Origin of the sequence: Phaeobacter sp. S60 (assembly GCF_000826845.1) — a bacterium.
Taxonomy (GTDB): Bacteria; Pseudomonadota; Alphaproteobacteria; order Rhodobacterales; family Rhodobacteraceae; genus Phaeobacter; species Phaeobacter piscinae.
Window position 1 is genome coordinate 287,928 of sequence record NZ_JSWJ01000004.1, and the last position, 112,062, is coordinate 399,989.

The 112,062-nt window shown below is 58.6% G+C and carries 115 protein-coding genes, 3 tRNA genes and 1 pseudogene (2 of these 119 running past the window's edge); 58 read left to right on the plus strand and 61 right to left on the minus strand.

The features are described from left to right. The 3 genes in view from OO25_RS06285 to dnaQ are tightly spaced (each overlapping or abutting the next) and all read left to right on the plus strand, a layout consistent with a single transcriptional unit that may run on beyond the window. On the plus strand, positions 1-132 hold the 3' end of the coding sequence (locus OO25_RS06285) for a shikimate dehydrogenase (protein ID WP_014881539.1). Its footprint begins 702 nt before the window's first position; only the last 132 of its 834 coding nucleotides appear in the window; the start codon falls outside the window, past its left edge; its stop codon occupies positions 130-132. Beyond that, positions 129-722 carry a dephospho-CoA kinase gene (gene coaE, locus OO25_RS06290; protein ID WP_040179001.1) on the plus strand — a complete coding sequence of 198 codons (594 nt, stop codon included), beginning with the start codon at positions 129-131 and terminating at the stop codon, positions 720-722. The genes OO25_RS06285 and coaE overlap by 4 nt, the downstream gene beginning before the upstream one ends. Beyond that, complete coding sequence (dnaQ, locus tag OO25_RS06295) at positions 715-1,452, plus strand: DNA polymerase III subunit epsilon (protein WP_040179004.1); 738 nt, start codon at positions 715-717, stop codon at positions 1,450-1,452. The genes coaE and dnaQ overlap by 8 nt, the downstream gene beginning before the upstream one ends. 76 nt (positions 1,453-1,528) lie before the next feature. On the opposite strand, the gene secB is transcribed toward dnaQ, so the two are convergent. Together secB and OO25_RS06305 are read right to left on the minus strand one after the other, a co-directional pair. Further along, a complete protein-coding gene (gene secB, locus OO25_RS06300) occupies positions 1,529-2,023 on the minus strand; it encodes a protein-export chaperone SecB (protein ID WP_014876402.1) in 495 nt (164 codons plus the stop codon). A 79-nt stretch (positions 2,024-2,102) separates the two neighbouring features. After that, complete coding sequence (locus OO25_RS06305; protein ID WP_040179006.1) at positions 2,103-2,609, minus strand: FxsA family protein; 507 nt, start codon at positions 2,607-2,609, stop codon at positions 2,103-2,105. Positions 2,610-2,724: 115 nt separating this feature from the next. Between OO25_RS06305 and OO25_RS06310 the strand changes: the two genes are divergently transcribed. The 3 genes from OO25_RS06310 to OO25_RS06320 are packed head-to-tail and all read left to right on the plus strand — an operon-like array spanning position 2,725 to position 5,035. After that, complete coding sequence (locus OO25_RS06310; RefSeq protein WP_040175100.1) at positions 2,725-3,381, plus strand: Tim44/TimA family putative adaptor protein; 657 nt, start codon at positions 2,725-2,727, stop codon at positions 3,379-3,381. Next, entirely contained in the window at positions 3,378-4,433 is a 1,056-nt protein-coding gene (locus OO25_RS06315; RefSeq protein ID WP_040175099.1) for a murein transglycosylase A, read from the plus strand. The genes OO25_RS06310 and OO25_RS06315 overlap by 4 nt, the downstream gene beginning before the upstream one ends. Next, entirely contained in the window at positions 4,433-5,035 is a 603-nt protein-coding gene (locus OO25_RS06320) for a Smr/MutS family protein (RefSeq protein ID WP_040179007.1), read from the plus strand. The genes OO25_RS06315 and OO25_RS06320 overlap by 1 nt, the downstream gene beginning before the upstream one ends. 21 nt (positions 5,036-5,056) lie before the next feature. On the opposite strand, the gene OO25_RS06325 is transcribed toward OO25_RS06320, so the two are convergent. From OO25_RS06325 to hslV, 4 genes are all read right to left on the minus strand, one after another. After that, the gene (locus tag OO25_RS06325; protein ID WP_040179008.1) at positions 5,057-6,202 is read right to left on the minus strand and encodes an alpha/beta hydrolase; all 1,146 of its coding nucleotides are present in this window, start codon (positions 6,200-6,202) and stop codon (positions 5,057-5,059) included. Positions 6,203-6,287: 85 nt separating this feature from the next. After that, a complete protein-coding gene (hslU, locus tag OO25_RS06330; RefSeq protein WP_040179009.1) occupies positions 6,288-7,598 on the minus strand; it encodes an ATP-dependent protease ATPase subunit HslU in 1,311 nt (436 codons plus the stop codon). A 12-nt stretch (positions 7,599-7,610) separates the two neighbouring features. After that, on the minus strand, positions 7,611-8,681 hold the full coding sequence (locus OO25_RS06335; RefSeq protein WP_040179010.1) for a hypothetical protein: 1,071 nt from the start codon (positions 8,679-8,681) through the stop codon (positions 7,611-7,613). Position 8,682: 1 nt separating this feature from the next. Beyond that, positions 8,683-9,246 carry an ATP-dependent protease subunit HslV gene (gene hslV, locus OO25_RS06340; RefSeq protein ID WP_024098902.1) on the minus strand — a complete coding sequence of 188 codons (564 nt, stop codon included), beginning with the start codon at positions 9,244-9,246 and terminating at the stop codon, positions 8,683-8,685. 335 nt (positions 9,247-9,581) lie between these two features. On the opposite strand from hslV, the gene OO25_RS06345 reads away from it, so the two are divergent. Beyond that, positions 9,582-9,776 (plus strand): DUF1127 domain-containing protein, encoded by a 195-nt coding sequence (locus tag OO25_RS06345; protein ID WP_024098903.1) that lies wholly within the window; start codon positions 9,582-9,584, stop codon positions 9,774-9,776. A 79-nt stretch (positions 9,777-9,855) separates the two neighbouring features. Here the strand turns inward: OO25_RS06345 and OO25_RS06350 are convergent, their stop codons facing one another. From OO25_RS06350 to regB, 10 genes are all read right to left on the minus strand, one after another. Continuing rightward, on the minus strand, positions 9,856-10,224 hold the full coding sequence (locus OO25_RS06350; RefSeq protein WP_040179012.1) for a Lin0512 family protein: 369 nt from the start codon (positions 10,222-10,224) through the stop codon (positions 9,856-9,858). Then, entirely contained in the window at positions 10,221-10,568 is a 348-nt protein-coding gene (locus OO25_RS06355) for a Lin0512 family protein (RefSeq protein WP_040179013.1), read from the minus strand. The genes OO25_RS06350 and OO25_RS06355 overlap by 4 nt, the downstream gene beginning before the upstream one ends. A 92-nt stretch (positions 10,569-10,660) precedes the next feature. Continuing rightward, entirely contained in the window at positions 10,661-10,981 is a 321-nt protein-coding gene (trxA, locus tag OO25_RS06360; RefSeq protein WP_014876414.1) for a thioredoxin, read from the minus strand. 62 nt (positions 10,982-11,043) lie between these two features. Next, positions 11,044-14,412, minus strand: a complete 3,369-nt coding sequence (gene addA, locus OO25_RS06365; RefSeq protein WP_040179014.1) for a double-strand break repair helicase AddA — start codon at positions 14,410-14,412, stop codon at positions 11,044-11,046. After that, entirely contained in the window at positions 14,409-17,342 is a 2,934-nt protein-coding gene (gene addB, locus OO25_RS06370) for a double-strand break repair protein AddB (RefSeq protein ID WP_040179016.1), read from the minus strand. Before addB ends, addA begins: the two co-directional genes overlap by 4 nt. After that, positions 17,332-18,006 carry a nucleotidyltransferase family protein gene (locus OO25_RS06375; RefSeq protein ID WP_040179188.1) on the minus strand — a complete coding sequence of 225 codons (675 nt, stop codon included), beginning with the start codon at positions 18,004-18,006 and terminating at the stop codon, positions 17,332-17,334. The genes addB and OO25_RS06375 overlap by 11 nt, the downstream gene beginning before the upstream one ends. A gap of 23 nt (positions 18,007-18,029) precedes the next feature. Next, entirely contained in the window at positions 18,030-19,028 is a 999-nt protein-coding gene (locus OO25_RS06380; protein ID WP_040179017.1) for an aminoglycoside phosphotransferase family protein, read from the minus strand. Next, positions 19,025-19,504, minus strand: coding sequence for a tRNA (adenosine(37)-N6)-threonylcarbamoyltransferase complex ATPase subunit type 1 TsaE (gene tsaE / locus OO25_RS06385; RefSeq protein ID WP_040179018.1), 480 nt, complete (start codon positions 19,502-19,504; stop codon positions 19,025-19,027). Before tsaE ends, OO25_RS06380 begins: the two co-directional genes overlap by 4 nt. A 100-nt stretch (positions 19,505-19,604) precedes the next feature. Beyond that, positions 19,605-21,155, minus strand: a complete 1,551-nt coding sequence (locus OO25_RS06390) for a PAS-domain containing protein (protein ID WP_040175086.1) — start codon at positions 21,153-21,155, stop codon at positions 19,605-19,607. A 92-nt stretch (positions 21,156-21,247) separates the two neighbouring features. Further along, positions 21,248-22,645, minus strand: coding sequence for a sensor histidine kinase RegB (gene regB / locus OO25_RS06395; protein ID WP_040175308.1), 1,398 nt, complete (start codon positions 22,643-22,645; stop codon positions 21,248-21,250). A gap of 388 nt (positions 22,646-23,033) precedes the next feature. Between regB and OO25_RS06400 the strand changes: the two genes are divergently transcribed. Both OO25_RS06400 and OO25_RS06405 read left to right on the plus strand, forming a co-directional pair. Beyond that, the gene (locus OO25_RS06400; protein ID WP_040179020.1) at positions 23,034-23,654 is read left to right on the plus strand and encodes an SCO family protein; all 621 of its coding nucleotides are present in this window, start codon (positions 23,034-23,036) and stop codon (positions 23,652-23,654) included. An 81-nt stretch (positions 23,655-23,735) separates the two neighbouring features. After that, positions 23,736-24,290, plus strand: coding sequence for an ActR/PrrA/RegA family redox response regulator transcription factor (locus tag OO25_RS06405; protein ID WP_040175081.1), 555 nt, complete (start codon positions 23,736-23,738; stop codon positions 24,288-24,290). Between the two features lie 42 nt (positions 24,291-24,332). On the opposite strand, the gene OO25_RS06410 is transcribed toward OO25_RS06405, so the two are convergent. After that, complete coding sequence (locus tag OO25_RS06410) at positions 24,333-24,929, minus strand: HD family hydrolase (protein ID WP_040175079.1); 597 nt, start codon at positions 24,927-24,929, stop codon at positions 24,333-24,335. A 272-nt stretch (positions 24,930-25,201) separates the two neighbouring features. Between OO25_RS06410 and OO25_RS06415 the strand changes: the two genes are divergently transcribed. From OO25_RS06415 to OO25_RS06430, 4 genes are all read left to right on the plus strand, one after another. After that, the gene (locus OO25_RS06415) at positions 25,202-25,516 is read left to right on the plus strand and encodes a hypothetical protein (RefSeq protein WP_040175077.1); all 315 of its coding nucleotides are present in this window, start codon (positions 25,202-25,204) and stop codon (positions 25,514-25,516) included. Positions 25,517-25,660: 144 nt separating this feature from the next. Next, a complete protein-coding gene (ahcY, locus tag OO25_RS06420) occupies positions 25,661-27,052 on the plus strand; it encodes an adenosylhomocysteinase (RefSeq protein WP_040179021.1) in 1,392 nt (463 codons plus the stop codon). 254 nt (positions 27,053-27,306) lie between these two features. Further along, complete coding sequence (locus tag OO25_RS06425) at positions 27,307-27,966, plus strand: PRC-barrel domain-containing protein (protein WP_040179023.1); 660 nt, start codon at positions 27,307-27,309, stop codon at positions 27,964-27,966. Positions 27,967-28,215: 249 nt separating this feature from the next. After that, on the plus strand, positions 28,216-28,557 hold the full coding sequence (locus OO25_RS06430) for a DUF2853 family protein (RefSeq protein WP_040179025.1): 342 nt from the start codon (positions 28,216-28,218) through the stop codon (positions 28,555-28,557). Between the two features lie 351 nt (positions 28,558-28,908). On the opposite strand, the gene OO25_RS06435 is transcribed toward OO25_RS06430, so the two are convergent. From OO25_RS06435 to tsaD, 5 genes are read right to left on the minus strand one after another with little or no spacing between them, the layout of a single operon-like run. Further along, on the minus strand, positions 28,909-29,304 hold the full coding sequence (locus OO25_RS06435; protein ID WP_040179028.1) for a DUF1761 domain-containing protein: 396 nt from the start codon (positions 29,302-29,304) through the stop codon (positions 28,909-28,911). Positions 29,305-29,348: 44 nt separating this feature from the next. Then, on the minus strand, positions 29,349-29,771 hold the full coding sequence (locus OO25_RS06440; protein ID WP_040179030.1) for an EVE domain-containing protein: 423 nt from the start codon (positions 29,769-29,771) through the stop codon (positions 29,349-29,351). Then, on the minus strand, positions 29,771-30,043 hold the full coding sequence (locus OO25_RS06445; RefSeq protein ID WP_040179032.1) for a YciI family protein: 273 nt from the start codon (positions 30,041-30,043) through the stop codon (positions 29,771-29,773). Before OO25_RS06445 ends, OO25_RS06440 begins: the two co-directional genes overlap by 1 nt. Position 30,044: 1 nt before the next feature. Then, entirely contained in the window at positions 30,045-31,007 is a 963-nt protein-coding gene (locus OO25_RS06450; RefSeq protein ID WP_040179034.1) for an NAD(P)H-dependent glycerol-3-phosphate dehydrogenase, read from the minus strand. Then, complete coding sequence (tsaD, locus tag OO25_RS06455; protein ID WP_040179036.1) at positions 31,004-32,101, minus strand: tRNA (adenosine(37)-N6)-threonylcarbamoyltransferase complex transferase subunit TsaD; 1,098 nt, start codon at positions 32,099-32,101, stop codon at positions 31,004-31,006. Before tsaD ends, OO25_RS06450 begins: the two co-directional genes overlap by 4 nt. A gap of 41 nt (positions 32,102-32,142) precedes the next feature. Here tsaD and OO25_RS06460 point away from each other — a divergent pair, with 41 nt between their 5' ends. The 11 genes from OO25_RS06460 (at position 32,143) to OO25_RS06510 (ending at position 45,468) form a co-directional block, all read left to right on the plus strand. After that, positions 32,143-32,910, plus strand: a complete 768-nt coding sequence (locus OO25_RS06460) for a uroporphyrinogen-III synthase (RefSeq protein WP_040179038.1) — start codon at positions 32,143-32,145, stop codon at positions 32,908-32,910. Between the two features lie 29 nt (positions 32,911-32,939). After that, on the plus strand, positions 32,940-34,322 hold the full coding sequence (locus OO25_RS06465; RefSeq protein ID WP_040179040.1) for a COG4223 family protein: 1,383 nt from the start codon (positions 32,940-32,942) through the stop codon (positions 34,320-34,322). A gap of 10 nt (positions 34,323-34,332) precedes the next feature. After that, positions 34,333-35,856, plus strand: a complete 1,524-nt coding sequence (locus tag OO25_RS06470) for a heme biosynthesis protein HemY (RefSeq protein WP_040179042.1) — start codon at positions 34,333-34,335, stop codon at positions 35,854-35,856. Between the two features lie 71 nt (positions 35,857-35,927). Next, positions 35,928-36,003 (plus strand) — tRNA-Thr (locus OO25_RS06475). 144 nt (positions 36,004-36,147) lie between these two features. Continuing rightward, the gene (locus OO25_RS06480) at positions 36,148-37,764 is read left to right on the plus strand and encodes a GMC family oxidoreductase (protein WP_040179044.1); all 1,617 of its coding nucleotides are present in this window, start codon (positions 36,148-36,150) and stop codon (positions 37,762-37,764) included. Between the two features lie 25 nt (positions 37,765-37,789). Next, a complete protein-coding gene (locus tag OO25_RS06485; protein WP_040179045.1) occupies positions 37,790-39,409 on the plus strand; it encodes a long-chain-fatty-acid--CoA ligase in 1,620 nt (539 codons plus the stop codon). Between the two features lie 189 nt (positions 39,410-39,598). Next, on the plus strand, positions 39,599-40,435 hold the full coding sequence (locus tag OO25_RS06490; protein ID WP_040175048.1) for a flagellar motor protein MotB: 837 nt from the start codon (positions 39,599-39,601) through the stop codon (positions 40,433-40,435). A gap of 102 nt (positions 40,436-40,537) precedes the next feature. Next, positions 40,538-41,860, plus strand: coding sequence for a flagellar hook protein FlgE (locus tag OO25_RS06495; RefSeq protein ID WP_082035087.1), 1,323 nt, complete (start codon positions 40,538-40,540; stop codon positions 41,858-41,860). 48 nt (positions 41,861-41,908) lie between these two features. Further along, positions 41,909-43,357, plus strand: a complete 1,449-nt coding sequence (gene flgK / locus OO25_RS06500; RefSeq protein WP_024098932.1) for a flagellar hook-associated protein FlgK — start codon at positions 41,909-41,911, stop codon at positions 43,355-43,357. Between the two features lie 3 nt (positions 43,358-43,360). Then, a complete protein-coding gene (locus tag OO25_RS06505; RefSeq protein ID WP_040179047.1) occupies positions 43,361-44,368 on the plus strand; it encodes a flagellin in 1,008 nt (335 codons plus the stop codon). Beyond that, entirely contained in the window at positions 44,365-45,468 is a 1,104-nt protein-coding gene (locus OO25_RS06510) for a flagellar basal body P-ring protein FlgI (RefSeq protein ID WP_024098934.1), read from the plus strand. Before OO25_RS06505 ends, OO25_RS06510 begins: the two co-directional genes overlap by 4 nt. Before the next feature lie 437 nt (positions 45,469-45,905). On the opposite strand, the gene fliP is transcribed toward OO25_RS06510, so the two are convergent. The 4 genes from fliP to fliF are packed head-to-tail and all read right to left on the minus strand — an operon-like array spanning position 45,906 to position 49,216. Then, positions 45,906-46,649 (minus strand): flagellar type III secretion system pore protein FliP, encoded by a 744-nt coding sequence (gene fliP, locus OO25_RS06515; protein WP_040179048.1) that lies wholly within the window; start codon positions 46,647-46,649, stop codon positions 45,906-45,908. Beyond that, positions 46,646-46,942, minus strand: a complete 297-nt coding sequence (locus OO25_RS06520) for a FliM/FliN family flagellar motor C-terminal domain-containing protein (protein WP_040175044.1) — start codon at positions 46,940-46,942, stop codon at positions 46,646-46,648. Before OO25_RS06520 ends, fliP begins: the two co-directional genes overlap by 4 nt. After that, a complete protein-coding gene (locus OO25_RS06525; protein ID WP_040175043.1) occupies positions 46,935-47,531 on the minus strand; it encodes a hypothetical protein in 597 nt (198 codons plus the stop codon). The genes OO25_RS06520 and OO25_RS06525 overlap by 8 nt, the downstream gene beginning before the upstream one ends. Further along, complete coding sequence (gene fliF, locus OO25_RS06530) at positions 47,531-49,216, minus strand: flagellar basal-body MS-ring/collar protein FliF (RefSeq protein ID WP_040179191.1); 1,686 nt, start codon at positions 49,214-49,216, stop codon at positions 47,531-47,533. The genes OO25_RS06525 and fliF overlap by 1 nt, the downstream gene beginning before the upstream one ends. A gap of 118 nt (positions 49,217-49,334) precedes the next feature. Here fliF and fliL point away from each other — a divergent pair, with 118 nt between their 5' ends. From fliL to OO25_RS06580, 10 genes are all read left to right on the plus strand, one after another. Continuing rightward, positions 49,335-49,859, plus strand: a complete 525-nt coding sequence (gene fliL, locus OO25_RS06535) for a flagellar basal body-associated protein FliL (protein WP_040179049.1) — start codon at positions 49,335-49,337, stop codon at positions 49,857-49,859. Positions 49,860-49,868: 9 nt separating this feature from the next. Next, positions 49,869-50,333, plus strand: coding sequence for a hypothetical protein (locus OO25_RS06540; protein WP_040175041.1), 465 nt, complete (start codon positions 49,869-49,871; stop codon positions 50,331-50,333). Continuing rightward, positions 50,333-50,980 carry a MotE family protein gene (locus OO25_RS06545; protein ID WP_052465597.1) on the plus strand — a complete coding sequence of 216 codons (648 nt, stop codon included), beginning with the start codon at positions 50,333-50,335 and terminating at the stop codon, positions 50,978-50,980. The genes OO25_RS06540 and OO25_RS06545 overlap by 1 nt, the downstream gene beginning before the upstream one ends. 77 nt (positions 50,981-51,057) lie before the next feature. Continuing rightward, positions 51,058-51,927 carry a flagellar motor stator protein MotA gene (gene motA / locus OO25_RS06550; RefSeq protein ID WP_024098942.1) on the plus strand — a complete coding sequence of 290 codons (870 nt, stop codon included), beginning with the start codon at positions 51,058-51,060 and terminating at the stop codon, positions 51,925-51,927. Next, the gene (locus OO25_RS06555; protein ID WP_040179052.1) at positions 51,927-54,383 is read left to right on the plus strand and encodes a hypothetical protein; all 2,457 of its coding nucleotides are present in this window, start codon (positions 51,927-51,929) and stop codon (positions 54,381-54,383) included. Before motA ends, OO25_RS06555 begins: the two co-directional genes overlap by 1 nt. A 201-nt stretch (positions 54,384-54,584) precedes the next feature. Further along, on the plus strand, positions 54,585-55,325 hold the full coding sequence (locus tag OO25_RS06560) for a transglycosylase SLT domain-containing protein (protein ID WP_040175303.1): 741 nt from the start codon (positions 54,585-54,587) through the stop codon (positions 55,323-55,325). Positions 55,326-55,352: 27 nt separating this feature from the next. Then, positions 55,353-57,431, plus strand: a complete 2,079-nt coding sequence (gene flhA / locus OO25_RS06565; protein ID WP_369808851.1) for a flagellar biosynthesis protein FlhA — start codon at positions 55,353-55,355, stop codon at positions 57,429-57,431. Next, positions 57,428-58,207 carry a flagellar biosynthetic protein FliR gene (locus tag OO25_RS06570; RefSeq protein ID WP_040175036.1) on the plus strand — a complete coding sequence of 260 codons (780 nt, stop codon included), beginning with the start codon at positions 57,428-57,430 and terminating at the stop codon, positions 58,205-58,207. Before flhA ends, OO25_RS06570 begins: the two co-directional genes overlap by 4 nt. Beyond that, positions 58,204-59,283, plus strand: a complete 1,080-nt coding sequence (gene flhB, locus OO25_RS06575; protein WP_040175033.1) for a flagellar type III secretion system protein FlhB — start codon at positions 58,204-58,206, stop codon at positions 59,281-59,283. Before OO25_RS06570 ends, flhB begins: the two co-directional genes overlap by 4 nt. Then, complete coding sequence (locus OO25_RS06580; RefSeq protein ID WP_040179055.1) at positions 59,283-59,684, plus strand: hypothetical protein; 402 nt, start codon at positions 59,283-59,285, stop codon at positions 59,682-59,684. Before flhB ends, OO25_RS06580 begins: the two co-directional genes overlap by 1 nt. A 75-nt stretch (positions 59,685-59,759) precedes the next feature. On the opposite strand, the gene OO25_RS06585 is transcribed toward OO25_RS06580, so the two are convergent. The 9 genes from OO25_RS06585 to OO25_RS06625 are packed head-to-tail and all read right to left on the minus strand — an operon-like array spanning position 59,760 to position 64,338. Further along, positions 59,760-60,248 carry a flagellar basal body-associated FliL family protein gene (locus OO25_RS06585; protein WP_024098949.1) on the minus strand — a complete coding sequence of 163 codons (489 nt, stop codon included), beginning with the start codon at positions 60,246-60,248 and terminating at the stop codon, positions 59,760-59,762. Between the two features lie 9 nt (positions 60,249-60,257). Beyond that, on the minus strand, positions 60,258-60,998 hold the full coding sequence (gene flgH, locus OO25_RS06590; RefSeq protein ID WP_040175032.1) for a flagellar basal body L-ring protein FlgH: 741 nt from the start codon (positions 60,996-60,998) through the stop codon (positions 60,258-60,260). Next, positions 60,998-61,414 carry a flagellar basal body P-ring formation chaperone FlgA gene (gene flgA / locus OO25_RS06595; protein ID WP_040179057.1) on the minus strand — a complete coding sequence of 139 codons (417 nt, stop codon included), beginning with the start codon at positions 61,412-61,414 and terminating at the stop codon, positions 60,998-61,000. Before flgA ends, flgH begins: the two co-directional genes overlap by 1 nt. Further along, positions 61,414-62,199 (minus strand): flagellar basal-body rod protein FlgG, encoded by a 786-nt coding sequence (flgG, locus tag OO25_RS06600; RefSeq protein WP_024098951.1) that lies wholly within the window; start codon positions 62,197-62,199, stop codon positions 61,414-61,416. Before flgG ends, flgA begins: the two co-directional genes overlap by 1 nt. A 10-nt stretch (positions 62,200-62,209) precedes the next feature. Further along, entirely contained in the window at positions 62,210-62,926 is a 717-nt protein-coding gene (locus OO25_RS06605; RefSeq protein ID WP_040175026.1) for a flagellar hook-basal body complex protein, read from the minus strand. Further along, positions 62,926-63,198: a flagellar biosynthetic protein FliQ gene (locus OO25_RS06610; protein WP_040175025.1), complete on the minus strand. Its 273-nt coding sequence runs from the start codon at positions 63,196-63,198 to the stop codon at positions 62,926-62,928. Before OO25_RS06610 ends, OO25_RS06605 begins: the two co-directional genes overlap by 1 nt. Before the next feature lie 4 nt (positions 63,199-63,202). Beyond that, complete coding sequence (gene fliE / locus OO25_RS06615) at positions 63,203-63,499, minus strand: flagellar hook-basal body complex protein FliE (RefSeq protein WP_014876464.1); 297 nt, start codon at positions 63,497-63,499, stop codon at positions 63,203-63,205. Between the two features lie 44 nt (positions 63,500-63,543). Continuing rightward, complete coding sequence (flgC, locus tag OO25_RS06620; protein WP_014876465.1) at positions 63,544-63,936, minus strand: flagellar basal body rod protein FlgC; 393 nt, start codon at positions 63,934-63,936, stop codon at positions 63,544-63,546. Positions 63,937-63,948: 12 nt separating this feature from the next. Then, complete coding sequence (locus OO25_RS06625; RefSeq protein WP_040175301.1) at positions 63,949-64,338, minus strand: FlgB family protein; 390 nt, start codon at positions 64,336-64,338, stop codon at positions 63,949-63,951. Between the two features lie 88 nt (positions 64,339-64,426). Here OO25_RS06625 and OO25_RS06630 point away from each other — a divergent pair, with 88 nt between their 5' ends. Then, positions 64,427-65,755, plus strand: a complete 1,329-nt coding sequence (locus OO25_RS06630) for a FliI/YscN family ATPase (protein WP_040175023.1) — start codon at positions 64,427-64,429, stop codon at positions 65,753-65,755. A gap of 696 nt (positions 65,756-66,451) precedes the next feature. Here OO25_RS06630 and flbT read toward each other — a convergent pair. From flbT to OO25_RS06655, 5 genes are all read right to left on the minus strand, one after another. Continuing rightward, complete coding sequence (gene flbT, locus OO25_RS06635; protein ID WP_014876468.1) at positions 66,452-66,856, minus strand: flagellar biosynthesis repressor FlbT; 405 nt, start codon at positions 66,854-66,856, stop codon at positions 66,452-66,454. A gap of 2 nt (positions 66,857-66,858) precedes the next feature. Then, positions 66,859-67,230, minus strand: a complete 372-nt coding sequence (gene flaF / locus OO25_RS06640; protein WP_040175021.1) for a flagellar biosynthesis regulator FlaF — start codon at positions 67,228-67,230, stop codon at positions 66,859-66,861. Positions 67,231-67,311: 81 nt separating this feature from the next. Continuing rightward, a complete protein-coding gene (locus tag OO25_RS06645; protein ID WP_040175019.1) occupies positions 67,312-68,124 on the minus strand; it encodes a flagellin in 813 nt (270 codons plus the stop codon). A 208-nt stretch (positions 68,125-68,332) separates the two neighbouring features. Next, on the minus strand, positions 68,333-68,692 hold the full coding sequence (gene flgN, locus OO25_RS06650) for a flagellar export chaperone FlgN (protein ID WP_040175017.1): 360 nt from the start codon (positions 68,690-68,692) through the stop codon (positions 68,333-68,335). Beyond that, entirely contained in the window at positions 68,685-68,975 is a 291-nt protein-coding gene (locus tag OO25_RS06655; protein WP_040179059.1) for a rod-binding protein, read from the minus strand. Before OO25_RS06655 ends, flgN begins: the two co-directional genes overlap by 8 nt. 236 nt (positions 68,976-69,211) lie before the next feature. On the opposite strand from OO25_RS06655, the gene OO25_RS06660 reads away from it, so the two are divergent. The 6 genes from OO25_RS06660 (at position 69,212) to OO25_RS06685 (ending at position 76,736) form a co-directional block, all read left to right on the plus strand. After that, positions 69,212-70,816: a flagellar hook-length control protein FliK gene (locus OO25_RS06660; protein WP_242406990.1), complete on the plus strand. Its 1,605-nt coding sequence runs from the start codon at positions 69,212-69,214 to the stop codon at positions 70,814-70,816. A gap of 4 nt (positions 70,817-70,820) precedes the next feature. Further along, the gene (locus tag OO25_RS06665) at positions 70,821-71,513 is read left to right on the plus strand and encodes a flagellar hook capping FlgD N-terminal domain-containing protein (RefSeq protein ID WP_040179064.1); all 693 of its coding nucleotides are present in this window, start codon (positions 70,821-70,823) and stop codon (positions 71,511-71,513) included. 31 nt (positions 71,514-71,544) lie between these two features. After that, positions 71,545-72,432 (plus strand): phosphotransferase family protein, encoded by an 888-nt coding sequence (locus OO25_RS06670; RefSeq protein ID WP_040179067.1) that lies wholly within the window; start codon positions 71,545-71,547, stop codon positions 72,430-72,432. 183 nt (positions 72,433-72,615) lie between these two features. After that, positions 72,616-73,602 carry a glycosyltransferase family 2 protein gene (locus OO25_RS06675; RefSeq protein ID WP_040175004.1) on the plus strand — a complete coding sequence of 329 codons (987 nt, stop codon included), beginning with the start codon at positions 72,616-72,618 and terminating at the stop codon, positions 73,600-73,602. Beyond that, positions 73,599-75,299 carry a beta-1,6-N-acetylglucosaminyltransferase gene (locus OO25_RS06680; protein WP_040179069.1) on the plus strand — a complete coding sequence of 567 codons (1,701 nt, stop codon included), beginning with the start codon at positions 73,599-73,601 and terminating at the stop codon, positions 75,297-75,299. The genes OO25_RS06675 and OO25_RS06680 overlap by 4 nt, the downstream gene beginning before the upstream one ends. A 6-nt stretch (positions 75,300-75,305) precedes the next feature. After that, positions 75,306-76,736 (plus strand): nodulation protein NodH, encoded by a 1,431-nt coding sequence (locus OO25_RS06685; RefSeq protein ID WP_040179071.1) that lies wholly within the window; start codon positions 75,306-75,308, stop codon positions 76,734-76,736. 21 nt (positions 76,737-76,757) lie between these two features. Here OO25_RS06685 and OO25_RS06690 read toward each other — a convergent pair whose 3' ends face one another. The 11 genes and pseudogenes from OO25_RS06690 to OO25_RS23195 all read right to left on the minus strand — a co-directional run bounded on the left by OO25_RS06690 (position 76,758) and on the right by OO25_RS23195 (position 82,767). Beyond that, complete coding sequence (locus OO25_RS06690; protein ID WP_014876479.1) at positions 76,758-77,222, minus strand: PTS sugar transporter subunit IIA; 465 nt, start codon at positions 77,220-77,222, stop codon at positions 76,758-76,760. A 43-nt stretch (positions 77,223-77,265) separates the two neighbouring features. Next, positions 77,266-77,829 (minus strand): ribosome hibernation-promoting factor, HPF/YfiA family, encoded by a 564-nt coding sequence (gene hpf / locus OO25_RS06695; RefSeq protein WP_014876480.1) that lies wholly within the window; start codon positions 77,827-77,829, stop codon positions 77,266-77,268. 338 nt (positions 77,830-78,167) lie between these two features. Beyond that, positions 78,168-78,926, minus strand: a complete 759-nt coding sequence (lptB, locus tag OO25_RS06700) for an LPS export ABC transporter ATP-binding protein (protein ID WP_024098965.1) — start codon at positions 78,924-78,926, stop codon at positions 78,168-78,170. Continuing rightward, the gene (locus OO25_RS06705; protein ID WP_040179195.1) at positions 78,926-79,405 is read right to left on the minus strand and encodes an LptA/OstA family protein; all 480 of its coding nucleotides are present in this window, start codon (positions 79,403-79,405) and stop codon (positions 78,926-78,928) included. The genes lptB and OO25_RS06705 overlap by 1 nt, the downstream gene beginning before the upstream one ends. Before the next feature lie 24 nt (positions 79,406-79,429). Further along, positions 79,430-80,029, minus strand: coding sequence for an LPS export ABC transporter periplasmic protein LptC (gene lptC, locus OO25_RS06710; protein WP_040179073.1), 600 nt, complete (start codon positions 80,027-80,029; stop codon positions 79,430-79,432). Positions 80,030-80,045: 16 nt separating this feature from the next. Then, the gene (locus OO25_RS06715) at positions 80,046-81,017 is read right to left on the minus strand and encodes an SIS domain-containing protein (RefSeq protein ID WP_040179074.1); all 972 of its coding nucleotides are present in this window, start codon (positions 81,015-81,017) and stop codon (positions 80,046-80,048) included. Beyond that, entirely contained in the window at positions 81,014-81,628 is a 615-nt protein-coding gene (locus OO25_RS06720) for a ribonuclease D (protein ID WP_040179075.1), read from the minus strand. Before OO25_RS06720 ends, OO25_RS06715 begins: the two co-directional genes overlap by 4 nt. Before the next feature lie 222 nt (positions 81,629-81,850). Continuing rightward, positions 81,851-81,937 (minus strand) — tRNA-Leu (locus OO25_RS06725). Between the two features lie 191 nt (positions 81,938-82,128). Next, positions 82,129-82,215: transfer RNA gene (locus tag OO25_RS06730), tRNA-Leu, on the minus strand. A 141-nt stretch (positions 82,216-82,356) separates the two neighbouring features. Beyond that, a pseudogene (locus tag OO25_RS23425) lies at positions 82,357-82,521 on the minus strand (globin domain-containing protein); the annotation flags it as partial. A gap of 12 nt (positions 82,522-82,533) precedes the next feature. Then, positions 82,534-82,767, minus strand: coding sequence for a globin domain-containing protein (locus tag OO25_RS23195; protein WP_242406991.1), 234 nt, complete (start codon positions 82,765-82,767; stop codon positions 82,534-82,536). Positions 82,768-82,973: 206 nt separating this feature from the next. Here OO25_RS23195 and OO25_RS06740 point away from each other — a divergent pair, with 206 nt between their 5' ends. Next, positions 82,974-83,963: a complex I NDUFA9 subunit family protein gene (locus OO25_RS06740; protein WP_040179076.1), complete on the plus strand. Its 990-nt coding sequence runs from the start codon at positions 82,974-82,976 to the stop codon at positions 83,961-83,963. Positions 83,964-84,042: 79 nt separating this feature from the next. On the opposite strand, the gene OO25_RS06745 is transcribed toward OO25_RS06740, so the two are convergent. Next, positions 84,043-84,849 carry an undecaprenyl-diphosphate phosphatase gene (locus OO25_RS06745; RefSeq protein WP_040179078.1) on the minus strand — a complete coding sequence of 269 codons (807 nt, stop codon included), beginning with the start codon at positions 84,847-84,849 and terminating at the stop codon, positions 84,043-84,045. A gap of 239 nt (positions 84,850-85,088) precedes the next feature. Between OO25_RS06745 and OO25_RS06750 the strand changes: the two genes are divergently transcribed. The 4 genes from OO25_RS06750 (at position 85,089) to OO25_RS06765 (ending at position 92,787) form a co-directional block, all read left to right on the plus strand. Beyond that, positions 85,089-86,534 carry an NAD(P)-dependent oxidoreductase gene (locus OO25_RS06750; RefSeq protein WP_040179080.1) on the plus strand — a complete coding sequence of 482 codons (1,446 nt, stop codon included), beginning with the start codon at positions 85,089-85,091 and terminating at the stop codon, positions 86,532-86,534. Positions 86,535-86,597: 63 nt separating this feature from the next. Further along, a complete protein-coding gene (gene gltB, locus OO25_RS06755; RefSeq protein WP_040179082.1) occupies positions 86,598-91,130 on the plus strand; it encodes a glutamate synthase large subunit in 4,533 nt (1,510 codons plus the stop codon). 154 nt (positions 91,131-91,284) lie between these two features. Beyond that, positions 91,285-92,055 carry a monofunctional biosynthetic peptidoglycan transglycosylase gene (gene mtgA, locus OO25_RS06760; protein WP_040179085.1) on the plus strand — a complete coding sequence of 257 codons (771 nt, stop codon included), beginning with the start codon at positions 91,285-91,287 and terminating at the stop codon, positions 92,053-92,055. 66 nt (positions 92,056-92,121) lie between these two features. Continuing rightward, positions 92,122-92,787 carry a glutathione S-transferase family protein gene (locus tag OO25_RS06765; protein WP_040174976.1) on the plus strand — a complete coding sequence of 222 codons (666 nt, stop codon included), beginning with the start codon at positions 92,122-92,124 and terminating at the stop codon, positions 92,785-92,787. A 507-nt stretch (positions 92,788-93,294) separates the two neighbouring features. Here the strand turns inward: OO25_RS06765 and OO25_RS06770 are convergent. From OO25_RS06770 to OO25_RS06780, 3 genes are all read right to left on the minus strand, one after another. Beyond that, positions 93,295-94,035 carry a metallophosphoesterase family protein gene (locus OO25_RS06770; protein ID WP_040179087.1) on the minus strand — a complete coding sequence of 247 codons (741 nt, stop codon included), beginning with the start codon at positions 94,033-94,035 and terminating at the stop codon, positions 93,295-93,297. A 103-nt stretch (positions 94,036-94,138) separates the two neighbouring features. Beyond that, positions 94,139-95,734: a phosphoglycerate dehydrogenase gene (gene serA / locus OO25_RS06775; protein WP_040179090.1), complete on the minus strand. Its 1,596-nt coding sequence runs from the start codon at positions 95,732-95,734 to the stop codon at positions 94,139-94,141. A 116-nt stretch (positions 95,735-95,850) separates the two neighbouring features. Next, the gene (locus tag OO25_RS06780) at positions 95,851-97,005 is read right to left on the minus strand and encodes a phosphoserine transaminase (RefSeq protein ID WP_040179092.1); all 1,155 of its coding nucleotides are present in this window, start codon (positions 97,003-97,005) and stop codon (positions 95,851-95,853) included. A gap of 291 nt (positions 97,006-97,296) precedes the next feature. Here OO25_RS06780 and serB point away from each other — a divergent pair, with 291 nt between their 5' ends. The 5 genes from serB (at position 97,297) to OO25_RS06805 (ending at position 100,159) form a co-directional block, all read left to right on the plus strand. Further along, the gene (gene serB, locus OO25_RS06785) at positions 97,297-98,172 is read left to right on the plus strand and encodes a phosphoserine phosphatase SerB (protein ID WP_040175298.1); all 876 of its coding nucleotides are present in this window, start codon (positions 97,297-97,299) and stop codon (positions 98,170-98,172) included. A 4-nt stretch (positions 98,173-98,176) separates the two neighbouring features. Continuing rightward, positions 98,177-98,935 carry a TSUP family transporter gene (locus OO25_RS06790; protein ID WP_040174970.1) on the plus strand — a complete coding sequence of 253 codons (759 nt, stop codon included), beginning with the start codon at positions 98,177-98,179 and terminating at the stop codon, positions 98,933-98,935. A gap of 99 nt (positions 98,936-99,034) precedes the next feature. Beyond that, positions 99,035-99,355 carry a helix-turn-helix transcriptional regulator gene (locus OO25_RS06795; RefSeq protein WP_040174967.1) on the plus strand — a complete coding sequence of 107 codons (321 nt, stop codon included), beginning with the start codon at positions 99,035-99,037 and terminating at the stop codon, positions 99,353-99,355. After that, positions 99,352-99,780, plus strand: coding sequence for an SRPBCC domain-containing protein (locus OO25_RS06800; protein ID WP_040174966.1), 429 nt, complete (start codon positions 99,352-99,354; stop codon positions 99,778-99,780). The genes OO25_RS06795 and OO25_RS06800 overlap by 4 nt, the downstream gene beginning before the upstream one ends. Before the next feature lie 64 nt (positions 99,781-99,844). Continuing rightward, positions 99,845-100,159 carry a YciI family protein gene (locus tag OO25_RS06805; protein ID WP_040174963.1) on the plus strand — a complete coding sequence of 105 codons (315 nt, stop codon included), beginning with the start codon at positions 99,845-99,847 and terminating at the stop codon, positions 100,157-100,159. A gap of 61 nt (positions 100,160-100,220) precedes the next feature. Here the strand turns inward: OO25_RS06805 and OO25_RS06810 are convergent, their stop codons facing one another. Continuing rightward, a complete protein-coding gene (locus tag OO25_RS06810) occupies positions 100,221-101,219 on the minus strand; it encodes an asparaginase (protein ID WP_040179094.1) in 999 nt (332 codons plus the stop codon). A 173-nt stretch (positions 101,220-101,392) separates the two neighbouring features. On the opposite strand from OO25_RS06810, the gene OO25_RS06815 reads away from it, so the two are divergent. The 3 genes from OO25_RS06815 to rlmN all read left to right on the plus strand — a co-directional run bounded on the left by OO25_RS06815 (position 101,393) and on the right by rlmN (position 103,713). After that, positions 101,393-101,923: an invasion associated locus B family protein gene (locus tag OO25_RS06815; protein ID WP_096707789.1), complete on the plus strand. Its 531-nt coding sequence runs from the start codon at positions 101,393-101,395 to the stop codon at positions 101,921-101,923. A gap of 126 nt (positions 101,924-102,049) precedes the next feature. Next, positions 102,050-102,433 carry a lysozyme inhibitor LprI family protein gene (locus OO25_RS06820; protein WP_040179096.1) on the plus strand — a complete coding sequence of 128 codons (384 nt, stop codon included), beginning with the start codon at positions 102,050-102,052 and terminating at the stop codon, positions 102,431-102,433. Positions 102,434-102,528: 95 nt separating this feature from the next. Beyond that, entirely contained in the window at positions 102,529-103,713 is a 1,185-nt protein-coding gene (rlmN, locus tag OO25_RS06825; protein WP_040174953.1) for a 23S rRNA (adenine(2503)-C(2))-methyltransferase RlmN, read from the plus strand. Between the two features lie 30 nt (positions 103,714-103,743). Here the strand turns inward: rlmN and OO25_RS06830 are convergent, their stop codons facing one another. Further along, positions 103,744-104,985: a M12 family metallopeptidase gene (locus tag OO25_RS06830; protein WP_040179098.1), complete on the minus strand. Its 1,242-nt coding sequence runs from the start codon at positions 104,983-104,985 to the stop codon at positions 103,744-103,746. A gap of 463 nt (positions 104,986-105,448) precedes the next feature. Here OO25_RS06830 and OO25_RS06835 point away from each other — a divergent pair, with 463 nt between their 5' ends. Next, on the plus strand, positions 105,449-105,658 hold the full coding sequence (locus OO25_RS06835; RefSeq protein ID WP_052465600.1) for a hypothetical protein: 210 nt from the start codon (positions 105,449-105,451) through the stop codon (positions 105,656-105,658). Positions 105,659-105,723: 65 nt separating this feature from the next. Here the strand turns inward: OO25_RS06835 and OO25_RS06840 are convergent, their stop codons facing one another. Next, a complete protein-coding gene (locus tag OO25_RS06840; protein WP_040179099.1) occupies positions 105,724-106,572 on the minus strand; it encodes a TIGR00730 family Rossman fold protein in 849 nt (282 codons plus the stop codon). A gap of 193 nt (positions 106,573-106,765) precedes the next feature. Between OO25_RS06840 and OO25_RS06845 the strand changes: the two genes are divergently transcribed. The 3 genes from OO25_RS06845 to dapD all read left to right on the plus strand — a co-directional run bounded on the left by OO25_RS06845 (position 106,766) and on the right by dapD (position 109,316). Continuing rightward, positions 106,766-107,710, plus strand: coding sequence for a threonine/serine dehydratase (locus tag OO25_RS06845; RefSeq protein ID WP_040179101.1), 945 nt, complete (start codon positions 106,766-106,768; stop codon positions 107,708-107,710). Between the two features lie 48 nt (positions 107,711-107,758). Continuing rightward, a complete protein-coding gene (locus OO25_RS06850) occupies positions 107,759-108,364 on the plus strand; it encodes a GntR family transcriptional regulator (protein WP_040174946.1) in 606 nt (201 codons plus the stop codon). 124 nt (positions 108,365-108,488) lie between these two features. Continuing rightward, the gene (gene dapD / locus OO25_RS06855) at positions 108,489-109,316 is read left to right on the plus strand and encodes a 2,3,4,5-tetrahydropyridine-2,6-dicarboxylate N-succinyltransferase (protein WP_040174944.1); all 828 of its coding nucleotides are present in this window, start codon (positions 108,489-108,491) and stop codon (positions 109,314-109,316) included. A 187-nt stretch (positions 109,317-109,503) separates the two neighbouring features. Here dapD and hutU read toward each other — a convergent pair whose 3' ends face one another. The 3 genes in view from hutU to hutH are tightly spaced (each overlapping or abutting the next) and all read right to left on the minus strand, a layout consistent with a single transcriptional unit that may run on beyond the window. Further along, positions 109,504-111,183, minus strand: coding sequence for a urocanate hydratase (gene hutU, locus OO25_RS06860; protein WP_040179102.1), 1,680 nt, complete (start codon positions 111,181-111,183; stop codon positions 109,504-109,506). Further along, positions 111,180-111,965, minus strand: a complete 786-nt coding sequence (gene hutG, locus OO25_RS06865) for an N-formylglutamate deformylase (protein ID WP_040179103.1) — start codon at positions 111,963-111,965, stop codon at positions 111,180-111,182. The genes hutU and hutG overlap by 4 nt, the downstream gene beginning before the upstream one ends. Beyond that, positions 111,962-112,062, minus strand: the final stretch of a protein-coding gene (hutH, locus tag OO25_RS06870) for a histidine ammonia-lyase (RefSeq protein ID WP_242406992.1). 1,432 nt of this gene lie beyond the right edge of the window; the window shows 101 of its 1,533 coding nt (coding positions 1,433-1,533); its start codon lies off the right edge, out of view — the gene reads right to left on this strand; it ends in the stop codon at positions 111,962-111,964. Before hutH ends, hutG begins: the two co-directional genes overlap by 4 nt.

Genomic DNA, 112,062 nt, shown 5'->3' on the forward strand with positions numbered 1-112,062 from the left:
GCCGAGGATATCGGCTGTACCACCGTTGATGGTCTGGGAATGCTGTTGCATCAGGCCGTACCGGGGTTTGAGCGCTGGTTTGGCAAACGACCTGAGGTGGACGCTGCAACGCGGGAGGCCGCATTGGCATGAGCTACGCGTTAGGGTTAACCGGATCCATCGGTATGGGGAAAAGCGCAACTGCGCAAATCTTTGCCGAAGAAGGCTGCGCAGTCTGGGACGCGGATGCTGCGGTTCACCGTCTTTATGATGTGGGCGGCGCAGCGGTTGCCCCCATCGGGGATGCATGGCCAGCGGCCGTTATCGAAGGACGGGTTGACCGGGGTCGCTTGCGTGACATCATCGCCGGCGATGGCAGCGCCCTGCCCCGGATTGAGACAATCGTGCACCCGCTTGTTGCGGCTGATCGCGAGGCTTTCAGAGCGTCGTCGTCACATGATGTTCTGGTGTTTGATATCCCGCTGCTGTTTGAAACTGGTGGTGACGCAGGAATGGATGCCGTCGCCTGCGTCTGGATCAATGCCGAGACCCAGCGCCAGCGGGTCCTTGCGCGCAAGACGATGACGGTTGAGCAATTTGAACAAATCCTGCAAAAACAGATGCCGATAGAGGATAAGAAAGCGCGGGCCGATTATCTGATCGAGACCGACACCCCGGATCACGCCAAAGCACAGGTACGGTCCATCCTCGCACAAATTAGAAGGCAGATCGCAGATGCGTGAAATCGTTCTTGATACGGAAACCACCGGCTTTGATCCGTTTTCTGGTGACCGGATTGTCGAAATCGGTGCGGTTGAACTGTTCAATCACATGCCGACGGGTGAGACATTTCACGTCTATATCAACCCTAAACGCTCCATGCCGCAGGACGCGTTTAAGGTGCACGGCATCGGGCCGGATCTTCTGGAGCCGCCGCAGCAACCCGGTCCGGGCGCTGTAACACTGCGCGACAAGCCCGTGTTCGCGAAAGTGGGCCAGAAATTTCTGGATTTCGTCCGGGATTCCAAAATGGTGATCCATAACGCGGCCTTCGATATGAAGTTCCTCAATGCGGAGCTGGATTGGATGGGGCTGCCAAAGCTGCCGATGGAACAGGCGGTTGATACGCTGGCGATTGCCCGCAAACGCTTTCCTGGCTCGCCGGCGACGCTGGATGCGCTCTGCCGCCGCTTCAATATCGACAACAGCAATCGAACATTGCACGGCGCGTTGCTCGATTCCGAAATCCTGGCCGATGTCTATCTGGAACTGATCGGGGGGCGGCAGCCTGATTTTGGCCTTTCAACCTCCAATGACAAGGCCAGCAGCGGGGCGACGGTGACAGATGACTGGCGCCCGACCGCCCGGCCCTCCCCGCTGCCGTCGCGGTTGACAGAGAAGGAACAGGAGGCACATGCCAAGTTTGTTGCAAAAATGGGGGATGACGCCCTTTGGAACGGCGCTGGTAGCTGATCCCTGACCCTAGGTCCTGAATGCAAAAACGCCGCTGAAAACAGCGGCGTTTTCCATATCCGAATTTGGCGAGCTCTTATTGCTGCGGCTGTTCAGCGGCCTCAGCCTGCTGACGGCGCGCCAGTTCGTTGCGGTAGATCGCGACGAAATCGATATTGTCGAGGTTCAGCGGCGGGAAACCACCGTCGCGGGTGACGTCGGACACGATGCGACGTAGGAACGGGAAGAGCATACGCGGGCATTCGATCAGCAGGAACGGGTGCAGCTGATCTTCGGGAATGCCGGAGATGTTGAAAATCCCGACATATTCCAGTTCCAGAACGAAGAGGACGACATTGCCTTCTTTGTCCTTGGACTCGATGTTCAGTTTGGTCATCACCTCATACTGGTTTTCCGCCTGACGCTTCTTTGCATCAAGGGCAACCTGCACGCTGACATCGGGCTGAACGTCAGCGCCGACGCCTTTTTGTGCCATGACGTTTTCGAACGACATGTCGCGGATGAACTGGCCCAGGATATTCATCTGGACTTGCGGCTGCTGCACGCCTTCTGTTGCGCCGTTTTCGGCCATGAAGCTACTCCTAAACTATGTTTTGCCCGTGCTTATCAGCTTGGCGGCGGTACCTCAACGGGGGTGTCGCGCCACCCGCCTAGCCTTGCCCATCAACCCAGCCGGAGGGGCCTTTTCGCGGTCGATCCTTGCTGACGTCTTCATAGTCTGCATCAATGATATCGCCCTGCGGTTTAGGGGAATTGTCGCTCGGATAGCTGCGGCCGTGCATGCTGCCAGGGCCCATCTGGAACCGGGCCACCGTCATTTTTGAGCGGAGGTAGCGATAAACGGCAATACGTATCTGCGGGACCAGAAGGGCGAAGCCAACCGCGTCTGTGAAAAACCCGGGCGTAAGCAGCAGGGCACCGGCCACCAGGATCATGGCGCCATGCGCCAGCGGCTCGGTGGGGTCGTTCAGCTGTTCGAAAGAGCTACGAAGCTGGCCGAGGGCCATCCGGCCCTGCGTACGGACCAGCCAGGTTCCCAACACGGCTGTCAGCACCACGATGGCCAGCGTTGGCCAGAGGCCGATCGCGCCACCGACTTGAATAAAAAGTGCGATTTCAATGATCGGAACCATCAGAAAGGCGAGAAAGAGATACATGCTGGGTTTCCTCAGAACTTGCGCGGGACGGTGGACTTGCGCCGACCCGTCACCTACATAAGGTTGGAACGCTTTAGTTTCAAACGAAGCATGAACATCTACCGTAGAGGTTGTTATGGAGTCGCCCGTGATTCAGCTGTTGGTTTTGGCCGGTATTGCCGTGTTTTTGATCCTACGCCTGAAAAGCGTTTTGGGCACCCGCGAAGGGTTTGAAAAGCCGGCTGTGCCGCAGGCTGATCGCCAGAACCGACGCCCCGAACTTGAGGTGATCGAAGGCGGGCCGGATCACGATATCGTTGACTACGTCCCCGAGGACAGCCCCCAGGCCAGCGATCTTGCCGCGATGAAGAAGGCCGAACCGTCCTTCGAGGTGCGCGAGTTCGTGCAGGGTGCCCGCGGCGCATATGAAATGATCCTGATGGCCTTTGAACGCGGCGAGCTGGATGACATTGAAGCTTTCCTCGCGCCTGACGTCTTTGACAGTTTTGTCACCGCTGTGGCCCACCGTGAGGATCAGGGGCTGACGATTGAGGCGGAATTTATCGGTGTCCGCGAGACGACGTTGACCGACACCAGCTTTGATCCGGCAACTGGCGATGCACAGATTACGATGCGGTTTGTCGCTGAGTTGACCTCGGTTGTGCGTGATCGCGGTGGAGATATCGTTGAGGGTGATCCCAAGGCGGTGAAACGCCAGAAAGATACTTGGGTCTTTGGCCGTACCATGGGTAGCGCAGACCCGAACTGGCATCTGGTCGCTACGGACGCATGATGCGTGGGCTTCGGCGGGCACTTTGTGCGCTGGCTCTTGGAGCTGGCGCATATTTGTTTCCGCAGGGCGGACAGGCGGAAACCAGCTACACCATGCTGTCCTTCGCTCAGCTGGAGGGCTGGGCAGAGGATGACCACAAAGCGGCGCTGGGTGCATTTCTGCAGACTTGCCGGGATTTGGATGATCCCGACTGGCGTGCGCTCTGTGCGTTGGCCAACGAACAAGACCCAAAGGCCGCGCGCGGCTTCTTCCAGCTGTTCTTTCGCCCAGTCCTGATTGAAGACGGCGCGCCAGCGCTGTTCACCGGCTATTTTGAACCCGAACTCTCGGGTGCGCGCCGGCCCAGCTCGCGTTACCGGTACCCGGTTTATCGCCAGCCACCGGAGGCGCGCAAGATCAGCCAGTGGCTGACACGACGCGAGATGCTGACAAGCGGTGTGATGGAGGGGCGCGGATTGGAAATCGCCTGGGTGGACGATCCGGTAGAGCTGTTTTTTCTGCAAATTCAGGGATCTGGGCGAATTCGCCTGCCTGATGGGTCGTCGATCCGTGTCGGCTACGGTGGTGCAAACGGCCATGAATACCGGTCCATCGGAACGGAATTGGTCCGTCGCGGTATCTACAATATCCATCAGGTCAGCGCCGCAGTGATCAAACGCTGGGTGCGGCGCAACCCTCTCGCCGGCGAGGATCTCTTGATGCACAACCCCTCATATGTGTTTTTCCGCGAGGTGAGCCGCATCCCCGCCTCTGCCGGCCCGCTGGGGGCAATGAACCGTTCTGTGACCACCCTGCGCAGTCTGGCAGTTGATCCACGTTTCACGCCGCTGGGTGCGCCGGTCTGGTTGGAAAAAGACGGAGCGAAGCCGATGCGCCGGCTGATGATTGCGCAGGATACCGGATCAGCGATTAAGGGCGCGCAGCGGGCCGATGTGTTTTTTGGCAGCGGTGACGAAGCCGGGATAGAGGCCGGCAAGCTGCGGGATCCCGGCCGCATGGTGGTTCTGCTGCCTATTCAGCGTGCCTATGCGCTGTTGCCGGGGGACGACTGATGACCCGTAGGAAACTGACATCTGAGGAAATCGACCTCTGGCACCGCGTCGCCAAACAGGCGGAGCGGCTACATCCAAAAACACGCACCGCTCCTGCCGCTGCCCATTTGCCAAAACCAAAGCCGACAAAATCGCCGCTTCCGCCGCAAGAGCGGTTCACGCCAGAGCTGTTCGAGTTGGGGTCCAAGGTGGGATCAAAGCCGGCCAGGCATGATCTGAAGCCCAGTGTCACCAGTGGTCTGATCGCCGCGCCGATGCAGATGGACGGCAAGGCTTACCGTAAGATGACACGCGGCAAACTGAAGCCTGAGGGTAAGCTGGATCTCCATGGAATGCGGGTTGATTCCGCCCATCCGGCGCTGGTTGGTTTTGTCCTGTCAGCGCATTCTGCCGGCAAGCGGCTGGTGCTGGTAATCACCGGCAAGGGGAAGGATCGCGACGAACCCGGCCCGATGCCGGTTCCCCGTGGCGTGCTGCGGCACCAAGTGCCGCAGTGGTTGTCCCTGCCGCCATTATCGCAGGTGGTGCTTCAGGTGACGCCGGCCCATGTCAGCCATGGCGGTGGCGGGGCGTATTACGTCTACCTGCGCCGCCACCGCTGAGACCGGTTCAAGGCGCTTGGCTCAGCGATCTTCGCCGCGATAGACATTTGCTTGATAGTTTTCTGACAGTGTAATCTCGACGGCGTTGTCCTCCTTGTCGACGACCAGTCGACCGGGGAACAGGCGCTGGATCGAGAGCGCCTCGCGGTCGAAGGCCGCAGCAGTCTGGCGGGCTGAATTGAGGATGGACAGCACCGCCGGTGAGGTTGCAGCCACAAAATGCCCGGATTCCGCGGTATCGGCATAGGCCGTTGTATCGACCACTTCGATGGGCAGCTCAGACACGTCATCCAGTGATTTCAGATTGCCGAGCCGGCCCCGGTTGTGGGTTCCACGCAGGCGTTGCGACAGGTTCAGCACATTGTCCTTGCGCGAGACCATTACGACAAATGGCTGCGGTACCGGATCGATCCTGCGCATCTGACTGCGGAAGACTTCGACATCCAGATCCGGTGACATCAGGATCACCGCACCAAGGTTTTTGCTGCTCCAGCCGGGTGTCTTGATCTCCATTTGGCGCATGGTTTCCATCACCAGCTGCGATCCCATGGAATGTGCCACCAGCACCACGCGGTTGGACACACCGGGTTTCAGATTGCGCAGCAATTGTTCCAGGCCATCACGTGCGAATAACACGCTGTCGCCGTCGTAGGCATAGCCCAGAGGATTGCCCTGACTGGGCCAGGAATAAATGATCGTGGCGCCGGGAATGTCGATGTCATTGGTTAGCTGTGCGGCCCGGAATGCAGTCTCGGCCTGGGTTGAGTTGAACCCATGCACAAACACCGTAATGTCGCGCTCCCCGACAGGATAGGCTGACAGTTCTTGAGCGATCCGACGGTTCAGCTCAGCCATCCCATCCAGCCGCTTCCGGCCGGCCATGGTGAACTGGGTTTCGGGGTTGGGCTCGGCATAGGCAAAATCCAACTGCCCCGGAGAATGAGTGGGCGGGATGGATACTGTCAGCTCCAGCAGGCGCAGAGTATCAGATCGTTCCGGGCCAAAGGTGCCATTGGGCAGCGGTTCACGAGTGGTTGCGCCGAATATGGTTTTGGCTTTGCCGATTTCCAAAGCGTCCGGAACGGTTGGGGTAAAGGATCTATCAGTGCATCCAGCTGCAACAATCAACACGATGCAAAGACGGGAAAGGACTCGTGAAAAACGCATGTTTCGGACCACCAATTGACAATGGCGGCAGGCTACTGGGCGCCCACCGCCATGTCCACTGGTTGCGCAGGCGCCCTAACGGCGATCAGAGTACGTATCGGCTGACATCTGCGGATTTGGTCAGCTCACCCAGGTTCTTGCGGACAAATTCGGCATTCACGGTGACCGTTTCACCTGAACGATCCGGTGCGCTGAAGGACAGTTCCTCGAACACACGTTCGATCACCGTATAAAGACGCCGTGCGCCGATGTTCTCAACGGTCTGATTGACCTCGGCTGCAATCTTTGCCAGCGATGCGATCCCGTCATCGGTGAAGCTGACAGTCACCTCCTCAGTACCCAGCAGAGCAGTATATTGCAGCGTCAGCGCATTGTCCGTCTCGGTGAGGATACGCACGAAATCCTCTTCGCTAAGCGCGCGCAGATTGACACGGATCGGCAGGCGGCCCTGCAGTTCGGGCAGCAGATCTGATGGTTTGGCAATATGAAATGCACCCGAAGCGATAAACAGGATATGGTCGGTTTTGATCGGACCGTGCTTGGTCGACACGGTGGTGCCTTCAATCAGGGGCAGCAGATCGCGCTGCACCCCCTCACGGCTGACGTCGCCGCCACGCGCGTCTTGGCGGGTGCAGACCTTGTCGATTTCATCGAGAAACACGATGCCATTCTGTTCAACCGATTCAAGCGCCGCCTTGGTCACGGTCTCATCGTCCAAGAGCTTGTCCGCTTCTTCGCCGATCAGCACATCATAGCTGTCAGCAACAGTCATCTTCTTGCGCGTGGTGCGTCCGCCCATCGCTTTCCCGAACAGATCGCCGAGGTTCATCATGCCCATGTTGCCACCCGGCTGGCCGGGGATTTCGAACATGCCCCCCATCGGGTTGGAGGTGTCAGAAACATCCAGTTCGATGATGGTATCATCCAGCTCGCCGGCTTTCAGCTTCTTGCGGAACATATCGCGGGTGGCATCTCGGGCGTCGGTGCCGGCGATGGCATCGATCACCCGTTCTTCAGCAGCCTGACGGGCCTTGGCCCTTACGTCATCGCGCATGTGTTCGCGCGTTTGGACAATGGCGATATCCACCAGATCCCGGATGATCTGTTCCACGTCGCGACCGACATAGCCAACCTCGGTGAATTTGGTGGCTTCCACCTTGATGAAGGGCGCGCGAGCCAGTTTTGCCAGCCGGCGAGAGATCTCGGTCTTGCCGACACCGGTGGGTCCGATCATCAGAATATTCTTGGGGTAAACTTCGTCGCGCAGGTCATCGCCCAGCTGCTTGCGGCGCCAGCGGTTGCGCAGTGCGACAGCAACCGCCCGTTTGGCATCAGTCTGGCCGATAATGAAGCGATCCAGTTCAGAGACGATTTCGCGAGGGGTGAGGTCAGTCATGAGAGGTCCGTTTCAGTGAGCGGGCGGCAGCCGGTCCAGCGGCAACACCCGTGAGAGAGGGGAAATCAGCAAGGCCCGGATCCGTGCCCAGAAGGCACCAAGGATCACCAGGAACAGGCCCAGCACAAGAATGGTTGTCGCGGCGCCGTCGCCGTCGAAGACTGTGGCCGCCAAAGTAACGCTGTAACCAATCGCAGCAATCAGAAATGACCGCCGGTCAATGATGATCGCAACCAGCGCGAAGGCGAAGAGCACGGCCATCAGCGCCAGATTTGCGCTGGATGTGCCGCTGTCCAGCAGGCTGAGAGCGATGGTGTTGACCAACGCGGGGGCGGCGACCACATGCAGCCAGAAACCTTGCGCAGAGCGCCGGGTCACCCGATGCGGATCGCTCAGATCAAACAGCATCGCCACCGCGAAGACGCCGGCGCCAACCAGCAGGGTTACCCAGGCAAAGGGGCCGGAGGCCGACAGCAGGAACAGATCGCTCATGCCGGTCAGGCTGCCGGATTGGTTTGCAGCCAGCATCAGCGCCAGCGTGAACACGCCAAGCGCGATCAGCGCCATCGCAAAGGGAACGCGAAACCGCAGCCAGTAGATCGCAATTGAGACGGTGGTTAGCGCAACAGCCAGCGGCAGGCTGGAATAGTCTCCCTGCGCGACCATGAACACCTGCGAATATTCCGCCGAAAGCCCGACGCCGGCATTCAGGGTCCAAAGGATCGAAAGCGCAATCGCCGGCGCGACCATACGACGACGGCGGATGAAATACTCACTCAGCACCCATAATACCACGGCCCCAACCAGAGAGGACATGGTCGCCTTTTGAACCAGACCACCCAACCCTTCGGCCATGGAAATGCCGGTGACGGCGGCCCATCCGGTGGCCAGAATGATCAAACCGATGACAATGAAGATCTCGTTGAACCCTTTGAACAGCTCAAAAGGTTCATCACCGGGAGCGAGATTTTCACGCGCCCCCCGTCGGCTATGCGCCAAGGCCATGAGAGAGGCCGCCTGGGCCTCGCTCAACAGACCCGAGCCAACTGCTGCGCGAATATCGTTTTGATCGATATGGCTCATGTCAGTCCTTTTGGCTGATGCTTTCAACTGTCAAACGGCCGTTGGTATAGACGCAGATATCAGCGGCAATCGCCATGGCATCCCGGGCCACAGCCTCGGCGTTGCGATCACTGTCCATCATGCCGCGTGCGGCCGCCAGCGCGAAGTTGCCGCCTGATCCGATGGCGGCCACGTCATGTTCGGGTTCCAGCACATCGCCGGCGCCGGTGATCACGAACATATCCGCCCCGTCGGTCACGATCAGCATGGCTTCCAGTTTTTGCAGGTATTTGTCAGTGCGCCAGTCCTTGGCCAGTTCAACACTGGCGCGGGCGAGCTGCCCCGGAGTGGCTTCCAGTTTCGCCTCCAGCCGTTCCAGCAAAGTGAAGGCATCGGCGGTGGAGCCGGCAAACCCTGCCACGACATCAAATCCACCAGGCGACAGGCGGCGCACCTTGCGGGCAGAGCCCTTGATCACGGTTTGGCCCAGGGACACCTGCCCGTCGCCGGCGATGACGACTTCGCCGTCTTTTTTCACGCCAATGATCGTGGTGCCGTGCCAGCCCGGAAATTGATCGTCTGCCATCATGTTCTCCTCGTTTCCAGGCCTATATGGGCACTGGTCATTTATACCTCAACCGGGTGCTATCCGTTGCGGGGGCCGGGGATCAAGTGAATAGCCACCTCCGGCGCCTTGCGCCGACCCATCTGACAAGCGCCTGTCGAGTGGACGACGACCGCTCGCCGACGATGGCTGAGAAGAGACTTGTGCCCGGTATGCGGGCAGGCTGCTTAAAAAACATGCTATGCAAAAACTGCAATTCGGGGCTGTCGAACCGGCAATTGTGAGACTCGGCAGCCCACCCTACATGAGGCTCACAACCGACACGGTGTCGGCTGGTTCTCATAAGGAATGCGCAAATGGCTACCACAGCAAACATCCATGCGCCGATCGGTGCAGTGACCGTACTCCGCCTGGTGGACGCAGTCTTCAACGCCAAGTCTTCGATCCTGGCGTGGAAAGAAGCACGCGACACCCGCAACGCCTTGTCCGAGCTGACCGATACCCAGCTGGAAGACATCGGCCTGACACGCGCGGATATCGCAAAGATCTGAGGACAGGTTCCTCAGCACCAAGATGATTTGGCCGCTCCTTTCAGGGCGGCTTTTTCTTTTGTTAGAGTCTGTTTTGCGATCAGGAGCGCAATTGAAAGCGCCCAGCCTGATCCGGTAACCAGGCTTCTACCGCAGCTGTGGCGACCACATGTTTGTTGCCGTCCGCAGGATCATCCACATTCAACCCTCCAAAAACCGCCCGCACAGTGGCGCGTCCACGTGGCAGATCGGCGGCGACCAGATCGCAGTCTACCTTGTCGGGCTCCTGAACACCGATTGTGACCTCAACCCTCATTTCAGTATGGTCTATACCTAGTTTCGCAAAAAGCGTGATCGAGGAGTGGTGCAGCGCATCCTGCACCGCGCGGCGGGCCGCCTTGGTGTAATCCTGCCCATAAAGATCATTGCCGGTGCCCATTTCCAGAATAATGCGTTTCTCCTCGGTCATTCTGTCGGCTCCATGTCAAATGAGACGATGATGGCTGCATTGGCGATCACCGTGTGGCCAGTGCCGGGTTTGTCGATATCAAGGCCGCCCTTGGTCACATGAATCTCCGCTGTGCCATATGGAAAGACCGCGCTAAGCGCGTCGCAGTCGATGGCGTCGGGGTTTTGCACGCCGATTTCAGCACGGATGCGCATGGCGGATTTTGGGAAATCGAACAGTTCGGCAACATTGACCGAGTTGTGCCAGAGCGCGTCCTTGATCGCCCGTTTTGCGGCCTCGGTATAGTCCTGTCGCCGCAGCGATGTCCCCATCCCGAACTCTACCAACACCCGCGTTTCAGCCATGATCCCTCCTCCAATTCTGTCGCTCGGAAAGCCAGTTATGAAAAAGGCGCCCCAATGGGACGCCTTCCGATATTTCTGATCGTCTGTCTGGTTCAGATCGACTCGTCGATCCAGCTTTGCAGCGCAGCCTTGGGTGCGGCACCAGAGCGGTTGGAGACAACCTCGCCGTTCTTGAAAATGAACAGCGCAGGAATGCCGCGTACACCCATGGCCGAAGCTGCGTTGGGGTTGCTGTCGACATCCACCTTGGCGATCTTGACCTTATCGCCGTATTCAGCCGCCAGCTCTTCCAGAGCGGGGCCAATCTGTTTGCAGGGACCGCACCATTCGGCCCAGAAATCCACCACGACGGGGACTTCGGAATTCTTCACTTCGGCATCGAAAGTGGCATCGGTTACGGCGACGGTGGACATTGGAATGTCTCCCTAAGAGTGTGGCAGTTCGGCTGTGAACCTATGAACGCCTTAACGGATCGTCAAGGTATCTGGCGGCGCTTAAGAGCGGATGACACAATATCGTGTGGCAGGTCCATCAGCGTCGCGGTACGGGTCCAGAGCAACGCCGTGTCAATCCGCCGATCTGGGTAGAGGGCTGCCAGCGCATGGGCATAAGCCCCCATCTGCCGCAACAGCCCCTCAGGACAGGCCTCCACGCTGGTGGGAACGGTGGCGTTCGATTTGAAATCAACCGCCTGAACCCGGTCCGGCGTCACGATCAGCCGGTCAATCACGCCGTGAATGCGACGGCCGTCCAGATCTGCGGTTATCGCAACCTCCGCCAAAGTGTCAGGAGCGAAGATCGCACCCAGGTCCGGATTGGTCAGTACACGTGTTGCCTCAACCAGAAGATCTGCGGTGTCTTCATGCCCCGCGAGCAAAGCATCCGCCAGTTGGGCCCAGCTATCCTGATCTGCGCTGGGTAGATGTTCCAGTAAGCTGTGCAGCCGGCTGCCGCGTGCCTTGGCGATATCTTCGTCCTGTCCCAGATCCCCCGGTAAGGCCTTGGCCCCGCCCAATTCCGACGGGCTGAGTGTTGAGGTTGGTGGCTGATAAGGCGGTGGCAACTGTTTGAATACCTCCGGCAATTGCGGCGTGGACGTGACCACCGGGGGATCTGCGTGGAACGGTAACCCGTCCCAATCCCCATGCTGCAGCCGCAGGCCCTCGCCATTGCCGGTATCATAGGGGTTGGCACCGGCCTCTTGCAGCGCGCGCTCAACCATCTGGTACCAACTGTCCCCATCCTTGGACAGCTCACCCGCAGCGGCAACAATCAGCCATTTTTCTGCGCGTGTCAGCGCCACGTAGAGCAGCCGAAGACGTTCATTCCGTGCCTTCTCCTGCGCAGTCTCACGGGCGGCTTGCATCACATCGGGCATCTGGGCGCTGGGCAGTTTCCACATCGGCCCAGCCTCGGCGCGCATGATTTCATCATCGCGTGGAGGTTTGCGTTTTGCGGTGTCGGGCAGGATCACAATCGGTGCTTCCAGGCCTTTTGATCCATGCACCGACATCACCCGGATCATATTGCCCGCCGCGCCCATCTGGCGTTTGATTTCCAGATCGTCGGCCTGCATCCAGACTAAGAACCCAGTGAGGCTGGGAATATCTGTGCGCTCATAGGCGAGCGCCTGGCTGAGCAGGGCGTTAATGCCATCCTCCGCCTCCGGTCCCAACCGGCCAAGCAGGCGCTGACGTCCGCCGTGACGTGTCAGGATACGCTCAATCAGGTCATAGGGGCGCAGGAAATCGGTCTGACTGCGCAGATCATCTATGATGGCCATCGTGTCAGGGTATTCCGCTGCGCGATCCCGCAGCGCGGTCCAGAGATAACTGCCGCCCTCGCGCCGGTGGGCCAGATCAAACAGGGTCTGTTCGTCCCAGCCAAACAGCGGCGATTTCAGCGCTGCAGCCAGCGACAGGGAATCCTCAGGCGTAGCGAGAAAGGACAGCAGCGCCGCCAGATCCTTCACCGCCAGTTCTGCGCCGATCTTCAACCGGTCCGCGCCGGCGATGGGCAGTCTTGCAGCCTTGCAGGCGCGGATGATTTCCGAGAACAGCTCGGACCGGCGCTGCACGAGGATCAGAAAATCACCGGCCCGTACCGGGCGACGGCGGAAGCTGCCACGCTCGGGCCCATCCTCCGGCAGGGTAACCTTGCTGTCGATCATCTCCTTGATCGTGGTCGCGATCCGGTCAGCCAGAATGACGGTGTGATGGCGCGCGCCGGGGCGATCCACCGGATCGGTCCAGTCACGCTCTTCTTCGGTGTCAACTTTGTCCACGACTGGCCAAAGATCGACGCGTCCCGGCAACTCCGATTTAAAGGCGCGGTGTAGGGCATCGCGGTGAAACCCGGCGCCGGGGCTATCCTTGAACACCAGATCAACCAGCCCAAGGATCGCCGCGGAGGAACGGAATGAGAATTCCAGCGCCGCGTTTTGCAGCGCACTGCCGGTTTCCGCGAGCCGGTCGGCGAATTCGGCCTGCATCCTGTCAAAGGCGTCCGGATCTGCCCCCTGAAAGGAATAGATCGACTGTTTCTTGTCGCCGACAACAAAAATCGTACGCTCGACCTCGGATCGCGCGCCCTCTCCGGCGGTAAACTCCTGCGCCAGCTTCTCAACCACATCCCATTGCACCGGGCTGGTGTCCTGTGCCTCATCCACCAGTATGTGATCAATGCCGCCGTCCAGCCGGTAGAGAACCCAGGCAGCCACCGCCGGATCATTCAGCAGCTGACGTGCCTTCAGGATCAAGTCATCGAAGTCGAGCCAGCCGCGCAGCTGTTTACGGCGATCATATTCCGGCAGGAATGCAGCGGCGAAGTCGTGCAGGATCAGCGATTTCTCAACTGCGGCCAGGGCGAGGCGCTGGGCGCGGGCAGCCTCTACCCGTCGCATCAGTGGTTCCAGCTGATCCATCAGCGCGACATTGCTTTCCCGCAGTTTCTTGGTGGGAAAGGCATTGATTTTGGCGGTAAAGGGCGCCTTTGCGGAGGCACCGGTCAGAAACACAGACTCAAGAACTGGTAAATCCGCAAGCGTCGGATCGGTGATTTTGCGGAGCTTCGCAGCGGCTTTGGCATCGGTGCTGCCACCCTGTTCCAACATGGTACAGGTGCGCGCCAGCAGGTCCCCCTCGCCCCCCAGATAGACGCTTTGCTCCAACATTTTGGCGTCAAAGTCCGTCGGAAGATCGAACAGCGCACGCAATCCGGCGCGATCCAGTGGCACCTCGAAATCGGAGCGGCGCTGACAGATTGCGGCGGTCAGCGTCTCAAAATCGCTATCGGTCACCTGCCGGGCCAGTCTGGCGATCAGACCGGCCTCCTCCGGGTTTTCGCTGCTTGCGATGGCTTCTACCACCTCGCCCCGCAGCAACACCGCGGCGCGGTCGTCCATTTCGGAAAACTGTGGGCTGACGCCGGCCTCTAGCGGGAACCGGCGCAGCAGCGAGGCGCAAAAGGAATGGATGGTCTGGATTTTCAAGCCACCGGGCGTCTCAATCGCACGCGCAAACAGGGTGCGGGCCTGCGCCATGCCCTCGGCCGAGATCACATCATGGGCGCCCAGATCCGTCAGTGCAGAAGTGAGCGCATCGTCGCCCAGCATGGCCCATTCGCCGAGCCGTTTGAACAGGCGGTTCTGCATCTCGCTGGCAGCGGCTTTGGTGTAGGTCAGGCACAGGATATGCTGCGGCTGGACCCCACGCAGCAACAGACGGGCCACGCGATCTGTCAGCACCTTGGTCTTGCCAGAGCCGGCATTTGCGGCCAGCCAGGTTGAGGCATCGGGGCGCGCGGCGCGAAACTGCGCCTCTGAGGCGGCGTCGCGGGCGGTCATGTCAAAATCTCCGATACCGGTTGATCGCTTCGGTCCCATTCTCCGTAGCGTGCCAGATGATCGTAATCGCCCGTCTGGGTGTCCTGAAACACCATGCGACGGCTGCTATATCCTTGATCTGGCTCGAAATAAGCTGAAATCAGCTTGGTCAATTCTTCCCAAACCTTACCCGGTGGCTCATCCATGAGTGGGGCTGCGACCTCTTTCAGCGGGCTTTTGAGGCCAAGGAACAGTGCCCGTTCCACCCTGCCCTCGCCATAGCGCTCAAACGCACCGCGTTCGGCCATGGCGGCCTCGATCAGCAGTTGTTTTTCAAAGGTTTTCTGTTGGCTTTCAGTTGGCGGGTCGCCGGTTTTGTAGTCAAACAAATGCAGGCCGCCGCGTTCATCCACATCAATTCGATCGGCGGTGCCTGCAATCTCAAAATCAAGCGGCGCAACGCGCACGGCACCGGAGACTTCAAAACCAGTCGGGCGCGCGGTTTGCTGCCGTTGGCGCTCTCCATTGATGAAGTCATCTGCAATGCGTTCAAGCCGGGCCAGCCAGAGGCTGCGCGCTATGGGCCATGGAACCTTTGCCTCCAGATGGGCTGCCGCTGTCGCAAGGAAATCCTGTGCTGTCAGTCTACCGGGGTCAGCGACGGTTGCCTTGATAAAATCCTCCAGGATCTTGTGGAGCACGATGCCGCGCAGCAAGGCGTCGGGTTCCTGTACAAGCGGATCAAGCGGACGCAGCTTCAACACATGTTTGGCGTAAATCGCATAAGGATCGCGGATCAGACGCGGGATTTCCGTAATCGTCAGGCGTCGGGGGCGCGCGGCGATGGGGGGGCGTGGTGCCGGTCGTTTGGCGGGGGGCAGAGAGATAGGCGCCTCCAACACCTCCGCCCAGCCCAACCATTCCTGACCACGGGTCCGCATATCCGTCAGCGCTGCAGGGCCGCCCTGCCCCGGCAAGCCGGACAGAAGGTTGGTCATTCGGTTGAGCCAGCGTGACGGAACTGTATCCGCTTCATCCGACCGTTCGGAGCGAGTCAACCAGACTTCGGGTGCAGCGATGGCTTGTTGGAAATCATGCGCCGACAGCCCAATGCGACGTTCCGGCAGCAACAGCCCCGCCTGATGACGCAGTTGTCGGTTGAGCCATGGATCGGGTGCAGCAGCTTCCGGCCAGCTGCCTTCGTTTAGGCCGCCAAGGATCACCAGATCGGCCCCCTGCACGCGCGCCTCAAGCGTTCCCCAGATCAGGATGGAGCCATAGGGTGCATCGCGGTCCCGCACCTCCCCCTGCGACAGCAGCGCGCGCAGAAGATCGGCAAAATCGCGGGCGGTCATCTCACCGCCATAGCCAGCCTCCGCCTGAAGGTTGTTCATGATTTCCAGCGCTTTGCGCCCAGCCTTCTTGTCCCAGAGGCCACCGGCAGCAGCCTCCTGACTGCCACGGCTGATTGCCTCGGCGAGATTCCTGAGGGCTTCAACCCATTGTGACAGGGGCTGCGTTCCACGGATGGGTTTGTCGGCAAAACACTGCGTCAGCCAGGCGGTCCACCCAGGCATCAGCTCCCGCCCGATTTCAAACGCGGCAAAACTGTCGGCATCCGGAAAAGGGGGGCCGTAGCGGCGCAGCCGCAGCTCTAATTCGCGGGTGTGGCGCAGGTGATCACCGCGCCCTGCCCCATCATGACAAAGCGGATGTTTCAGCAGCGTCAACAGCGTATCGCAGGCCAGCGGCTTGCAGAACAGTTCCGCGATGTGGCGCAGAAACCGGCCCGGAGGTGACAGTTGCAGTGGTTGGCCCGCGGAATCGTCCGGCAGAATATCCCAGCGATCCAGCGCGGCCGCCACCTGTCGGGTCAGCATACGATCCGGTGTGATCAGCGCGGCTGTCTGTCCATTCTCGGCGGCCTTGCGCAGTCGCAGGGCAATGGTCAGCGCCTCGGCGCGGGGATTGGGTGCCTCGACCAAGGTTACATCGGCGGTGGCCTGATCGATATCGCGCAGCTCCGGCCCTTCGCGCATCCAGGCATCGGTAACAGGCGCCGGGCGCAGCGCCAGAGAGACCAGCCGATTGCGCGCCGTGGAGGCTGGTAGTGCATCGACCCATGGACGCACCTGATCCGGGGTCATGTCTAGATCGCGCATGATCTTGAAAAACCGATATTGCGGGTGGTCTTCTGACATCAGCGGATCATCTAGATGTTCCCAGACGTGGCCCGGCTGCTGGTCATCGAAACCGGGTAGGATCACCGCGCCTTGCGGCAGGCGCGCAATTGCCTCCATCAGCATCAGCGTGGTGCCACGCGATCCGGTGGAGCCGGCCAGGATGACCGGGTGTTGCGGTGGGCAGTCCTGCCACTCTTCGATCAGATCAAGCACAACCTGTCGCTGACGGGCCTGTGCATCCATTGCGTGTTCGTGGGTCTCAGCAAAGTCGTCGGCGATGGCGATGAACTGCTGCGCGCGCGCCCAATGGCCGGACATGTCGGAGACATCCAGCGAGCGGATCGTCTCCGGGCTGACGCCTTCGCCCTGCATTTCATCAAACAATGCTGCGAGACTGTCTGAGAGATCATAGAGGGAGGATCGGGCGGCCAGATCTGGCTGTGCTTCCAGTAATTTGGCAATCAGCTGTGAGAGCTCCAGCCGTCGCCGTAACGGCGGCAGGGCTGGCGGCAGACCCCGTAAGGTGGCGCGCATGTCGAGATCACTCAGCAGCGAGATCCGCGGCAAAAGCAGAGCTGGCCCATGATCAAACAGATCCCGCACCCGGCGTGCCATGCGGGAGGTGTTGACGATCAGTTCGACCTTGGCCAGCGCTTCTGGCGGCGTGTTCCGACTGCGGGCAACCAACCCGTCAACCAGAGCGCGTGGGAAATCGACGCCGCAGGGAACTGCAAAAAGGCGTGGTGTGTCTTGCGGCTCAAATCTCATCTTGGGCTATCAGGTCCTCAGCCAGGGGGATCCCTTCGGGGGTGCCGACATCGCACCAATGGCCGGGATATTCCAGCGCAAACAGGCGTCCTTCGGCAGCCATCAAATCCCACAGGGTGTTCAGCGAAAACACGGTCTCGTTAACTTCGTCCAGCCTGTTGGTCCGCAGCAACTGAACACCGCCATAGACAAGGTCGCCGCCGCGATGCAGTCGCCCGTCTTCGTCCGTGTGGAAATCACCACCGCCGCTGCGTCCAACAGTTCGGCTGATGGGAATACAGGTCAGCAGCGCATCCATGCGCGCAGGGTCCCACGCGTCGCGCAGCAGGCAAAGCGGGTTCGGCCCGCGCCAGACCACATCGGGGTTCACGGTATAGACCGGTCCCGAATGTGTTCCGAGCAGCGGCAGCGCATGTCGCAGCCCACCACCGGTGTCGAGGATCTGAGGATCCTCACGGCTGATCGCCACCTCGCTATTTGCAAGATGGTTGGCCAGAACGTCACTCTTATAGTGGCTGTTGGCCACGATCACCGGCGGTGTGACCTCTCGCGCCAGATCCAGCGCATGGTCGATTAGTGGGCGACCGGCGACCGGAATCATCGGTTTGGGCTGGTGGTTGGTCAGGTGCCGCATCCGGGTGCCAAATCCGGCAGCGAAGATCATAACGGGATAAGCGATCTCTGCCATCAGCCGCGCAACCGGTCCAGAACATCGGGGGTGGGCGCAGGCATTTCCTGATGCAGGAATTCCGCCAGTGGGGCCATCGCCGGGTGATCCAACCCGCGGTGAAAATGGTCCCAGACGCGGGGGATCAGATCAACGTAATGCGGTTTGCCATAGTCACGCCCGAGGCGGGCAAAAACGCCCAAGATACGCATGTTGCGCTGCACGCCCAGAACGGTATAGGCGGCGCGAAAGCTGCCCTCATCAACACCGGTTGCAGCGATATACCGTTCCATCATCTGCATTTCGATCACCGCAGGGACATCGCGGCGGGCGTCCTGTAGCAGTGACACAAGATCGTAGGCGCGATGACCGGCGCGCGCGGCCTGAAAATCCAGCAGACCGACCTGTGCAACGCCGCTGCGCTCCGGCAACCAGATCAGATTTTCGGCGTGGTAATCGCGCTGAACCAGCACCACGTCGCCTTTGATCGTGCGGCGTAAAATATCCTCGAACTGATCAGTGAACCGGGCGGCATGTTCCGGTGAGGCCTCCTCACGTATCACATCGCGGTATTTGGCAAAGGCGAGGCTGGAGAGTTCCGCCATCAACCGTGGTCCGAGCGGTTCCAGTTCTGGCATCGGGGCCTCATGTAACGCGACCAGCACATCCGTTGCCGCCTCATATAGCGGACGCTCCTGCGCAGGGGTGTCGCGCATCACGCGCGCAAACAACGCGTCTCCCAGATCTTCGATGATCAGGAGGCCATTGTCATGATCCTCGGCCAGAATTTCCGGCGCACTCAGACCCTGCTCCCGCAGGTAGGTCGCAATCGCAACAAATGGGGCGACGTCCTCTCCCTGATCCGGCGGTGCGTCCATCAACACCACGGTGGCGCCATTTGCATCGCGAAGCCGCTCATAGCGCCGGTTGGAGGCGTCCCCAGCGAGCGGCACGCGGGTCCAGCTGTGCCATGGGGTATCGGTGAGGAAGGTGGCAATGAGGTTTTCTCGGTCGGTCATGTGGCAATCTGCTTCATCAGGGGCTCCCAACGCGCATCACTCCAGCGCAGCGTAGCGGTACGGGCGTCGTTTTCGTCCGGATCCAAGGCCAGCGATATATGCAAAGCGGCAGCTGGCGTCAGTTCGGCCAGCCGATCCGGCCATTCGATCAGACATATGGCGGTCTCAAAGGCGGAGATCAGGCCAAGTTCCTCAATCTCATCCAGCGACGACAGGCGATAGAGATCAGCATGCCACAATTCGCCAGTTGGCAGATCATAGGTCTGAACAAGGGTGAATGTCGGTGAGGGCACATCCTCAGGCACCGTCATCTGCGACTGGATCAGGCTGCGGGCAAAATGCGTTTTGCCGGCGCCGATGATACCCGACAGAAGCAGACAGTCGCCATTGCTCAGTTCTGCGCCCAAACGGGTGGCCAGATCAGCAGTCGCTTCGGGCGAGGGCAGGGGGATTACGTGGGTCTTCTGGATTGTCATGGCGCGACAATGCCGCCCTGCGCGCGGCGCTGCAAGCTGGATCGAAAAAGCCCGGCATCGAACCGGGCAATCTCTTTGATTTCAGACGATGAGGGCTGCTCTATTTGCCCTGTTTTGTAATCGCAAACCGCTGTTGATCAACCGGAGCGGGGGCTGGTTCCGGCGAGCGGAAGCTGACCATGGTGGCGCCATTCTGGATGGCGCTGACCTTGCAGACCAGAGGCGTGCCACTGCGCAGCTGTACATCAGCCCACCAGGCTGTGCGGTTCTCGCTGCCGGCAACAAAATCCCGGATCTCGCCCCAGGCAGGCGTTGCAGCACACATGTCCTGCCAGACACGGCTAGAATCCATGATGGTGATCTTGGCGAAGCTGCCGTCGGGATCCATCTGCCAGAGATCATGATAGGCGGCGTTGGAGAAGGTCATGGTGCCGTCATTGGCAAAAACCGCGATGGCTTCGTCCATCTGATCCATGATCGACTGACCCATTTCCAGCTCCGAGCGGAACTGCCGGGTCAGGGTGATCTCGGCGGTGATATCCTCAAACAGGAAGGCGATGGCCCCATCAGGGTGCGGGCGACCGGAGACGGAATAGACCGATCCGGATGGCAGCGACCATGTTTCCTGGTAGCGCCCCTCAGCCGCTGCTTCCAGCAGATCAGCCATCTGGTGACGCCAGCTGGAATAGTTTTTCGGTTCCGGCATCATGCGCTGATCGCGCAGCCGATCAAAGAAGGTCAGCAGATTCGGACGTGAGCTGAGAAAGTTGGCGGGCAGGGCAGTCAGGTCGATCAGCACGGGGTTGAACAGAACCAGCTGGCGATTGCGGTCAAAGATCGCAAGGCCAATGGACAGCTGGGCAAAGGTTTTTGCCAATGTCTGCACAAAGTTGCGCTGGGCGATCTCGGCGTCAACAACCGCGTTTACATCGACCGCATGACAGAGCCAGCCAGACTCGGTTTCGGTGGTCGAGATATTGTACCAGAGTTTTTTCTTGCTCTCGGGCAGCGGAATTGAGATCCGCTCAGGCTTGCCGCTGGCCATCGGGTCATCGAGATCAGTGAACAAAGGTTCGGAGAAATCGACATTGCGACCGCGGATCTTCTGGCTGAGATCATCATAGGCGAGGTTGGACCAGGTGACGGCACCGTCATCGGACTGCAACCAAACCGGATAGGGCGCCTGATGCACGGCGGAGCGCAGGGTGGTCAGCTCCTGGTCGATGCTGTGATTATGTTCTTCGGATGTGGTGCTGCGCAGCTGCACGCGGGTCACACCGTCGATCCATTCGCAAAGCGCTTCGCGGCTTTCGGCGTTGGCTGTGCCAGAGAGCACAAGCGGGCCGACATCCTTCAGGAAGCCGGGGGATTGCGGCAAGCCGGGATAACTGCGGGCCAGTTGTTCGCGCAGGTTCGCCCAGCTGAAGGTTTCGGCCTGTTCTCCAATGAAACGGCGCGCGCCAGAGGACCAGCCGATCAGCGTCGTATCATCAAAGAGAAACACGGCGTCGGACCGTCCATCCCCCTGCAGCAGGTCCTGCTCAAACCCCTTGGGTTTGGGGTTGGGAGACAACCACCAGACAGCGGTCGCTGCCGTTGCCGCACAAAGCGTCGCCAATACAAGCCAGTCGGTCGATAGGATCTGCTGCATGATGTCCGTTACCCACAAGTGTTTCGCTCTTGCCCCCGATGTTTCCTGATAATGGTTAAATGAAGTTTAATTGGTTGCCTAAAAGTGAATAGTTAAATTTCTATACGTTTATTTTCCCCGATGGGAACGGCATTTTCGCCCGTCAGAGCGTCAATTTTGCTGCGAGGCCAGCTGACCTGTACCAAAGCTCCGCGCCGCGCCGGATCACGGGTCAGCGTTTGATTTGGATCTGAGCCGTTTGCAAACGTCAGCTGAGCGCCACTGCGCTCAAGCAGAGTTTTGGCAATAAAGAGTCCCAGACCCATGCCCTCATACTCCGGTCGCTGGCGTCGGTCGCTGTCGCTGCGACGGCGGCGCACGAAGGGGTCGCCAATTCGGCCCAACAGATGTGACGGGTATCCCCGCCCGTCATCGCTGATGCGCAGTGTGATGGTCTCATCATTCCAGCTGGCATCGATCCAAACGGTTGAGCGGGCGAAGTCCACGGCGTTCTGAACCAGATTGCGCAGCCCGTGAATGATCTCCGGCTGGCGCAGAATAGTCGGGTGCTGAAGATCGCCATCGCTTTCGGGGGCCTCTTTGAACTGGATAGTCTTGCCCCGGTACATATGGGGCTCAGCCGCCTCGTTGATCACGGTGGAAAGAGGGGCCTGGCGCAGATGCAGGTCGTCCTTGCCGCTGCGGCCCATGCCCCGCAGGATGTCACGGCAGCGGTCTGCCTGTTCGCGGATCAACGCCGCATCTTCGCGCAGATCAGGCCGGTCATCCAGTTCATCTATCAGCTCAGCACTGGCCAGTTTGATCGTGGCCAGTGGCGTGCCCAACTCATGCGCCGCGGCAGCCACCACACCGCCAAGATCGGTCAGCTTCTGTTCGCGGGACAGGGCCATCTGGGTTGCGGCCAGCGCATCAGACATCGACCGGATCTCGGCGCTGATACGATAGGAGTAGGCGCCAATAAACAGTACCGCGATCACAATGGCTGTCCAGTTGCCGAAGACGAAGATGTCCGGCACCCGCAGCACAAAACCTTGCGGTGTGCGCAATGGCAGATGAAATTCTGCCAGCAGTGTCACCAGAATGATCGCGGTTGCCCCGATGATCAGCGTAGAGCGGAGCCGCATCATCGAGGCTGAGATGGTCACAGGACCCAATACCAGAAGCGCGAAGGGATTGTTCAGCCCGCCGGTCAGATACAGCAGGAAGTTCAGCTGTAAGAGATCAAACAGAACCATCAGAAAGTTCTCGAACTCCGACAGGCGTTTGTTCTGCGGAAACAGGATAATTGCGATCAGGTTGCCGAGCACGGACACACCGATAGCGATATAGCACAGCACCAGTTCCAGCTGCAGATTATACAGCTGCTGGGCCACGGTAATCGCTGAAACCTGACCAACAATCGCCACCCAGCGCAGCAGGATCAAGGTGCGTAGGCGGATCCAGTGGCTGCGTTCCTGACCGCTCAGCAGATCGATATTTGTCGCGCTCATCTCGCACTCCATGGCGAAAAGGGGGGCATTGGTGGTCTTGTTGGAATCTGCTTGCATACAGGCCAGTCCCTAGCAAGGTGAAACCGAAAATGACGAAGCAGAACCGTTGCGGCAGTCTCGCACTCCTGGCGCTCACAGACAATTGACCAGTAGATTTACGGGCCTTTCTTTGGCGTGAAAACCTGTGGACCAACCTCGGCTGCGCTGTTTTGTCCGTCTGGTCATTGGGGGGTGGCCTGCGATAGGTCCGACCCCGCGCAGGATCGCCATGACCCGGTCTGGTTGATGCGCGGCGGTTGCATCGCTCCGCCCGTTGCATCGCCTGAAATTCTTGGTAGGTCTGGCGCAGCCTGTCGACAAACCTATTCCTTGCGCAAAGTGTGATCTCATGACCCGTCTCTACGCTATCCTTGCTGCCGTTGTTGTTGCCGCCCTGGTGGGCGGCGCCTGGTTTGCCACACGAGGTGGCGGCGCGGGCGATGACTTCGCGCAATGCCGCGCCAGTCAGATCGCTGGCGGCTCGGATACCATTGGCGGTCCGTTTGAATTGGTGAACGCCAAGGGTGAAACCGTGACAGAGAAAGATGTGATCGCCAAGCCGTCACTGGTCTACTTCGGCTATACCTTCTGCCCTGATGTCTGCCCGCTGGATGTTGCACGCAATGCGGAGGCCATCGATCTGCTGGATGAACGCGGGAAGGATGTGACGCCGGTGTTCATCTCCATCGACCCGGATCGCGATACGCCTGAAGTGGTCGGCGACTTCGCCGCCAATCTGCATGAGCGTATGATTGGCCTCACCGGATCGCATGAGCAGGTCAAGGCCGCCAGCCGTGCTTACAAGACCTATTACAAGAAGCAGGATGGTGATGAAGACTACTATCTTGTTGATCATTCGACCTTTTCCTATCTGGTCTTGCCAGAGCAGGGGTTTGTCGAATTCTTCCGCCGCGATGAGACCCCGGAGCAGATCGCTGATAAGGTCGGTTGCTTCCTGGAAAATCTGTAACCTGGATGAAGGTTTGACGTTTCCGGGGTGAGACGTAATATCAAGCCTCACGACCTGACGACATTGCGGGGGACCGACAGTATGGGCGAAGCTGCTATGCAGGAGATAGGACCAGACAAGACACTCTTGCTGGTCGATGACGACGAGCCCTTTCTGCGGCGTCTGGCCAAAGCCATGGAAAAACGGGGATTTGAGGTTGAAACCGCTGGCTCTGTTGCGGCAGGCAGTGCGATTGCCACAGCGCGTCCACCCGCCTTTGCGGTGGTGGATCTCAGGCTTGAGGATGGCAACGGATTGGATGTGGTTGAGATCCTGCGGGAACGCCGTCCTGACAGTCGTGTGGTTGTACTGACCGGCTACGGTGCGATTGCGACCGCCGTGGCTGCTGTGAAAATTGGTGCAACTGACTACCTGTCAAAGCCTGCGGATGCGTCGGACATTATGAATGCGCTGCTCGCCAATGAGGAAGAGCTGCCACCCCCGCCGGAAAACCCGATGAGCGCGGATCGCGTGCGTTGGGAGCATATTCAGCGGATCTATGAGCTTTGTGACCGCAACGTTTCCGAGACCGCTCGGCGCCTCAATATGCACCGGCGCACGTTGCAGCGGATCCTTGCAAAACGCAGCCCCAAATAGGGCCTCAGCCTCTCCTAACTTGGAGAGGCTTTTTTCTCGAGATCAGAGCTGCGCCAAGAGCTTGGCGTGACGGGTCACGTAGTCCCTACGCACTTCAACCGGCGGCCGTAGGCGGATGGAGAGACCGTCCAGCAGTGTTTGATCCGGCTTTCCAAACAGCCGGTCTGCCTCGCGGCGGGAAAAACCGGCAATCTCCACCGCTTCCATCCAGGCACTGATCCGGTCTGCCTTTTTGATCTGCGCCTTAATTGTTTTGGGGAGGGCCGCAGGCAGGCCAAAGCGGATGTGAATCGCAGCCGTCAGCCGCTGATCGAGTTCGCCATAGCTGGGGCCGACCGCGTTTTTCACGGGTGAGATCATGTCGCCGATGACATATTCCGGGGCATCATGCAGCAGCGCGGCCAAGTGCCAGCGCACAGGAGCCTTGGGATTGAGGCGACCATAGATCGTCTCGACCAACAGCGAATGCTCTGCGACGGAATAGGCAAAATCACCGATGGTCTGACCATTCCAGCGCGCCACAAAGGCCAGACCGTGGGCGATATCCTCAATCTCGACATCAACCGGCGTCGGGTCGAGCAGGTCCAGCCGACGTCCGGAGAGCATCCGTTGCCAGGCGCGCGGAGGTGTGGGGGGCATGGTCTGTGCCTTCTTGTTGACGCTGCTTTCTGACTAGCTGGTGGAGGATCGTCGTGCAATTGCTTGTGGTGCAGTGGGCGCTGATCATCGATGCGGTTTTGCAGAGAATATGGCTGATTGCCCCTGCCTGATCACGCGGATCGCCACAAACAGTTGACCGCTTGGCATTTGATAACACCATGCCAAGACCCCATATTTATAGATACGACAGGGGCTCTTGCTCCCTTGGCAGGCCTCTTTCGTCGCTGAGACGCACACGAAAGGAGACTGCCATGTTTAAACGTCTTGCCTGTACCTCGCTTGTCTTTGGAATGCTTGCAACCGCGCCACCTGCGCTGGCGGCAGGGTGTAGCCCGCGCGATCATATTGTGGATCGCCTGCAATCCTCATACGCGGAGCGGCTGACCGCAGGCGGGCTGCAATCCAGCCAGCCTGTGTCCACCGTGATTGAGTTCTGGGCTTCCGCGACAACCGGTACATTTACTGTGCTGGTTTCCCATCCCAACGGGCTCAGCTGTGTCGTGGCCTCTGGTACCGGGTTTTTCCAAGTGACGGACGACCCCGAACCACAAGGCACACCCAGCTGACCTGTCCCCCCGGACCGTTGGGAAGGCCGGGGCGCATGACCGCTGGTCACCGCGCCCCGGCGCTGTTGGGCATCTTCGTTGCTTATAAACCATTGCGGTGTTACCTGCTGCGGTAGACAAATTGTAACCGGAATGGAGCAGGCAATGCCCGGGGATTATATCGTCAAGGACATCGCGCTGGCCGAGTTTGGCCGCAAGGAACTCGATATCGCTGAGACAGAAATGCCGGGGCTGATGGCCCTGCGCGACGAATACGGCGATAGCAAGCCGCTGAAAGGGTCCCGGATCGTCGGGTCGCTTCACATGACCATTCAGACCGCAGTTCTGATCGAAACGCTGGTGGCGCTGGGCGCCGATGTGCGCTGGGCCTCCTGCAACATCTTCTCGACACAGGATCACGCCGCAGCGGCCATCGCCGCTGGTGGCACGCCTGTGTTTGCGATCAAGGGTCAGACCCTTGTTGAGCATTGGGATTATCTGGATCGCTCATTCCAGTTCCCCGAAGGTGCCAACCTTATTCTGGACGATGGTGGTGATGCCACCCTCTATGTGCTGCTGGGTGCGCGCGTTGAGGCGGGTGAAACGGATCTGATCGAAATCCCCACCTCGGAAGAGGAAGAGGCGATCTTTAACCAGATCAAGAAGCGCATGGCTGAAAGCCCGGGCTGGTTCACCAAGACCCGCGACGCGATCAAGGGCGTTTCTGAGGAAACCACAACTGGTGTCCACCGCCTGTATGAGCTGGTGAAAGAGGGGCAACTGCCCTTCCCGGCGATCAACGTGAACGATTCGGTCACCAAATCGAAGTTTGATAACAAATACGGCTGTAAGGAATCGCTGGTCGACGGGATCCGCCGCGCCACGGATACGATGATGGCTGGCAAGGTAGCAGTGGTCTGCGGTTATGGCGATGTGGGCAAAGGCTCCGCCGCGTCGCTGCGTGGTGCTGGCGCCCGGGTTAAGGTTACCGAAGTCGACCCGATCTGTGCCCTGCAAGCGGCCATGGATGGTTTTGAGGTGGTGCTGCTGGAGGATGTTGTCGACAGCGCCGATATCTTTATCACCACGACTGGCAACAAAGACGTCATCCGGATCGAGCATATGCGCGAGATGAAGGATATGGCGATTGTTGGCAACATTGGCCATTTCGACAATGAGATCCAAGTTGCCAATCTGAAGAACCACAAGTGGACGAACATTAAAGAGCAGGTCGACATGATCGAGATGCCCTCGGGCAACCGTCTGATCCTGCTCTCCGAAGGTCGCCTGTTGAACCTTGGCAACGCAACCGGGCATCCGTCGTTTGTGATGTCGGCCTCTTTCACCAACCAGGTTCTGGCCCAGATTGAGCTGTGGACCCGTGGTGAGACCTACAAAAACGATGTCTATATTCTGCCCAAGCATCTGGACGAGAAAGTCGCCCGCCTGCATCTGGAGCGGATCGGTGTAAAACTGTCGAAACTGGCGCCTGAACAAGCCGCCTATATCGGCGTCACACCGGAAGGCCCGTTCAAGCCTGAGCACTACCGGTATTGATCATCCGTCACCCTGTGCAACTGCGCAGGTGAGTGACCAAAGCAACACCCCGCCATCGGCGGGGTGTTTTCGGTTATGTGACTGTATTTTAATTGCCTTTTGGCTGGATCGATCTAGCGCGCGCCGCGGACGCGCAACGCAATCCTGCACGCAGAAGTTCCAAAAATTTAGGGGCGAAATTCCACGGAAATCTTGGAACGTCTGCAAGGTTGGTGACGTTTGGTTGGCGTACTTCAAGCGAAGGAGAAAACGACATGACCGAACTGAAAACCAAAACCCGTATTCTGGCTGGTGTTACTGCTGCTGCATTGATGGCGGGCGCAGGGATCGCACAGGCGGGCACTTCCGTCCCGCGCGGTGAAAGCAAGTCGGACACCGAGATCGAGACTGTTGGCGGTCAAGACACCACCAGCGGCGCGTCGCTTGACACCACCGAGGGTACGACCATTCCGCGTGGTGAATATAAAATCGACAGCGGCGTGGAGACCGTGAACGACGAAATGCCTGCGGATGGCGATGTAAACGTCAATGCAAGTTCTGACGCTTCCACCACCATCCCACGCGGCGAATACGACAGCTCGGACGCGGCGGGTGAACCACTGCCGCCCCTGGATGAGATGACCGTCGCTGATCTGGTTGGGAAAAACGTGTTTTCCGCCACTGGCAAGGACGTCGGTGAAATCGATTATGTGATTGAGCAGGATGGCAAAATCGCAGGTGTCATCGGTGTTGGCGGCTTTCTTGGTATGAACGAATATACTGTCGCCGTGCCGCTGTCCGATATGGATTTCACCCGCAATGGTCAGCTGAAGCTGAGCACCCGCACCGAAGCGGCGCTGCGTTCCATGCCGGAGATCGACGAAGACATGATCAAACCGCTGCAGGATGATCGCCTGATCGGTAACAGCGTCTAATGACGCTCTGATCTTTTGATCCGGCACCTGACTACGGTGCCGACTGAAGCAACTGGCGCCCCTCTTGTAGGGGCGCCTTTTTTCATTTGGTAGCGGGTAATCCAGGGCGTGTTCGCAGAAATGAGAGGTGGTCGCAGAAATTCCCAGTTGCCCTGTTCCGATCTGCGGCTAAGCTGCTGGAATAAGAACCGATCAGGCGCTGCGCCTGGCGATAACAATAGTTCCGCGAGTAACATGGGAGAGAGAGCTTTGGGAAAACGCGACGATCTGATCGAGCAATATGCAAATGATCTGAAAACAAAATGTGGCATGGATCCAGACATGGATCTGCTCACAAAGGTCACCATCGGCTGTGGTCCGGCTATTTACGATGCTGATGCATCGACAGTGGCCTCCAGTCAGTCGGCGGAATTGGAAACCGTCAAAAACAACTTCCTGATCAAAAAACTGGGTCTGTCTGATGGCCCCGAGCTGATGTCTGCGATTGACAGCGTGATCGAAACCTACGGTAAATCAGAGCGGAACAAATATCGTGCCGTTGTCTATTATATGCTGACCAAACACTTCGGAAAAGAATCCGTCTACGGCTGACCAATCAGCCGAACGATCGACCGAAAAGGCCCGTCGGACGGATCCGGCGGGCTTTTTTGTCGTTGCCATCTTGCCTCTGAAACACTGGAGGCACGTCTATGATCCAGTGGGCTTCGCGGGACGCTGCAACGCCAAGAAGACAGTCTCAGGTTGTACATGTGTTGCATTTTACCTGTATTGCCTTTGCGGAATCACCGCTGACCGGACTATCGTCTAAGGACCGGTCAGGATGGCCAGGATCACAGATTTACGAACACGTGTGGTGGAATTGGAGCACGTGGGGTGAAAGGGAAGATCCTGGCATATGCTCGGATCTTCCCTTTTTTATTGCACGGCTGCTGGCCACGCATCTTAGAATAGCGTCAGGACCAGACCGATGGCGCCACAGGCAAGCGTCGCATAACCACCGTCGATCATCAATAAACGCAATGGTCGAATGGCGTAGAGGTTGTTGATCATGATCCACGGCGTAATGAAAAACAATCCGATGCCCAGCCCGCTGACCAGCCCGCCGCCAACCGTATCGATACCCGAGAGCGCAAAGACATGGCGCATCATACCGGCCACGACAATCTGCAGACCAAACGTCGCGGCGAACACCGCTGGTGTCTGCCCGCCCGTAGGTTTGCCAGCCTCATCACGCGGCACTTTCGCCGCCTGCATCCAGGGTTCAGCAAGCAGGCCATACCAGACTGCGCCTAGAACAAAGCCAGCAATAGCCGCGGCGATAACATTCAGAATTTCCATTGAGCTCTCCCTGAAACCAGCATCAGCAAGAGAATTTTGTCAGATCAATCAGGGTCTGTCTTCCCTAACGCGCAGATATGGGCCCATTCCTCTGCGGTGACAGGCTGTACTGACAGCCGGGAGTTCTTCACCAGAACCATATTCTCCAGATCAGGGTCACCCTTAATCTGATCGAGCGTCACTGGCACAGCAAAGCTGCGCACCGCTTTGATATCAACGCATTCCCAGCGGGGATCATCTGTGGTGCTGTCTGGATGGATCTCAGCGCAGACTTCAACAATCCCGACCACGGATTTTTCCTTCATCGAATGATAGAAAAATCCGCGATCGCCGAGCTTCATCTCACGCATGAAATTGCGCGCCTGATAGTTGCGCACGCCGTCCCATTCCTCACCCGTCTCGCCCTTGGCTTGCTGGTCAGCCCAGCTCCAGGTGGAGGGCTCGGATTTGAACAGCCAATACGCCATCAGCCGACGACTTTCTTCCAGGTGATCAGCTCAACCGCCTCAAACAGACCTGCCTTGGCGTAGGGGTCGTTGTCGGCCCAGGCCTGACCGACGGCCATGTCTTCGACATCAAGGATGATCAGCGAGCCAACCATACCACCATCCTGGTCCAGCAAGGGACCGGCCTGCGCCACAACACCGGTTTCCTCAATATACGCGAGATGCGCCGCCCGGTTGTCCATCCGGGTCTGCAAATGATCGGGTTTATCGCGCGCGATCAGGGCAATCAGCATGTCATTCCTCTTTCAATGGTCTTGCAAGCAGTTGAGCGGTGGCGTCGGCAATCGTCAAGCGCTGATCGAGCAGAGCCACGACAATGGCGGTGATGGGCATGTCCAGATTTCGCGCCTGGGCTTCGGCGTGGACGGCACGCGCCGTAGCGGCGCCTTCAACCGTGATATTGGGGTCAAACGTTTCGTTCCGTCCAATCGCCAGCCCAAGACGATAGTTCCGCGACTGCTCTGAGCTGCAGGTCAGAGTGAGATCGCCAAACCCGGAAAGACCTGCCAGCGTATCGGCCTGCGCACCGGACGCCAGTGCCATGCGCTGCATCTCCGCATAGCCGCGGGTCATCAGTGCGGCGCGGGCGCTGTCGCCAAGTCCAGCGCCGATGACGGCACCGCAGGCAATCGCCATCACGTTTTTCAGCGCGCCGCCAATTTCGGCGCCGCTGGTGTCCGTAGTGCGGTAGAGCCGAAGGTTCTTCGTGGTCAGCTGCTGTTGCAACTGCGCCCCTGTTTCCGGGTCACGACAGGCCAGCGTCAGCGCCGTTGGCAGGCCTTTTGCGATATCGGCGGCGAAACTGGGGCCGGTCAACAAGGCGGTTCGAGCCGCCGGAAGGCAGCCGTGGAGAACCACCAACGGACCCTGACCGGTCTTGAGTTCAATCCCCTTGCAGCAGGCCACAAGAGCCCGGTTGCGCAGCAGATCAGCATGGGTGCTGACAAAACTCCGTAGGGTCTGCATCGGCACGGCGAGCAATATGGTATCAGCCTGCGTAGCGCGCTCCAGATCACTGGTCACCGTCAGTGTTTCGGGCAGATCGGCGCCGGGCAGGCGCCGGGTGTTGCGCCGGGTCGCCTGCATATCGCGCGCCTGATCAGCGTCCCGCGCCCATAGGGTAACCGGGCCATTACCGGCGAGTGAAATTGCCAGCGCCGTGCCGAATGCGCCGGACCCAAGCACCGAAACACTCATGCCTTTGCGCCTTTTTTGCCGCTGCCCAACATGGCGGGGCTGCTCTGATCCAGTGGCCAGCGGGGTCGGGCAGTCAAGTCCATGCCGTCCTGCGCGCCATTGCGGAACCGTTCAAGCCCGGCGTAGGCGATCATCGCCGCATTGTCCGTGCAAAGCGCCAGAGGCGGGGCGACGAAACGCGCGTCACCCTCGGTGCAAACAGTCTCTAACACGGCGCGAATAGCGGTATTCGCTGCGACGCCACCCGCGACGGCGACGGTGCGGGTCGCCGGGGCTTCTTCAAGATAGTGTCGGATTGCGCGGCGCGTTTTCTCCGCCAGGACGTCAGCGACAGCAGCCTGGAAACCGGCACAGAGATCGGCGCGGTCCTGTCGTGTCAAACCGCCCTTCTCAGCCATCACCTGATCCCGCATGCGCATCAGTGCGGTTTTCAGGCCGGAGAATGAGAGGTTGCAATCGGGACGGTCCAATAGCGGACGAGGAAAGCGGAAACGGCGGGGATCCCCGCTTTCGGCTTCCTTCTGCACCGAGGGGCCGCCGGGTTGCGGCAGGCCGAGCAGGCGGGCAGTCTTGTCAAAGGCCTCGCCGGGCGCATCGTCGATTGTCCCGCCCAGTCGTTTGAACTCATCCGGCCCTCGCACGATCAGGTACTGACAATGCCCACCTGAGACCAGCAGCATCAGATAGGGATAGGGGACCGCATCCGTCAGTCGGGGTGTGAGCGCATGGCCGGCCAGATGGTTGACGCCAACCAGCGGTAGCCCGGTTGCGGCCGCCAGCCCCTTGGCGCACATCACACCGGAAATCACGCCACCAATCAGTCCCGGACCTGCGGTGACGGCGATGGCATCCATATCTTGCAAGCGAAGGTCGGCAGCGGTCAGCGCATCGCGGACGCAGTGGTCGAGCTTCTCCGCATGGGCGCGGGCCGCGATTTCTGGCACCACACCGCCGAAGGCGCTGTGGAGCTCGGTTTGGCCAAACACGACGGAGGAGAGTACCTCCGCCGGGCCTTGCCCGGACTGGCGCACCACGGCAGCCGCCGTATCGTCGCAGCTGCTTTCCAATCCCAGAAGGGTGAGGCTTTGTTTCATGGTGTTACCGTTGCATCCTGTCTCTGCCGGGGCTACCACCTATGACAGTGGCGAACAATCCCGAGGGGCGTGTGATGGTCGGCCTATTGATGACGCGCCCCCGTGGGGTGGCAGAGCGATTTGTCGAAGATCTGCCCGCCTCGACCCGAGCGACTGTGCAGGTGATCTACGCGCCGTTGATCAGGACAACTCCGCTGAACCCGCGACCTGATGCCTCTGAACAGGGGCTTTCTTCAGGGGATGTGATCTTCTCATCTGCCAATGGGGTGCGGTATGCGACTGCGCCGTTTGCCGGGCAGAGCGCCTATTGTGTCGGGCAACGCACAACGCAGGCCGCAGCGGCGAAAGGGTGGCGCGCGATTTGCTGTGGTCAGGATGCGGACGCGTTGGTGCAGACCTTATCCGAGGTTCCACCTGCAGGTCCGCTGATCCATTTGCGCGGCGTCCATAGCCGTGGCGACATAGCCGAGCGGCTTCGCCTGGTGGGGGTCAATTGCCGGGAACAGGTGATTTATGATCAGGTTTTGCTTCCCTATGAAGACGAGGCGCGGATTGCGATGGATGCGCAAGCGTCGCTGATCGTGCCGCTTTTTTCACCGCGGACCGCTCAGCAATTTGTCAAATTGGCGCCATATCGCGCAGGCCTGCATCTGATTGGATTCAGCAAGGCGGTTGCAGAGCCTCTGAAAGGCTTGAAATGCAAGGGCTTACAGATATGTAAGTCTCCAACCGCGGCAGCAATGCGTACATTGGTGCGTGATGCCGCAGCTGGTCTGGCGCGGGTTGAGGGTGGGCCATCGGCACAGTAAGTTTATTGCTGAGTTGCTGTTAAGAGATTTTGAGAATCGAGGGGGACGTCGGCGTGGCTGACAAGAAAACATCCGATGATACGCAGGCAGAAGAGAGCCAGACGTCTGTCTCCAAACCGGATATCGACGACACAACTGCTGGTGATGCGGTCTCTGACAGCTTGAGTGTTGAAGATGATGAGACTTCCGATACGGCTGCTGTGGCGGACTTGACCGATCCGGACAACACGGATCCCGCGCCTGCTGAAGAGGATGCAGTCTCCAATGTGTCGGATGACGACCCGGCGCTCGGGGACGCGGATCTCGATCCCATTGAGACAGCTGAGGGCAAGACTGCCGAAAATGCGTCGGGGGACCAAACAGTTGATACCCCGCCTGTTGCTGCGGCACCGGTCCATGAGGTCGAACGTGTTGTCGAAAAACGCGGTGGTTTTGGAGCCGCTCTCCTAGGGGGGGTCGTTGCCGCCGGGCTTGGCTTTGTGGCGGGACAGTCGAATGTGCTGAATGATTTTATGCCGCCCTCTTGGCGCAGTTCAGCGCCCGTCGATGCAGCCGCGCTTGAGCAGATGAAGAAAAGCCTCAGCGCTCAGATTGCGGAGCTGCAGGAGCGGGTTGCCGCTGACGATGCCCCGGATATCGCGCCGCTCACGCAGCAGATCGATGCGTTGACAGAAGAGGTTGCCTCCCTGCGGTCCAGTGAGACGGCGACTGGATCTGATGAATTGGCAGGGGCGATTGAGGCATTGGCGGTCCGTGTGGATGCTCTGGAGAGCCGCCCCATCACGGATGCTGCCAGCCCGGCCGCCGTTGCCGCATTTGAGGCTGAGCTGAGCAAGCTGCAGGACAGCCTCGCCGAACAGCGCGCCGAAGTGGAAAAGATGGTCGAGGAGGCGCGGGCGATGGATGCTGCCAGTGCCGAAGCCGCCCGTATTGCAAGCGCCCAGACAATCGTCGCCCGGCTGCGGTCGTCGATTGATGCGGGTACCAGCTTTGGCGGGTTGATCGAAGAGTTGCAGGCCGTTGGCGTGATCGCACCGGAGGCATTGACCGGGTCCGCAGAGGCAGGCGTCAGCACACGTGCCAGCCTGCGTGATGGTTTTGCCCCGGCTGCGCGTGAGGCCCTGGCTTCGGCCCGTCAGGAAACCAAGGGAACAGGTGGCATTACGGCCTATGTGCGGCGTCAGCTCGGCGCGCGTTCGGTCGCCCCGCGTGATGGAGATGACCCGGATGCGGTGCTTTCGCGCGCCGAAGCCGCCGTGCAGAGCGGCGATCTGCTAGGCGCCCTGACTGAGTTGCAAGCTCTGCCGGAAACCGCCCGTGCACCGTTGGCCGATTGGGAGGCCGCTGCGCGCGCCCGTCTGGCCGCTGTTGCTGCCGTGAATGAACTGGCCCAAAGCCTGAACGCCAAATAAGGAAGCTGCCATGCTCTGGTCGTTGTTGAAGATCCTCGTATTTGTCGCCATCGTGGCGGTGCTGGCCTTTGGTGCTGCCTTGCTGACGGAGACGGCAGGAGGCGTGCAGATCACTGTCGCCGGTACCGAATATACCCTGAGTGCGCTGCAGTCGGTAATCGCATTGGCCATTCTGGTGTTTGCAGTCTGGGTCCTGTTCAAACTGTTGTCATTGTTGCTGGCGACGCTGCGGTTTCTCAATGGAGATGAAACCGCGATTTCGCGCTATTTTGACAAGGGTCGCGAGCGGAAGGGCTATCAGGCGCTCTCTGACGGCCTGATGGCGCTGGCCTCCGGTGAGGGGCGCCTGGCGATGGCCAAGGCTGCGCGGGCGGAGAAATATCTGGAGAAGCCGGAACTGACGGATCTGTTGACCGCGCAGGCGGCGGAACTGGCCGGGGACACAAAAAAGGCGGCCGAGGCGTACAAACGCTTGGTAAGCAACCAGTCGACCCGCTTTGTTGGTGTCCGAGGCATCATGAAGCAAAAGCTGTCTGAAGGGGATACCGACACCGCGCGCCAACTGGCGGAGAAGGCGCTCAGCCTGCGGCCCAAGCATGAGGAGGTGCAAGATACCCTGCTGACGCTTCAGGCACGGGCGCAGGACTGGGCCGGGGCCCGCAAGACGCTGAGCACCAAGCTGAAGACCGGCACCCTGCCACGTGATGTCTACAAACGCCGCGATGCTGTGCTGGCGCTGTCGGCCTCCAAGGCGATCGTTGAAGAGGGCGCGACGGTTGAGCAGCAGGAACAGGCGATAGAAGCAAACCGGCTTTCGCCTGATTTGGTTCCGGCGGCAGCCATGGCGGCGCGGGCTTATCTGGCTCGGGACAAGAAACGGTATGCAATCCGGGTGTTGAAGAAAGCCTGGGAGGCGCAGCCGCACCCTGATCTGGCCCACGCGTTTGCAGAGGTTGAGCCGACTGAAACTGCACAGGAGCGGGTGAAACGGTTTGCCCAGCTGTCACGTCTTGCGCCGCAACATGATGAGACCCGTTTGGTGATGGCCGAACTGCATATCGTGGCTGAGGATTTCCCAGAGGCGCGCCGCGCGCTGGGCGATCTGGTTGAACGCGAACCGGACGCACGTGCGTTGACCCTGATGGCGGCGATCGAAAAGGGGGAGGGCGCCAGCGATGCGGTGATCCAGGGCTGGCTGGCACGGGCGCTGAATGCGCCACGCGGGCCGCAGTGGGTCTGTGGAAACTGCAACCACATCCATGCAGAATGGGCGCCGGTCTGCGAGAACTGCGCCAGCTTTGATACTCTCAGCTGGCGCCGTCCGGAGGCACCGGAGGTTGTTGGTGCCACAGGGGCGCAGGTTCTGCCATTGATCACCGGCACGCCGGAAGGCGCAGCTGGCCCGGATGCCTCTGATATTCCAGAGGTGGAGCTGTTGGATGGGGACGATACTTCTGCGTCCGACATGGGCGAAACACTGCCCGAGGCCTCGGACACGGATGATGGGAAACCCAAAACCCAAAGCGTGAAATAGATCTTTTCCAAGCGGTGCGCCGATGCTAAAGCGCGCCGCACAGACCGTTGCGGGGCTCACCTGCACCAGTCGCCGCTGTAGCTCAGATGGTAGAGCACGTCATTCGTAATGATGGGGTCGGGGGTTCGAGTCCCTTCAGCGGCACCAATTTCTCTTTTTCAAGACCGACTTTTGTCCACCCACTCCGCCCGCGCGATGACGTACCGTCAGAGTGGACAGTTCTCACAAAAGCGGCGCTGATCTGCTGGCAGCCTGGGAGAGCTGTTGATGTAGGTGTGCGGGGAGGTCGTGATGGAGGCGGACTATGTGATCGTTGGCGGTGGCTCGGCGGGGTCGACGCTGGCGTCCCGACTGAGTGAAGATCCCGATGTGACGGTTTGCCTGCTGGAGGCCGGCGGGCGCGGTGACGGTCTGTTGGTGCGGGCCCCGGCTGCGGTTGTTGCCATGCTGCCGGGTCGCCCAAAGATCAATAACTGGGCCTATGAGACGGTGCCGCAGCCGGGTCTGAACGGGCGGCGGGGTTATCAGCCACGTGGCAAGGGGTTGGGTGGATCCAGCGCCATCAATGCCATGCTCTATATTCGTGGCCATGCCAAAGATTATGACGAGTGGGCGGCCTTGGGGTGTGAGGGGTGGGACTGGCAATCGGTGCTGCCCTATTTCCGAAAGTCTGAGAACAACGAACGTGGTGATGATGCGCTGCATGGCGCGGCTGGTCCGCTTCAGGTCAGCAATCAGAAATCGCCTCGCCCGATTACAGACGCCTTTGTGAAGGCCGGGCAGTCCCTCCAAATCCGGCACCGTGAGGATTTCAACTCAGGCGATAACGAAGGCATCGGCCACTATCAGGTGACGCAGTTCCACCGGGATGATCGCAATGGCGAGCGGTGCTCGGCTGCGGCGGCCTATCTGCATCCGGTCATGGATCGGCCAAATTTGACGGTGATCACCCGCGCGCAGGCGTCCTCTGTTGCGTTTGAGGGCAAGCGGGCAGTTGGGGTGCACTATAGTCAGGGTGGTCGCGCGCATATGGTGCGTGCCCGCCGCGAAGTGATCCTGAGCGGTGGGGCGTTCAATTCACCCCAGCTGCTGCAACTGTCTGGTGTTGGCCGTCCCGAAGACATACGCCCGCATGGGATCGATATGGTGCACGAACTGCCGGGAGTTGGCCAGAATCTGCAGGATCACCTCGATTTCACGCTGGCTTATAAGTCGCGGGATCGGGACAATTTTGGTATCTCCTTGCCTGGCAGTGTTTCGCTGCTGCGCCATATCTGGAATTGGCGCAAGACCGGGCGCGGTATGATCGCCACGCCGTTTGCCGAAGGGGCCGCGTTTCTAAAGACCGACCCCAATGACGAACGGGCTGACATACAGCTGCATTTCGTCATCTCAATTGTCGATGACCACGCGCGCAAGCTGCACATGGGACATGGGTTCAGCTGTCATATCTGTGTGCTGAGACCGAAGTCCCGCGGCTCTGTTGGCCTCAACAGCGCTGATCCCAAGGCTGCCCCTCGAATTGATCCGCAGTTCCTTGCCGATCCAGAGGATCTGGCCGTGTTGATCAAGGGCGTCCGCAAGACGCGGCAGATCATGGCGGCAGAGCCACTGGCGGGCTACGCAGACAAGGAATTGTTCATAAACGATGAGCCGGATGACGCTGCCTTGGAGCAGCACATTCGTGCGCGGGCGGATACGATTTATCATCCGGTTGGCACCTGTAAGATGGGCACCGATCCGCTGTCGGTGGTTGATCCCTCGCTTCGGGTGCACGGGCTACAGGGGCTGCGCGTGGTTGATGCGTCGATCATGCCACGACTGATTGGTGGCAACACCAACGCCCCCACCATTATGATCGCCGAAAAAGCCGCAGATATTATACGCGGTGCTTCGGCCCGCGACTGACATTTCAATTTCGGAGAAGACGACGATGCTTGGCAAGATGATGCACAAACAGCTGACCATAGGCTCGCTGATAGAACATGCGGGGCGTTTCCACAGCTCAACGATGGTCACCTCGGTTGAAACGTCGGGTGAAACCGAGCATGTGACCTGGGGTGACATCGATGCCAATGCCCGTAAACTTGCGGCGGCTCTGGGGCGCCTCGGTATCGTCCAAAGCGCCCGTTGCGGCACCATCGCCTGGAACAACCGTCGTCATCTTGAGATCTATTTTGGCGTGTCAGGTGGCGGGTATGTCTGCCATACGATTAACCCGCGTCTGAAGCCGGAGCAGCTGATCTACATCATCAACCATGCCGAGGATCAGGTGTTGTTTATTGACACGACCTTTGTTCCGGCTGTGGCGCAGTTGCGCGCGCAGTTCACCACTGTGCAACATATCGTGGTGATGGGATCGAAAGATGCCGATATCGCAGCGCAGATTGAGGGTGTGCTGTTCTACGATGATTTGCTGGATGCGGAGACCGCCGATTATGACTGGCCCGATCTGGATGAAAATCTGCCCTCTAGCCTGTGCTACACCTCAGGCACCACCGGCAACCCCAAGGGCGTCGAATACACCCACCGGACCAGCGTGCTGCACACGATTGGTGGTAATCAACCCGATGGTCTGGCCCTGCGGGCGCGGGATACGGTGTTGGCGGTGGTGCCGATGTTTCACGTGAATGCCTGGGGCACGCCGTATATGACCGCAGCTGTTGGGGCAAAGCTGGTGCTGCCGGGTCCGCACCTTGATGGGGCGAGCCTGGCCAAGTTGATTGATGCGGAAAAGGTGACTGTGGCGCTGGGCGTGCCGACGATCTGGATGGGCTTGTTGCAGGGGCTGGAGGAAACCGGCTGCACCGCCGAGAGCCTTGAACGCACGATTGTGGGCGGGTCTGCCCTGCCGACAGTCATGATCCCGACCTTCCGAGACAAATATGGCGTCGATTTGGTGCATGCCTGGGGTATGACGGAAACCAGCCCCATTGGAACGCTGAACCAGCTGCTGCAGAAACACAATGAGTTGGATGCCGAAGCCCAGGCCAAGCTGCGCGAAGGGCAGGGGCGACCAATGTATGGCATCGATCTGCGGATCGTCGACGATGGCGGCGCGATCTTGCCGCATGATGGCGAGACCCAAGGTAACCTGCAGATCTGCGGACATTGGGTGATCGACAGCTATTTCCGCGCCGGAGAAACCGCCCTGACAGAGGATGGATGGTTTGATACCGGCGATGTCGCCACAATTGACGGTGACGGCTATATGATCATTCGCGACCGCTCCAAGGATATCATCAAGTCTGGTGGCGAATGGATTTCCACTGTGGAGCTGGAAGATATCGCCATGTCGCACCCTGATGTCGCTCAGGCGGCGGCAATTGCGGCGAAACATCCCAAATGGGACGAACGACCAGTGGTGATTGCTGTGAAACGGTCTGCCGATGTCACTGAGGCTGATCTGTTGGCACATTATCAGGGCAAGGTCGCCAGCTGGCAGATTCCCGACCGTGTGGTTTTTGTCGAATCTCTGCCATTGGGCGGCACCGGCAAGGTTCAGAAGAATACACTCCGTGAGAGATACGAAGGCATCCTGCTGGACTACTGATATCCTGTACCGTCATCGAGTGTTTTGCCCGGTGGCGGTGCCTGTCCCTGTTAATGGGGCGCAAATTTTGCAGGTGATAAGCCCGGCTGAGGCGCGCCGGATATCATAACTGCCGGCAAATTTATCTGTTAAGGGCCGCTTAAGACCCCGCCTGATATCCCAGTAGTGGGTGAAAATAGGTGGTGGATTATGAGCGCACAAGGAAATGTGGCGCCCATTATCATCAAGAAGAAAAAGTCAGGTGGTGGCGATGGTCACCACGGTGGAGCTTGGAAGGTCGCCTATGCGGACTTCGTGACGGCTATGATGGCGTTCTTCATGTTGATGTGGCTGCTCAACGCAACGACTGAAAAACAGAGAAAAGGGCTGGCGGATTACTTCTCGCCATCCATTCCGCTGAGCCGGGTTTCGGGCGGTGGAAACGGGGCATTCAGCGGTGACAGTATGTTCACTGAGGAGATCAAGCCTCAGAACGGAACTGGTGCGACTGATATTAATCCTACCGACGCGCAGCAGGCGAAAGGGGATTCGGGAACCGAGCAGGATAAGGAGCGTGAAGCCGCTGATGAGCAGTTCCGCGCCCTGGAAGAACAGCTAAAAGGTCGTGGCGGTGAAAGCATGGTCTCGATCGAAATGGCGCAACATATCATTACTCGTGTTACGGATGAGGGGTTGGTTGTCGAGCTCTTCGATACTGAGGAATCACCGCTGTTCAAAGACGGCACCGCAGAACCGACGCTTCTGTTCAGGGATATTGTGAAGATGGTATCGCGCGTTACAGGGGTTGTTGAAAACAACATCGCCATTGGCGGGCATATCAGATCTCATGCGGTTGTCGTCGCGAATAATCCGGTCTGGGAACTCTCCCACGCGCGGGCGGATGCCACCCGAATGATGCTCGAATCAGGTGGAACCAAGTCCAAACGCATGCACCGTGTGACCGGCCATGCAGACCGCAAACTGACGGATAACAACCCGATGTCAGCGCGAAACAATCGGGTCGAAATCATCCTTTTGCGGAAATGAGCGCAAGAACGCCAGGAATGGGCGGCCAACAGACCAGACAATTTTATCTGTTAGCCGCCCGTTAATGGGCAATCGGCTAGCTGTTGCATCAAGAAAGATTCGATGCAGCAGAAAGGCGTATCCATGACGATTTCTTCCTCGCTTAATGCCGGCGTTGCCGGACTTACCGCGAATGCCAGCCGACTGGCCTCCATTTCAGACAATATCGCGAATTCCTCGACCGCCGGCTACAAGCGCGTTCAGACGGATTTCCATTCGATGGTTATGAGCTCCTCTGGCGGCACCTATTCGGCCGGAGGTGTGCGCACGACCAATGTGCGCCTGATCGACGAGCGGGGACCGCTGGTGTCAACCAGCAATGCAACCGATCTTGCTGTGCGAGGCCGTGGTATGCTGCCTGTCACCTCGATGAACGAGGTTGAGACGGGCGCCACCAACCCTCAGATGATGCTGACAACCACGGCGTCGTTCAGAACCAATGCCGATGGCCTGCTGGCAACTGAGTCCGGTCTGGTTCTGATGGGCTGGCCTGCGCAATCTGATGGTACCATTCCACCCTATGCGCGCGACACATCTGATGCGCTGGAGCCGGTACGGTTCAATGTGAACAAACTGTCCGGAGAGCCGACGACCGAGATGTCCCTAGGTGTGAACCTGCCCGCGACAGCGACAGAATCCACAGCGGCGGGCACCAGTGAGAACCTTTCGATCGAATACTACGACAACCTGGGTAAATCCGAGAGCCTGCAGATCGAATTTGTGCCCACTGTTCCGGCAACGGGTGAGTCGAACGAATGGACCATGATCATCACCGATACCGCGACCGGTGCGACCCCGATCGGGGAGTACACTCTGACCTTCGATGACAACCGAACGTCAGGCGGCGCACTGAACGCAGTCACGGATACGACCGGTGGTCCCTATGACCCGGCAACGGGCTCCATCATTGTAAACGTCGCTGGTGGCCCGATGGAGATCAATATCGGCACGCTGGGTGACGACAACGGGTTGACGCAATTGTCGGACACCTTTGCCCCCGCCTCGATCTCCAAGGATGGGGCTCCGGTCGGCAACTTCACCGGCGTAGAGATTGATGAGGCCGGCTATGTGCATGCCAACTACGACACCGGTGTCAGCCGCGTGGTTTATCAGGTTCCACTGGTTGACCTGCCGAACCCGAATGGCATGATCGCCATGGACCGACAGACCTATATGCCGTCCAGTGAAAGTGGCTCCTATTTCCTGTGGAATGCTGGTGAAGGTCCGACAGGCGACATCCTCGGCTATGCCCGCGAGGAATCCGCAACGGATGTGGCGGGTGAGCTGACCAATATGATTCAGACCCAGCGGGCCTATTCGTCTAACGCAAAAGTCATTCAGACCGTGGATGAGATGTTGCAGGAAACCACCAACATCAAGCGCTGATAGGCGTCCTTCCTTCTGATTAACATTCGCGCAAAGGCTGGATGACCCATGTCCATTACAAGTGCTCTCAATTCCGCAATGACCGGACTGACGGCGGCTGGTCGCTCGACATCGGTCGTCTCCGAAAACCTGTCGAATGTCCTGACGCCGGGGTATTCGCGCCGGAGCCTTGCGCTTACCAGCGCCGGCGACGGGTTCAGCGGGGTCAAGGTCGGTCACGTGCAGCGGATCAACGATCCGGCGCTGCAATCCAGCGTGCGTTCTGCCAATTCAGAGGTCGGCGTTGCAGAGGTGAAATCCGCTTTTTTTGGTCGCATGACCGAATTGGTTGGTAGCGCCGACGACCCCTATTCAATCACGCAGCGACTAACGGATTTCGATTCCGGACTGATCGAGGTGATTTCGCGACCCGATTCCGGACCGCGGCTGAATGATCTCGCAATCCAAGCGGAAGAGTTGGTGCGGTCGATTGCGGATGCGGCAGAGGGTCTACGCAATCAGCGCACGGCTGCCGACAGAGCAATTGACGTACAAGTCGATACGGTCAATCAGTCACTGGAAAAGCTTCAAAAACTGAATGCAAAAATTGCGGTCAGCCAATCAACCGGGTCTGATTCGGCGTCGCTGCTGGATCAACGAGACCTGCTGATTGACGAAGTGAACAAGATCATTCCGGTCAAGGTCGTCAATCGTGACAGGGGTCAGGTTGCCCTGTTCTCCGAAGGGGGCGCTGTGCTGCTGGACGGCCAAGCAGCTGAGCTGAGTTTTGACGGTAAGGCCGATACACTGCCATACATGACGCTGGGCAACGGTCTGCTCTCTGGGTTGCAGATCAATGGTATTGATGTCGCAACAGGGCCCGGTGGGCCTATCCGCGGCGGCACACTTGCCGCCCAATTTGAGGTGCGCGATGTCCTGACCGTCGAGGCGCAGGAAGATCTGGACGCTATGGCAAAGGATCTTATCGAACGCTTTCAAGATCCTGCGCTGGATCCAACCTTGGCAGCAACGGATCCTGGCATCTTCACCGATCAGGGTGCATTTTTCGATCCGGTCAATACAGTCGGCATCGCCAACCGTATCGAGCTGAATGACAAGATTGCCATGCAGGGGCAGGCCGAAACCTGGCGGCTACGCGACGGCTTGAATGCAGCCTCGCCCGGTAATGCCGGGGATGCGACGCTGCTGCGCGGATATGCGGATGCTCTGGACGCCAAGCGCACGGTGTCATCCGTCGGCCTGGGGACGGCAAATCTGGATGCTAGCACGCTGAGTGCGAACCTGTTGTCTCGCTTCGCGCAGAGTGAAAATTCTGCCGAACAGAACGTCGCCTTTGCGGCAGCAACCTATACCGAAATGTACCAGCGAGAGTTGGCGCAGGGCGTCGACAGTGATGCTGAGCTGCAGAACCTTATTGTGATCGAAAAAGTCTATCAGGCCAATGCGCGGATGATTTCCGTGGTTGATGAGCTGATGGAAACACTTCTGAGGATTTAACGAATGATTATGAATTCCTATGGGGATATGGCTCAACACTTGTTCCTGCGCAATCGGTCGGTTGGTCTGAAGAATGATATCTCAACCCTGACCCAGGAGCTGAGCTCGGGAAAAACCTCGCAGTTGACACAGAAACTAGGGGGGGATCTGACATATCTCTCGGATGTTGAGCGTAACCTGGATCGCCTCAAATCGTTTCAGGTTGCAAACACCGAGGCAGCGCTGTTTGCATCGTCCATGCAGAACAATATCGAATTGATTTCTGACAATGTGGTCAAGCTCACGGGCGATATTTTTTCAGTCACGACCTCGCCGAATGACGAAACATCTCAGCAATTGTCAAAGCAGGCTGAAGTGTACCTGACCGAAGCCATCCGCTCGCTGAATGGCGAAGTCGCTGGCCGAAGCCTGTTTTCCGGCAAAGATACCGAGGCCCAACCCCTTGCTGATATCAACACATTGATGTCGGCACTGGTGACGGAGGTGACGCCATTCACCACTGCGCCAGATATCGTGCAGGCCGTTAAAGATTGGTTCGCCGATCCGCTTGGGTTTGATGCGGTTATGTATCAGGGCGCGTCGGACCTGATGGATCCGGTGAGAATCGGTCCGACAGAAGAGGTCACCGTCTCTCTGAAGGCCAATGACGATGCGTTCAAACAGACTCTGCAGAGCCTTGCCATCGCAACTTTGGTTAATGACCCAGGGCTCAGCCTCACCTCAGATGTGAAGTTCGAGATGTTGCGCAGCACTGGAGTTGAGTTGCGCGAAAGTCAGGTCCAATTGATTCAGATGCAGTCGGATCTGGGTTTTGTGGAGGGCCGCATTGAAGAGACCGCGACCCGCAATGGCGCCGCCCAGACCAGCCTCAGCCTGGTCTTCAATGAGCTTGTTCAGGCTGACCCCTATGAAACATCCACCCGTCTGGATGAGGCGCAGTTCCAACTGGAAAGCCTGTTCACCGTCACCGCGCGCACATCGCAGCTGTCGCTGATGAGGTTCCTGTCATGATGCGGTTCATTCGGGTTCTTCTTGCTGTACTGCTGCTGCCGGCAATGGCTCAGGCCAATGCGATCAGGCTAAAAGATCTGGTTGAGTTTGATGGTGTGCGCGGTAACGATCTGGTTGGCTACGGTCTGGTCGTAGGGTTGAACGGGACAGGTGATGGTCTGCGGAACTCCCCCTTCACCGAAGAGATCATGTCGAATATTCTGGAGCGGCTGGGCGTCAATGTGACCGGCGAACAGTTTCGACCCAAGAATGTTGCTGCGGTATTCGTCACCGCCACGCTGCCGCCGTTTGCTCGCGTAGGCGGCACCGTTGATGTGACAGTGTCCGCGATCGGCGATTCAAAGAGCCTGTTGGGTGGGACGCTGGTCATGACACCGTTGAATGCCGCAGATGGCCAGATCTATGCGGTCGCCCAAGGTACCATTCTGGCAGGCGGTGCCGTCGCGGAGGGGGAGGGCGCCTCTGTCACACAGGGTGTCCCCACTGCTGGTGTCATCCCTTCTGGGGCGCGGGTTGAGCGTGAGATCGACTTCGATCTGTCCTCGCTCTCGTCCATGCGTCTTGCGTTGCGCGAGCCTGATTTCACCACCGCTGGCCGCATCGAACGCGCGATCAACGCGGAATTTGGACGTAACGTGGCACTGATGCGTGATTCCGGGACGGTTGAGATCGACGTGCAGCGGACGAACACCCGCTCCACCGCCCATGCTGTCGGGCGGATCGAGAATATTCTGGTTGAACCTCAGCGCAAGGCACGTGTGGTTGTCGATCAACGCTCTGGTACCATTGTGATGGGCAGCGATGTGCGTATCTCGCGGGTTGCCGTCGCGCAGGGGAATCTGACCTTGCGGATTGAGGAAACACCGTTGGTTGTGCAGCCTAATCCATTCGCCGACGGCGAAACGGTGATTGTGCCGCGCACTGGCGCTGCGATCGAAGAAGAAGAAGGCATTCAGCTGGCAGAGGTCCCGGAAACCACATCGTTGTCGGAAGTGGTGGCGGGTCTCAATGCGCTGGGAGTGTCGCCGCGGGATATGATTGATATCCTTAAGAGCCTGAAGGCGGCTGGTGCGCTACATGCTGAATTCGTGGTGCGGTAGCGCGTCGACATAAAGCTACCTTCAAGCAGATATACCCCCCGGACCTTAGCGTTCCGGGGGTTTTTGCTTGGGCTATGGGCCGCCACGTTCATTCACTGCCTGGCTATTTTTCGACCCTGACCGGCTTCATGATACAAGGTGAATCTAATGCCCGGCCGGGAGCTATCTCAGCTTGGCCTGATCCTCTTGTCTGACTTGAACAAGGGGACACCAGAGTGCTGGATTCAGAGTATTCGTTTCAACTGCTAGTCCGGCGCGCATGTAGCCCCTTTGGTGGCCGCATGATTGACCGTCCGATAGAGACGCCGCTGAGGGAGAGGTGCATGGCGTTAGGTCGAGAAGCTGTCGAGATCACGTTTGTCGCGCCAATGCAAAACGCCCCGGCCACTGTTGTGACCGGGGCGTTTCGCAGGGGGCTTCCTGCAAACGGGTGTGTTTCAGGGGAAGTAACTGCGGACCAAGGCGCTTGCTATAAGGCTCCAACCGTCGGCGACAACAAAAAACGCCAGTTTGAAGGGCATGGACACAACAGCTGGCGGAACCATCATCATCCCCATCGACATCAGAACTGCCGCAACCACCAGATCGATGACCAGAAACGGCAGGAAGACCAGAAAGCCAACCTGAAAGGCTCGGGCAATTTCCGAGAGCATAAAGCTCGACACCAGGGTCGACAAAGGGGCCTCAGCGGTAGGGTCTATACCCGCAGTGGCGGGTCGCAGATCCGCAATCGCGTAGAATGTATCGGGGTCAAGACGCGCGGCCATGAACACTCGAAACGGCTGCAAGGCACGCTCGAGCCCGGTTTCCACATCCAGTTGTTCCTCAATCAGTGGATTGATTCCGGTGGTCCAGGCTTCGGTAAAAACCGGTTCCATGACGAAATAGGTGAGGAACAGCGCAAGGCTGATCATCAGCATGTTCGGTGGTGCCTGCTGCAAACCAATAGCTTGCCGGAGAATCGACAATACGGTGACAAGAAACGGGAAGCAGGTGATCATAATCAACAGCCCCGGAGCGAGGCTGAGGACGGTGATCAGCAGGATCAACTGGATCGAGCGGGCTGAGATCGACTGCCCATCGCCCAAGGACAGGTTGAGATCCTGCGCGCTCACAGCCTCTGGCAGGCCGATGGCCAGCATGGCAGCCAGAACGGCGGCAAAAAGGGCGGTGCGTGTCATCCCAGACCGCTTTGCAAATCCGCGATTTCGGTCAGTCGAACGGCCAATTGACCAGCCTGCTCGCCTTCCAATTCCTCCAGCTGTCCCCTTGCGACAAGCCGGTCACCAACATAGAGATCCACGGGATCTTCTACCCGCTTGTCGAGTGTCAGGATCGCGTTCTCGCCAAGGTTTACCAGATCCCGGATCAACGGTCTTGCCTTGCCAACAGAGACGACAACCTCGACCGGTACCGATACAAATGGATTACCTGCATCGCCAGACTTCCTGTTCATTTCAGCAGACTTATCCATATTTGCTGTCCTCTGTGATGTGGAAAGAGAAGGCCTCGATAGAGTCCTGTATAGAATTGATTAGTGCTGAGCTGTTGATCTCCCGCTCGATGCCACCGACTTTGAGATAGGCTTGACCAGACGACAGCATGACATCTTCCCGGACCTGTACAGGAACGGTGAAGCTCTTCGTCAATAGGGCGCGCACCGTTGCACCCTCGCCAGGTGAGACAACGATGTTTATCGCCTGATCGGCCTGGCTCTTGGCCATATCCGTCAGCTGATCGACGATGTGATGGCCAAAGCTGGCGGCCATGGCATCGGGAAGAACTGCGCTGGTCAGAACCTTGAACATCGGATCCAGAGATTCCAGCAGTTGGGTCTGTGCCTCATGAAAGGTGAAGCTAAGATCCTCGAGCGAGTTGGCCAATTCGGAGGAAACATGTGTGGTCTCCTTGTCCTTGGCCGTTACCGCGTCGTCCCAGCCCGCACTGTAGCCCTTTTCATAGGATTCCAGCCGTTTCTCCTCCAGCAGTTCTTCACTGACTTCTGCAACCGGCACCGCAGGTGTGTCCATGGCAAAATCTTCAAGAAGATGGGCAATGGTCATCAGGCTCTCTCCTCATTCTCTTCCAGCCAACCGCGCAGGATCTGAACGGTTTCTTCCTGGCGTTCGCCAATCATCGAGCGGAGGCGATCAACAGGGTTGTCACCACCGCTTCCAAGCGCAGGCAAGCCACCCATATCGCCCATTCCGCCCATGTCTCCCATGCCCATACCGCTGCCCATGCCCATGCCACCCATGGGTTCGAACTGACCGGTATCGTTGTTCTCTATTTCGCCATCCAGCGCGAGGTCAGCGCCCAGATTTGGGTTGGCCATGAAACCGCCACCGCCAAGCGCGGGCAGCTCATCCATGGCGTCGCCTACCGGTGCACCGAGTGCCGGAGCACTGCTCGGGTTCGACAGAATGGGACGAATGACAAAGAGACCGAGGATCAAAGTGACAAGAGCAAGAGCAGCCATCTGGATCAGTGACATCGCATCCAGATAGACGTTGTCAAAGATGGAGGCGCTGACCACGGTGCCTTGTGGCTCTACTGTGGGCATTTCCATCGATTTCAGTGTGATAACATCACCACGTTTCTCACTGAATCCTACCGCAGCAGAGATCAATTCGCGGAGGGCGCCAAGCTCTTCCTCGGCCCGTGGAACCATAACAGTTTCACCGGTTGCTGTTGTCGTCGGCACACCGTTCAACAGTACAGCGACAGTCAGACGCTTGATCGCGCCAGGCCCACGCAGGATTTCTTTTTCGGTCTCGGATATTTCATAGTTCACCCGTTCGCGGGTTGCGCTGGTACTGGCCTTTGACCCATCGCCCGAGGCGGCATCGCCATCGGGTATATTGGAGGCTACGGTCACCTCACCCGACTGATTTTGCGAAGAATCCGCACGTTCCTCCACATCGGTGCTGATGGCGACACGGCTTTCGGGATCAATGCGTTTCTCGCGAATAGACTCGGTGTCGGTCACGGTTTCGACGCTCACCTCAACCACAGCATTGCCGTGGCCAACGCGCGCTTCGACCAACCGCATGACCCGTTCACGAATCGACTGCGAGCGATCATCGGTTCCGGCGCCGACAGCAGCAGCGGCCTCGGGAGAGCCGATCAGCGCGCCATTGGCATCAATCACCGCTACGTTTTCCACCGCCAGACCTGTCACAGCCGAGGAAATCAGAAAGCGAATCGCATTGGCCTGCGCGGGCGTGATGGGCGAGCCCATCGGCACAACCGACACAGAGGCAGTCGGTTCAGCCGTACGTTGAAACGGATTTGATCCGGTATTTGCGATATGGACCCGGGCCTGGGTCACATGCGGGCTGGCCACGATGGTACGGGCCAGCTCCCCTTCCTTTGCGCGCCAGTAGGCGGCATCAAACATTTGCGATGTGGTCCCGAACCCGCTGAGCGAATCAAGTAGTTCGTAACCGCGCCCGCCGTTTGCAGGCAGGCCTTCGCTCGCCAGCGTCATGCGGAGTTCGTCGCGTGCCGAAGCCGGAACATAAATTGATCCGCCGCGCACTTCATATTCGGTGCCGCGCTGTTCCAGCGCGCGCACTACATCCCCAGCCGAACCGCTTTCCAGCCCGGCATATAGTAATTGCATCGTGGGCGTATTCGCCACACGGGACATCGCCAGGACGCTGAGAATCACGATCACCGTGGCCCCCACGGCAATCAGGCGCTTTCGCGTGTCCAAACCTGCCCAGACATTCTTGATCTGCTGCACATTAACCTCCGTAGCATCGGCGTTCTGTCCGATGTGCAACCCTTTTGCCGGATTGCCCTTAACATTCGGTTAGTGTCCGCCAGCTAAGAAGATGAGGCACGACGTATTAGGGATAGTCATGACAGACGCTGTAGTAGACACAGAACAGGACGCCCCGGCCAAGAAGAGCAAGTTGCCCCTTATTGTCGGGGTTGTCCTTGCACTTGTTGGAGCCGGTGGGGGATTCTTCGCTGTCCAGTCAGGCCTTCTTCCCTTTGGTCAGAGCGCAGCCCCAGAAGGGGTGGATGCGACCGAAGTGGCGCCAGAAGGCGTGGACAATGGTGAGTCGGCGGAAGATATCGCCAATCTCGCTTTTATCGAAATGGAACCGATTGTGATCAGTTTGCGCAAGGCAAGTGGTCTAAAGCACCTTCGATTCCGCTCTCAGCTGGAGGTTGATCTCGCCCATCAGGCCGAGGTCGAGAAAATCCTTCCGCGGATTGTCGATGTTCTCAACAGTTATCTCAGGGCACTGGAGCTGGAGGATCTGACCGATCCAATGGCCCTGCCCAAACTGCGCGCACAGATGCTGCGGCGGATCAATATTGCGGCTGGCCAGGGCCGGGTGCGTGATCTGCTGATTATGGACTTCGTATTGAACTAGGAGAACGGGATGGAACTGATTGCAGATATCCTGCTTGCGGCCGGGGCCATGGGGGCGGGCTTTTACTGCCTGGTGCTCTCGCGTCGGCTGAAGCGTTTTAATGATCTGGAAAAGGGGGTTGGCGGTGCAGTTGCGGTGCTTTCTGCGCAGGTCGATGATCTCAACAAGTCGCTGCTGGCCGCGCGTCATGTGTCGGATGGTTCCAGCAAGGCGCTCGACCAACTGACCGGGCGCGCCGAATCGGTCGCACAGCGGTTGGAGCTAATGATGGCTTCCATGCATGATATGCCTGAGGCGGCGGCGACTGAGCCGAAATCCACTGTCGCTCCGTCTGCTGTCGCCGAAGAAAGCGATGCATTGGCAGCGGCATATGAGGCCGACGCGGAGCCGGAAGTGGCGGCGGAGCCGGAACCTGCGAAACCCGCAGGTCTGATGTTTGTCCGTCATAACCGGTCTCAGGGTCGGGTTGCATAATGGCCAAGACAGCAAAGACAAAAGCCGCCCCGGTAAAGCCGAAGAAGGCAAAGCGCATCAGGCGGTCGCGTAGCAGCGCTCTCATGATGCTGGCGTTGCTGTTGATGGGGTCAGCAATTGTGCGTCTCGGGCTGGAGGCTGGTCCGGCCATCGCGCGTGAGGTTGCGAATCTACAGGACGAATCGACCCTGAAAGAAGAGCCGAAAGGCACGCTGAATGGTCAGTCGATGCCCTCTTCTGCCGAACTGCAGAACATGCTCGCGGCCTTTCAGGAACGTGAAGCTGTTCTATCTGCCCGTGAGGCTGAGATCGAAGACCGTATGAGGGCGCTCGAAATCGCAGACGAAGCGATTGAGCAAAAACTGGTGGCGCTGGAGCAGGCAGAGCAAGAGCTGAAATCGACACTCGCTCTTGCGGATGGTGCAACTGAGGCAGATTTGACGCGGCTGACGTCGGTCTATGAACAGATGAAACCAAAAGAATCGTCTGCCCTTTTCGAGGAGATGGATCCTGCCTTTGCAGCGGGCTTCCTCGCACGCATGCGCCCCGAGGCAGCGGCCGGCATCATGGCAGGGCTCAGCCCGCAGGCGGCCTATACAATCAGCGTGGTCCTGGCGGGTCGCAATGGGTCTGTTCCAAAGGAGTAAGCAAGTGCTGCTCCTCAGGCTTTTTTAACGTGAATCGCCTAAACTTGTAGAAACAAACGAAATTCGGAGTGGACCTAATGCTCGGTATTGTAGGCATCGTGGTTATCTTTGTCATGGTGTTCGGGGGATATCTCCTCGCAGGTGGCAAGTTTGCGATCATCATCAAAGCTCTGCCATTCGAATTCATGATGATTGGCGGCGCTGGTGTTGGCGCCTTTCTGATCAGCAATGATATGGGCGGCGTCAAACATACGCTGAAAGACGTCGGCAAGGTGTTCAAGGGTCCCAAATGGAAGCCCGATGACTACCGCGATCTTCTGTGTCTGCTCTTTTCGTTGATCAGGATCGCAAGGGCGAACCCGGTTGAGGTTGAACAGCATATCGAAGATCCGGAAAATTCTTCGGTATTCAATCGCTATCCCAAAATCCTCGCGGATAAAGAGGCGGTAAATCTGATCAGCGACACCATGCGGTCAGCCTCGATGAACTATGATGATCCGCATCAGGTTGAGGAAGTTCTGGAAAAACGGATTGAGGCGAATCTGCACCACGCCCTGCACTCCAGCCATGCGCTGCAATCGCTTGCCGATGGTCTTCCGGCGCTGGGCATTGTTGCGGCTGTTCTCGGCATTATTAAAACCATGGGATCAATTGATCAGCCGCCTGAGGTTCTGGGTAAACTGATCGGTGGTGCGCTTGTTGGGACATTCCTTGGTGTTTTCCTGGCCTATGGTCTGGTCGGCCCCTTCGCAGGCAAGGTGAAGTCAGTTGTCGAAGAGGACGCGCATTTCTATTCGCTCATTCGCGAAGTTTTGGTGGCCAACCTGCACAATCACGCAGCGGCGATCTGTATCGAAGTGGGGCGTCAGAACACCCCATCCCACATCCGCCCCGGATTTTCTGAACTGGAAGATGCCTTGAAATCGGTGAAACAGGACGCAGCATGATGTGGCGCGCACTGACCATTGCAGCATTGACCCTGGCTGCGGCATCCGCGGATGCTCAGACAGTGGTCGCCCGTTCGGGAGAGCATGCCGGGTTTTCCCGGTTGGTCATGCGGCTTCCCGCTGGTGCGCCTTGGTCTCTGCGTCAGTCTGGGCAGTCAGCCCAGGTGGTGATCGATACGCCCACAGTTGTGTTCGACACCTCGCGAGTCTTTGACCTGATCCCGCGTACGCGGCTGCAGTCGGTCTCCCAAGCCGGGCCTGGGCAACCGTTACAGCTGCAGCTTGGGTGTAACTGCGATGTCAGCTCCTTCGTTCAGAAGGACGGGTATCTGGTGGTTGATATCGCCGATGGCACGCCCCGTGCCGATCAGCCTTTGACGGCCGGATCGCCGTTGCCGCTCTTGCCCGGAAATATCAATAGTACCGGATATCGGTTTAATCTTGCGGCGCGGGCAGCTGCGGACGCGCGTGCTGCACTTGATCTTGCTGGTGTGACGTCTCGCAGCACTACCGGTGCTGATCAGGTGCAGCGTCTTCCTGTCGCTGTGGCGGATACACCGTCAGCGATCCAACTGCCCCTAGACCTGACCCGAACCCCACGCGCTGAGGTACCTGCCGCGCCGGTTGAAGAGGCCCGCGTTGCGGTGGAGTCTGCCACTGAGCCGAAACCGGTTCCGGTCCAAGTTGACACGGATATGCTGCTTGATTTGTCGGAAACCGAAAGAGCGGCAACGGTCAACGAATCCGAACAGCGGCTGTTGCAACAAATCAGCCGTGCCACCAATCAAGGGTTATTGGAATTGATCGGCGTTGAGGTGCACGATGGCACGGACGGGCATGTCCTTGATCCTCTGAGCGGCCGAGACCGCCCCCTTAATCCGCTGGATCAGATCGCGGTCACCTCCTCTGTGGATAGGGAAAGCGGTCTTATTGCACGCAGGTCCGACACGTCAGGTCAGCCAACACATTGCCTACCAAGCCGACAATTGGCGGTGCATGCATGGGGCACGGATGAACCATTTGCGGATCAGATTTCGCCATTGCGCGCGGATTTGGTGCGTGAATTTGATGACGTCGATCCGGAAGCGGTTTTGACCCTGGCGCGGGCATATCTTTTCTTTGGATTTGGTGCTGAGGCGCAGGCGATTCTGCGGATGATGCCATCTGGTGCTGCGGAGCACGACGATGCCGTGGCGCTGACGGCCATGGGGGCTGTGCTGGATGGCCAGCCGATGGAGGTCAATCACACGTTCGCGGGGCAGCAGGTTTGCGATAGCGAAGTGGCGCTTTGGGCGGCCTTGGCAGATGGAACGATCAAGAAAAATGCCAAAACGGATGCGATTCAACAGGCTTTTGCCAAGCTACCACCCCATCTGCGGGTGCAAGTTGGTCCGCGCATCAGTACCTTGTTTGCAAAGGCGGGTGATCCCCATCTGGCGGGCGCGGCTTTGCGGTCTGTTGATCGTACAGGTGTCGAACATGTCCCTGAAATCAACTTGGCCGAGGCGGAGATTGCCAGACTGGAAGGCGACGTTGAAACCGTCGCCCAAGAGTTGACGGATGAGGTGGCCGAACGGACGGAAAACGCACCGCGGGCCCTGATCGAACTGATCGACCTCAGTTTTGCTGAGCGCAGCGCACTGTCGCCGGATGTGCCGGATCTGGCTGCCTCCTATGAGGTAGAGAATCGCGACAGTCCGCTGGGCGCTGATCTCAGGCGCGCAGTGGTTGCCGCCCTGGCGTTGACTGGTGATTTTCATGACAGTTTCAATGAACTGGAAGTGTTGAGCCGCCGGGATGGTCCAGCCGCGCGTACTGCGGCGCTGGAACCGTTGCTAACCTTGCTGACAGAGCGGGCAGATGATGTCACCTTCCTGCAATATGCGCTGGTTATCGCGGCCAATGGTACCACCGCAGAGGTCGCACCAGTCGCGGATATCGTGGCCGAACGCCTGCTGGATCTGGGGTTTGCACAGCAGGCTCAATCAATCCTGAAAAAGCTGGCAATGGAGCCTGGAAACACGAAACGTCGGCTGATCCTGGCCAAAGCAGCGTTGGCGATGGACAAGCCGCATTCCGCTTTGGTTGAGTTGATGGGACTGTCAGGTTCTGCAGCAAACAAGCTGCGTGCAGAGGCACTTTGGCGCAATGGAGAATACGCCAGGGCTGGTGAGTATCTGCTTGAAGAAGAAGAAAAAGATGCTGCCACGCGTGGATTCTGGCATTCCGAGGATCGCGATACGCTTGCCACGATGGATGCGGATGACACGGAACAGTTCGGTGGCGTCGCGCGCGTGACAACACAAATCGAAGAGACGGCGAAAGAACCCACCGGTCTGCCGCCCTTGGCCCATGCAAGGGCGCTTGTTGAAAGCAGCGAGGGGACGCGTGGCGGCATCGCAGATCTGTTGCAGAAAGTTACGCCGCAGGCGGATCTTTCCGACGATGGATCGTAGCGTCCAAGAACCACGTATCTGAGCGGAGCATTTGCAAAGATCGCCTGATCGAGGCGGTCTTTGCGCGTTTGGTGATAACGGTTTGTCAACGCTCTCAGCTTACGCTCGAACCTAGGGTGAATCCTCATTTGGACAGGCAGAATGCCGAAATCGAGCTATTATTTCCGACAACAGCGGCGGTGTGTCCGCTGCGCAGGCAGTTTGCCAAAGTGGTCCGTGCTGCTTGTCGCAGTATTTGGCCTCCTGGGGCTGCTTATTCCTCAGACAATATACGCGGCTTCACCGCAGGTATCGGCCCTATGTGATCTTGCCGCGCGACGGGCAGCGCGTGATCAGGGCGTTCCGCTGGACGTGTTGCGCGCCATCACCAGGACGGAGACCGGCCGCGGTGGAAAACAAGGGCTCCAGCCCTGGCCTTGGACCGTCAATATGGAAGGTGCCGGCAAGTGGTTTCAGACAGAAGATGAGGCCCGGGCCTATGTCTTCTCCCACTTCAAACGCGGTGCACGGAGCTTTGACGTCGGGTGTTTCCAGATCAATTTCAAATGGCATGGTCAGGCTTTCGATTCGATCGACCAGATGTTCGACCCGCTTGCGAATGCGCAATATGCGGCGCGGTTCCTGCGTGAACTGCACGATGAATTTGGTGACTGGTCACAGGCTGCCGGCGCCTACCACTCGCGCACACCCACCTATGCAAACCGCTATACTGCGCGTTTTGACAGGGTGCGTGCGGACCTAAAGCCGGTGGAGACGGTCGCAGCACTGCCGGTGGAGCGCAGCCGAGCCACGTTTACCGCCCCACAACCCCTCGCCATGCTTCACAATCCTTCGCCGCTGATCGCTCAGGGTGGGGCACCGTCTGGTGCTGCCCGCCTGGGATCTCTGGTTCCATTGACCGGCGGCGGCACTTCGGCGCAAGCGCTCATCGTACTGAAATAAGGGCTGATTTTCGTGCCAAACATTGATATGCAAAAACTGTTCAGCCCAACCGTACTGCTGGCAATTGCGCTGATGTCGATCATCGTGATGATGATCCTGCCGATGCCCGCCTGGGTGCTGGACATTGGGCTGGCCGCCTCCTTTGGGTTGGCGATTCTGATCTTCACCATCACGCTGTTTATTGAACGTCCGCTGGATTTTTCGTCTTTTCCGACGGTTCTCCTGGCCTCCCTGATGCTGCGTCTGTCGCTCAATGTGTCGTCGACAAAACTGATCATCGGTCAGGGGCACACCGGTACCGATGCGGCAGGGGGCGTGATCGAAGGATTTGCGCAATTTGTGATGGGCGGCAGTGTTTTCCTGGGTCTCGTGGTGTTTGGCGTGCTGCTGATCGTGAATTTCATGGTCATCACCAAAGGTGCCGCACGGATGGCCGAGGTTGGCGCCCGCTTCGCCCTGGATGGTATGCCGGGTAAGCAGCTAGCCATCGACAGCGACATGTCCGCTGGTGCCATTGATCACGCAACCGCGCGCGACCGCCGGGAGACGGAACAGCGTGAGACGACATTCTTTGGCTCTCTGGATGGTGCGTCCAAATTTGTGAAAGGCGACGCGATTGCTGGTCTGCTGATCACTTTGCTGAATCTGATCATGGGCTTGATCATGGGCGTTCTGATCCACGGAATGCCGGTGGTCTCCGCGTTTGAAACCTATGCGATCCTGACGGTTGGCGATGGTCTGGTATCGCAAATTCCGTCCGTGATTATTTCCATCGCCGCGGCGCTGCTGCTGGCGCGCGGGGGTGCCACCGGGTCCACCGATATCGCGCTGGCTGACCAGTTGGGCAAACACCCGGCGGCCTTGGCCACTGTGGCCATTCTCATGGCGCTGTTTGCTTTGGTTCCCGGCCTGCCTTTCATTCCTTTCATGGCTGGTGCGGCTGTGCTGGGCTACACCGCCTACCGGATGAGCAAAAACCTGAAGGACCGCGAAGAAGCCGAGATGGAAGAGCAGATCGAAGAGGTCATGGAGCCCAAGGAAAACCGGGCCCTTGGCGATATCCTTGATCTGGACGACCTGCACCTGGAGTTTGCGCCCGATCTGGTGAGCATGGTGCTGGACGCAGGGACCGGCCTTGATGCCCGTATCGCCAACATGCGAACGCATGTGGCCACGACATTCGGGCTGATCCTGCCTGAAATCCGCCTGACGGATGAGCCGGAACTGATGACAGGCACCTATGTGATCAAGGTTCAGGGCGTCGAACAGGTGCGCGGCATTCTGCATCCGGAAATGGTTCTGGCCCTGATGCCGGACAATCATGATGCCCTGCCGCCGGGCACAGATGTCACCGAACCCGTCTATGGTGCTCCGGCGCGCTGGATTTCCTCAAAGGCGCAGGAAGATGCTGCACTGTCGGGGGCGACAATTGTGACGGCGCCAGAAATTTTGGCAACGCATCTGCTGGAAGTGATCAAACAGAACTTCCCCCGCCTGCTGACACTGAAATCGCTTCGCCGTCTATTGAATGAGATGACCGAACTGACGGATGAGTTCCGCGCCGAAGCCAATCGAAAGCTGCTGGATGAACTGGTGCCGGACAAGGTTCCGATCGACACATTGCACACAGTCCTGCGGCTGCTTCTGGAGGAACGCGTCTCTATCCGAAATATGCCGCTGATTCTGGAGACCATCGCCGAGGCCCGCCTGCACACGCCACAGCCTGAGATCATCTGTGAACATGTACGCCAGCGGCTGGGGTTCCAGTTGGTTGGTGAGATGAAACGCGAAGATGGGACCATTCCATTGATCCAGCTGGCGCCTGAGTGGGAGGAGACATTCTCCACCTACCAGATCGACGCTCAGGGCGGTGCCGTTGATATTGCGCTGCCTCCGGAACAGTTCAACCGGCTGGCCGAAGGGCTGAGTGAGCGTCTGAACACCACTACGGAACAGGGCGTATTTGCAGCAGTTGTGACCTCAACCCGGCGCCGTAGATATTTGCGGACAATCCTCAAATCGCGTGGCATCCTCAACCCGGTCCTATCATTCGAGGAGATCGGCCTCGAAGCCCGACCGGCCCTCGTTGGGATGGTTCCTGCATGAATTTGGACTTTCTGCCACCTGAGCTGGTCGCCCTTCTGGGCGCCGGCTTTTGGCATGGGGCCATCGTATTTCTGCGGATTGGGGCGATGGTCTCAGTGTTGCCTGCCTTTGGTGAGAAATACGTTCCAGTGCGGATTAAACTGGCGATTTCCTTGGCGTTTACATTTGTCGTGGCGCCGGCGTTGCCGATACTTCCGCCACCAGCAAGCCCATTGCATTATGGCAGCCTCGCACTGAGTGAGGCCGTTGTCGGTTTGGCGCTGGGAATGGCGATCCGCATGTTTGTTCATGCTATTCAGATTGCCGGCACTATTGCCGCACAGTCGACCTCTCTCGCGCAGGTATTGGGAGGTATCGGCGCAGAACCCATGCCGGCAATCGGTGCGGTGCTTCTGATCTCCGGTCTGGCACTGGCAGTGATGTTGGGGCTGCACATCCGGGTGGCTGAATTCATGATCTACAGCTACATGATGTTTCCGGTGGGTGAATTTCCGAGCGCGTCAGGGCTGTCGGACTGGGGGGTGCACCGGGTATCGCGTAGTTTTGCGATGGGCTTCTCGCTGGCAGCACCATTCCTGATCGGCTCGATGGTTTATAACCTGACATTGGGTGTCATTAACCGCGCGATGCCTGCGCTTATGGTGGCCTTTGTAGGTGCCCCGGTTGTGACCTTCGGAGGTCTGGCAATTCTGATGGTGGCCAGCCCGATGATCTTGGATATCTGGAGCACGGCGCTCATGGGCTTTTTCGCCAATCCGGGTGAGGGGATGCCATGAGCGACGACGATTCAGACAAGTCATATGAGCCAACACCGCAAAAGCTTGAGAAAGCTCGTAAGAAGGGGGAGGTTCCGAAGTCGACGGACCTCAATGTGGCAGCAGCCTATCTTGGTCTGATTGTTGCAATCTATGTATCGGGCGCGGATGTGGTGGAGGAGCTCGGGACGATATTGATGTCGTTTCTGGACCAACCCGATCGCTTGGCCGATTTGTTCTTCGGCGGCGCGGGCACTGTCCCGCTTGGTGGCATATTGATGGCGGTCGGCACGTCCAGCCTGCCGATATTCATTGTACCGATGGCCGCCGTTTTGCTCTCGATCATCGCGCAGCGTGCTCTGGTTTTTGCGCCGAGTAAGCTGGAACCAAAGCTCTCAAAAATTTCGATTATTTCTAACGCAAAGAACAAATTCGGGCGTTCGGGATTGTTCGAGTTTTTCAAAAGTACGGTCAAGCTGGTGCTGTATTCGGTCTGCATGGGCATCTACCTCAATTTTCGGTTGCCAGACATGATTGCCTCTTCAGCCACCGGGGCCTTTGTCGTTGTCATGATGATGGCGCAGCTGGCGCTGGAGTTCCTGATCCTTGCGTTGATCATCGCGCTGGGTATCGGTGTGATTGATGCGGCCTTTCAGCAGGCAGAGCACAATCGAAAGAACATGATGTCCCGCCAGGAGGTCATGGACGAAGCCAAGGAAGCTGAGGGCGATCCGCATCTGAAGGGCGCGCGTCGGCAGAAGGCACATGAAATTGCTATGAGCCAGGGTGTCGCCGATGTGGCCGAAGCTGATGTCGTGATCGTCAACCCGACCCACTACGCGGTGGCGCTGAAGTGGGACCGCGCACCTGGGCAGGCCCCCATATGCGTGGCCAAAGGTGTGGATGAGGTGGCCGCCGTTATCCGAGAAGTTGCCAATGAGAACGGTGTTCCGATCCACAGTGATCCGCCCACCGCGCGCGCGTTGCATGCGGCGGTCGATATCGGCCAGGAAATTCACGAAGAGCATTATGCACCAGTTGCCGCTGCCATCCGCTTTGCGGAAAAAATGCGTCAACGGGCTAAGGGGATGGTGTAATGAAACAGAAGATGCTGGACCAGATGGCAGATGTGACAGAGGCCATGTACCTGCAGGAGCATGCCAAGGTGAAACCGGTTCTGGATGCTGAGGCGCGGGTGCGCGGCCAACTGGCAAAACTGGATCAGCAGATCAAGGACAGTCGCGAAATGGCTAATTCCGACCACGCGATGAAAGCACTTGGCGCGGATCTTCTGTGGCAGGGCTGGCACAGCCGCACCCGCCGCCATCTGAATATGGAATTGGCGCAGATTACCGCGCAGAAGCTGCGGGCAATGGACAATCTGCGCAAAGCGTTCGGCCGCAAGCACGCGGTAGAAACGATGGCGATCCAGGAGCGCCAGCGGGTGAAGAAGGACAGGGCGCAAAAGCTGCACAACCGGTTGATGAATATGGAATGAAATTAACGCAACATGTTTGTATCAAAAAAGGCCGGTTCATCTGAACCGGCCTTTTCGTTGATGTAGAACTGAGCTTCAGACATCTTGTCGTGACATTTCCACGATCAGTACATCATAAATATCCTTGCCCAGTTGCTTCTGTGCAGCTTCGCGCAGAGCGGTTCGCAGGGGCGTCAACATGTCCGACCGGGTGAAGGCACCGCGAAAACCGCCCATATTGGCGTGATCGAACAGCACTTGCAGGAAGACATCCCGCAGCTTTGGCTCGTAGGCGTGGATTTTCTCGTTCATCCCGGCCTTGGTTTCCAGGCTGAGAGAGATCACCACCAGTGAGGAGAGCTGTTCACGCTCGACAACTGGAACGACGAATTGATTCGCCATCTTGATGTATTCGCGCTGCTCTTCCTCTTCGCCCGGCAGTTCAGGGGTGATTTCTTCGGCGTGCTCGCCGCTGTCCTCGGCGTGCTCTTCCGGGGCGGGGGCCGGGGCCAGCATGACCCCCGCGCCGATTCCACCGGCGGTCCCTACAAGGAGCAGAATGACGGGCAGTAGTTTTGACAACATATGCAGGCCTCAGAATGGCAGGATCACGTCCAGCACCTGCTGGCCGTAACGGGGTTGTTGAACATCGGTGATTTGGCCGCGGCCACCGTATGAGACCCGCGCGGAGGCGATCTTGTCATAGGTGATCTCATTCTGGCGGCTGATATCGTCGGGGCGCACGTAGCCTGTCACCAACAATTCGCGCATCTCGAAGTTGACGCGCAGCTCTTGTGTGCCGCTGATCGACAGTACACCGTTTGGCAACACATCCACCACGGTTGCGGCGACACGCAGTTCCAGTTTCTCGCTGCGCTTCACAGAACCTTTGCCGCCGGAGCTGCTGCTGCTGCCGATATCAACGGCATCAGCCATCGACGCCCCTTCGGGCAGTTTCCGATCTAATCGCTGGGGCAGGCCGAGCAGTTGCGGAACCGCCAGACTTTCGGAGCCGGAGCGCGACCGCTTGGTATCGTTGGAGATTTCTGCCTCTTCGTCGATTTCGATAACGACGGTCAGGATGTCACCCTGTTTGGTTGCCCGACGATCCCCCAGCAGAGACTGACGCGAACCGCTCCAGAGGGACGCCTGATCAACCGGGCGTTGGGTCTGCGTGTTTACAGGCAAGCCCTGAAACAGCATAGCGACATGTTCAGGAGATTCACTTGCGGGGCTGAATGTCGGTGGTTTGCCAACATGATCCAGTCGTCCGCAGGCGCTCAGCGTGATCATAGCCGCAAGGGCCGAATTCGCCAAAAGGGTTTTATTTTTCATCAGTTTACCTCAACTGTTCCATCTGCGGCGATACGCCCGCTGATGGTCGTGCGTGACGATAAGTTCATGACGCGGATTGCTTCGCCATCAGCGCCGCGACCAAGCGAGCGACCCTCGGCCAGTATGGTTAGACCACCACGTTTGAACCGAATGGTGACCAGGTCGTTGCGCTCGACGATGGCCGGCGGGCCAACATCGCCCGGGCGCACGGGCCGCCCTGCATAGAGCGCCACGCGGGCTTCCTGGCCAATTACCAAAGATGGATCGGAGATCGCGCCCAGCACCTCGGCCTGTTTCAGAACCAGATCCTCGGCCGTCACGATTTCCTTGGCCCGGATGGTTCGCACCGGGACCAGGATGTCGGCCCAGGCGGGCTGGGCACAGAACAGCATAACAATGGCGAGGATCCGGTTCATTAGCGTACCTGCGTGGTTGCGCCCATCATCTGATCGACGGCAGAGATGACCTTGGCATTCATTTCATAGCCGCGCTGGGCTTCGATCAGTTCCGTGACCTCGCGGACGGCATCCACCGAGCTGGCCTCCAGATAGCCCTGACGCAGGGTGCCGAGACCATTCTCACCGGGAGAGGCAACGGTGGCCGCACCCGAGGCTTCGGTCTCCACAAAAAGATTGCTACCCAGAGCTTCCAGGCCTTTGGGGTTGGAGAACCCAGCCAGCGTCAGCTGTCCCATCAGCTGCCCTTCGGCGGTTTCGTCAAAATAGGCGTAGACCTCACCATCGGCATTGATCGAGACATTGCGCGCGTCGCTGGGGATGGTGATATCCGGGGAGACAGTGAAACCGTCGGAGGTGACAACCAGACCTTCGGCCGACCGTTTCAGCGCCCCGTCTCGGGTATAGGCGGACTGCCCGGAGGGGAGTGTGACCTCAAGATAGCCTTTGCCGTCGATGGCAACGTCCAGATCATTCCCGGTCTGTGTCAGGGCCCCCTGCGCCAGATGAATGGAGATGGCAGAGGCACGGACGCCAAGGCCCACCTGCACACCAGTGGGCAGCACCGTTCCGTCGGAGGCATTTACCGTGCCGGCCCGCGTAACCTGTTGATAATGCAGATCCGCAAATTCCGCACGCCGAGCGTTATAGCCCGTAGTGTTCATATTCGCGAGGTTGTTTGAAATTGTCTCAACGCGCAGCTGCTGCGCGGTCATTCCGGTTGCGGCGATCTTCAGGGCGCGCATGGGCTTACTCCTACGACTTTGTCAGGTTTTTGATGGCGTTGCGGACACGTTCGTCTTCGGTCTCGAGAAAGCTCTGGCCCATTTCATAGGCGCGTTGAATTTCGACCATTCGTGCCAGTTGGGAGATGGCATTGACGTTGGATCCCTCCAGAAAACCCTGGAGCACGCGGGCTTCGCCAGCGCCTTCGATTTCGCCATCGACGCGGAACATAACCCCGTCTTCGCGGACCATCTGATAATTCTCTTCCGGCTTAAAAATACCGATTTGCCCGAGCGCTCGTCCATCTGCGCTCAGTGTGCCGTCGGCGCCGAATTTGATTGATTTGGCATCGCCAGGAATGAACACAGGCGCGCGACCGGCATCCAGGACCCGATGACCGTCCATGGTGACCAGGTCACCTTGGGCGTTGGTGGAAAACGCGCCCGACCGCGTCAGCCGCTCACCCATTGGGGTTTCGACCATGAAATACCCATCGCCTTCAATGGCAAGATCCAGGTCACCGCCCGATTGGGTCAGGGCCCCCTGGGCCATTGAGGTGTTGCGGATATTTGCCCGCCCCATCGACAGGGATTCCTGACCGGGAGCGGATTGAATAAATTCGGAAAAAATAACCCCTTCGGCCCGGTATCCGGTGGTGGCTGAGTTGGCGATATTATTTGCGACCACGCGCATTTCGCGCATCAGACCGGATTGGCGGGACAGGGTGGTGTAACCGGTGTCTCCCATTACAGACCTCCTGAGATCAGCGGCACGACGTGCCCATCAAAAAAGGCAACCAAGGTCTGCGTCATGAAACCCATGGTCATCCAAAAAACGACAAGAATAGCAGTAAGCTTAGGTACAAAGGTCAGGGTCATTTCCTGCACCGATGTCAGGGCCTGAAACAGGCCGATGGCGAGACCAACAACCAACGCAACCAGCAAAATCGGTGTCGACATCATTACCGCTGCCCAGAGAGCCTGGCGCAGAGTGTCGTAGAAAAGTCCATCGCTCATCATGGGCTTATACCGGCATCCGCAGAATTTCCTGGTAGGCTTCCACTACCTTGTTGCGGACTGTCACTGCGGTTTCCACCGCAAGTTCGGTCTGGGCCAATGCTTGGACCAGCGCATGAGGGTCGCCATTGCCTGTCATTGCGGTGACTGAAACTTGCTCGCTTTGCTGCAGGGTGCCGGCGAATTCCTCAAAACTGGCTTTGATCTTGGCCTCAGCGCTGCTGGGCATGTGCTCCGGATCGACCTTAGTCGCGGGGCGTGCGGCGGCGTAGCCAGTGGTGGCGGAAAGACTGCGAATATCCATTCTGGATCTCCAAGTATGTCAGTGTGTTTCAGTAAATCTCGGTGTTATCTGCGCAACAGGTCCATCAGTGATGACGACATTTGCCGCCCCTGTTCGAACATTTTGAGGTTGGCCTCGTAGCTGCGCTGAGCCTCGCGGGCGTCGGCGATCTCAATCATCAGGTCTACATTCGATCCTTCATAATGGCCGCTCTCGTCAGCCAGCGGGTGAGAGGGGTCAAAAACCTGCTCCAGATCTGATCGGTCCAGACGTACAGGACCAACCTCTACCTTCTCAACATCGGAGCGCAGATCGCGCACCGCTTCAAAGGGGACGGTCTTGCGGCGATACCCGGGGGTATCTGCGTTGGATATATTCTCCGACACATGACGCAGGCGGCTCGCCTGGGCTTTCAATGCGCTTGCAGAGACAGAGAGGGATTTGGAAAATTCGCTCATGTTCTAACCTTCTCAGTTCCGGCCAAGGCTGCTGCGCAACACGTTCATCGAAGATTTGTAGATCGCCAATGCACGGTCATGCTGTCGCTTGACCTCAACCCCCTTCAGGATCTCGCCTTCGATCGAGACGGTGTTGTCATTGGGATCACCGCCGCCGCGCGTTGTCGTGACAGCCCAGTCCATGCCGGAGCCGGCGGTGCCATGCAGATGGTTGGATCGGCTGGCGATCATATCACCCGCGCGGGGCCCTTGCGCATAGACTTCTTTGAAAGGCTTAATGTCCTTGGCGTGATAGCCAGGTGTATCGGCATTGGCGATGTTCTGCGACACCAAGGCCTGGCGCTTCCCTGCATGGGTGGCCATTGAGTAGGCAATCTTAAAGACGTTCAGTTCTTTAAACACCGGGGCTTCTCCCTCGATCAATTTCAATCAAGGCTTAACCCTGATTCCTTTAGAAATTGTTTTCAGGAACAGTTGGAGACACCAGAACATGATCTCAGCCCTCAACGCATTGACCCAGGATTTGGCGAACAAGAAGCTGTCGTCAGCCGTAGGTCGCGTGTCCGAAATTTCAGGTGGCGCGATCACGGTGTCGGGGTTGAATGGCCAGGCACGTATCGGGGATCGGTTGATTCTTCGTCGGGCGGGGAGCGATCCATTGGAAGGTGAGGTTATGCGAATTTCTGGTAGCGAAGTCAGCATGTTACCAGATACAGCGCCGGATCGCGTCGCCGTCGGGGATGCCGTTCTGTTGCACCCTACACCGGATTTCGCCCCGGCTGACAGTTGGATCGGACGCGTGATCGATCCCTTTGGTGCACCTCTGGACGGGCGGCCGATGATGCGTGGCGAGGCGACGCGGGATTTGATGGCGGCGCCACCAAAAGCCGCCTCACGCCGTCCGATGGGAGAGCGACTCGCAACAGGTCTCGCGGTTTTCAACACAATCCTGCCGATCGTAAAAGGACAGCGTGTCGGTCTTTTTGCTGGGTCAGGTGTGGGGAAATCGACGCTGTTGGCCACGCTGGCACAGAATATGGAGGCTGATGTCGTGGTTATCGCGCTGATCGGGGAGCGCGGACGTGAGGTCAACCACTTCGTAAAGGATGTCTTGGGCGACGAAGGAATGCGGCGTGCAGTTGTCATCGCCGCCACATCAGACCAATCAGCGCTGGTGCGCCGCCGATGCGCCTGGTCGGCAATGGCCGTGGCAGAGCATTTCCGCGATCAGGGAAAAAATGTGCTGTTCCTAGCAGATTCGGTGACCCGATTCGCTGAAGCACATCGCGAGATCGCCGTTTCATCCGGCGAAGCGCCGGCCCTGCGCGGATACCCGCCCTCGGTGACACCCTTGATTACCGGTCTCTGTGAGCGTGCGGGTCCCGGCAGTGGCGACCAAGGCGACATCACCGCTATTTTCAGCGTGCTCGTCGCAGGTTCCGATATGGATGAGCCGATCGCTGATATCCTGCGCGGCGTTCTGGACGGACATATCGTGCTCAACCGTGAGATTGCGGAACGAGGGCGATTCCCGGCTGTAGATGTATCGCGATCGGTTTCCAGAAGCCTGCCTGCGGCTGCTACAGCGGATGAAAATTCAGCCATCCTGGACGTTCGGAAATATCTCGGTGCTTACGAACAATCTGAGGTTATGATCCGCGCGGGCCTGTATTCCGAAGGCAATGATGTGACCCTGGATCAGGCTGTGAAACTCTGGCCAGAGTTGGATTCGTTTTTTGGCAGGTCAGATCCTGAAGGTGTGCAAAGCAGTTTTAACCGCCTGATGCTGATGATGCGTCGAGCAGTGGCGATCCGGTAAGTCTGCTGTGTAGTGGCAGGCAAGCCTGAAACAAATCAAACGCTTTTCCGTGAAGTAGGTATAGTAGGCGCTGAGGCGTTCATTGAGGTGGTCATATTGTGATGGGTTGGGAAAAATTCTATCCCATCGATATGGTGCGGACTACCGGTAAAATTGTAGGGTCGATACATTTGAACCTGCGGGCCTGCGCAATTCGTCACGCTGGAGGCAGTTCCTGCACTGTTGCTGAAAGGAGATTATCGCCTCGAGGACGTCTCCTCATGCCGAATGGCTCTATCCCCAAAGAATCGCAAGGTGATTGCTTCGTTGGTGTCGGTTGGACTGATGGACTTGTAACGCCGAAAGCGTGATGTGCGCGCCAGGGATTTCGATACCCGGCTCGGGCACCTGCGCCTAAGTCAACATCGCTGCCGCCCACCCCACAATTTGGTGAGGCGTGTTGTCGGCATGGTTGATGCGGAACGCATTTCAGAATGAGCGTACCGACCTGAAGGCGGCAATCCAAAACGGAACCGTGAAGCACGGCAGCGCAGCGAAGGCACTTTCCGCAGTTATCGGAGAGGAGTCTTCAGTGGCCGAATTTCGCCAATTTGCCTTTATAAATATAAGGTTACCGCGACTGGTTATGTCCAGGTTCCTTGAGCGCGGAATAATTCCAGCCGACAGTGCAGCTTTGCCACACAGTCGGCTGAGAACTCATGATGGGCGTACGGCCATCAACCGATCCTCGCGTGGCAACAAGGTGCGCAACGCTTTCAAGCATCGATAGTGATTGTCGGAGAGGACCGCATCGGTGGCCTCTGCTAGGGATGCACGACTGTCAGGGTCCGTGAACACCTGGCTCAGTTCCTCGATTCGGCGTAGCATCTGAAGGCGATCCTCCTCGCCATCGACATCGCCAGACAGTACCAGCTGGGCCGCGTAACATACCCGGCGTACAGGAGTATTTGCTTCTTCCGGGTGGATGGCATCACGTAGCCGCAGGATATTTGCATCCGGGGTTACGATGGACAATCGACTACGGCGATCTCCGTTTTCAATCACTGCACCGTTCACCAATACCCGCTCTTTCGGGGCAAGTTTCAGGACCAATCCGCTCATATTCAGGACGCTCCGCTGCGAAGGCCACGCATGATGGCCGTGTTGATTTCCACCAGAAGTCGTACATCCGCTTTGCGGGCCAGGACTTTGCTGGTGTGTTGATGGGTGAATTCCCCAAGCGAGAGCAGCTGAGCTTTCAATTCGTCCGGGAGAGGATTTCCAGGACTGGCAACTTCGACGGAAAAGATCGACCAGAGTTTGCGATTGTCGGTCAGCGCTGCGGCAAGTTCGGTAAAGCCTGGCTTACCTTTTTGGGCTGCGGCGACGATGCGACGGGTTACGCGGGCGATGACTTCGTATTCGAGGTTTTTTGCAGTTCGAGTCGGGGCCTTTGCCGCCGAATAGGCGCTCTTCGCCTTTAGAAGGGCATTCACGTGTTATCCTAACATGTAATCTACAGATTCTCTGCGATAGGGAACCAGGGGCGCCTGACGACGCCCCTAGTCAAGCTGCTATTAACGGAACAGCTGCATCAGGGTTTGCGGCGCCTGGTTTGCAATCGACAGGGATTGCACCGCCAACTGTTGCTGAGTTTGAAGGGCTTTAAGCCTCGCAGAAGATTCTTCCATATTCGTGTCGGTCATCGTGCTGACACCCATCGTCAGGGAGTCGGAGAGTTTCGATACAAACATGCCTTGGTCAGACAGTCGGTTGGAATCCGCACCCAGCTGGGCTGCTGCATCGATGGCGTTACCGAGCATGGTCTCGATCTCGGTCAGAGCAGTCGAAGCAGTTGCAACGTCAGAAATTGCGGTGATCCCGGCGGTACTGATATTTGTCGCAGAGTCGATCGCGGTCACGGTGATGGCATCCGCAGATGGATCCAGGCCACCCAGAACGGTCAGCGATGTAGTGACGTTGTCATCAAGCAGGTTTGCACCGTTGAATTCAGCTGAATCGATGATGGATTCAATCTGTGCTGCTTTTTTGGCGATGCTATCCTGGATCTTTGCGTGGTCAACGTTCTCCGAGTTTGCGGAAATCGCCAGCTGCTTCATCTCGGTCAGAGTTTCAACGATCTGCTCGGCACCGGACAGAGCCACGGCAACAGTCGCTTCGCCAACGCCCAGAGACTCCTGAACCGACTTATAGCCGGAAATATCAGAGTCCATGGTTTTGGAGATCGCCCAAACCGCGGCGTTGTCCTTGGCCGAACCGATCCGTTTACCGGTGGAGATCTGGCTCTGGGTGTCGTCAAGGTTGTTGTTCACGGACTGCAGAGTCTGCAGTGCAACCATTGCGCCATTGTTAGTCAGAATGCTGGACATAGCATGTATTCCTTTGATTCGAGGCGTTTTGACCTCTGGTTTCCCTGCCCCGAAGGGCGCTCTCTGACGTCTTTCTGACTATGCGTTCCGCCGTCCGGCTTCCGCGCCACCCTCTGTTGAAGGTGCAAAGTGACATTGGCCTACTATGTGCTAAAGGAGTGCTAATGCCGGAAATTCCATTGCTAGAATTTTCTCTAAATTGGGTTGGTTATGCGCGTTTCTCCAGGCTGGGCGTGCCACCGGTTGCAAAGCGGGTTTTGCGGCCTGACTGATCATAGACATCGAGCCCCTTGCGCACACGTCTCAGTTCCGCCATCCGGGTCGCGACCGCTCGGATGCCTTCCATGGCGCTGTCCAGCAGAACCTGATTGCGAGACACTTTGCCCTGAACATGTTCCAGCGCTTCACGCTCCAGATCAGCGGTCGTATTAAGTGTCGTTATGATCGCCTCCTTCTTGGCAAGCAGAGGTTCCAGCTCCTGCAGATTGCCACTCACCAGCGCCGCGCGCTCAGCATCCAGGAGGGTATCAAGTTCTTCGATCAGCTGTTGCGGTGTTTGTTCAGTCATTGTCCTGTGCCTCTTTCAATGCGTGATAAAGTGATTCTGCCAAGCCGACGCCGCCCGCTTTGGTGATTTGCTCCGCCTGCGCGCGCACCAGAAAACTGGAAAACTGGTCCTCACCAGCGCCGCCGCCCATTGTCTCGCGACTTTCGCCAAGACCGGCGGATTTCAACATTTCTGTAAGGAAAGTCGCCTCAAGTTCCTGTGCGGCCTTGCGCAGCGGATCTTGTGGCGGGGGGGTGATGGCAGCTGGACGCTGCATCGCCGGAAGTTGAGCAATCGGTTCCATGATGTACCTCGTTCTGAGATGTCGAAATTGCTTAGATTTTTTCTATTTTGGCGGATGATCGGTTAAAATTGCCGTAACCGATTGGCGTTATGGTGCTGGCATCGAGATAGAATGTCTGGAAGCCAATGTTTATCAACGCAGTTACAAGCCCCACCTCTGGTGGCGCTCAGGGATCGGAGAAGATCCAGCAAGGCGAATCGGCAAAATCGCGTAAAGGCGCAAGCTTTGACGCGGTTATGGCAAAGACTGCAAATTCGTCAGAAGACGCAGGAAGCGACGTAGCGCAGGTAGAGGAGGTTGCTGAACAGCAGGCCACCACTGCGGATGCGTCGGAAAAGACAAATCAGACAACACAGGATGGTGACGCTGAGGCGGCCAGGGGCGAGGTTCCGCAAGAGGCAGTGGATCAGGCGGCGGCCAAGGAGGCCGCAGCAGATCCTGAGGTTCCGGCGATTCCCGCGCAGCTGAATGTCAATGTAACCCCGCAAAAGTTGACTGAAAACGGTCGACGCGATGGCGCAACTGCGGAGAACGTTGAACGTCAGTCCGCCGCTTTGCCTCAGCCAGATGTTGAAGGCGCGGGGGCAGAGGGTGAAGTCAATTCATCTGCCGAGGGTTCGCCGGATCGTGCCGCTGTGGCGCCGGGTACAGGTACTGATGCAGCGGCCGCTGCTGAGGTCTCTGCAAAGGTCGGTTTGCCGTCTGAGGTAAAAAGCGATGGATCTAAGGGCAGCCCTGGCAATGCACCAAAAGCGTCTACGGAAACGGGCAGCCCCTCGCAGCAGTTGGTCGCAGATGCGGAAGGCCAATCAACACCGGGGCTGCGCAGCGATTCGGCAGCCGCTGAGGCCGAGGCGGCGCGTGATGTCGCTGTGGATGGGCGTAGAACTGGGGCCGAGGCAAACATTACACCAGTCGGGCCAAGAGGTCGGATCGTGCAAACCGATGCCGTCTCCAATCCTGCAACAAGCACTCAGCCAGAGGTGAAACCCGGCGCGGCTTCTGCAACGGCGGCAGCGCAATCCGAGATGGTGAAGGACGCTGCGAAACCGTCGGTGGTGGGGCAAACCCAACCGGTGCAACAGGCGAACACGACGGCCACTCCGACACCGCTGGAGGGGACGCCTTCGCCGGTGCGGGAAAACCTGGAGGCGCGGCGCACAGCTGTTGAACAGATGCGTTCACCCACGCCCACGCAGACCGCTGCGATACTGCCTCAGGGTACATATTCGGTTGCCAGCTTTGGTCTCGGCGCAGGGGCTCTTTCCGCGGCTATGCCGACATCTACCTCGGCGCTTGCTATCGATCCGGCGCTCTCAGCGGAGGTGGGCGGCAGCGCGGTGTCCGGTGGTAGCAGCGGGTTTGAGTTGCCTGGCCTGTCACAGCTGCTGACAGAAGCAACGCTAAGTCCAGGGACTGTGCATAAACCTGAAACGCCCCGCCTGATCGCGAATCAGATGGCCGAAGCGCTGGCAACGAAGGGAGAGCGTAACGTCGATGTTGCGCTCAATCCCAAGGAGCTGGGGCATGTGAATATGCGCGTCTCTGTCACCGAGACGGGAGTCAGTGTCATGATTCAGACTGAGCGCGCTGAAACTGGTGACCTGATGCGGCGTCATATCAATGAGCTGGCGGATGAATTTAAGCGGATGGGGTTTGAGGATATTTCGTTCCAGTTCTCGGGCGATGAAGCTTCGAATCAAAGCGGTGGCCGTGGCGAGGCGCATACCCAAGCCGGCCGATCCGCCGGGCTTGGTGATGAGGATCTGGCCGACCTTACTGCAGAGCCGATGACGCAATCACTCAACCTCGGTGAGGTTGGGCTTGATATGAGGATTTGAGATTATGACGACGAGTGTAACGGGTGCGTCTGCATCGCAACAACAGCAAGCGGCGTCGACCGCCTCGGCTGAGCCAAAGAAAACCACAGGGATCGCCTCTGATTTTGAGACCTTCCTGAAGATGCTTACCGCACAGGCGCGGTATCAGGATCCTTTGGAACCGATTGATTCAACAGAATACTCGGCGCAGTTGGCGCAATTCTCAATGGTTGAACAACAGGTTCAGGGCAATGAGGTTCTGGAGGGGATCCAAGCACAGTTGGGTTTGGCAAACATGGCTGCCATGTCCGGCTGGGTGGGTATGGAAACCCGGTCGGCAGCACCCGCCTACTTTGACGGGGCCAACCCAGTAACCGTCTCGCCGAACCCGGCCCAGATCGCTGACACTGTGCATCTGGTGGTCAAGGATGACACTGGCAGGGAGGTGCAGAGAATCAGCCTTCCGGTTTCGGCTGAACCTTATCAGTGGCAGGGTATTGATGACGACGGATATGCGTTTGATCCAGGCAGCTACAGCTTCACGCTGGAGAGCCAGAAAAACGGTGAAGTTGTCCTCTCCGATACTGCGGAGACCTACACCCGGGTGAAAGAAACCCAGATGCGTGGCAACGAAGTGGCCTTGATCCTGGAAGGCGGCTCGGCGATCTTGGCATCATCGGTGACAGCGCTGCGCGAACCTGTGGCACCCGCAGTCTGACGCACAAGGGCACCTGAGACCTGGCTCGTGGATAGCACGAGCCAAAACCACGGAGCCTGACCTGCCAAACCTGTCGCCATATTTTATCGCCCGCTTTCTGGCATATCTGTCGGACTGCGGCGTGAGCGATGCCAGACCTACACCTCTTCTGGGGGGGCGCTCCAACCGTGTCTGGCGTTTGGGCGGGATTGTGGTGAAACTCTATGGCGACAGTCATGCCAACCCGCTCTTTGCCAATGATGCCGCACGCGAATACGCAGCGCTTCAGGCCCTGAATGGCACAGCATTTGTGCCAGAACTGCTGACATCCGGTCAGTTTGAGGGGCATGATTGGCTGGCATACCGGCACTCGCCGGGCGTGACCTGGTCGTCGGGCAGCGCAGAGGTGGCGGCACTACTTGGCCGGTTGCATGCACAGCCCGTGATACCGGGTTTGCCGGCAGGTGTGTCCGGCAGTGCGGCGATCAAAGACCAGACCCAGTCCATTCTGGCCAATTGCGGCAATGCCGGTGATCTGAACCGGCTTGAGCCCGGCAGGCAGATACCGGCAGCAGGGCGCAGGGTGTTGATCCACGGCGATCCTGTACCCGGAAATATCGTGGCCTCCGCCGGCTGTCTGACGCTGATCGACTGGCAATGCCCGCAGATCGGAGACCCGGCTGAGGATCTTGCGCTGTTCCTGTCTCCCGCAATGCAGCAGGTCTATCGTGGTGCGCCCCTGACAGGGGCAGAGGAGGCAACCTTCCTTGCGGCCTATCCGGATCCGGAGATCACCGCGCGCTACCTGTCGCTGAAACCCTGGTTCCACTGGCGCATGGCCGCCTACTGCCAATGGCGCGGCGAACGGGATGGTGAGCAAAACAGCCTTGCCTACCGCCTGGAACGGGCCGCCCTGGAGGCCTGTCTGGAGCATGCGTGACCCATTCAGGGACATGATCTCGCAACAACAGCGTCAATCCCAAATTCATTGTTTCCAAATAGCTTACATGGCATATTGTGCGAAATGTCGCTGGCGGTGATGCAGTCGGGTTGACGGCAGTCCGAGATGGCACCTTTGCAACCGGGGATGGAAGCAGTCTTGAGCCTTTGGGAGTCTTATCGCATGCGGCTGCGGCGGAAACGTCGCATCCTGCGTGCCATGCGCAAGTCCCGCGAGCTGTCAGCGGTGCAGGACCAGACGGATCGTATCCGGCCGGGCGATATTCTGCTGGTAACCACCCTGCGAAATGAGCAAATCCGGTTGCCCTATTTTCTCGACTACTACCGTAAACTGGGCGTCAATCACTTCCTCATTGTCGACAACGGATCGGTGGACGGCGCGCGCGAGTATTTGCGCGGCATGCCGGATGTCTCTGTCTGGCACACTATGGCAAGCTACAAGCGCGCTGGATTCGGCATTGACTGGATGAACCATTTGAAACGACGCTATGCTCATGGCCATTGGGTTCTGGTGGTCGATCCGGATGAGCTGTTCATCTACCCTTTCTGCGACAGTCGACCCCTGCGCGCGCTGACGGACTGGCTGGACAGTTCGGCTATCCGCAGCTTCTCCGCGATGCTGATTGATGTTTACCCCAAGGGTAAGCTGGATGCTGTGTCCTACCACGCCGGGCAGGATCCGCTGGAGATCGCCAATTGGTTCGATAGCGGCAATTACTCGTTCAAGCGCAATCCGACCTATGGCAACCTCTGGATACAAGGGGGTCCACGGGCGCGGGTGTTCTTTTCGGATCAACCGAAGAAGGCGCCAGCCTTGAACAAGATCCCGCTGGTAAAATGGGATCGGCGCTATACCTACGTCAGCTCGACCCATGCCCTGCTGCCGCGCGGCCTAAATCAGGTCTATGAGACCGACGGCGGTGAGAAGGCCAGCGGCGCGCTCTTGCACACCAAGTTTCTGCACACGTTTGTCTCCAAAGCTGAGGAAGAGATGCTGCGTGGGCAGCACTACGCCGGGTCTGCCGAATACAAAGCCTATGCTGAGGTCGCCGAAGATCAGCCCGAGCTTTGGTGCAAGTGGAGTGAGAAATATATCAACTGGCGCCAGCTGGAGATTCTGGGCCTGATGTCCAAGGGGAATTGGGCATGAGCGCTGTCGGAATCGTCATGCTGGTCCACACGGCGCTGGATCGTGCAGAACAGGTGGCCCGGCATTGGGTGGCAGGGGGGTGCCCTGTTGTTTTGCATGTCGACAGGAAGGTCCCACAGGCAACGTATGCGGCGTTCAAGGCTGCGTTCTCCGGTGACCCGATGGTGCGGTTTTCGCGCCGGCATCGCTGCGAATGGGGCACTTGGGGAATTGTCGCGGCGTCGCAGTCTGCTTCGGAGCTACTGCTGGCCACATACCCATCAGTGCGACATGTTTTTCTGGCCTCCGGATCCTGCTTGCCGCTGCGGCCAATAGCAGATCTGGTCGACTATCTCGCCGCGCGACCGCGTACTGACTTTATCGAGAGCGCCACCACCGCTGATGTGCCGTGGATTGTCGGGGGGTTGGATGTCGAGCGTTTTACACTGCGCTTCCCCTTCTCATGGAAAAAACGGCGCTATCTCTTTGACAGATACGTCTCGCTGCAACGCAAACTGGGCATCCGGCGCAAGATCCCCGACGGGTTGGTCCCGCATATGGGCAGCCAGTGGTGGTGCCTGACGCGGCAGACCCTGTCGGCCATTTTGGAGGATCCGGACCGGCCACGGTATGACCGATATTTCCGCAAGGTCTGGATCCCGGATGAAAGTTACTACCAGACGCTTGCGCGGCTCTATTCCGGTAATATCGAAAGCCGGTCCCTGACTCTGTCCAAGTTTGATTTTCAGGGCAAACCGCATAATTTCTACGATGATCATCTTCAGCTTTTGCGCCGCTCGGATTGTTTTGTTGCGCGCAAGATCTGGCCTCATGCGGACCGGCTTTATGCAACGTTTCTGGGAGATCGGCCGGATGTGATGAAGACCAGTGAACCCAATCCGGGCAAAATTGATCGGATTTTTGCTAAGGCGGTTGAGCGCCGGACCCGAGGACGTCCAGGATTGTATATGCAAAGCCGACTTCCCGCCAACGGGCTGGAAAATGGCATTACCTGCAATCCCTATTCGATGTTTCAGGGATTTTCTGAGCTGTTCGAGAATTTTGAGGAGTGGCTTACGCAGGTAACGGGCGCCAAGGTACACGGGCATCTGTTTGCACCTGATAGCGTTGAATTTGCCGATCGCCAGACGCTGATCAACGGCGGTCTCAGCGATAGTGCGAAGCTGCGTGATTACCATCCGAAGGGGTTTCTGACCAATCTGATCTGGAACACACGCGGGGAGAGACAGTGTTTTCAGTTTGGGCCACAGGACAATCAGGCCATCAACTGGCTGGTGGCGCGTGATCCCAATGCGCAGGTCTCGGTGATTTCCGGCGCCTGGGCGGTGCCTCTGTTCCGGTCCAACAGAAATTTCGCTGACCTGCGACGCGAGGCGGCGCGATTGCAGCAGATTGAGGCCAAACATATTGAGATCCTCCGCTCCAAATACGTGAAGGCGCGGGTGCGGATCTGGTCGATGGCGGAATTTGTCGAGTCGCCGATGGAGCCGATCCAGACCATCCTGGATGAATTTGGGGCGCAGGCGCAGCGTCATCTGAATACCGCGCCGACAATGGTGGATCTGGCGGGTTTTGGCCAGTTTCTGCAAAACCTCAAGAACCAAGGGATGCACCCCTATCTGATGGGCGATTTTCCGGCGGAACAAGGGCCGTTGAACATGCCCAAAACGCCGCGCAAACCTTATCTGGTACAGTAACGAACCATGCCTCAGAACTTTGACTACTTCGTTGTGTTTGCCGAAATGCGCACCGGCTCGAATTTTCTTGAAGCCAACCTGAACGCGCTGGATGGAGTCACCTGCCACGGTGAGGCGTTTAACCCGCATTTTATCAGCTACCCAAACCGCGAGACGACGCTGGGGTGGACGCAGCAGCGACGCGACGGTGATGCACTGGGGTTTCTGAACCGTTTTCGCAGTGCAGAGGGGGGGCTGAACGGGTTTCGTTATTTCCATGACCATGATCCGCGCGTGCTGGACCAGATCCTGGACGATCCACGTTGCGCCAAGATTATCCTGACCCGAAATCCGGCTGACAGCTATGTCTCCCACCAGATCGCTCAGAACACCGGCCAGTGGAAATTGACAAACGTGAAACGGCGTAAGACGGGTTTGGCAACGATCAATGCGGAAGAGTTCGCACGGCATGTGGTAGAGCTGCAGAGTTTTCAGGTTACCCTTTTGAACCGGTTGCAGAAATCTGGGCAGACGGCGTTTTATGTCGCCTATGAGGATCTGCAGGATCTGGAGGTTCTCAATGGTCTGGCCAAATGGCTGGGGATTGAGGCCCGGCTGGACCGGCTTGATGACAGTCTCAAGCCGCAGAACCCCGCCTCGCTTGAGGAAAAAGTCGCTAACCCACAGGAGTTGGACCGCGCGATGGCAGAGTTGGATCGGTTCAACCTGTCGCGTACCCCGAATTTCGAACCGCGGCGCGGGCCGGCGGTCCCTCAATATGTTGCCGGGCAACAGCTGCCGTTGCTGTTTCTGCCGGTCAGTGGCGGACCAACTGATATTGTCTGCGGCTGGATGGCCGGGCAGGAACCCGATGGCGGAGAGGCGCTGATCTCGGGGATGAACCAGAAACAGCTGCGCCAGTGGAAACGGGGCCATCCCGGATTTCGCAGCCTGACCGTGCTGCGCCATCCCGTGGCCCGCCTGCATCATGTTTTCTGCACCCGTATTCTGGACACCGGGCTGGGATCGCTGCGCCAGATTCGCAATCTGATGCGCAATCAGTTCAAGGTGCCTTTGCCGAAAGATGCCGCAGATGGGTCATACACGCGGGACCAGCACTGTGCGGCCTTTGCGAAGTTTATTGAGGTGATTGGCGCCAATCTTGCGGGCCAGACCGGGTTTCGCACCGATGCGTCTTGGGCGACGCAGGCACAAACGATTGCCGGGTTCGCAACGATCCAGTCGCCTGACCTGATCCTGCGGGAGGCAGATTTGGCGCTCACGCTGCCGGATTTGGCCCGTTGGCTTGGAGGGTCAGAGAGTGTTTTGCCTGCTGCGCCGGAGATGGATCATCCCTACAGTCTGGCAGATATTTATGATGCCGAGCTGGAGGCACAGATCGCGTCGGTGTATCAGCGCGATTATTTGTTGTTTGGATTTGGAGACTGGGGTGCATGACCACCAGATGACCAGATCGGATCAGGCTGCCTGAACGGACTGATCTTCGGTCAGGATGGTGTGGAGTGTTGCCGGATCCGGATTTGCCCGCAGTTTCGTGCAGAAACTCTGCTCGCGCAGGGTGCGCGACACCAGTGCCAGGGCCTTCAGATGCTCAACACCGGCATCTTCAGGTGCAAACAGCGCGAATGCGATGTCGATTGGCTGGCGGTCTACAGCGCCAAACTCCAGCGGAGTGTCCAGCACCAGAAACACGCCAACCACCTTGTCCAGTCCATCCAGACGTGCGTGGGGCAGGGCAACGCCGTGTCCGACCCCGGTGGGGCCAAGGCTTTCGCGATCCAGCAAAGCCTCGACCGTTGGTTGCGCGGGCAGCCCGTAGGCGAGTTGAGCAACATCTGCAATCTCTTGAAACAGACGCTTTTTGCTGGATGCAGCACCAAAGACACGAACGGCCTCTGGCTTCAGGATGTTAGAAATCTGCATACTTCGATTGCTCCGCTCAACTCACGTAAGACGCCGTGACAGGTTACGGATCGATCCACCCGATATTCCCGTCTTCCCGACGATAGACGACATTCAGGCCGTCTTTGCCTTCCTTGCGAAACACCAGAACCGGGGCGCCTGCCAGTTCCATTTGCATCACGGCCTCACCAACCGAGAGGGATGGAATTTGCGTTTCCATCTCGGCGACGATGATTGGCTGCAATGATTCTGGTTCAGACTCGGTGCCGGCGTCTTCAGAGGCGAGGATATAAGAGCTAGCGCCGGAGAGTTCAACCGGCTCGCTCCGGTCGCGGTGATGGTCCTTCAAACGGCGCTTGTAACGGCGCAGCTGTTTTTCCATTTTTTCACAGCAGGCCTCAAATGCGGCATAAATTTCAGTGGCATGCGCTTTTGCTTGTGCGGTCAGACCAGTGGACAGATGCACGGTCGTTTCACAAACATATTCATGCGCAGACCGCGAAAAGACGACATTGGCGTCAGTCGGACGTTCAGCATATTTCGCGACCGCCGCTCCAAGCTCCGATTGCACATGGGACTGCAACGCTTCGCCAATGTCGATCTGTTTTCCGCTGATTTGGTAACGCATGTGATCTCCTTCACAAATAGACCTTCAAAACCCAGTCCAGGCCAAGCCTGGCTGCTCTCGCTTCAGTTTTGAAAGTGGGATTTAGGCAAGACAGTCGATTGCATTCGTCTGGGCCTTGGTAACAAGGCTGGAGCGAGGACAGCATCGGACTGCGGGTTTGCCATGTCTCAATTCGATGCCAACGAGGCGGGAGAGTCAATGCAAATCGGCGTCAATCGGTTACCCAAATATGAGGAGGCAGCGGGTTTCCACCTGTTGTCAGATAGTTGATGAATGGCACTCAGCAAGAACGGCGATAGGATGCAGAGGCGACCCATCCGGGATTGCGGCTGGTGCGATCAGGAAATTCGGAAATTATCGCCGAGATAGACGCGGCGGACATTCTCATTGTCGACCACCTCGGCCGGGGTGCCGGACATCAGCACCTTTCCGTCATGCAGGATATACGCCCTGTCCACAATCTCTAGTGTTTCGCGCACATTGTGGTCAGTGATCAGTACACCGATACCGCGTTTTTTCAGATCTCCGACCAGATGGCGAATGTCGCCGACAGAGATCGGATCCACCCCGGCGAAGGGCTCATCCAGCAGCAGATACTTTGGGTCTGCCGCCAGGCAGCGGGCGATTTCAACGCGGCGTCGCTCGCCACCGGACAGGGCCAGGGCCGGCGCGCGGCGCAGATGCTCAATCGAGAAATCTGACAACAATTCCTCAAGCCGTTCGCGCCGTTTGTGAGCGTGCTTCACCGCGATATCCAGCACGGAGGAGATATTGTCCTCCACCGAGAGACCACGAAAAATCGACATCTCCTGCGGCAGGTAACCGATCCCCATGCGGGCGCGCCGATACATCGGCAGGGTGGTGGCATTCTGCCCGTCAATCGTGACAGAGCCTGCCTCCGGGAACACCAGCCCGGCAATGGCGTAGAAGCTGGTGGTCTTACCCGAGCCATTGGGGCCGAGCAGAGCCACGACTTCGCCCCGGTCCAGCGACATGGAGACGTCGCGGATCACCACCTTTTTGCTGTAGGATTTGCGCAGCTTCTCGATGCGCAGGCCCGAGCTGCCGTTGGTGACTGTCAGTTCCGGTTTTGCCATCAGTCGCTGCCGCCGTTGAGGATGGTCTTGACGCGGCCGGACAGGCTTGCGGTGCCAGTGGTCAGATCCACCACAAGACGGTTGGAGGTCAACGTACCCGTTGACTGGCTCAGCAGGACATTGCCCGTCATCACCACAGTGCCGGAATCGATGGTATATTCGGCCTTGTCGGCCTCAGCAGCGTCGGGGCCATTGACCAGGATCACATCTCCGGTGGCTTCCAGCCGCTCGACGCCGGTCTTTCCGGTTTCGTCCTGCTTGTAAATCACCAGCACATCATTGGCCGACAGGCGCATTACACCCTGAATAATCACCACATCACCGATGAACCGCGCCGAGCCATCAGCCTGATTTACATCCAGTGTTTCTGCGGTGACCTCAACCGGTTGGGAGGGGTCTGCCTTGATCGCGCCAAATGCAATGGACGCAGATTGCGCCGAAAGCCCTGTGGAAAACAGGGTGACCGGCAGGCAGAACATCAAAACACGCAGATACAACACAGGTTATCTTTCCGATTGTTGCGGGTCGTATAGCAGCTTGACCCCTTTGTTGAAAACCATATGTACCGCCCCGCTATCGGTTTTTGTATCGATCTGCATGGCGCCGGCGGTCAGATCCCCCATGGCACCGCTGGCCTGAACCGGGCCGGGGCTGTCCGCGCGCACACCATCGAGCGCTGCATTCAATTCCTGAGTGGTGACACGCAAACCATCGCTGGACAGGATTTCAACATTACCGTGAAAGTTTGCCATATCCTTATCCGGACGCAAGGCGCCGGTGTCGGAACTTAGCAGGAAACGGCCACCGCCGGTCATCTTGATCTCTGCCTCAAGGTTCACAGCCGTCGCCGGCGCATCTGCGCCGCCTGGGCGGGCGAGGGCAGCGGTTACCATGATTTCATCACCCTGCGCCGTGGTTCCTGAGAAAAATGGCGCGGTGATCTGCTGACCACGGGTGCGGTCTTCCAGATCCTGCTCCGCAAAAGGGATCACCGCATCAGTGTTCACGCCGCGAGAAATCAGAAACATGGTCGACATCAACGCCAAAGCCATCAGCGGCAGCAGGACCTTCAGGTAGGCCACAAGGCGGGAATAGCCGTCCATCGTCCCCTGGTCTCCGTTAGCCCAGCCCGACGCGCAGGCAGTCGTGGATATGCAGCAGCCCCACCGCCTGCGCGGTGTTACCCTCCGGATCGACGACAAACAGGCAGGTAATCTTACGGTCATTCATGATCGCGACGGCTTCTTCGGCCAGTGAACCGGGGGCAATCGTTGTCGGATCGCTGGTCATCACATCAGCCGCTGTTTTGTCCAGCAACCCATCCATATGTCGCCGAAGGTCACCGTCGGTAATAATGCCCTGCAGGGTGCCATCGGCACCCATGACGCCTGCGACGCCAAATCCCTTCTGGCTGATTTCGATCAGCGCATCGGACATCGGGGTGTCGGCACCGACCAGCGGCAGCGCCGCCCCGTCGTGCATGAGATCGTCAACCTTTGACAGCCGCGCGCCCAATTTGCCACCGGGATGAAAGGCGCGGAAGTTCTCAGGGCGGAAATCGCGATGCTGCATCAGGGCGATGGCCAACGCGTCTCCCATCGCCAGCGTTAGCGTTGTTGAAATCGAGGGCACCATGCCAAAGCCGCAGGCCTCCCCCAAGGCGGGAATTTGCAGATGCACATCCGCCTCTTTCATCAGGGTGCTGTCCATACGGCTGGACAGCCCGATCAGCGGGATACCGAAGCGACGGGTGAACGACAGAAGGTTGGCCAGCTCAGGCGCTTCGCCCGAATTTGAGATCGCCAGAACCACATCTCCCTTGGACAACATGCCAAGATCACCATGGCTGGCTTCTGCCGGGTGTACGAAATAGGCGGGTGTCCCGGTTGATGCGAGGGTGGCGGCGATCTTGTGCCCGATATGGCCGGATTTGCCGATCCCGCTGACGATAACGCGGCCTTCGGCCTGCAAGACCAGATCAACCGCTTCTGCAAAGCGTGCATCCAGCCCGTCTGCCAGCGCATCAAGCGCGCGGGATTCGTCGGTGATCACCTGTCGCGCGGTGGCGAGGAATGTCTCTGCGCTGCTCATGAGTGTGCAAAGATGTCTGTGTCGGGCCAACCTGCGAGGTCCAACTTGGCGCGCATTGGCAGGAAATCGAAGCAGGCCTGAGCCATTTCACTGCGGCCTTCGCGATCCAGACGCTTGTCCAGAGCGGCACGCAAACGGTGTAGGTGCAGCACGTCGGAGGCGGCATAATCAAGCTGTGCGTCGCTCAGCTGCGCGGCACCCCAGTCGGTCATCTGCTGTTGTTTGGAGATATCCACGCCGATCAGCTCCTGCGTCAGGTTTCTCAGCCCATGGCGATCCGTATAGGTGCGTACCAGGCGGCTGGCGATCTTGGTACAATAGACCGGGGCAGCCAATGCGCCAAAGGCATGATACATCGCGGCAATATCGAACCGGCCAAAATGAAACAATTTCAGAACCTTGGGGTCCTCCAGCATCGCGCAAAGATTCGGCGCTGCGGTCTGACCTTTGGCGATCTGCACCATATGGGCATTGCCGTCATCGCCCGACAGCTGGACAACACAGAGCCGATCCCGATGCGGGTTGAGGCCCATCGTCTCGCAGTCGATCGCGACCACCGGCCCCAGATCGAGCCCGTCGGGCAGGTCGTTTTGATAGAGGTGATTGGCCAAGTGACAGGATCCTTTGTCTTGCCGATGCGGCGTGTTTGGCACCGAGATAGGGGTTTCGGCGGGCAAACTCAACTCTTGCAGGGCGTAGGATCCATCGACGCGTCTGCACTCAGGCTGAACCTCATGTCAGGTCAAGGCGGAGCAGGGTGGGCCATGGACAGGCAGATACACAATACCCAGCACCATGGGATGCTGTTCGTGCAAATGATGCTGTCGGGGATATGGTGCCCAGGAGAGGACTCGAACCTCCACGTCCATACGGACACTAGCACCTGAAGCTAGCGCGTCTACCAATTCCGCCACCTGGGCAGGTGTCGTGAGGGGCGTATAAGCAGAAGCGGCAGAGGCGTCAAACGGAAAATTCACCGCGCAGCGGATCTGGGAATTCGATGCTTGATCAGCGGGAATAGCGGGGAAATCTTGGGCGACGTATCACGGGCGTGAACCGACTCAGCGCTCCATGAGAGCGGCATCATAGATTTCTTGAATATTGGGGGATATGGTGCCCAGGAGAGGACTCGAACCTCCACGTCCATACGGACACTAGCACCTGAAGCTAGCGCGTCTACCAATTCCGCCACCTGGGCAGGTGTCGTGAGGGGCGTATAAGCAGAAGCAGCGGGGGCGTCAAACGGAAAATTCATGGTTTCTGGGGCTCGTCACATCGCCCAGGGCGAGCGGCAGCTGTCCGCGACTGCGTATGTTGTTCGTCGAACTGGCGCTGGCCGTCACGCGGTTCTGAGAAAGTTCATGTTGAGCGCGATATCAGTCAGAAAGCTGCGCCAGGCGCTATGTGTGTCGTCGCTCCATTCCGGGCCGAGGATGTCTGCCAACGCACTGGTGAAGCTGTGAATGAACCCATCAAAATGTGCATCGGTGATCTGGATCGCACGATGGCGCTCTCCCTAATGTTTCAGGATCGCCGACAGTTTTTCCGGATGGTCCAAGGCTTCGATAATATGGGTGAGCGACGTTAGCAATTTTTCGTGCTGACCCGCCATATCGTCGGGGAACACCGCGCGCACGTCCGGGCAGATTTCAAAAAATTTCGCGTAGAACAGGCGCACAAAGTGATCCAGCTCCATACGTTCGCTTTCAACACTTCTGTGAATCAGGCTTCTGTCGTCCTCTGACACCATGATGCCGGGCCTCCGATCTGTCGCGGGTAGTCGACGAATTGGTATTCAGGATTGGACCCCAACATAGCTCACGGAGCTAAATCAGCCGTTAATGGCCCTGTGGGATAAGGCGCAGAGAGAGTTGTATCGTTGTGGGTCGATTTGCGCCTTGTTCCAAAGGGCGCAGGGCGGTAAATCGGATCAACAGCTAATGTAGGAGCCAAAAGATGTCCAAACTGGTCACGATCTATGGTGGGTCCGGTTTTGTCGGCCGTTACATCGCGCGCCGCATGGCCAAGGAAGGCTGGCGTGTGCGCGTCGCCGTACGCCGCCCGAATGAGGCGATGTATGTCAAACCCTATGGCGTACCCGGCCAGGTGGAGCCTGTTTTGTGCAATATCCGCGATGATGCCTCGGTTGCCGCGGTGATGCAGGGGGCGGATGCGGTGGTGAACTGCGTTGGCATCCTGAATGAGCTGGGCAAGAACACATTTGATGCCGTTCAGGCGGACGGCGCTGAGCGTATCGCGCGAATCGCTGCCGGTCAGGGCGTCAGCGCCATGGTGCATGTGTCTGCCATTGGTGCGGAGCAGGATAGCGACAGCGCATATGCCCAGTCGAAGGCCGCAGGCGAAGCGGCTGTGCTGAAGCATATGCCAGAGGCGGTGATTCTGCGCCCGTCGATCATTTTTGGTGCTGAAGATCAGTTCTTCAATCGGTTTGCTGCGATGACACGTTTGTCGCCGGTGCTGCCGATCGCCCATGCCGATACTAAGTTCCAGCCGGTTTATGTCGACGATGTCGCCAAGGCTGCCGTTGCTGCGGTGCTTGGTCAGGCGGAACCGGGCGTCTATGAGTTGGGCGGTCCTGAGGTGAAAAGCTTTGGCGCGCTGATGCAGCAGATGCTTGAGGTGATCGATCGTCGTCGCCTGGTGCTGTCGCTGCCCGGTCCGATCGCAAAGCTGGTGGCGCTTGGTTTTGACGTGATGCAGTTCGTGAGCTTCCAGCTGATCGAGAACAAGATGCTGACCCGCGACCAGCTGAAAAACCTTGAGGCTGATAATGTGGTCTCTGAGGACGCTAAAGGTTTTGATGAGCTGGGGATCCACCCGGTTTCTCTGGCGTCGGTTTTGCCGGATTACCTGTGGAAGTTCCGCCCCTCCGGTCAATATAACGAGCTGATGGACTCAGCGCGCAACCTGCGCAACGATCTTTGATCTCTCAGTCCGGTTCAAAATAGCAAGGGCGCGGCACTGGTCCGCGCCTTTTTGTTGGGCGTCGTTTGGCGCAAGCTGATCAGCTCTGGTAAGCGATGGTCAGCAATACAGTACCCAAAATTACGCGATAGATGACATAGGGTGTGAAGCTGACCGAGCGCAGCAGCCGCATCATCAGGGTCAGGGCCGCAAGCGCGGCAATCATCGACAGTAGCGCCGCTATGGCCGCATCTCGCATCACCGCAGCGTTTGCATCTATGGCCACTTCAGCGCCCAGCAATACGCCAGACGCGATGATTGTCGGGATCGACATCAACATAGAGAGGCGCGCCGCATCCATCCGGGTGTACCCCAGCTTGCGGGCACCAGTGATGGTGATACCAGATCTTGAGGTGCCGGGGATCAGGGCCAGCATCTGCCACAGCCCCATTATCAGCGCGTCGCGCAGGTTCCAGTCGCTGCTTTGCTTATGTGTTGGCCCGTAGCGATCCGCCACATAGAGGACGAGGCCAAAGCCAAGCATTGTCCAACCAATCACCTTCATCGAGCGCAGGGCGTCACTCAGTCCGCTGAAATGCAGAAACGCGCCGAACAAAACGGTTGGAATGGTCGCAACGATCAACCCCATGGCCAGCCGGGCGCCGGGTGTGTCCATCCGTCCGGTCAGGGCGCGCGGCAGGCCAATCAGCCCCGCACGCACATCCTGCCAGAAAAACAGCACCACCGCCGCCAGCGTGCCCAGATGGACGGCGACGTCGATCACCTGCCCCTGATCGTCCAGCCCTGTCAGTCCGGGAAGCAGGATCAGATGGCCGGAGGAAGACACCGGCAGGAATTCGGTGATGCCCTGAATCAGGGCGATAAGGATCAGCTGAAAGAGGGGCATTATGCTCGTCCGATTGGGGATCCCGCAGGGATGGCAAAGAACAGCGGGCGTGTAAATCCGTTGATTTTATTGACCGCTGAGGCAAATTGGTCCGAAGCGGACCTAAAATTACTGTACATTTCCGCTCAAGAGAGTATCAGAACATAACTGCTGCCAGATTAGGTCAGTATAGTTGACTTTTAATTCGCTCCGCTCCGATCACTCAATTATCGTAGCCAGCCCAACATGGAGTCCGCCCCGTGGCCAAGCAACCGATGCTCAAATTCGTGCAGATCGACCGCGACATGCCCAGCAAACGGGCCGCAGAAGACCGCAGGGAAGATTTCGACGAAATCTATGCCGAATTCGCGGCCGCAAAGGCTGAAGAACAGGCAAGCCGCTGTAGCCAATGTGGTGTGCCTTATTGCCAGTCGCATTGCCCGTTGCACAACAATATCCCGGATTGGCTGCGCCTGACCGCCACGGGTCGCCTGCACGAAGCCTATGAGACCAGCCAGGCCACCAATACCTTCCCTGAGATCTGTGGTCGGATCTGCCCGCAGGATCGCCTCTGTGAAGGCAACTGTGTGATCGAGCAGTCGGGTCATGGCACGGTCACCATCGGTGCGGTTGAGAAATATATCACCGATACAGCCTGGGATCAGGGCTGGGTGCAGCCAATCCAACCGGCGCATGAGCGTGGCGAATCTGTTGGTATCATTGGCGCAGGCCCGGGCGGTCTGGCCGCGGCGGACATGCTGCGTCGCGCTGGCGTGAAGGTCACCATCTATGATCGGTATGACCGCGCCGGTGGTCTGCTGACCTACGGCATCCCCGGCTTCAAGCTGGAGAAAGACGTGGTGATGCGCCGCAATCAGCTGCTGGCGGATGGCGGTGTTGAGTTTGTGATGAACTGCAATGTCGGTCAGGATATTTCCTTTGATGATATCCGCGCCAAACATGATGCGGTGATCATCGCCACCGGCGTCTACAAATCCCGCGATCTGGAAATGCCCGGTTCCGGTGCCACTGGCATCGTGAAGGCGATCGACTTCCTGACCGTGTCCAACAAGGCGTCGAACTTCGGCGACAGCATCGAAGAGTTCGACAACGGCACACTGAATGCCGAAGGCAAACGCGTTGTCGTCATTGGCGGTGGTGACACCGCGATGGACTGCGTGCGAACCTCTATCCGCCAGGGCGCAACCTCGGTGAAATGTCTCTATCGCCGTGACCGCGCCAATATGCCGGGTTCGCAGCGCGAAACCCAGAACGCCGAGGAAGAAGGCGTGGTGTTTGAATGGCTATCGGCGCCCAAAGGTTTCACCGATGACGGCGGCAAGGTCGCAGGTGTGATGGTGCAGAAAATGCGCCTGGGTCAGCCCGATGCCTCTGGCCGTCAGGCCCCCGAGGTGATCGAAGGTGCCGACTATATCGAACCCGCGGATCTGGTGATCAAGGCGCTCGGGTTTGAACCGGAAGCTCTGCCGACGCTCTGGGATCAGCCGGAATTGCCAGTGACCCGTTGGGGCACCGTCAAGGCGGCGTTCCAGTCCGGCGCGACCGAGCTGGATGGCGTTTATGCGGTCGGTGATATCGTTCGTGGTGCCTCCTTGGTCGTCTGGGCCATCAAGGATGGGCGCGACTGCGCCGAGGCGATCCTGAACCGTTTCAACACCGCCGCCAGCAGCATGGCCGCCGAGTAAGACAGATATTCTACCGGGCAGGTGCCGCCCCCTTGGGGCCGCCCACCGGAACGGGAGCAAGACATGACAAAATATGATGCAGAATGGGTTCGCGCCGAAGAGGCAAAGCGTCAGTGGATGGCCGAAAACGGTCTCTATGCCGAGGAGGAAGAGCATTCTTCCTGTGGTGTTGGCCTGGTTGTTTCGGTCAACGGCAAGCGCAGCCGCAAGGTGGTTGAGGCTGGCATCGATGCGCTGAAAGCGATCTGGCACCGTGGCGCGGTGGATGCGGACGGCATGACCGGTGATGGTGCCGGCATTCACGTGCAGATCCCAGCACCGTTCTTCTATGATCAGGTGCGCCGCACCGGTCATGAGCCGCGCGAAGATCAGCTGATGGCAGTGGGCCAGGTCTTCCTGCCGCGCACCGATTTTGGAGCGCAGGAACGCTGCCGGACCATCGTCGAAAGCGAAGTTCTGCGGATGGGCTATTACATCTATGGCTGGCGTCATGTGCCGGTGGATGTGACTTGTCTCGGCGAAAAAGCCAACGCAACCCGCCCGGAAATTGAGCAGATCCTGATCTCCAATTCCAAAGGTGTGGACGAGGAAACCTTTGAACGCGAGCTTTACGTGATCCGCCGCCGGATTGAGAAAGCCGCCGCCGCCGCGCAGGTCGGGCAGCTCTATGTGGCCTCACTGTCCTGCCGGTCGATCATCTACAAGGGCATGATGCTGGCTGAACAGGTTGCCGTTTTCTACCCCGACCTGATGGATGAGCGGTTTGAGAGCGCCTTTGCGATCTATCACCAGCGTTATTCGACCAATACCTTCCCGCAGTGGTGGCTGGCGCAGCCGTTCCGCATGCTGGCCCACAACGGCGAGATCAACACGCTGAAGGGCAACATGAACTGGATGAAGAGCCATGAGATCCGCATGGCCTCATCGACCTTTGGGGACTACGCCGAGGACATCAAACCGATCGTGGCCAGTGGTTCGTCGGATTCGGCGGCGCTGGACTCAGTGTTTGAGGTTCTGGTGCGGGCCGGGCGCTCTGCGCCGATGGCGAAGACCATGATGGTGCCTGAAAGCTGGTCGAAACAGGCGGTTGAGCTGCCGCAGGCCTGGCGTGACATGTATTCCTACTGCAATTCCGTTATGGAACCTTGGGATGGCCCCGCCGCGCTGGCGATGACCGATGGTCGCTGGGTCTGTGCTGGTCTGGACCGCAATGGCCTGCGCCCGATGCGCTATGTCGTGACCGGGGACGGGCTGGTGATTGCCGGGTCCGAGGCAGGCATGGTGCCGATTGACGAGGCCACCGTGGTCGAGAAAGGTGCGCTTGGCCCCGGCCAGATGCTGGCTGTCGACATGAAAAAGGGCAAGTTGTTCCACGACACCGCGATCAAGAACAAACTGGCCGCCGCGCTCCCATTTGGTGACTGGGTGAAGAAGATCAACGATCTGGACAGCACGCTGGCCACCGCTACCGAAAAGCCGCTGTTCACCGGTGATGCGCTGCGTCGTCGCCAAATTGCCGCGGGCTACACCGTCGAAGAGCTGGAGCAGATCCTCGCGCCGATGGCTGAGGATGGCAAGGAAACGCTGGCCTCCATGGGCGATGATACGCCTTCTGCGGTGCTGTCGAAAATGTACCGCCCGCTGAGCCATTTTTTCCGTCAGAACTTCTCTCAGGTGACCAATCCGCCCATCGACTCCTTGCGCGAATATCGCGTGATGTCGCTGAAAACCCGCTTTGGTAACCTCAAGAACGTGCTGGATGAGGACAGTTCCCAGACCGAAATCATCGTGCTGGAAAGTCCCTTTGTCGGCAATTCCCAGTGGGATGAGCTGGTCCAGAACCTGAACGCGCCGCTGGCTGAAATCGACTGTAGCTTTGCGCCTGGTCAGGGATCGCTCAACGCGGCCCTTGCCCGGATCCGCGCCGAGGCGGAAGAGGCTGTCAGCTCCGGTGCCGGCCATATTGTTCTGACCGATCAGCATTCGGGTGAGGGCCGGGTGGCGATGCCGATGATCTTGGCAACCTCTGCCGTGCATTCGCATCTGACCCGCAAGGGGCTGCGCACCTTCTGCTCGCTCAATGTGCGCTCTGCGGAATGCATCGACCCGCATTACTTTGCGGTGCTGATCGGCTGCGGCGCCACTGTGGTCAACGCCTATCTGGCCGAGGATTCGCTGGCCGATCGCATTGAGCGTGGCCTGCTGGACGGCAGCCTGACCGAGAACGTCGCGCGCTACCGCGAGGCCATCGACCAGGGCCTTCTGAAGATCATGGCGAAGATGGGGATCTCGGTGATTTCCTCCTATCGCGGCGGCCTGAACTTTGAGGCGGTGGGCCTCAGCCGCGCCATGTGCGCCGAATTCTTCCCTGGCATGACCAGCCGGATTTCGGGCATTGGCGTAACCGGCATCCAGACCAAGCTGGAAGAGATCCACGCCACCGCCTGGCAGAGCGGTCAGGATGTTCTGCCCATCGGCGGCTTCTACAAGGCCCGCAAATCCGGTGAGACCCATGCGTGGGAAGCGACCTCCATGCATATGATGCAGATGGCCTGCAACCGCGCCTCGTTTGAGCTGTGGAAGCAGTATTCGGCCAAGATGCAGTCGAACCCACCGATCCATCTGCGCGATCTGCTGCAGATCAAACCCATGGGTGAGGCCGTTCCGATTGAGGAAGTTGAATCAATCACTTCGATCCGCAAGCGGTTCGTAACACCGGGCATGTCCCTCGGCGCGCTGTCGCCTGAGGCGCACAAGACCCTGAACGTGGCGATGAACCGGATCGGTGCCAAGTCCGACTCGGGCGAGGGTGGTGAAGATCCGGCGCATTTCGTGCCGGAGCCGAACGGCGACAACCCCTCTGCCAAGATCAAGCAGGTGGCGTCGGGTCGCTTTGGTGTGACTGCGGAATATCTGAACCAGTGTGAAGAGCTGGAGATCAAGGTGGCCCAGGGCGCCAAGCCCGGTGAGGGCGGCCAGCTGCCGGGGATGAAGGTCACCGACCTCATTGCCCGCCTGCGCCACTCCACCAAAGGTGTGACGCTGATCTCGCCGCCGCCGCACCACGATATCTACTCGATCGAGGATCTGGCGCAGCTGATCTATGACCTGAAGCAGATCAACCCGCGCTGTAAGGTGACGGTGAAACTGGTGGCGTCTTCGGGTGTTGGCACGATTGCCGCCGGTGTTGCCAAGGCAAAGGCCGACATCATCCTGATTTCAGGTCACAACGGCGGCACTGGCGCCTCGCCTGCGACCTCCATCAAATATGCCGGTCTGCCGTGGGAGATGGGCCTCACGGAGGCGCATCAGGTTCTGGCGATGAACAACCTGCGTGACCGTGTCACCCTGCGCACCGATGGTGGTCTGCGCACGGGCCGCGATATCGTGATGGCCGCGATGATGGGCGCTGAGGAATACGGCATCGGCACCGCAGCGCTGATCGCCATGGGCTGCATCATGGTCCGCCAGTGCCAGTCCAACACTTGCCCGGTGGGCGTCTGTACCCAGGATGAAGCCCTGCGCGGTAAGTTCACCGGCAATGCCGATAAGGTTGTGAACCTCATCACTTTCTATGCACAGGAAGTCCGCGAGATCCTTGCCTCCATCGGTGCCCGTTCTCTGGACGAGGTGATCGGTCGGGCGGATCTTCTGGCCCAGGTGTCCCGTGGCTCTGCGCACCTGGATGATCTGGACCTGAACCCGCTGCTGATCACCGTCGATGGCTCTGCCAATATCGTCTACAACCGTGACAAGGACCGCAATGCGGTGCCCGATACGCTGGACAAGGAAATTGTGCGCGATGCCGCGCGTTTCCTTCAGGATGGTGAGAAGATGCAGCTGTCCTATGCGGTGCAGAACACGCATCGGACCGTTGGTACCCGCACTTCCAGCCACATTGTTCGCAACTTCGGGATGCGCAATACGCTCCAGTCCGATCACCTGACGGTGAAGTTGCAGGGCTCCGCTGGTCAGTCGCTCGGTGCCTTTGCCGCACCGGGTCTGAAGCTGGAAGTGTCAGGTGATGCCAATGACTATGTTGGTAAGGGTCTGTCCGGCGGTACCATCGTCGTGCGCCCGCCGATGGCGTCGCCGCTCAATGCGAGTGAAAACACCATTGTCGGCAATACCGTGCTTTATGGTGCGACGGATGGCTATCTGTTTGCTGCGGGCCGTGCCGGTGAACGCTTTGCCGTCCGTAATTCCGGTGCGAGCGTGGTGGTTGAGGGCTGTGGCGCCTGTGGCTGTGAATACATGACCGGCGGTATCGCGGTGATCCTTGGTTCTATCGGTGCCAACTTCGGCGCGGGTATGACCGGCGGTATGGCCTATATCTATGATCCAGAGGGCAAGTCCGAGACGCTGATGAACATGGAGTCGCTGGTGACCTGTCCGGTGACTGTCGCCCATTGGGAAAATCAGCTGAAAGGTCTGGTCGAACGCCATCTGGAGGAGACCGGCAGCCGCAAGGCCGCTGAAATCCTGCAGCATTGGGACAATGAGAAGAGCAATTTCCTGCAAATCTGCCCGAAGGAAATGCTGAACAAACTGCCGCAGCCTCTGACGCTTGAGGCGACAGCCGTTCCGGCGGAATAGGCCCCGCCACCTCCTCTGCATGTGCCTTGGATGGGCTCCGACCGCTGCTGCGGCCGGGGCCTTTTCACATCTGGAGGCTGTTGCTGGGCAATCTCTTGCGGGCGAAAGGATTTCCCGGTTGGAGCAAGCCTGATCTCTGCCGTATAGAGACCTTATGGCGAAGGCAGCAAAATCATCCGGGGCAAGAAAATCCTCGACCAAGGGCAAACCCCGCAGCAAGGCAACTGCCAAGGGCAAGGTCCGCGCAAAGCTCTCTCCCCGTCGCCTGTTGCGGCGCTGGTTGGGGCGGGCTGCCTTGGGTTTTCTGGTTGTGACGCTGCTGCCGATCCTTTTGTTTTCGGTAATCAACCCGCCAACCACCCATACAATCTGGTCCGAATATCGCCGCCTTGGGGACATTGATCGTGAGTGGGTGCCGATCGAACATATCGCACCGGCGCTGGGGCGGTCGGTTGTCGCGGCAGAGGATGCCCGTTTCTGCCAACATTGGGGCTTGGATGCGCAGGCTATCCGCGCCGCGATTGCCGAGGGCGGCCAGCGCGGTGGGTCGACCATTTCCCAGCAGGTGGTAAAGAATGTCTTTCTCTGGCAGGGCCGCAGTTGGTTCCGCAAGGCGCTGGAAACGCTGATGACCCCGATGGTTGAGGCGGTCTGGACCAAGCGGCGTATCCTTGAGGTTTATCTGAATGTCGCGGAAATGGGCGAGGGGGTGTTTGGCGCCGAGGCTGCGGCGCGGCATTATTTCGGTGTTGGTCCGGATGAACTGAGCCGCAGGCAGGCCGCCCTTCTGGCCACCGTTTTGCCCAACCCGAAGGAGCGCTCGGCAGCAAAACCCACAGCGTTCATGCGCAAACGCGCTGCGCAGATCATGGATGGTGCGGCCACCATTCGCGCAGATGGCCGCGCCGCCTGTTTCGAGGATTGAAACTTCTGCCGCTTTTGGGCATTGCTGTCTGACCCCAGCCACCCGCAACAGGAGATCCGCTGTCCCATGGCCCGCCTCTATCATGTGCCCCTCTCCCCCTTTTGCCGCAAAGTGCGCCTGTCGCTGGCCGAAAAGCGGATCGAGGTTGAGCTGGTCGAGGAGCGTTACTGGGAACAAGAGGCGGATTTCCTGCGCCGCAACCCTGCCGCCAAAGTGCCGGTCATCCGTCTCGATGGTAAGCTGATGGCCGAAAGCGCGGCAATCTGCGAATATCTGGAAGAGACCCGCCCGGACCCGTCCCTGATGCCCAGCGATCCCGAAGGCCGTTATGAGGTGCGTCGTCTGGTCAGTTGGTTCGACGATAAATTCCACCATGAGGTCACCTCCAAACTGCTCTATGAGCGGGTCAACAAAAAGGTGACAGGACAGGGCTATCCTGACAGCGGCAACGTCAAAGCGGGCGCCCGTGCAATCAAATACCATCTGGATTATCTGGCGTGGTTGCTCGATCACCGCCGCTGGCTGGCCGGAGATCAGATGACTTTGGCAGACTTCGCGGCCGCTGCACATCTGTCGTCGCTGGATTATATTTCGGACGTCGATTGGAACCGCTCCGCTGTGGTCAAGGATTGGTACGCCAAGATCAAGTCGCGCCCGGCTTTCCGCTCAATCCTCGCCGACCAGATCCCAGGCTTCAGCCCACCTGCGCATTACGCCGACTTGGATTTTTGATACGATCTGGATGTCTGATACATGGGGGGGAGGCCATTTGCCCTCTCATCGAGAATTTCGACCTCTGTTCTCTCAAAAGTCAGCGCGCAACAACTTCTGTCAGTCTTTTCTCTGAGATTAGGCGCAGTCGCTTATACATTGGGGCTAAGCAATTGTCATTTGGCGGTAGCCCTTTGCAGCGGATCATATGCCGACGGCACCCTGCCTAGCTCAGGGATCACACACCAATATCGATACGTCTAACAAGGCCGATACCTAGCATTTTTCTCCTATGCTTCGCGCGTTGACTAATCGTTAGATAGCCAAACCTCGCTTGAACCTCTGCAATTTCTTCGGAGATTCCGACGTTGCCACCGGTGATATTGCGGGCGTGTACAGCAAGGACATTGTGCGAAGAGGTGGGTTGTCGGCACAGTTTCGCGGGCGTTGGTTGAATGGCAAGGATACCACCTGCAAGACAAATATCAGGCAGTAATTTGGTAGCGATTCTTGCTCTTTTACTGACGGCTATGGGGTGAGGCTTTGTCGGCCAGTGTCACTGAGCGACCAGGCTGACGTGCCTTCAAAGACAGCTGTGGTGAGCGGTTTGCCGTAGCCCGCCCCTGTGTCGAGGTTGATACGATTGCCGTAATGCGTGGGTGTATCGACCGGTGTATGGCCGTGGATGATTAGTTTTGGATGCTGCTCGGTATGTTTATGGAAGGGCTGGCGGATCCACACCAGATCGTTTTCGGCTTGCTTGTCCAAAGGAACGCCAGGCTTGATCCCTGCGTGGACAAAGGCGAGATCATCGGTCTGGTGCATTGCTTTCAACGCCTGAAGGAAGGTGATGTGGCGATCGGGTACGGCGGCTCTTGCTGCGGCATGGACCTCCTCCAGTCGAGTGCGTTCAGGCACAGCAACGCCATAGCTCTCCAGGGTTTCGATCCCGCCGATACGCTCATGTAGCCAGTGATAGCCAACCAGCATATGGGGATCTTGGCGCGGGATATCTTCCATGAACCATGCAAACATGCGGTCGTGATTGCCAAGGAGCGTGATCCAGCCCCGTCCTTCAGCCTGTCCACGGATCAGCAGATCAATGACACCGCGACTATCAGGGCCGCGGTCGATAAAATCCCCCAAGAACACGACCGGTGCGTCACGACCGCCGTCTGCTTCGATACGTTCCAGTGCCTGTTCCAACATCTCCAGCTGGCCGTGAATATCACCAATGGCGTAGATTGGGCTGGTCGTTGATCTGGTCATAGGGCAGGGGCTCCTCAGGGCGTCATCAACAGAGGTAAAACGGAAAATGCGCCGCCCTTATACTCGGGCGACGCATCTGCTTAAACCAAAACTGAGCTAGACATCAGCTGACATCGAACTGCAGGGGCTTGATCTGGTTGAAAAACTCGGTTTCTGCCAAAGCGGCGCGGGCAGCTGCGGGCACCGGTTCATCAACGTAGAGAAGCGCGATGGCCTCTCCGCCAGCCTCGGACCGGCCAAGGGTAAAGTTGGCGATATTGACGCCCATATCGCCCAGGATCTGCCCCAGTGTCCCAATGATACCCGGAACATCTTCGTTGGTGGTATAGAGCATATGCGCCCCGACCTCTGCATCAATGTTGATGCCTTTGATCTGGATGAAGCGTGGCTTGCCGTCGGAGAACACCGTCCCGGCCACCGAACGCTCGCGCTTGCTGGTGACCACCGTAACCTTGATATAGCCATCGAAAGTGCCGGATTTATCCTGATTGGTGGTGGAAATCTGGATCCCGCGTTCGCGGGCCACCACCGGGGCGGAGACCATGTTCACGTCCGGGTTCAGCTTCTTCATGATGCCTGCGACAACCGAGCAGTTCAGTGCGGCAAGGTTCATCTCGGAGGCAACACCGTCATATAGGATGTTGATCGCCTGAATGGGTTCATCCGTCATCTGCCCGATGAAGCCGCCGAGATGGCCGGAGAGGGCGACCCATGGGCCCATGACGCGGGCTTCCTCAGCGGTCATAGAGGGCATGTTCAGCGCATTCTCGACAGCGCCATCCAGCAAATAGTTGGACATCTGTTCTGCGACCTGCAGGGCAACATTCTCCTGCGCCTCGCTGGTGGCGGCGCCCAGATGCGGGGTGCAGACCACGTTCGGCAACCCAAACAATGGGTTGGTTTTGGCCGGTTCTTCGGAGAAGACATCAAAGGCCGCGCCGGCGACATGGCCAGAGGTCAGCAACTCTGCCAGGGCGGCCTCATCTACCAGCCCGCCACGGGCACAGTTGATGATCCGCACGCCTTTCTTGGTCTTCTCCAGGTTTTCCTTGGACAGGATATTCCGGGTCTGATCGGTCAGCGGCACATGCAGGGTGATGAAATCGGCCCGCGCGAGCAGCTCATCTAACTCGAGCTTCTCCACGCCGATCTTGTCAGCCTTCTCCTGGCTGAGGAAGGGATCGTAAGCGACGACTTTCATCTTCAACCCACGCGCGCGATCACAGACGATGCCGCCGATATTTCCAGCCCCAATTACGCCAAGGGTCTTGTTGGTCAGCTCAACCCCCATGAATTTGGATTTCTCCCATTTTCCGGCATGGGTCGAGGTGGAGGCCTCAGGGATCTGTCGCGCGACAGCAAACATCATGGCGATGGCATGCTCGGCGGTGGTGATCATATTGCCAAAAGGCGTGTTCATCACGATCACGCCCTTTTGCGAGGCAGCATCCTTGTCGATATTATCGGTGCCGATGCCGGCGCGGGCGATCACCTTGAGGTTGGTGGCGTTGTCGAGAATTTTCTGCGTGACTTTGGTCGCCGAGCGGATCGCAAGCCCGTCGTAATCGCCGATGATTGCGGCCAGCTTGTCCTTGTCTTTGCCAAGGTCGGGCTGGAAATCAACGTCGATACCGCGATCACGGAAAATCTGAACAGCGGCTTCGGACAGCTTGTCGGAAATGAGAACTTTGGGAGCCATGGGTTAGGTCCTTCATGCGGGGGCCGGTTGGGCCGAATGTCTGGAGTGACGCCGCGCTAGGCGGCAGGGTATATGGTGCCTGCCCGATGTGGTTGGTCGGGCAGACGGCGTCTTGATCAGGCCGCTGCCGATTGTGCTGCGATTTCGACCTCAAAGGCCCATTCGAGCCAGGGCAGCATGGCCTCGATATCCGAGGTCTCAACCGTGCCGCCGCACCAGATGCGCAAACCAGCCGGCGCGTCGCGATAGGCGCCGATGTCCAGAGCGATGTTCTCTGCTTCCAACCGCTTGGCGATTGCCTTGGCAAAGGCAGCGCCGTCCTGAATGCGGGGATCGGTGAACTTCAGGCAGACTGAGGTGTTTGACCGTGTCGCGACATCCATTGCCAGGTTGGCGATCCAGGGGCGGTTGGCACAAAAGTTGAAGATCGCCTGGGCATTTGCGTCCGCGCGCGCCTTCAACCCGCCCAGACCACCAACAGACCGCGCCCAGTCCAGCGCCAGCAGGTAATCCTCAACCGCCAGCATGGACGGTGTATTGATCGTCGCCCCCTTGAAGATACCGTCGATCAGCTTGCCGCCTTTGGTCAGACGGAAGATCTTCGGCAGGGGCCAGGCTGGGGTGTAGCTCTCCAGTCGCTCCACGGCGCGCGGGGACAGGATGATCATGCCATGTGCGGCCTCACCGCCCAGAACTTTCTGCCAGGAGAAGGTGGTCACATCCAGTTTGTCCCACGGCAGATCCTGCGCGAAGGCGGCAGAGGTCGCATCGCAGATGGTCAGCCCTGCACGATCTGCCGGGATCCAGTCGCCATTGGGAACCCGTACGCCGGAGGTGGTGCCGTTCCAGGTGAAAACGACGTCATTGTTGAAATCGACAGAGGCCAGATCGACCAGCTCGCCGTAGTCGGCAGTCTTCACAACCGCGTCCAGTTTCAGCTGTTTGACAACATCCGTAACCCAGCCCGCGCCAAAGCTTTCCCAAGCCAGCATCTCCGCGCCGCGTGCGCCCAGCAGGTTCCACATCGCCATCTCGACCGCACCAGTGTCCGAAGCGGGCACAATGCCGATCTTGTAGTCAGCGGGTACGCCAAGGATTTCGCGCGTGCCATCAATCGCGGCGAGCAGCTTGTCCTTACCAACGGCAGCACGGTGGCTGCGGCCCAAGGGCGCGCCTGCGAGTTTGGTCAGATCAAATGCGGGGGGTTTGGCGCAGGGGCCAGAAGAAAAACGCGGATTACCCGGCCGCGTTGCCGGTTGTTCAATAGCCATTACTGCTATCCTTCCAGATAAGCGCCTCTCGTTGGGGAGAGGTGTCCCACAGATAGGGCTAGTGGCTGAAATCCGACCCGGCAACAGGAAAAGCGACAGATAGCGGCCATTTTGGGATCATTCACGACCTGTTGTGACGCCTTTCGGAAACAGATGTATCCTAGGGCGGCAGGCTGCTGTGATGTGCGACGCTGGCAGCACAGTTCTGGCATCGGGGTGGATTCGAGGGCTTGGCGATAGCGGGCGTGCGGGCGTATGACGGGCGCAACCCCGCCCAAATGGAGCCTGCCGATGTTTGTTGCCACCCTGCTTTGCAATCCGGAAAACCCCTGCCTTGCGCCTGCGCTTGTCGACTCTCTGCGCAATGCCTGGGGTGGCGGGGACGCACAGTGGCTGGCACCCGATATTGCTGCGGAGTTCTCTTTGGAGCGGTTGCCGGACAACCAATGGGAGGTCTGGGCCGATCTGCAGGATCTTGGCGTTGATCTGGTGGTTCAGCCAAGGGAGGGGCGTCGCAAGAAGATGCTGCTGGCCGATATGGACAGCACCATGATCCAACAGGAATGTATCGACGAGCTGGCTGAGGAGGCGGGTGTTGGCCCTCGTGTTAAGGAGATCACCGCTCGTGCAATGAATGGTGAGCTGGATTTCGACGGTGCTCTTCGGGAGCGCGTGGCGCTGCTGAAAGGGTTGCCTGTCGAAGTGATTGCTCAGGTTCTGGATCGTCGCATTACCTTGATGCCTGGTGGGCCCGCGCTGCTGGCTACCATGAAGGCTGACGGGGCCTATGCGGCGCTAGTGTCCGGTGGGTTCACCGCCTTTACCTCACGGGTGGCAGAGCAGCTGGGATTCGATGAGAACCGTGCCAATACGTTGCTGGTGGCCGATGGGTTGCTCACTGGCGAGGTTGGTATGCCAATTCTAGGGCGCGCTGCCAAGGTTGAGGCGCTGGAACAGATCACCGCCCGCCTCGGGTTGAGCGAGGCGGATGTCATGGCGGTCGGTGACGGGGCCAATGATCTCGGCATGTTGGGCCGGGCAGGTGCAGGGGTTGCTTTGCACGCCAAACCACCCGTGGCCGCAGAATGTGATCTCCGCATAAACCACGGGGATCTGACTGCGCTGCTTTATCTTCAGGGGTATGCCCTGACTGATTTCAAGGGCTGATTTTATGTTCGAAGTGGGGTTTGATCTCCTGCTGCTGTTGATGGCAGCGGGGTTTGCGGCTGGGTTTATTGATGCGGTTGCGGGCGGTGGAGGGCTGATCACGGTCCCTGTATTGCTGCTGGCCGGTGCCAATCCCATTACCGCTTTGGCGACCAACAAGATTCAAGGGTTGTTCGGAGCCGCCACCGCGGCGATCAGCTATTCCCGCGGCGGTCATGTTGACCTGCGGGCGCAGGCCGGGTCGGCGCTGATCGCGGGCCTTGCCTCAATCTGCGGCGCGCTGTTGATATCCGTTCTGCCGACAACCTGGATCCGATGGATCCTGCCGTTATTGCTAATTGGGATCGCGGTATTCTTTGCCACCAAAAAGGGGCTGGATGACAGCGACCGGGCACGGCGTCTTTCGCCGACGCTGTTTGCAGTCACAATCGTGCCGCTCTGCGGGCTCTATGACGGTCTTCTGGGGCCTGGGGCTGGCAGTTTCTACATGCTTGGCTTTGTGTCGCTGGCCGGTTTCGGCATCTTGCGGGCGACCGCACATACGAAGCTGCTGAATTTTGCGTCCAACGCTGGCGCGCTTCTGGCCTTTGCCTTTGTTGCGACCCCTTGGTGGGGTGTGGGGCTGGCCATGGGTGCTGCGCAGATTGCCGGTGCCCGCGTGGGCGCGGGGATGGCGCAGAAACAGGGTGCACGGATGATCAAACCGTTGCTGGTGGTGACGTCGGTCGTACTGGCGTTGCGGCTTTTGTGGGACATGCTGTGACCCTCTGAGTTTCTAAGCAGCGCCAATGTCTTGTCCGGGTGACGGTTCGTTTTAAATTTAACCTATCTATTAATTAACTGATGTGTTAATGTAATCAACATGACACCTCTGCTCAAATCCTTTTCCGCGCTGTCTGACGGCACCCGTATGGCCATCGTTGAACAGTTGATGGAACACGGCGAATTGCCCGCTGGGGATCTTGTGCGCGGATCGGGCATCACGGCGCCGGCAGTCTCCCGGCATCTCAAGGTCCTGCGCGAGGCGGGGCTGGTTGCGCAGCGTGCCGATGGAACGCGCCGCTTGTATTCTGCGCGACCTGAGGGGCTGAAGCTGATCGCGGACTGGACCATGTCGCGCCAGTCGTTCTGGCAAAACAGCCTTGACCGGCTGGAGGCGGCGTTAAGGGAGGAAATAGAATGACAGATCTGCGATTGGAGCGCGATTTCTCCGTGTCACCGGAGCGCCTGTTTGCCTGGATCAGCGACACCGAAAAGCTGCTGCAATGGTGGGGGCCAGAGGGGATGACCGTGCCCGAATACACACTGAATTTTCATCAGGAGGGGCCGTGGTCCACGGTCATGACCAATGCGGATGGGGATCGCTACCATGTATCCGGCGTGGTTACCCATGTCCGGCCGCCGCAATCGATCGGGTTTACCTGGGGGTGGCACGATGAGACCGGCGCGCGGGGACACGAAAGCCATGTGACCCTGACCGTTGAGGCTGTCGCGACCGGCGCCCGCCTCGTCATCGACCATCGCGATCTGGATAGTTCCGAACAGGCCGCAGGTCATCAAAAAGGCTGGGAATCAACCCTGCGCAAACTGGCGTCCAAGATCCAGTAGGTCTGGCAGCTGCAGGCAGCTGCGAGTGATTTTAACGAAGACCCAAACGGGAGAGGAGTACCCAATGCCACAGTTCATTTTTGCGTATCACGGCGGCAAGACACCGGACACACCTGAGGAGGGCGCCAAGGTTATGGACGCTTGGAAAAGCTGGATGGGGGAAATGGGCGATGCGCTTGTCGTGCCGGGCAATCCTGTCGGCATGTCCAAGACGGTTCAGCATTCTGGGGTCGAGGATAATGGCGGTGCCAATCCGCTTTCCGGCTATTCTGTGGTCGAGGCGGTCGATATCGACGCCGCCTGCAAAATGGCAAATGGTTGCCCGATGGTCGCCAGCGGCGACGGCTCAGTCGAGGTGGCCGAAATCATCGAAATGTAAGGACAGACTATTGTCTTGAGCATCGCCCCGGGCGCCATGTGGCTGCCGGGGCGATTTGCATTCAGAACATCATTTCGGCGGATGGTCGGATGGATCCGCAGTCGATACCGCGACGATTGATCAGCGGGGCATTCCGATACTTCAGCGTTGCTGGATGATCCGCATCCAGAACACCCAGCCCCACCAGGATGCTTGCAATGGCGCATTCGCTGGCGCGGGTGGCTCCATCCGTGATCTTGAGCGCAACGCCCAGTTTCTGTTCCGGCAGGATGGCGATGAACACCGCTTCGGCCCCGGTTTTGATGGCGACCTTGCCACCCATAGCACGCATCAGATTGGTGCAGGCACGGGTTTCGCCCGCCACCAGCTCGGGATGGGCCATCATCGCGCTCACCAACTGCTGTGCAGCGTCAGCGTCGCGGTCCGAGCGGTCAGACGCGGCGGCGAACCAGGCCATCGCGCGGGCCAAACCCTTTACGGAGGTTGCGAAATTCGGGGCCGAGCATCCGTCGATACCGTAGCCGGGGCTAACCTCTTCCGTCACCTGTTCAAAGGCGCTGCGGCAGGCCTGCTGTACCGGGTGATCAATCTCGACATACTCCGGTCCGGCGCCCAGATGCTGCGACAGCGTCAAGAAACCCGCGTGTTTGCCGGAGCAGTTGTTATGTACCTGGCAGGGGCTTGTGTCTGTTTTGATCAGCGCATTGCGGGCAGGAATATCGTCGGGCAGTTGCGGGCCGCAGCGAAAATCATGATCGGTCATGGAGAGCTGATCCAGCCAGGCGTTGACGCGGCCTGTGTGGATCTCGGCCCCATTGTGGGAGGCGCAGGCCAGGGCCAGCTGTTCAGACGTCAGCCCGTATTTTGCAGCCGCACCCGATGTGATCAGCGGCAAGGCCTGGATCATCTTGGCCGAGCTGCGGGGGTAAATCACCGCATCAGGATCGCCCCAGCTGCGCACAATCTCGCCCTTGGCGTTACAGACCACGGCATGGCCCAGGTGGAGGCTTTCCAGGAGCGGACCGCGCCATACTTCGGTCATTGGTACGGGGTTGGTCATCACAAAACGCCTTTCCTGTTGGCAATTTCCCGCCAAAACGGGCTTTCACACGTGGCGATAGTTACGATAGTGTGTATGAGTACACAAGCGAGGGGATCGGGACCAGACGGCGAAGGCAACGCCGCATGTCCTCTGGCTTATTTGAGGTAAAGACAGTCTTGGAGTTGGGACAAATGACATCAAAACTCGTCCGCTGCATCGCGGGCCTGTGTCTGGCCGCAATGGCCACCAGCGCATCCGCACAGCAGGCAGAATCTGACAATCGCGTTGCGAGCAATGTCGACTGGAGCGTGTTCCAAGGCGAAAGCCCCAAGGAATGCTGGGGTGTCTCTGCGCCCAAGGAAACCGTGAACACCCGCGACGGGCGGGTCAAAGCGGTGCGCCGCGGCAAAATCCAGTTGTTTGTTTTCTATCGGCCCGAAACCGGCGACAAGGGGCAGGTGACCTTTACCGGCGGATATCCTTTTGCTCCGGGATCGACTGTGAACCTTGCTGTGGGCGACACAGAGTTTGAATTGTTTACCGAAGGCGAATGGGCCTGGCCTGCCACCGCTGCGGATGACGCGAAGATCATCACCGCCATGAAGCGGGGCGCCAAGGCTGTGCTGACGGCGCGATCTGCCCGCGGCACGCAGACGAAAGATACCTTCTCGCTTCTGGGCTTTACCGCCGCGGTCGAAGACGCAGAAAAGCGCTGTAACTGAGGGCATCCGGTCATCGTTCCGGTGCCTCCATCAAACGCTTAGAAACCCCGGCCTTCGCCCGGGGTTTTGTGTTTGCACCACCAGAATGTCACTTCGGTTAGGCGACGACAAAAGGACAGTCACATCATGAGAAAGTACCTGCTTTCCGCCCTTCTTGCTCTGCCGCTGCCCGCCCTTGCGGATCCCGCAATGGAATGCAGTGACACCGGTTCTCAGATTGAGTTGCGCGACTGCTTGAAGGGTGACCAGATTCGCGCGAACGCCGCTCTGTCGCAGGCGCTTGGCTATGCCCGTGAGGCGGCCGCCGATCTGGACGACACGACAGGGCGCCAAAGTGCTGGCCCGGCGTTGGAGGCGGCGCAACAGTCGTGGGAGGCGTTTCGCGATGCGCATTGCGACTTTGTTGGCGCGACCTTCGGCGGAGGTTCCGGTACCGGTATCGCCATTCTGTCCTGCCGTATCAGCCTGACACGGGGGCGGGTTGAGGCGCTGATGGACCACGCAGGATAGCGGGCGGAAAAGGTCAATCTGCAGGATTCCTTTTGATCTTTGTTGAGAATCCTATATAGAGCCGCATCCACCCAAACAGACCGAGTCTTTTTGCCATGACCGCCAATGCGCCGATCACCCAAGACGTCCTGACCCTGCCCCGCAAACTGCCAGAGGGCGGCAAGATCAATCTTGTGGGCCTAACCCGCGACCAGTTGCGCGACACACTGATTGCGCATGGCACGCCGGAAAAGCAGGCCAAAATGCGGGTGGGGCAGATCTGGCAGTGGATCTATCAATGGGGCAAACGCGACTTTGCCGAGATGACCAACCTTGCCAAAGCGTATCGCGCGGAACTGGATGAGCATTTCGAGATTGCGATCCCAGAGGTGGTGAGCAAGCAGGTCTCGACCGATGGCACGCGCAAATATCTGGTGCGGATTGCTGGCGGTCACGAGGTGGAGGTTGTCTATATCCCGGAAGAAGGGCGCGGGACGCTCTGCATTTCCTCGCAAGTGGGCTGCACCCTGACCTGTTCCTTCTGCCACACCGGCACGCAGAAGCTGGTCCGCAACCTGACGTCCGCTGAAATCGTTGGCCAGATCATGATGGCGCGTGACGATCTGGACGAATGGCCTGTGCCCGGCGCGCCCAAGGATGAGACACGTCTGTTGTCGAACATCGTGCTGATGGGCATGGGTGAGCCACTCTATAATTTTGAAAACGTACGCGATGCGATGAAGATTGCGATGGACCCTGAAGGGATCAGCCTGTCGCGCCGTCGCATTACCCTCTCGACCTCAGGCGTGGTGCCGGAAATTGCCCGCACAGCTGAAGAAATCGGCTGCCTGCTGGCAGTCTCCTTCCATGCCACAACTGATGAGGTGCGCGACAAGCTGGTGCCGATTAACAAACGTTGGAACATCGAGGCACTTCTGGAGGCGCTGCGCGCGTACCCCCGTCTGACCAATTCTGAGCGGATCACCTTTGAGTATGTGATGCTGAATGGTGTGAACGATAGCGATGAAGACGCCCACCGCCTGGTCGAATTGATCGAGGGGATTCCGGCGAAGGTGAACCTTATCCCATTCAATGAATGGCCCGGCTCACCCTATACGCGGTCATCAAACAACCGCATCCATGCGTTCGCGAACATCATTTATCAGGCCGGCTATGCCTCGCCGATCCGTACCCCGCGTGGTGAAGACATTCTGGCGGCCTGTGGCCAGTTGAAATCCGCCACTGAGCGTGCGCGTAAGAGCCGTAAACAGATTGAGGCCGAGGCGGGACTCAACCCCTGACCTCGACCTCCAGGCAGGTCCCCGGCTGCCTCAACTGAATATGAAATCCGATCCCGTCAGGGGGTCGGAGTAATTGGTCAGCTCCAGCTCAAACCAATTGGAATAGGAGATGGTGGTGGTGCCGTTGTCTTCTGAGATGTCCAGCTGTTCCAAACTGGTCAACCAAACACCCGACAGATCAATCACATCAGCGCCCCGGCCGAAATCGGTGATCCGGTTGGTGTCGAAGGCATCAGACTGATCAAAAACAAATGTATCCGCACCGGTACCACCGGTCAGGGTATCACTGCCGTCACCACCCACCAGGGTGTCGCGCCCAACTCCACCCAGCAGGTGATCGTTGCCGGATCCGCCGTGCAGCATGTCGTGTCCGCGATTGCCGTAGAGGACATCATTGTCGCTACCACCGGAATAGGCGTCGCCCGTGGTGCCGCCGATCAGAAGATCGGCGCCATTGCCCCCGAATAGGCGATCCTCCCCCAAGCCACCAATCATCGTGTCGCGCCCATCCGCGCCACGTAGTGTGTCATCTGCTTCGCGGCCCTGTACGTGGTCATGGCCGCCCTTGGCATTAATGGTGGTGTTTTGGTCGGTGCCGATCACCGTTTCGGAAGCATTCGTGCTGCGAATGATGATCGGGTCGCTTCCGCCGCCCAAAATTTCCCAACTCGCAAAGCTATCGGAACTGCCATAGAGATGCTGCATTGCCTGAACATCGAATGTCCCCAAGTCGGTCACATAGGCAGGGCTATGATTGTAGGTCATTACGGTGTTCGCGGGCGTATCCGCGTGGTGATCCAATGTCAGACCACCGTCATGAGAGTGTTGCAGCCCGAGAGCATGACCTATTTCATGCAACACCGTGACATAGCCATAAGTGCCTTTTGTCATGACATCCGTATCAACGGTCAGGTCACCCCTGCCGGTGAAGCCATTTCCGGACATTGCGATATTGGCCCAGCCACCAGCACTGCTGCCGGTTGTGCCAAACGCATTGATCATGCCCCGTTCGTCGACTTCTATGAACCGGACACCTGAGATCTCTTCGTAGAGAGAAAGCCCTTCGCGAAAAATATCGCGCTGGTCCTCGTCAAATGACCAGTACTCCGTCGCGCCATAAGGATCACTGACTGCAGGATCTGCAAGGCTGCCGGTCTCTGTGAAACTATATGTGATGATTGCCTGCGTCCCGAGGTCTGCAGGGGCGTTCCAGCGAAAATGATCACCATCAAGATAGTATAGCAGCGCTGAATAATCCGAGACTCTTGGCATGTGACCACTCCACATTGGGTTGCCGTCAATCTCGTCAATGAATGTGGCGCCGATACGCCCAAGATTGGGACTTTTTGCGCAGTTTTCGGCTCGCAAACGACCTGAGAGAGGCAGCAATTACTGTTCCACTCCTGATGGTGTCGCTGCTGATCACTTCTCGAAAATGCAGTTGATTCAATGTAGTATGTCAAAGCTGGAGGGAGGCCCGGCCGCTCCTTTGCATCAACTTTCAGAAAATGACGTTTCTGCGCCGGAAGGTCACATTCAAAACAACCCTCTTAAAGATTGGAGATCGGACAGCGATTCTGATGGCTCTTGGTATCCGGTTGCCAGGTGGCAATTTCGAACTCACTGAGTTGCAGGTTTGGGTGTCGCCCAGAAATTTTCACAATTGCGGTACATTTCCGCCATTTCGGCAGGACAGTTTCCAAATCGTAGACAGTCAATGGAAGGGAAAGAGATCATGGCACGTCACACACCGGCCGCCACGCCGATTGAGCCCACCGTTTTGGATCTGGTGCGCGAAGAACGCGGCAAGGCGCTCAGCCCACGTGAATGGAAATTCTGTCTTCGCGGCTACGGCTATGCGATCAAGGATATCGAAGGGTCGCAAATCCTGACTCGCCTGCCACATGGCAAACCGCTGGGTGTCCTGCCTGCTGAATTTGCCTGACACATTTGCAGGTTTACCGGTCCCCGCCACGCGCGATGTGTCGCGCGACGGGGAAGGTCATATGATCAATCGTCGCGACCGGGCAGGCTGTCGCGCGGCGGCGCTGGTGCCCAGTTGTCGATAATGTGGATTGCCTCCTCGGCGGTTTCCACAAAACGGAACAGATCAAGATCCTCCTCGGAGATGGTGCCCGCATCCGCCAGCGCCTCCCAGTTGATGATCTTTTCCCAGAAAGCACGGCCGAACAGCAGGAACGGCACACGTTCCATCCGGCCGGTCTGAATAAGTGTCAGAGTTTCAAACATTTCATCCAAGGTGCCAAAGCCACCAGGGAACACGGTGATAGCGCGCGCGCGCATCAGGAAATGCATCTTCCGGATCGCAAAATAATGGAAATTGAAACACAGATCGGGCGTCACATATTCATTTGGCGCCTGCTCATGCGGCAGCACGATATTGAGGCCAACAGAGGCGCCTCCGGCATCAATCGCGCCACGGTTGCCAGCCTCCATCACACCCGGTCCACCGCCGGTGACGATGACGTCATTCTTGCCACCGGCGACCATGGATTTTTCGGTCATCAGCTTCGCAAATTTGCGGGCTTCATCGTAGAAATGCGACAGATCTCGCAATGTCTTGGTGCGTGCCTGATCCTTATCCTTAGGGGCCGGGATCCGCGCACCGCCAAACATGACGATTGTGCTCTCGATACCATGTTCATCCAGCATGAGCTGGGGTTTCAGAAGCTCCAGTTGCAACCGCACCGGTCGCAGCTCGTCGCGACAGAGAAAATCCTTATCTGCAAACGCCAGACGATACGCGGGAGATTCGGTCTGCGGTGTCGATGGCACATGCTCGGCGCGATCCCTGTCAGAATGGGCATCCCGGAATCGGCTGTGGCGATCATCATTCATTGCAAACCTACTGTGTTAATTCTGAAAGAAAGCGGAGTTTCAGTTCTACCGCTTTGGCTGTCGTGGCGCTAGTCCGGAATGGCGTGCCAATAAACAGGTGATCCGCAGTGAAGCTTGGTCAGGTGCAACGAGGGCTTGCACCCGCCGGTACAGGGCTTACGGTCAGCGCGCCAATGGCAAAAGGGGACAGCATATGCATTGGACGCAGGATATCAGGGCCGCTGACACGCGGATCCGCCCGTATATTCAACGCACACCGATACTCGAAACCACCGGATTTGGATTGGATTACCCAATCTCGCTGAAGCTGGAGCATATGCAGCACACCGGCAGCTTCAAGGCGCGGGGCGCTTTCAACACGTTGTTGGGCGGATCTGTGCCGGATGCTGGGCTGGTCGCGGCATCCGGCGGCAATCACGGCGCAGCGGTTGCCTACGCGGCAAAGCGGCTTGGGATGCGCGCGCGCGTTTATGTGCCTGAAATGGCAGGCCCGGCAAAAATTGCGCTGATCCGGGCCTGTGGCGCCGATCTGAAGGTTGTGCCGGGTGCCTATGCCAATGCGCTAGAGCAGGCGCAGGCTTATGAACAGCAGACAGGTGCCATGCAGGTCCATGCCTATGATGCAGCTGCAACAGTAATTGGTCAGGGGACCTGTTTCGCCGAATGGGATGCCCAAGGTCTGGAGGCGGATACCCTTCTGATCGCGGTGGGTGGCGGCGGCCTTATCGCTGGCGCGATGGCCTGGTACGGTAACTCGAAAAAGATCGTGGCAGTGGAGCCTGAAACCAGCTCGGCCCTGAACGCAGCACTTGCGGCTGGCGCGCCTGTTGATGTCGAAGTCTCGGGTGTTGCTGCAAATGCACTTGGTGCGCGGCGCATCGGGAGCATCTGTTATGGGCTGGCACAGGATCAGTCTGATACCGTGACCTCTCGTACCGTGTCGGATGAGGCAATTACTGATGCGCAGAACAAACTATGGCAGGAGCGTCGGCTTCCGGTGGAGCCAGCAGGTGCAACTGCGTTGGCAGCGCTGACCAGCGGCGCATATCAACCTGCCCCGGATGAGCGGGTTGCCGTGCTTCTCTGCGGTGGCAATATTGCCCATGATCCGCTGGAGGCACCACATGTCCCTTCGTGAGTGCCGTGTTGGCTTCTGGCTCGCTCACCGATGTCGCGGTGGTGTATCATGAGTGTCAGTGCCACGATCTCTGACCGTATCTATCATGCGTTGAGCGAGCGGATTGTCACCGGCGCGCTGCCTGCAGGTGAGAAACTGCGCCAGGATCATATCGCGCGTGAGTTCAACGCCAGCCATGTTCCGGTCCGTGAGGCGCTTCTCAGGCTGGAGGCACATGGACTGGCCCAGTCCATTCCCCGGAGGGGGATGCGGGTGACCGCACTGGATCCCTCCGAAATACGCGAGGTCATCGAGATGCGTGTCTCGCTGGAATTGCTGGCGTTGCAAAACGCGTTTGCCCACTTGGGGGCGGCGGAGCTGGAGGCCGCAGATGCCGCGAGACTCGCCTGCGACGCTGCGACCGATATGGCAGATTGGGAGCAGAAAAACCGGGCCTTTCATCGGGTAATCCTGTCGCCCTGCGGCATGCCACGTCTGCTGGCGACAATTGATGATCTGCATATCGCTTCTGCCCGGCATCTCTTTGCCAACTGGAAGCACCGCTGGAGCCAGCGGGTCGACACTGACCACGCCTTGATCATGCAGGCCATGCGTCGCCGCGATGTGACAACAGCCTGCGATATTCTGCGTCGTCATTTGCGTCGCGTACGCTAGGTGCCAGCTACCGCGACCGTGATTGGCCGCTGCGGAGAGGAATATTGACGCAATCCGCACATGACCCCGTGGCAAAATGAGGGTATGTAGCAGCGAAACCAACCACACGCCGGAGAGACCCCTGATGTCCAACGCCCAGCTGGAAACCGCAATTGAGGCCGCTTGGGAGGCCCGTGACACCATCACATCTGCCACCACAGGTGAGCAGCGCGATGCGATCGAAGAGACTCTGAACGCATTGGATTCCGGCAAGCTGCGTGTGGCCGAACGTCAGGACAGTGGCGACTGGCATGTCAACCAATGGGCCAAGAAGGCCGTGCTGCTGGGCTTCCGCATTAAGGATATGGAAGAGCAATCCGGCGGCCCGCAGGGCTCCGGCTGGTGGGACAAGGTCGACAGCAAATTCAAAGGTTGGGGTGAAACCCAATGGAAAGCGGCGGGTTTCCGTGCCGTCCCCAACTGCGTTGTTCGCAAATCGGCCTATATCGCGCCGGGCGTGGTCTTGATGCCGTCCTTCGTCAATCTCGGGGCCCATGTCGATGAGGGCACTATGGTTGACACCTGGGCGACCGTTGGCTCCTGTGCCCAAATCGGCAAGAACGTGCACCTGTCCGGCGGTGTCGGTATCGGTGGCGTGCTTGAGCCGATGCAGGCGGGTCCCACGATCATTGAGGACAATTGCTTCATCGGGGCACGCTCTGAAGTGGTCGAAGGCTGCATCGTGCGTGAAGGGTCAGTTCTGGGCATGGGCGTCTTTATCGGTCAGTCCACCAAGATCGTTGATCGTGAAACAGGCGAAGTGATGTACGGCGAAGTGCCGCCTTATTCGGTTGTCGTCGCAGGCTCAATGCCATCGAAAAACGGCATTAACCTCTACTGCGCGGTGATCGTGAAGCGTGTCGATGAGAAGACCCGCTCCAAGACCGGAATCAACGAGCTGCTGCGCGACTGAGTGCGCAGCACAGTCTGGCAAACGGAATGCGCCCCGCAAAACGGGGCGCGTTTTCTATTGTCAGGACCGGGGCTTTGCCCCGGACCCCAGAGTATTTTCTGGAAAGATGACAGGGGGGCTACATGTCACCTTTCTCCAAGTACTCCGGGGTGAGGCCGTAAGGCCGAGGGGCAGAGCCCCCTTGACCTCAGAGGATACCGGGCAGGTTCAGCCCGTGTTCTCGTGCGCAGTCCTTGGCGATATCGTATCCCGCATCCGCATGGCGCATGACTCCGGTCGCCGGATCGTTCCACAGAACCCGGCCGATGCGGCGGTCGGCGTCTTCGGTGCCGTCGCAGCAGATCACCACGCCGGAATGCTGCGAAAAGCCCATGCCAACCCCGCCGCCATGGTGCAGCGACACCCAGGTGGCACCCGATGCCGTGTTTAGCAAAGCATTCAGCAGCGGCCAGTCGGACACCGCGTCCGAGCCGTCCATCATCGCCTCGGTCTCGCGGTTGGGCGACGCCACCGAACCCGAATCCAGATGGTCGCGGCCAATCACAACCGGTGCGGACAATTCGCCATTGCGGACCATCTCGTTAAACGCGAGGCCGGCCTTGTGACGGTCGCCGAGACCGATCCAGCAAATCCGCGCGGGCAGGCCCTGGAAGGCGATACGCTCTTGCGCCATGTCCAGCCAGCGATGCAGGCCTTCGTTCTCGGGGAACAGTTCCTTCATCTTGGCGTCGGTCTTGCGGATATCCTCCGGGTCGCCTGACAGGGCGCACCAGCGGAACGGGCCGATGCCACGGCAGAACAGCGGGCGGATATAGGCGGGCACAAAGCCGGGGAAGTCGAATGCGTTCTCCAGCCCTTCCTCCAGTGCCATCTGGCGGATGTTGTTGCCGTAATCGACGGTCGGAATCCCCATCGCGTGGAACTCGCACATCGCCGCGACCTGCTCCCGCATACTGGCGCGGGCGGCCTTTTCCACCGCTTTAGGGTCTGTTTCGCGCTTCTCTTTCCATTGCGCCATGGTCCAACCCTGCGGCAGATAGCCGTTGACCGGATCATGCGCCGAGGTCTGGTCAGTGACGATATCAGGCTTCACGCCACCCGCCCTGGCACGCTCCACAAGCTCGGCAAACACATCCGCCGCATTGCCCAGAAGGCCCACGGATTTCGCCTCGCCCGCCGCGGTCCAGCGCTCGATCATCTCCAGCGCTTCGTCCAGGGTTTCGGCTTTTTCATCCAGGTATTTGGTGCGCAGGCGGAAGTCGATCGAATCCGGATTGCACTCCACCGCCAGGCAGCTGGCGCCGGCAAACACCGCCGCCAGCGGCTGCGCGCCGCCCATGCCGCCAAGGCCGCCGGTCAGGATCCATTTGCCGGTCAGATCGCCGCCGAAATGCTGGCGGCCGGCCTCGGCAAAAGTCTCATAGGTGCCCTGCACGATGCCCTGCGTGCCGATATAGATCCAGGAGCCGGCCGTCATCTGGCCGTACATCATCAGGCCCTTCTTATCGAGCTCGTTGAAGTGGTCCCAATTGGCCCAATGCGGCACCAGGTTGGAGTTGGCGATCAGCACGCGGGGCGCGTCCTTGTGGGTCTGAAAGACGCCAACTGGCTTGCCGGACTGCACCATCAGGGTCTGGTCTTCCTCAAGGTTTTTCAGGGTCTCGACGATCAGGTCGAAATCCTTCCAGGTGCGCGCGGCGCGGCCGATGCCGCCGTAGACCACCAGCTCATGCGGGTTTTCGGCGACGTCCGGGTGCAGGTTGTTCATCATCATCCGCATCGGCGCCTCGGTGACCCAATGCTTGGCCGTGATTTCCGGGCCGGTGGGCGGGAAGATGTCGCGGGTGTTCTTGCGGGGATCGCTCATGCCGAGGGCCTCCAGTTTTTGAGATCAGTCAGAATTTTGGTGAGATGGGCGCGCAGCCTATCCGCGCGCTCCGGCAAGTAGGTCCAGGGCGCCGCCTCTTCGCAGTAGGTCGCCTGCGCCAGTTCCATCTGGATGGCGTGGTAGCCTTCCGCGGGGCGGCCGTAGTGACGGGTGGTCCAGCCGCCCTTGAAACGCCCGTTAAGGACCGAGGTATAGCCCTCCGCCGCTTCGCAGTTTGCCACAGTCATGGCTTCAATCCCGGGCGCGCAAGTGGTGCCCAGATTGGTGCCGGTGTTGAAATCCGGCAGGCGGCCTTCGAACAGGAACGGAATGTCGCCGCGGATCGAGTGGCAGTCATAGAGGATGGCAAAGCCGTGGATGCCCTTCACCCGCTGCATCTCCGCCTCCAGCGCCGCGTGATAGGGCGTGTGATAGGCGTCGCGGCGGCGGGTGATTTCGGCCTCGTCCGGCTCCTTGCCGTCCTGCCAGATCGGCAGCCCGTCGAAATCGGTCAGCGGCACCAAAGTTGTGGTGTTTTGCCCAGGATAGAGACTGATACCGGCGGGATCGCGGTTCACGTCGATCACATAGCGGTGGATCGGCGTGCGGACGGTTGTGACCTCCTCCGCCAGCCCTGAATACAGGTCGTGGATATGCCAGTCGGTATCGGCCAGCGCCCGTCCGGTCTCGTTCAGGCACTCCCAAATATCCGGCGGCACATCGGTGCCGGTGTGGGGCAGCCCCAGCACCAGCGGCGAGGCCCCTTGGATCACTTCGATCATGCGGAGACCTCCACGCCCGCAGCGGCGGCCACACGGCCCGCACGAACCATGGCGCTGGCGGTTTCAATGTCGGGCGCCAGATAGCGGTCCTCGGCCA

Excerpts from the sequence above, each read along its gene's own strand:
- OO25_RS06400 (WP_040179020.1), top strand. The coding sequence starts at position 23,034 with ATGACCCGTCTCTACGCTATCCTTGCTGCCGTTGTTGTTGCCGCCCTG.
- fliL (WP_040179049.1), top strand. The coding sequence starts at position 49,335 with ATGACAGACGCTGTAGTAGACACAGAACAGGACGCCCCGGCCAAGAAG.
- OO25_RS06445 (WP_040179032.1), bottom strand. The coding sequence starts at position 30,043 with ATGCTGATTGCCCTGATCGCGCGCGATAAACCCGATCATTTGCAGACC.
- OO25_RS06310 (WP_040175100.1), top strand. The coding sequence starts at position 2,725 with ATGGAGTCGCCCGTGATTCAGCTGTTGGTTTTGGCCGGTATTGCCGTG.
- OO25_RS06810 (WP_040179094.1), bottom strand. The coding sequence starts at position 101,219 with ATGACCAACCCCGTACCAATGACCGAAGTATGGCGCGGTCCGCTCCTG.
- OO25_RS23195 (WP_242406991.1), bottom strand. The coding sequence starts at position 82,767 with ATGGTGTCAGAGGACGACAGAAGCCTGATTCACAGAAGTGTTGAAAGC.
- OO25_RS06450 (WP_040179034.1), bottom strand. The coding sequence starts at position 31,007 with ATGAGTGTTTCGGTGCTTGGGTCCGGCGCATTCGGCACGGCGCTGGCA.
- OO25_RS06495 (WP_082035087.1), top strand. The coding sequence starts at position 40,538 with ATGCAGCAGAAAGGCGTATCCATGACGATTTCTTCCTCGCTTAATGCC.
- OO25_RS06490 (WP_040175048.1), top strand. The coding sequence starts at position 39,599 with ATGAGCGCACAAGGAAATGTGGCGCCCATTATCATCAAGAAGAAAAAG.
- tsaE (WP_040179018.1), bottom strand. The coding sequence starts at position 19,504 with ATGACAATCCAGAAGACCCACGTAATCCCCCTGCCCTCGCCCGAAGCG.
- OO25_RS06805 (WP_040174963.1), top strand. The coding sequence starts at position 99,845 with ATGCCACAGTTCATTTTTGCGTATCACGGCGGCAAGACACCGGACACA.
- OO25_RS06425 (WP_040179023.1), top strand. The coding sequence starts at position 27,307 with ATGACCGAACTGAAAACCAAAACCCGTATTCTGGCTGGTGTTACTGCT.
- flgG (WP_024098951.1), bottom strand. The coding sequence starts at position 62,199 with ATGCGCGCCCTGAAGATCGCCGCAACCGGAATGACCGCGCAGCAGCTG.
- OO25_RS06845 (WP_040179101.1), top strand. The coding sequence starts at position 106,766 with ATGCATTGGACGCAGGATATCAGGGCCGCTGACACGCGGATCCGCCCG.
- flgA (WP_040179057.1), bottom strand. The coding sequence starts at position 61,414 with ATGAACCGGATCCTCGCCATTGTTATGCTGTTCTGTGCCCAGCCCGCC.
- flgK (WP_024098932.1), top strand. The coding sequence starts at position 41,909 with ATGTCCATTACAAGTGCTCTCAATTCCGCAATGACCGGACTGACGGCG.
- OO25_RS06780 (WP_040179092.1), bottom strand. The coding sequence starts at position 97,005 with ATGGCTATTGAACAACCGGCAACGCGGCCGGGTAATCCGCGTTTTTCT.
- flgN (WP_040175017.1), bottom strand. The coding sequence starts at position 68,692 with ATGACTGAACAAACACCGCAACAGCTGATCGAAGAACTTGATACCCTC.
- flgH (WP_040175032.1), bottom strand. The coding sequence starts at position 60,998 with ATGAAAAATAAAACCCTTTTGGCGAATTCGGCCCTTGCGGCTATGATC.
- OO25_RS06350 (WP_040179012.1), bottom strand. The coding sequence starts at position 10,224 with ATGACCGAGGAGAAACGCATTATTCTGGAAATGGGCACCGGCAATGAT.
- OO25_RS06850 (WP_040174946.1), top strand. The coding sequence starts at position 107,759 with ATGAGTGTCAGTGCCACGATCTCTGACCGTATCTATCATGCGTTGAGC.
- OO25_RS06630 (WP_040175023.1), top strand. The coding sequence starts at position 64,427 with ATGATCTCAGCCCTCAACGCATTGACCCAGGATTTGGCGAACAAGAAG.
- OO25_RS06355 (WP_040179013.1), bottom strand. The coding sequence starts at position 10,568 with ATGGCTGAAACGCGGGTGTTGGTAGAGTTCGGGATGGGGACATCGCTG.
- OO25_RS06485 (WP_040179045.1), top strand. The coding sequence starts at position 37,790 with ATGCTTGGCAAGATGATGCACAAACAGCTGACCATAGGCTCGCTGATA.
- fliE (WP_014876464.1), bottom strand. The coding sequence starts at position 63,499 with ATGGATATTCGCAGTCTTTCCGCCACCACTGGCTACGCCGCCGCACGC.
- flgC (WP_014876465.1), bottom strand. The coding sequence starts at position 63,936 with ATGAGCGAATTTTCCAAATCCCTCTCTGTCTCTGCAAGCGCATTGAAA.
- OO25_RS06690 (WP_014876479.1), bottom strand. The coding sequence starts at position 77,222 with ATGCAGATTTCTAACATCCTGAAGCCAGAGGCCGTTCGTGTCTTTGGT.
- OO25_RS06510 (WP_024098934.1), top strand. The coding sequence starts at position 44,365 with ATGATGCGGTTCATTCGGGTTCTTCTTGCTGTACTGCTGCTGCCGGCA.
- serA (WP_040179090.1), bottom strand. The coding sequence starts at position 95,734 with ATGGCTCCCAAAGTTCTCATTTCCGACAAGCTGTCCGAAGCCGCTGTT.
- OO25_RS06325 (WP_040179008.1), bottom strand. The coding sequence starts at position 6,202 with ATGCGTTTTTCACGAGTCCTTTCCCGTCTTTGCATCGTGTTGATTGTT.
- OO25_RS06335 (WP_040179010.1), bottom strand. The coding sequence starts at position 8,681 with ATGAGCCATATCGATCAAAACGATATTCGCGCAGCAGTTGGCTCGGGT.
- OO25_RS06570 (WP_040175036.1), top strand. The coding sequence starts at position 57,428 with ATGAATTTGGACTTTCTGCCACCTGAGCTGGTCGCCCTTCTGGGCGCC.
- dapD (WP_040174944.1), top strand. The coding sequence starts at position 108,489 with ATGTCCAACGCCCAGCTGGAAACCGCAATTGAGGCCGCTTGGGAGGCC.
- OO25_RS06380 (WP_040179017.1), bottom strand. The coding sequence starts at position 19,028 with ATGACCGACCGAGAAAACCTCATTGCCACCTTCCTCACCGATACCCCA.
- OO25_RS06815 (WP_096707789.1), top strand. The coding sequence starts at position 101,393 with ATGACATCAAAACTCGTCCGCTGCATCGCGGGCCTGTGTCTGGCCGCA.
- tsaD (WP_040179036.1), bottom strand. The coding sequence starts at position 32,101 with ATGAAACAAAGCCTCACCCTTCTGGGATTGGAAAGCAGCTGCGACGAT.
- OO25_RS06540 (WP_040175041.1), top strand. The coding sequence starts at position 49,869 with ATGGAACTGATTGCAGATATCCTGCTTGCGGCCGGGGCCATGGGGGCG.
- OO25_RS06680 (WP_040179069.1), top strand. The coding sequence starts at position 73,599 with ATGAGCGCTGTCGGAATCGTCATGCTGGTCCACACGGCGCTGGATCGT.
- hutG (WP_040179103.1), bottom strand. The coding sequence starts at position 111,965 with ATGATCGAAGTGATCCAAGGGGCCTCGCCGCTGGTGCTGGGGCTGCCC.
- OO25_RS06740 (WP_040179076.1), top strand. The coding sequence starts at position 82,974 with ATGTCCAAACTGGTCACGATCTATGGTGGGTCCGGTTTTGTCGGCCGT.
- OO25_RS06460 (WP_040179038.1), top strand. The coding sequence starts at position 32,143 with ATGACAGTGGCGAACAATCCCGAGGGGCGTGTGATGGTCGGCCTATTG.
- OO25_RS06315 (WP_040175099.1), top strand. The coding sequence starts at position 3,378 with ATGATGCGTGGGCTTCGGCGGGCACTTTGTGCGCTGGCTCTTGGAGCT.
- OO25_RS06605 (WP_040175026.1), bottom strand. The coding sequence starts at position 62,926 with ATGGGAGACACCGGTTACACCACCCTGTCCCGCCAATCCGGTCTGATG.
- OO25_RS06555 (WP_040179052.1), top strand. The coding sequence starts at position 51,927 with ATGTGGCGCGCACTGACCATTGCAGCATTGACCCTGGCTGCGGCATCC.
- addA (WP_040179014.1), bottom strand. The coding sequence starts at position 14,412 with ATGACCGCCCGCGACGCCGCCTCAGAGGCGCAGTTTCGCGCCGCGCGC.
- OO25_RS06470 (WP_040179042.1), top strand. The coding sequence starts at position 34,333 with ATGCTCTGGTCGTTGTTGAAGATCCTCGTATTTGTCGCCATCGTGGCG.
- gltB (WP_040179082.1), top strand. The coding sequence starts at position 86,598 with ATGACAAAATATGATGCAGAATGGGTTCGCGCCGAAGAGGCAAAGCGT.
- hutU (WP_040179102.1), bottom strand. The coding sequence starts at position 111,183 with ATGAGCGATCCCCGCAAGAACACCCGCGACATCTTCCCGCCCACCGGC.
- OO25_RS06675 (WP_040175004.1), top strand. The coding sequence starts at position 72,616 with ATGCGGCTGCGGCGGAAACGTCGCATCCTGCGTGCCATGCGCAAGTCC.
- OO25_RS06505 (WP_040179047.1), top strand. The coding sequence starts at position 43,361 with ATGATTATGAATTCCTATGGGGATATGGCTCAACACTTGTTCCTGCGC.
- rlmN (WP_040174953.1), top strand. The coding sequence starts at position 102,529 with ATGACCGCCAATGCGCCGATCACCCAAGACGTCCTGACCCTGCCCCGC.
- regB (WP_040175308.1), bottom strand. The coding sequence starts at position 22,645 with ATGAGCGCGACAAATATCGATCTGCTGAGCGGTCAGGAACGCAGCCAC.
- OO25_RS06525 (WP_040175043.1), bottom strand. The coding sequence starts at position 47,531 with ATGACCATTGCCCATCTTCTTGAAGATTTTGCCATGGACACACCTGCG.
- OO25_RS06415 (WP_040175077.1), top strand. The coding sequence starts at position 25,202 with ATGTTTAAACGTCTTGCCTGTACCTCGCTTGTCTTTGGAATGCTTGCA.
- ahcY (WP_040179021.1), top strand. The coding sequence starts at position 25,661 with ATGCCCGGGGATTATATCGTCAAGGACATCGCGCTGGCCGAGTTTGGC.
- OO25_RS06665 (WP_040179064.1), top strand. The coding sequence starts at position 70,821 with ATGACGACGAGTGTAACGGGTGCGTCTGCATCGCAACAACAGCAAGCG.
- hpf (WP_014876480.1), bottom strand. The coding sequence starts at position 77,829 with ATGCGTTACCAAATCAGCGGAAAACAGATCGACATTGGCGAAGCGTTG.
- hslU (WP_040179009.1), bottom strand. The coding sequence starts at position 7,598 with ATGACTGACCTCACCCCTCGCGAAATCGTCTCTGAACTGGATCGCTTC.
- lptC (WP_040179073.1), bottom strand. The coding sequence starts at position 80,029 with ATGGACGGCTATTCCCGCCTTGTGGCCTACCTGAAGGTCCTGCTGCCG.
- motA (WP_024098942.1), top strand. The coding sequence starts at position 51,058 with ATGCTCGGTATTGTAGGCATCGTGGTTATCTTTGTCATGGTGTTCGGG.
- OO25_RS06440 (WP_040179030.1), bottom strand. The coding sequence starts at position 29,771 with ATGGCGTATTGGCTGTTCAAATCCGAGCCCTCCACCTGGAGCTGGGCT.
- OO25_RS06830 (WP_040179098.1), bottom strand. The coding sequence starts at position 104,985 with ATGCCAAGAGTCTCGGATTATTCAGCGCTGCTATACTATCTTGATGGT.
- flbT (WP_014876468.1), bottom strand. The coding sequence starts at position 66,856 with ATGAGCGGATTGGTCCTGAAACTTGCCCCGAAAGAGCGGGTATTGGTG.
- serB (WP_040175298.1), top strand. The coding sequence starts at position 97,297 with ATGTTTGTTGCCACCCTGCTTTGCAATCCGGAAAACCCCTGCCTTGCG.
- OO25_RS06480 (WP_040179044.1), top strand. The coding sequence starts at position 36,148 with ATGGAGGCGGACTATGTGATCGTTGGCGGTGGCTCGGCGGGGTCGACG.
- OO25_RS06375 (WP_040179188.1), bottom strand. The coding sequence starts at position 18,006 with ATGATCTTCGCTGCCGGATTTGGCACCCGGATGCGGCACCTGACCAAC.
- OO25_RS06840 (WP_040179099.1), bottom strand. The coding sequence starts at position 106,572 with ATGAATGATGATCGCCACAGCCGATTCCGGGATGCCCATTCTGACAGG.
- fliP (WP_040179048.1), bottom strand. The coding sequence starts at position 46,649 with ATGACACGCACCGCCCTTTTTGCCGCCGTTCTGGCTGCCATGCTGGCC.
- lptB (WP_024098965.1), bottom strand. The coding sequence starts at position 78,926 with ATGGCAAAACCGGAACTGACAGTCACCAACGGCAGCTCGGGCCTGCGC.
- OO25_RS06770 (WP_040179087.1), bottom strand. The coding sequence starts at position 94,035 with ATGACCAGATCAACGACCAGCCCAATCTACGCCATTGGTGATATTCAC.
- OO25_RS06305 (WP_040179006.1), bottom strand. The coding sequence starts at position 2,609 with ATGTATCTCTTTCTCGCCTTTCTGATGGTTCCGATCATTGAAATCGCA.
- OO25_RS06320 (WP_040179007.1), top strand. The coding sequence starts at position 4,433 with ATGACCCGTAGGAAACTGACATCTGAGGAAATCGACCTCTGGCACCGC.
- OO25_RS06585 (WP_024098949.1), bottom strand. The coding sequence starts at position 60,248 with ATGTTGTCAAAACTACTGCCCGTCATTCTGCTCCTTGTAGGGACCGCC.
- dnaQ (WP_040179004.1), top strand. The coding sequence starts at position 715 with ATGCGTGAAATCGTTCTTGATACGGAAACCACCGGCTTTGATCCGTTT.
- hslV (WP_024098902.1), bottom strand. The coding sequence starts at position 9,246 with ATGGCAGACGATCAATTTCCGGGCTGGCACGGCACCACGATCATTGGC.
- flhA (WP_369808851.1), top strand. The coding sequence starts at position 55,353 with ATGCAAAAACTGTTCAGCCCAACCGTACTGCTGGCAATTGCGCTGATG.
- OO25_RS06580 (WP_040179055.1), top strand. The coding sequence starts at position 59,283 with ATGAAACAGAAGATGCTGGACCAGATGGCAGATGTGACAGAGGCCATG.
- OO25_RS06795 (WP_040174967.1), top strand. The coding sequence starts at position 99,035 with ATGACACCTCTGCTCAAATCCTTTTCCGCGCTGTCTGACGGCACCCGT.
- OO25_RS06765 (WP_040174976.1), top strand. The coding sequence starts at position 92,122 with ATGGCCCGCCTCTATCATGTGCCCCTCTCCCCCTTTTGCCGCAAAGTG.
- coaE (WP_040179001.1), top strand. The coding sequence starts at position 129 with ATGAGCTACGCGTTAGGGTTAACCGGATCCATCGGTATGGGGAAAAGC.
- OO25_RS06790 (WP_040174970.1), top strand. The coding sequence starts at position 98,177 with ATGTTCGAAGTGGGGTTTGATCTCCTGCTGCTGTTGATGGCAGCGGGG.
- OO25_RS06655 (WP_040179059.1), bottom strand. The coding sequence starts at position 68,975 with ATGGAACCGATTGCTCAACTTCCGGCGATGCAGCGTCCAGCTGCCATC.
- OO25_RS06705 (WP_040179195.1), bottom strand. The coding sequence starts at position 79,405 with ATGTTCTGCCTGCCGGTCACCCTGTTTTCCACAGGGCTTTCGGCGCAA.
- OO25_RS06800 (WP_040174966.1), top strand. The coding sequence starts at position 99,352 with ATGACAGATCTGCGATTGGAGCGCGATTTCTCCGTGTCACCGGAGCGC.
- trxA (WP_014876414.1), bottom strand. The coding sequence starts at position 10,981 with ATGTCCACCGTCGCCGTAACCGATGCCACTTTCGATGCCGAAGTGAAG.
- OO25_RS06345 (WP_024098903.1), top strand. The coding sequence starts at position 9,582 with ATGGCTACCACAGCAAACATCCATGCGCCGATCGGTGCAGTGACCGTA.
- OO25_RS06745 (WP_040179078.1), bottom strand. The coding sequence starts at position 84,849 with ATGCCCCTCTTTCAGCTGATCCTTATCGCCCTGATTCAGGGCATCACC.
- OO25_RS06685 (WP_040179071.1), top strand. The coding sequence starts at position 75,306 with ATGCCTCAGAACTTTGACTACTTCGTTGTGTTTGCCGAAATGCGCACC.
- OO25_RS06820 (WP_040179096.1), top strand. The coding sequence starts at position 102,050 with ATGAGAAAGTACCTGCTTTCCGCCCTTCTTGCTCTGCCGCTGCCCGCC.
- OO25_RS06410 (WP_040175079.1), bottom strand. The coding sequence starts at position 24,929 with ATGCCCCCCACACCTCCGCGCGCCTGGCAACGGATGCTCTCCGGACGT.
- OO25_RS06645 (WP_040175019.1), bottom strand. The coding sequence starts at position 68,124 with ATGTCCAGCATTCTGACTAACAATGGCGCAATGGTTGCACTGCAGACT.
- mtgA (WP_040179085.1), top strand. The coding sequence starts at position 91,285 with ATGGCGAAGGCAGCAAAATCATCCGGGGCAAGAAAATCCTCGACCAAG.
- OO25_RS06835 (WP_052465600.1), top strand. The coding sequence starts at position 105,449 with ATGGCACGTCACACACCGGCCGCCACGCCGATTGAGCCCACCGTTTTG.
- secB (WP_014876402.1), bottom strand. The coding sequence starts at position 2,023 with ATGGCCGAAAACGGCGCAACAGAAGGCGTGCAGCAGCCGCAAGTCCAG.
- OO25_RS06715 (WP_040179074.1), bottom strand. The coding sequence starts at position 81,017 with ATGAGCAGCGCAGAGACATTCCTCGCCACCGCGCGACAGGTGATCACC.
- flhB (WP_040175033.1), top strand. The coding sequence starts at position 58,204 with ATGAGCGACGACGATTCAGACAAGTCATATGAGCCAACACCGCAAAAG.
- OO25_RS06435 (WP_040179028.1), bottom strand. The coding sequence starts at position 29,304 with ATGGAAATTCTGAATGTTATCGCCGCGGCTATTGCTGGCTTTGTTCTA.
- OO25_RS06660 (WP_242406990.1), top strand. The coding sequence starts at position 69,212 with ATGGCAAAGACTGCAAATTCGTCAGAAGACGCAGGAAGCGACGTAGCG.
- OO25_RS06405 (WP_040175081.1), top strand. The coding sequence starts at position 23,736 with ATGGGCGAAGCTGCTATGCAGGAGATAGGACCAGACAAGACACTCTTG.
- OO25_RS06610 (WP_040175025.1), bottom strand. The coding sequence starts at position 63,198 with ATGATGAGCGATGGACTTTTCTACGACACTCTGCGCCAGGCTCTCTGG.
- OO25_RS06520 (WP_040175044.1), bottom strand. The coding sequence starts at position 46,942 with ATGGATAAGTCTGCTGAAATGAACAGGAAGTCTGGCGATGCAGGTAAT.
- OO25_RS06390 (WP_040175086.1), bottom strand. The coding sequence starts at position 21,155 with ATGCAGCAGATCCTATCGACCGACTGGCTTGTATTGGCGACGCTTTGT.
- OO25_RS06545 (WP_052465597.1), top strand. The coding sequence starts at position 50,333 with ATGGCCAAGACAGCAAAGACAAAAGCCGCCCCGGTAAAGCCGAAGAAG.
- addB (WP_040179016.1), bottom strand. The coding sequence starts at position 17,342 with ATGAGATTTGAGCCGCAAGACACACCACGCCTTTTTGCAGTTCCCTGC.